This window comes from Micromonospora globbae, assembly GCF_036184225.1.
Lineage (GTDB): Bacteria > Actinomycetota > Actinomycetes > Mycobacteriales > Micromonosporaceae > Micromonospora > Micromonospora globbae.
In genome coordinates this window covers 2,750,532-2,865,874 of sequence record NZ_CP108084.1, presented here as the reverse complement: position 1 = coordinate 2,865,874, position 115,343 = coordinate 2,750,532, and the positions used below count along the sequence as shown (strand labels likewise).

Sequence of the window (115,343 nt, the reverse complement as noted above, 5' to 3'; positions counted from 1 at the left end):
CACCCGAGCGCCGTCGCCAGCGCGAGCCAGCGGAGCACCTCCGGCCCGGTCGCGGCCAGGACCGTGCCGAGCAGGGCGCCGGCGCCCAGGCCGGCGTTGCGCAGTGAGCGGCCCGCGGCCAGCGCCGCCGTACGCTGGGACGGGCCGGCGAGCGCCGCGATCAGCGCGGAACTGGTGGGTGGAGCGATCTGCGTGCCGACGCCGATGAGCACGGCACCGATCGCGAAGCCGGCGGTGCCGGGCACCAGGGCAAGCAGCAGCGACCCCGCCCCGCGCACGAGTAGCGCGGCGACGGCGGGGGACCGCCGTGCTCCGCGGTCGATCCACCGTCCGGCGAGCGGGACGGCGGCGAGGCCGGCCAGCATGCCGACGGTCAGCGTCATGCCGGCCTGCTGCGCGCTGAGCCCGATCAGCACGGCGTAGATCACGATGAACGGGCGCAGCATCCCGGAGGTCGCTGCCTCGACTGTGGCGCTGAGCGCGTAGCGGCCGCCGCCCGGGATGCGGACCAGCTCACGAAGCGTCGTACGGGTGGTCGTCACGGCGCCGATCGTCCGGCCGTACGCCTGCGGAGGAGCCCGGGTTGGTTGGCGTCGTCAATCCATGGCCCGTCGATTGACGAACGACGTCAATCGGTCTGTCCAGGCGCGTGCCCCTGCCATGATCGGTACCGTGGTCACCTCGGTCGACATCGCCGGCGTACCAGCCGATCGGATCCGGATAACGCCGTCGCCGCTGGCGGAGCTCGGCGCCGTGCTGCACGTGCTCGGGGAGCCGCAGCATCATCCGGACACCGCCGCGGCGGTGGCGACGATGGCGGCTGCCCTGCCCGCAGAGCTGGCTCCCGACCTCGAGGAGTTCGGTCTGCTCTGGGACTCCGGCCGGGCCGACTTCCTGTTCCCGTCCGATCCGCGGCCGAACCTGCGCGAGGAACTGGACGACGTCGACCGCCTGGACGACGAGCGCTGGGTTGCCGCGGCGCTCGCCGCCCACCGAGCCGTCTCACCGGCGCCGCGAACGTGGTCGCCGCTGCGTGACCCGACCGTGCGGCAGCGGGCGCTGGCCGCGGCCCGCGCCCGAGGGCCGCGGCAGGCGGCGTGGGCCGAGCGGGTGCTCGCCGATCCGGCCGCCGAGCGCGAGCGGGTACGACGGTTCCTGCTCGCCTGCGACTCCGCGTTCTTCGGCGCGGTGTGGAGACGCGTGCGCCCAGCGCTCGTCGAGGAGGCCAACCGTCGGCGCGTCGACCTGGCGCGCGAGGGTATCGGCGCCCTCGGCCGGATCTCGCACGCGATCGGGGTCGACACCGCGCGCGGCGTCTTGACGATCGACAAGCTGCAGGACCAGACCGCCGACGGTCGCGGTGGCGGGATGACGCTCATCCCGAGCGCGTACGGCGCGCCGCACATGACCGTCGTGTATGCGCCGGGCTGGCTGCCCGTGCTGCAGTACCCGGCACCGGGCTGGAACCCGCGCCCGGTGTTGCGGGTGGACGAGTTGGATGCTCGGCTGACCGCGCTTGCGCACCCGCTGCGGCTACGTTTCTGCCGCACGCTCGCCCGAGGTCCGCACACGACCGGCGAGCTGGCCGACCTGTGGCGGGTGACGGCGCCGGAGGTGTCCCGACACCTCGCGGTGCTGAAGGCGGCCGGGCTGCTGATCTCGGCGCGCCGCGGACGCTACGTGACATATCGCCTGGACATGGAGGCGTGCACCGGCCTGGGGCAGCAACTGGTGGACGTCCTCGGGCGCTGATGCTGAGGAAGTCAGCGGCAGATGCCGCGCAGCACGGTCTGGACGATGTGGGACACGAACGCGCTGTCTGCGGGTAGTCCGCGGAAGACCACGCGCAACCAGATCGCTCCCGCGATGAGGTCGACGATCGTCATCAGGTCGGTGTCCGGGGCCAGCTCGCCGCGGGCGGCCGCGCGTTCGAAGATCGGCCGCTCCCGAGCAAGCCGGTCGGCGAAGAAGCCCCGTACGCTCGTCGCGAGCTCTGGGTGACCGGCCGAGGCGGCCAGCGCGGCGACCGCGATGTCCCCGGACGGAGACGTCGTGAGCAGCGCCGCGATGCGGCTGGCCAGCTCGGTCAGGTCCCCTTCGAGGGAACCGGTGTCCGGAACCGCGAACTCGAGAGCGCGCGCTTCGATCAGGGCGTTGGCGACCAGCGCCGCCTTTGACGGCCACCAGCGGTAGAGGGTGGTCTTGTTCACGCCGGACCGCTCCGCCACCCCTTCGATGGTGAGCCGGTCGTATCCCGTCTCGGCGAGCATCGTCAGCGTCGTGTCGAAGATCTGCTGCTGCTTGCGCGGTGCCATGACGGCGATCATAGCAACGCAACGTTGCGTTGTGTTTTACTGCCAGTGCGACACACCGATCCGCTCACGGAAGGGGATCCCGCATGACCCTGCCGATCGTCCTGCTCCACGGCATCCGCCTCAGCCGTACCATGTGGCAGCCCGTCCAGGACCGGCTGCACCACCCGGCGCACGCCATCGACCTGCCCGGTCACGGAACCCGCAGAGGCGAACGGTTCACCCTCGACGCGGCCACCCAAGCCGTCGCTGACGCGATCGACGCGGCCGGAGGGCAGGCGCTCGTGGCCGGGCTGTCGATGGGCGGCTACGTCGCCATCGCCACCGCCGAACGCTTCCCGGAGCGCGTCGCCGGCCTGGTCGCCATCGGCTGCACCGCGCGCAACAGCGCGATGAACCGGGCGTTCCGGGCCGCCGCCGGGCTCGCCGGGCGCTTCCCCCGCCAGGCGGACAAGCTCAGCGCCGTCGCCTTCCGGTACGTGCTGCCCTCCGAGGCCGCGCAGGCCGTCTTCGACGGCGGGTTCGCCTGCGCGGCCATGCCTGACGTGGTACACGCCATCGCCGCGCACGACCAGCTCGCCGCCCTTCGGGCGTACCCAGGCAAGGTCTGGTTGATCAACGGCGACCGTGACCCGTTCCGGGCCGACGAGCAGACCTTCCTTACCGCTTGCCGCGACGGCCAGATCGTGCACCTGCCGCGCACCGGCCACGTGACAACGCTCGCCGACCCCGACCGCCTGGCCCGCCTGCTCGACCACGCGGCAGGCTCGATCCAGGCCATGCCCAGTCGTCGTTCTGGTCTCGTGTTGAATGCGGGCCATGGCGCCGACCATCGGACCCGCGTTCACGATCCCCGGCTACACCACCATGGCGCCGCCTGACTACGACATCGAGTGCGATGCGACCGTGTACGCGGCAGACGGTGTGGTGGGATACCCCGCCTTCTGGTGGCACTACCTGTCGGGACCCCTGGGTGCCTACCCACAGTCGGAGACCGCCTTCGAGGTGCCGGCCGCGGACTACCACGCGATGGCTGCCGTCCTGGACGACCCCGAGCGGTGGCCGGTCATCTCGGTTCGCCTCGACGGAGACACGTGGCTACGGATCGTGTACCGCAACATCGAGGATGGGGCGGGACTCGACTTCGTGGAGCAGCGGCCGGGTCGGCCGGCGGAGGTGGTCACCTCGGTCGAGGGCCACGGGTTCACGTCCGCGATGACCTGGGCGGAGCTGCTTGCCGCGGCGGCGCTGCCGGATGAGCAGCTGACCTGGGCGCAGCGGCTCATCCTGATGCTGCCCATGCTGGGGCCGCAGGAACTGTCCGAGGACGCCGAGGAGATCGTGCGCAGGGCACTGGAGGGGATCGGCGCACGAAACCGGTCGGCCCTGGCAGCGGCCTTGCTCGACGCCCTGGACTGGCGTACCCACTAGCTGGAACCTAGGTACGTCCTGGCTCCGCCCCGGTACCCTGGCCCTCGTCAGAGATCGACCGGCCGGATCAGACGCCGCGGGGTTGATCACTTGGGATGTCAGCGTCCACTCGACCATCGCTCGGGCCCACCAGCACGCCGCCGGCGCACGCCGGGATCCGCAGCAGCAGGTCGAGGACCAGGGCTCCGGCAAAATCGGGCCACTAGACTCCGCGCATGCAGCATTGCCGAATTTCCTTCATGAAACGCACGGCGGTCGGGGCGTTACTGCTGGTCGTGGCCGTGGCCGGCTGCGGCTCCGAGGCGGAATCGTCCTCCGATGCCACGTGGTCGAGCCCTGACACCGCTGCTACCGCGACCGCCTCCCGCGCTGCTTCCTCCCCAAGTCCCCGTGACGCCGAACCTTCCGCATCTTCCTCCCCCACTGTGGACGAATCACGGGAGGTCGAAGCGCCGCAGAAGCCCCAAACGACACAGAAGCCCAGAGCGGCACAGGAGACGGAGGTGCCGAGCGGGGGCGGCACCACGTACGCGGCGTGTGCCGACGGCGACTGCACAGTGTCCTTCTCCGGTTCGGTCGAGTTTCCACTCGCCGGGTGGACGGTGTCGTCCTCCGTGGAGGATGGCGGTGTCAGGGTGCGACTGACCCGCGCCAATGGCATGGGCGGTGGTGGCGGCTTCATGGCGGGTCCCGGGTGCAGTGTGGCGATTCACGCCGACGGCGGCGGGCGAGTCGGATGCGACCAGCCCCCGGAGCCGAGCCCGAACCGGGAGGGTGGGTCGTGCACCTGCTGGAACTGGACGGCCGCACCGCCGTCATCCGAGCGATCCTGGGCTGACTCTGAGGATCGCTGTCGCAGCCTGATTGTGCCGGGCAGTGGTCTGGTGGCCGTGCGTGTGACCCTTGGTCTGATTGGCTTCGTGCCTCTGAGTCGACTTGTCCACCCACGGTCACCGGCCGTCGTGCGCGTGGCCCGCCATCACGAGCCGGGCGTGACGATCCTTCTCCAGGCTCCGAAACAGGGGTGCTCGGATCCACGGGCCACCGGTGTCGCCATGGGCCAGATCGCTGTCGGGGCGGTGGTGATGCGGGCAAATACGTGATCCACATGGTGTGGTTCCCAAGTTCGGTTGCGTCGGGCGAGCCGGGTTGGCTAGCGTCCGGCGGGCCGGACGTCGTCCGGTGGCGGGCCAGCGGAGAGGCGTCCGACGGGCCAGCGGAGACGGAGGAGGTGTGCCGCACATGCGCACGGGTGTCGAGTTCTCGAACGTCGGTTCCCCACTCCTGCGACCTCTGATGGAGCGTCACCTTGTCGATTCGCATCACCCCACTGATTGACCCCGAGCACCGTCCGTCCAGTCGCCGCCTGGCGTGGCTGGCCTCCGACTCCGCCGGGAGCCCCGTCGGCTCGGCCTTCCTTCGGCTGTTCACGAAGCCGGGGCAGGACCACCTGGCCGAGCTGGAACTGCACGTCCACCCGGCCGAACGACGTACCGGCACCGGATCACGGCTGCTCGACGCGGCCGTGCGGGCGGCCCGTGAGGATGGGCGCCGCGCCCTCCTCGCCCAGGCCGAGGCCGGGTCGCCCGGCGACGGGTTCCTCGCCGCTCGGGGTTTTCGTCGGGCGCTGACCCTGACGTACGCCCGGCTCGCCCTCGCCGACGTGGACCTCGCCATGATCACGGAGCTCGCCGGACGACCGCATCCGGGCTATCGCCTCTCGACCTGGGACGGCGTCGTTCCCGACGAGCTTGCCGAGACGTTCGTGGCATCGCGCCGGGCGATGGACGACATGCCGATGGGCGAGGTCGACTACGGCAGGGTGACCTGGGACGTCGATCGGGTACGGGCGGCGGCGCGGGCCGTCGCCGAGCGCGGCGACCTGCTGCACACCGTGGTGGCCGTCGACGAGTCCGACGGCGCGATCGTCGGCTTCAGCGAGCTGGTCGTCCCCGGCGACGGGACCGGCGATGGTCGGCACTACGGCACCGGTGTGTTGCCCGAGCACCGGGGTCACGGCCTCGGCCGGTGGATGAAGGCCGAGGTGATCCGGCAGGCGCGCGAGCGCTACCCGCAGCTCGGTGGGCTGCTCACCGACACCGCTGAGGACAACCGGCACATGCGGGCGGTGAACGACGCGCTCGGCTACACGCCGACGCACCAGACGATCGAGTACCAGCTCGACCTGGCGCCGCGGCGGTAACGACGATCCGCCGGGCCGGCCTCGCCCCGCTCGAACCGGGCCGGGCGAGGCCGGCCGCCCCACCCCCGCTGATCCGTGTACGGGCCCGCCAGGCGGTCCACACGCCCTCCCGCACGTGGTAGACATTGTCTACCTACTGATTCCCGGCTCAAGGGGAGGCGCTGGTGCGCGGTTCGAAAGTCGTCGGTGCGGGTCACTACCAGCCTGCGAAAGTGCTGACCAACCACGATCTCGCCGCGATGGTGGACACGAGCGACGAGTGGATTCGCAGTCGGGTCGGTATCCGGGAACGGCGGATCGCCGGGCCTGAGGAGGCGCTCGACGTGATGGCGGCCGAGGCGGCGGCCGCGGCACTGCGGAACGCCGGCGTGGCCGCCGAGACCGTCGATCTGGTGGTGGTGGCGACCTGCACAGCGGTCGACCGCAGCCCCAACATCGCCGCCCGGGTCGCGCGCCGGCTCGGCATGCCGTCACCCGCGACGATCGACGTCAACACCGCCTGCTCCGGATTCACCCACGCGTTGGCCATGGCAGACGGCGCCGTCCGGCTCGGGTCGGCGACGAACGCCGTGGTGATCGGCGTGGAGCGACTGAGTGACTTCACCGACTGGACCGACCGGACCACGTGCGTGCTGGTCGGTGACGGAGCCGGCGCGGTGGTGCTGACCGCCGGCGAGGAAGCCGAGATCAGCCCCGTGGTGTGGGGCTCCTACCCGGAGATGGGGGAGGCGGTCGTGATCGAGGGCGATCGTAAGTTCACCCAGGCCGGGCAGACGGTCTACCGGTGGGCCACCACCACGCTGCCGGACATCGCCCGCCGGATCTGCGCCGCCGCCGGCATGACGCCGGACGATCTCGGCGGCATCGTCCTGCACCAGGCCAACCTGCGCATCATCGAGCCGGTCGCGCAGCGCATCGGGGCGACGAAGGCCGTCGTGGCCCGGGACGTCACCGAATCGGGCAACACCTCGGCGGCGAGCATCCCGCTCGCGTTGTCGAAGCTGCTCGAACGCGGAGAACTCCAGTCCGGCGCACCGGTGCTGCTGCTGGGCTTCGGCGGAGGACTGTCGTACGCCGGGCAGATCATCCGCTGCCCGTGACGACGGCGGGGGTAGGGCCGGGTAGCCAGTAGCGGGCTACCGGGTCCGAAGCTGCAACGGTCAGTAGAGCTGCACTTCCCACGAGGCAAGCTCGGCTTCGCCAGGAGGAAGCTCGCCGGTGCAGTACTGGTAGAGCCACGTGGCGGCGCGGCGCTCGGCGTACTTCTCGTTGGTGGGGACTCCGTGCTCGTCGAGTTCGAGGACGTTGGCGAAGATGGCGAAGCAGATCTCCATCTGGGAAGGCGAGTCCTTCAACTCGTCCCAGTAGTTGATGCCCTCCGGCAAGGGGTGGCCGACGGAGCCACGCGCGACCTATCCGGCGAAGCGCCGGATCGCCCCTGATGCACCGTGACCAAGGTGGGACGACATGCGCACAACATATCGGTCAGGCTCCGACGGGGTGCCGGCGGTTGTCGGTGACGCTGCGTCCTGGTCGGGGCTCGCGGAGGGTGGTCAGTAGGGGCGATAGACAAATAGCGCCCATAAGAGCGGGGCGGCGGCCACCGGCGCCACGGACAGGGCGAGAATCCGCATCCAGGGCGGCAGGCTTGCCCGGAACGCTATGACAGCGGCCACCGCGGCGTAGGCGCCCGCCAGCAACGCGGTCGGAAGCACGGCCAATGGCTCGGGTCCGCAGTCCGACCGGTCCTGCACGAACGGGGGCGCGCACGGCTCGGACGGAGCCATGGCCGCGAGAAGTGCGATGCCCGACAGGCACATGATCGGCAGGAGCGGGATCCCCAACAGCGCGAGTGCGAGAGATGTGCCGATGTTGGTGCGCCTCTGCGGCGTCGATCCGCGTTCGTGGCTGGCGGCTCCACCCGTGCTCCTGCGGTTGATCACCGTCACTCCCGCGATGCTGGCTCGTCGTGTACCGCCGAACCGATCCAAATATCGACGCAGGCCGTCACAGTGCGATAAACGCGATGTGGGAGTTGAGTAACGACAACCAGGGATCGACGTTGCCCAACGACCAGCCGCGGAGTGGCAGTGAGGATGCCGACCGTTCCCGCCAGGCGCTGATCTTGTCGAGGGCGCCACGCGCGATGGCTCGGAGCATGAGGAAGACTGGCGGGCATGGCTGACTTGGGTGATGCGAAGGCCGCGCTGCACCACTACCTGCAGGCGACTCGTGAGGACCTGATCTGGAAGCTCGACGGGCTGAGCGAACGCGAGGCCAGACTGCCCCGCACCGCGACCGGCAACAACCTGCTGGGAATCCTCAAGCACTGCCTCAATGTCGAAGCCGGCTACTTCGGGCCCACCTTCGGGCGCGAGTTCCCGACGCCTGAGGAACTGGTGCCGATGCACGCGTTCGAGGAGGACCCGCAGGCGGACTGGTACGCGCGGGAGGACGAGACGAAGGATGGGCTGATCGACCTGTATCGCCGTGTCGGGGTGTTCGCGGATCAGACGATCGAACAGCTGCCGCTCGACGCGCCGGGGCGAGTGCCGTGGTGGCGGCCGGGCCGACAGGACGTGACGCTGCAGAGGATCATCATCCACGTGACCTGCGACCTCGCCCGTCATGCCGGTCACGCCGACATCATGCGCGAGCAGCTCGACACGGCGATCGGCCTGCGGCGGGAGAACACCAACATTCCTCAGGACTATGACTGGCCGGCGTACGTCGCCAAGCTGAGGAAGCTGGCTGACCGCTTCGGATAGCCGCCCGGTCCCGTCGGTACGGGCGGCGAGTGCGGCGTCCGCCCTTCGGCACGTCCGCGGGTCATCCGGGAATCTGCACCCAGCGGGCGGCGGCCTCGAAGGTGTCCGCCGCAGTGGCGTTGAACGCGATCGCTGCGTCGGGTGCGTGCCGACGCACCAGGTTGACCACGCGCTCGAACAGTTCCACCTGGTTGCGCACACCGCCACCGACGACGACGCATTCCCACGGTTGCGCGCACAGGGCGGCGGTGACGACCGCCTCCACGTCGTCGCTGCCGTCGAGACCGACCAGACAGAACTCCGCCGCCACGCCGTGTTCGACGAAGCGGGCTCGTCCGACTTCGATAGCGTCCGCTACCGGCCTGGGGTCCCACGGCCCGGGCACCCGGTACGGATCGAGGCCAATCACGAGCACGCGGGGTGCGAAGGCCGGTGTGTCCACTGCTGAAGACTATGCCGCGGTCGTCGACCGAGGGCAGCGAGCACCGGGATCGAACTGATCCCGGTGCTCGCGGCAACCGTGCCCTCACCGGCGCGGCCGGACATTCGACACCCACCACCGTCACGTTCCGTGGCGAGTGGCAGGTGCTGATCTGGGCAGGTGGTCAGGCTGCTGCGCGGTCGGCGATCGGGCGACGACGAAGCGCCGGGTCGGTCAGCGCCGGCGGGCGCCAGGCGCCGTCGGCCTGGTAGAGGTTGGTGCCCGGCGGGACGATCTCGTCGATGCGGTCGAGCACGGCGTCGTCCAGGGTGAGCGCGGCGCCCTTCAGCGCGGCGTCGAGCTGCTCCATGGTGCGCGGCCCGATGATCACCGAGGTGACCGCGGGGTGCGCCACCGGGAAGGCCAGCGCCAGCTCCGGCAGCGTGCAGCCGATCTCCGACGCCAGCTCGACGAGTTGCTCCACCACGTCCAGCTTGCGCGCGTTCTCCTCGATCGCCGGGTCGAACCGGGCCGGGGTGAGCGCGGCCCGGCCGGTGGTCAGGTCCACCGGCTGCCCCTTGCGGTAGCGGCCGGTGAGGAAGCCGGAGGCAAGCGGGCTCCAGGTCAGTACACCCATGCCGTAGCGCTGGGTGACCGGGAGCAGGTCGGTCTCGATTCCCCGGGCGAGCAGCGAGTAGGGCGGCTGCTCGGTGCGGAACCGGTGCAGCCCGCGCCGCTCCGCGACGTGGTGCGCCTCGACGATCTGCTCGGCCGGGAAGGTCGAGCAGCCGAAGGCGCGGATCTTCCCCTGGCGTACCAGATCGGTCAGGACCGACAGCGTTTCTTCGATGTCCGTGGTGGGATCCGGCCGGTGCACCTGGTAGAGGTCGATCCAGTCGGTGTTCAGCCGGCGCAGGCTCTCCTCGACCTCCCGGATGATCCAGCGCCGCGAGTTGCCGCCCCGGTTCCGTCCCTCGCCCATCGGGAAGTGCACCTTGGTGGCGAGCACGACGTCGTCCCGGCGGCCGTGCAGCGCCTTGCCGACGATCGTCTCGGACTCGCCGGCGGAGTACATGTCCGCGGTGTCCACGAAGTTGATCCCCTGGTCGAGGGCGGCGTGGATGATCCGCGTGCAGTCGTCGTGGTCGGGATTGCCCACGAAGCCGAACATCATGGTGCCGAGGCAGTGGACGCTCACCTCGATGCCGGTGCGGCCGAGGACGCGGTAGCGCATGGTGGTGCTCCTTGTGGTCGTCGGGGGGCCGGGCGGTCGGCCGGCCGGCCACCGGTGCGAGCACCCTAGGAGCTGGAGTCGACTCTAGGTCAACACGTACGCTGCACCGCATGTCCCACGATGTCCCGGGCCTGAGCATCGGCGAGGTCGCCGAGCGCACTGGGCTGAGCGTGCACACGCTGCGGTTCTACGAGCGGGAAGGCATCCTGGCCAACCCGGTCCGGCGCGATCCCGGCGGGCGCCGGATCTACCACGAGGACGACGTGGACTGGCTCACCCTCTGCATGATCTTGCGCAGCTCCGGCATGCCGGTGCCGGCGATCCGGCGCTACACGGAGCTGGCCCGCGCGGGGGACGGCACCGAGGCGGAACGGCTCGCGCTGCTGCGGACGCACCGGGAGCGGGTCCTGGACCAGATGGACCAGCTGCGCAAGTGCCTGGACCTGGTCAACTTCAAGATCGGGGTGTACGAGGACGCGCTGGACCAGCTCGCCGCCTCGTCCGCCACCAGCGCCGACGCCGGCGGGTGACCGACGGCGGGGGACTGGTGACCGTACCGTCGATGTCACCCGCACTCGTCTGGCTGCGGCTGGTCGTGTGGTGATTGCGGCCGGAGGTGGGGCCAGTACCACCATTGATCCGGTGGCCACCGGGAGTGATCCTGGGTGCCGATCGGCCAAGACTTGTCGATGTGACCACCACACGCACCGACACCAGACCCACGAGTATCCCGGCCGAGGTCCGCGTCGCCTTCCTGCTCTGGATGGGCGCACTCGCCGCCGGCGCCATCGAGATCGCTCTACACGATATCGAGATCACCGGCCTGGCGGTGAGGCTGAGCCTCTACGCGGTCGTCGCCGCCATCGCCCTGGCCATGCGGGCCGGACGCAACTGGGCGCGGCTGACCCTCGCCGTCGGGCTGGGCATCTTCGGGACGCTGTCGCTGGTGGTCGAGCCGGTGAGCTGGCTGCTGGACGGCAACTCCCTCATCGACGCGGTCGGGCGGACCGATCTGACCGGTGCGCTCATCGCGACGAGCCGGACCCTGCACGTGCTCTGCGTCTGGGGCGCGGTGCTGCTCATGTTCCGCCCGCGCGCCAACACCTACTTCGGCCGGCGCAACGTCGGTTAGGAGGGCCGGGTCGGCACACTCGGTCCCGCCGCGCCGCCGCCTCCATCGAGGACGCGAGCGCGTGGCGAAGGCGCGTGTGGTGTGCTGGCGGTGGCCGGCCGAGCCCGCTCGGTCAGCGGATCGCCGCGACGGAGAAGGGGCGATGTGCCGAAATCCCTCGACAAAGCCCACATCGACCTGTGAGCCATCGACGAATGTAGGGAATTCGCTGTCAAGAGCACCTTCAAGGCCCTACACAATGTCACTGAAAATCCGTGGGCGACCGGCCGGATCGGGTCCGCCGCGCGCGTCGTCCTCCACTTCGCACACCGCCGGATTCGCCTGGTCACGCAGCGTCGCGGCACCACAAACCGTTACCCCGAGAGGTTCATTGACAAGCTGGAAAAACCCTGAAAGGGTCTCGCGTACAACGAAGATCATCCGACTTATTGGGTCGGACCATTCAGGGAGATCACGGCGATGCGGAAGAAGCCCTTTGCCCTGACACTTGGCATGTCATTGCTCCTATCCATGGGTGTAGCGGCTAACGAGTCCGCAAGCGCCGCTGGCCGGAGCCCCCTCGCGGCGGGAGAGAACAACGTCGGCGAGGATCGCTTCCAGCCGAGCGTCACCTACGACCTGTCCGTGACCGACGCCGAGCGCGACAAGATCCACGCGGAGGTCGAGGCGTTGGCCGGACGCGTCAACAAGGCGCGCGCGGGGGACGGCACCTACGACCCGCTCACTCTGGTCGGGGCGATGCTGGACGGCTCGAGCTACGACTCCATTTCCCGAGGCGGCACGGCCGCGACGGCGTACCCCTTCCCGGTCAGCAACACCGCCGCCAACCAGAACGAGTACGACCGCAAGGTCGCCAAGCTCGCCTGGGTGGTCAAGCTGGCCACCGACCTGGGTTTCCCGGTGGTCGTCCAACGCCAGCCCGACAAGTACGTCTACGCCGAGATCGGTGACCCGGACGCCCCGGAGATGGTCATGGCGTTGAGTCACCTCGACTCGCCGACGGCTTCCGTGACGCCAGCCCAGCTGGCCCGCTGGCGCGACGCCGACGGCAACCTCGGCACACCTGGTGCGTACCACTCGCCCTACGTCCAGGACGGCTGGGTCTACGGGGCGGGCATCCAGGACGACAGCGGCCCGACGCTGGCGACGCTGCTCGCGGCCAAGGCGCTGCTCGAAGCGGGGTTGCCCCTCGACCGACGCATCCGCATCGTCATGGGAATCTACGAGGACGGCGGTCCCGGCACGCCCTCGACGACGAACACCGCCACCTTCCAGTCCATCCCGTACAACTCGAACCCGAGCTTCTACGACAACTGGGCGTACAAGAACCTCAATCGGGAGGAGATCCCGATCGCGGCCTACACCTCCGACTCGCGGTTCCCGGTCATCGTCGGCAACTCCGGATCGGTGACCCCGTCGGTGTCGATGAGCTTGTCCGGGGACCGCACCAAGGCCTTCCGGCTGACGGATGCCAGGGCCGGCGTCACCCTGCGTGAAGGCGATCCGACGCTCAAGGACATCGCCTACGGCAGCACCACGCAGATCGCCTCGCGGGCCATCTTCACCCTCGACGTGGCGGGGGCGAGCTCCGCCGAGCGCGACCGGTTCGTCGCGGCGATCACCGCCGCCGCGACCACGAAGGGCTGGCTCCCGGCTGCTCCTCGCACCACCCCCAAGGTGCAGACCACGATCACCGGCGACTCGCTGACGCTGGAGGTCAACACCGATGTGGCGATGGAGATGCCGACCCCGCAGTACGGCAAGAACGCCGTCGTGTGGGGGATGTTCCTGCTCTCCCAGGGGCTCGGCGCGCTCGGAGTCACGGCCGACGACATGCAGTTGAAGAAGGCCGCCGACGGCATCGCCGACCTGTTCTTCCGCGACGGTGTCGAAGGCGAAGCCTACATCGGCAAGTACATGGGCATCCCGGCGAACCTGCTGCGCAACCCGAACAACGGCACTCCGAACCTGACCTTCGCCCTCATGGGAGGCATCAACTCGGAGACCCCGACGAGCTTCTACACCGACGCCACCGGCAGCCTCAGCATGCCGATGTACGTGCGCAGCATGCACGTCACCGCGGCTGACTCCAGCCAGGCGACGGCCGCGGTCACCGCCGCCTTCCAGGCGAAGGGGTTCACCATCGGCAGCCTCGGCTCGCCCGTCGGTGCCGGGTTGTACGTCACTCACGACAACCCGCTGACGGCGCTCCAGTTCGGGAGCTACCAGGCCTCGATCGACCACAACCCGGAGGAGTTCGCCGACCCCCACGCCCTCAGGGACGTGGTCTACCCGCAGGGCACGACCGGTGGCACGCTGGCCAGCAGCTTCCGCAACAAGATGACCGCCTTCGGCGCGGTGATCCCGGGTAACGAGCGCTGGTGGCACACGGCCAACGAGCGGATGAAGGTCGACTCCGCGGTGCAGATGACCAAGATCATGGCCGATGGCATGCTGGAGATGGCCCGGTACTCCGGGCCCGCCGGCGCCAAGTTCATGTGGGCCGACATCCCGGGGCTGAACGCCGACCGCTCGGACCTCGACCTGCTCGACGTCACGATCGGCACGTTCAAGGACGCGTCGGCCGCCGTCGACAAGAGCCAGCTGGGCAACCAGGCCCTGCTCGGCGCCACCTCGTTCAACATCCCGATGTGGAACGGGCGCGGCAACTCGACTCCGACGGCGTCGGCCTTCGAACTGGGGCACGCCCCCGGAGGGGTCTACCTGCCGCTGACCGACCCGGAGTACCTGAACTCCACGTACGTGGCGCCGATGCGCCTCGAGTTCAAGGTGGAGCGCCCCGACCACATGTCGGACGCGGCGTGGGCGAAGTTCGTGGCCGGCGGCTACGGCGACTTCCAGTTCAACATTCGCGTCGGCGACAAGGTGGTGCCGCTGGCCGTTCCCGCGGGGCAGAGCGCGGACAAGTACTTCTACTCGCGCATCTCGGCCAACAACCCCAACGCCATCTACCTGTCGGTCAACCTCGCGATCACCGATGCCCCGTACACCGGGGTGAAGCCCGTCCTCGCGGATTCCAAGACGGACCTGTACACGGTCAACCCGACGTACCTGGCCTCGAACCCGGATCCGTTCCCCGGGCGCGGCGCCATCGACCAGCGGGGCTTCTTCCTGTTCGGTGACGGGCAGAAGAACGCGGAGTTCTCGTCGCCCGAGGCGGTCTACGTGACGGTCGCCAACGCGGTCATCGACGCCAAGCCGTCGGCGGTGGTGAAGAAGCTGAAGGGCAACACGAACGAGTTGACGATCACGGTGAAGCAGACCCACGTCGACGGCAGCGAGTCGTCCCAGACGGCCACGTTCACCATCGACAACAACGCCGCCGGCACGTACACCGTCGGCGACTACAAGGTGTACGTCGACACGAAGGGCAACACCCAGGTGCGGTCGATCTCCATCGTCTGACGCCTTCTGGTCCCGACGGGGCGCTTGCTCCTGCCGCCCCCGGCAGCAATGCCGGGGGCGGCTTCGTCACCTCACGCGACGGCGGTTCCCTCGAGTTCGACCATCAGGGTGGGGATCGCCAGCCGTGTCACCCCGAGCATCGTGGTGGTCGGCGCCACGCCGGCGGCGCCCAACCGTGCGGCCAGCACGCCGTAGTGCGCGAAGAGCTGGTCGACGTCGGTGGTGTAGACGTTGAGCCGGACGAGGTTCGTGAGGGACATATCGGCCTCCCCGAGGACGGCCTCCAGGTTGTCGAGGCTCAGCGCCAACTGCGCCGCCATGTCGCCGGCGTGCTGGGGCTTGCCGTCGTCGCTCATGGCGGTCTGCCCCGCGCAGTACAGGGTCCGCGTGTGTCCGGTGACGATCTCACCCTGGTTGTATCCCAGCTCCACCGACCACGTCCACGGGTTGACCGCCGACCGTTGCATTGGCATCTTGGCTCCGTTCTTCGATGTGGGCACGCAAGGACTCGGACCCACGTGGTGATGAGCCTGCCAACCAATCACGACATCCTGTGTCGTATATCCCTGGCATGATCGTCCTGTGCGGGCCGACCGGTTGGTCTCGTTGGTGCTACTGCTGCGCCAGCGCGGTCGGCTGTCCGCGGCCACGCTCGCCCGCGAGCTGGAGGTGTCCACCCGGACCGTGTTGCGCGACATCGAGGCGCTGTCCGCGGCCGGCGTCCCGGTCTACGCCGAACGCGGCCGGCACGGCGGGTTCGCGTTGCTGCCCGGGTTCCAGACCGACCTCACCGGGCTGACCCACGACGAGGCGCTCGCCCTGCTCGTCGCCGGCTCACGCCGCGGCGCGCAGGCGTTCGGCCTCGGCGCGGCGCTCGCGTCGGCCATGCGCAAGGTGGTCGACGCGCTACCCGACAGCAATCGGGCCACCGCGGCCGGCGCGGTCCAACGACTGCTCATCGACCCGGAGACGGACCTCCTCTCGCGCCGGCTTGCGTCAGAAGAGGTTCCCGACGCCACCGTGGCCGAGGTGCGGCGCGCGGTGCTCGCCGGACACAAGCTGCGCATCCACTACGCGCCTGTGGGCCAGACACCGCGATGGCGCACGGTGGACCCCATCGGCCTGGTCACCGTGCGCGGCCAGGGCTACCTGCTGGCCACCCGGTCCGGCGCGGACCGCACCTACCGGCTGTCCCGGATCCTGGCCGCCGAGGAGCTCTCCGAACCCGCCCAGCGACCCGACAGGGTCGATCTGGACCGGGTCTGGCGGGAACGCAGCACGCGGTTTCGCACCGGCGGCGACCAGGTCACCGTGCTCATACGGGTGAACCCGACGCGGCGGGAGGAGCTGGTGAGCACCGCGCTGGCCGTCCTCGCCGAAGAAACCGAGGCCGACGGCTGGCTTCGGCTGGAGGTCACCTTTCAGGACCCGAGACACGCCCAGTGGGCGCTGTGGCAGCTCGCCACGAATGCGGAAGCTCTGGCCCCGCAGTGGTTGCGCACCACTCTGCGCGACCGCGCCGCCGCGATCGTCACCCGCTACGGCATGCCCACCACGGCCGGGCCTCCGCCGCCCGCGTGAGGGCGCCGCGTGGCCCCACGCGTCCGACACACGCCAACTGGTGAGTGGATCGACGGCCGCTGACCTGCCGCCGGCGGTGGGCTCGATCAGCGGCCGGTCACGGCCCGGCCGAGTCGTTCGGCGACGTCCTGGATCAGCAGGTTCGACGGGGTGACGAAGGTGTCGAAGCGGCCGTCGATCGACCGGTCGAGAAGCGGCTCGTGCCGTTCGGATGGAATGCCCGCCAGCCCGAGGAACCAGCCGAGCACCTGCCTGTAATGCCACTCCCAGCCGCCGTCGGCGCAGGTCCGGTCGACCACCACGGTGAGCAGGTGCGACACCGCCCGTTCCCAGTCGGCCGGGTCGGTGGCGTCGGCGGCGAGTAGTGGCAGGAAGCGGTCGAAGCGTTCGGCCAGTTCCTCCAGCCACCCCCGCCACTCGATCAGCGCCTCGACCGCCACGTCGAGCGTCTGACCCGGGTCGCCCATGCTGTCCGCGGGGCAGCACCAGGCATGGACGGGGCCGCCGTCGAAGTCGGCCTCGCCGACACCCCACCGCCAGCCCGACGCCCAGCGCCCGTAGTGGCCGACGATCGCGAAGCTCATCTCGTCCGCCCACCGGGTGCCCTGCTGTTGTCCCCACCGGTACACCTCCGGTCTGCCCGACCGGCCGGGTGGCCGGGTGGGGACGGCGGCGGAGGGCGGCAGCGACCGTATGACGGTCGGGGCGGTGTCTGGATCGAACGGCTGTCGGGCTGGGTTCACCTCCGCCCACGTCAGGTACCAGGGCACGATCATCGGGTCCCGACTGGGGAGATACGGCTCGGTGTATGGCACGTCGGACGAACAATCGCTCAAGGGGCGCCAGAGCCGTCACTCATATCCCATGGCCGGGATGACCTTACCGAGTGTTTCTTCGATGAACTCGCGGGTTTCGTCGTCGAACTGGTCGTTGCGGTTCGTCAGCCGGTGCGACTGGAACGTTCTGGAGGTGGCGAAGTCGTCGACGTCGAGCCGCTCGAACAGGGCGCGGCGCTGCCCGGGCCAGTCGGCAGCGAGATCCTCCGCTTTCACCTCGACGTATCGCCTGCCCGTCAGGTCGACGGAGTCCTTCCAGGTGAGCCATCGGTGGTAGACCGGCGTGAGGTAGGCGAGCGCGCCGTCGACGGTGGCCGGTGCCCAGGGCTGGGCCAGGTGGGATGCGAGCACCGAGACCGGGTGACGCTTGATGTGCACGATGGTCGCTTCGGGGACCAGTTCCCAGAGGAACTCCATGCACAGCAGGTTGAACGGTGTCTTCTCGCACCAGGTCGGCTTGCCCGCGTCGGCGGCGGCGCCGCCGAACAGGGTGTCGATCAGGCCCCGCAGGATTCCGAGCAGTTCGCTGCGGTCGCTGAAGTACCTGGGGACCACCCGCCGGCGGCTCGCCGGCGCGAACGGCCCGGACGGTCGGTCGGCGTCCCCGAAGCCTTCCGCGGGCGCAGGTTCGTCGTACGTGTACGCGATCAACTGCGGCCAGAGCTGTTGCACCGCGTCCCTGTAGCGCCGCTCGCCAACCAGCTCGGGAACGGTTTTGCCGCGATCGTCGCGCCGGCCGGGCACTCGTACGGTGAGGAACTCGCTCAGCCGGTGCAGGGCATCCTCACCGACGGTGGGGTCGTACCGATCGGTGAGCGCGTCGGCCAGGTCCCGCAGGCCACCCGGGTCGATGAGAAACCGGGTCTCCATGGGAATCCGATGGATCAGCGGATGTTCGCCGATGATGTCGGCGATCCGCGACGTTCCCGAACGACCCGTACCCGCGACGAAGATCGGTGAGGGGGAAGGCATAACGAGCAGCCAAACCCTCAGCCCGGCGCCTGCGCAAGCCATTTATCCCCTTCACACGGTGCTACGGGCCGGACCCGCACCCGCTGCGCCGAATGCGTGCCGGACGGCCGCCTCCAACAAACGAGCAACGAATTGTCGGAGCTTCTCGGCGTGGCCGAGGTAGTCGCCGATGGCTCCGTTGAGCCACGCCTCTTCGATGGCGTCGGTCAGGATGACGCGTTCTTCGGTGGTCAGGTCTTTGTAGGTCCCCGGTTCCGATCGCGTGAGTCCAGCGCCGCCCGGGTCAGGCTCGCCGGGACCACCTGGCGCGGGCGGCGGGCGTCAACATGCTGGCGGGCGCGGTAGGCGATCTGGCGGACCGCCGAGGGGCTCTTGGCGAGGGCGGCTGCGCGGTGGGAACGTCGAGGTCAGCGGTCGCGATGAGGTGGGCATCGCGTGCGGCGATAACCGTGCGGCAGCTCGCGATGATCTGGTCCGCGGACCGGTCCGGCTCGACCACCGTGCCGGCTCTCGTCGAGCTCTACCGGAGGGGGCCGGGGCTCGCGGCGAGCCCGGTGCAGGCGTGCAGGCCGGCGTACTCCCGGCGGATCCGGGCGGCGTCCGCTGCGCCGGCGAGTTCGGGCTGACCGGTGCGGCGGGAGATCGTCGCGGGGAGCAGTTCCGTCTTCGAGACCCTCGAACCGTCGAGGGTGACCCGCAGCACCCCCGTGTCGTTGCTGTACGCGTCGTCACGCCACCACAGGAAGTTGCCGAGTCCGTACTGGACGAAGGTGTTACCGAGCCATCCATCGCCGAGCAGCAGGTGGGCGTGGGTGCCGACCACGATGGTGGCACCCGCCTCGGCCATCTCGGCCGCGAACGCGCGAGCCTCGTCGGGTGGACAGGCCTCACCCTCGGTGCCCCAGTGGACGTAGACGACGACCACGCTGGCTTGGCGCCGCGCGTCGCGCACCGCCGCGACGGCGCGCGGCAGGTCCCGGGTCATCGCGATCCCGGCCCGGGTGTCGGTCGCTTTCCACTCCTCCCACAACTCGGAGACTTGGCTGAAACCGAGGACGGCGATTCTGGTGCCCCGTATCTCGGTGATCCATGGCCGGTACGCCGCTGCCGCGTCGGCGCCCGCCCCGACGAATGGCATCCCGGCGTTCCTGGCGGCGTCCATGGTGTCGGTCAGCCCCGTCAGCCCGTAGTCCAGCGCGTGGTTGTTGGCGATCGACACGACGTCGACGCCGGCGGCCTTCACGGCGTCATACACGCTTGCCGGTGCCCGGAAATGGAACTCCTTCGGCTCGGGGGTGCCCCGCGTGGTGACCGCCGTTTCCAGGTTGACCATGGTCAGGTCCGCGGCCGACAGGGCCGACGAGATCGACCCGAACGCGGTCGCCGGGTCGCGCAGCAGGTCGGCTGTGCGTCCGGCGAAGTGCACGTCACCGGCGAAGGCCAAGGTGATCCCGGCGGAGTGCGACGGGGACGCCGCGGGGGCGGACCGGGTGGGCGCACCGGCCGGCGGGGTGCGGGCGGCATCGCAGGCCGCCACAGCCAGGGTTGCCGCCAGAGCGACGAGGAATCGTGCCCACTTCACTCCGCGCAGCGTACGGACACCTGCCCGGTCCTGGGCCGGTTTGGCCAGGATTGCCCTCGGCCTGGTACGCCGGCCGTCTGGCGGCGCGCGCCGGTCCGGCTCGGCCTGCCGGCGACCTCCGGCCAGTAACCGCCCGCCCTCTATCCTGCGCCTGGCAAGCGCCGACGGCATGGAGGAAGCGTGGGATACGATCTGCACATCAGCCGAGCCGAGGAGTACTACGACAGCGACGCGCACCCGATCCCCCTGGACGAGTGGCTGTCGTACGCGGAGGGCACCCCCACGCTCCGGGCGGTGGGATGGCTCGGCCGGGACGAGGAGCGCCAGCCCCACTACGAGCACACCTGCGCCGACGGAAGCGTTGTCTCGTTGACCTGGTTCGAAGGCGCCATCGAAATCAAGGGCCGTTTCGGCGGCGACGCCTACCGGGAATTCGGAGCCATCGCCGAGGATCTGCAGGCCAATCTTCAAGGCGACCACGGCGAGCGGTACACGGCGAGAGGTGTACTTCCCCCCACCCGATAGACGTGGAACTCGGGCAGCGCCGTCGACGGGGGTGGCACCATGAGTCATGCACGGTCATCTGAATGACGGTCGAGCTGCGAGTGGATGCGGTTGCGGGCCATGCCGCGCTTCATCTGCGGCCGTGGAGTGACGAGGACGTCGCACCGCTGATCGAGGCGTACCGCGATCCGGTCCTGCGCCGGGGGACCAGACTTCCCGTGGAAGCGTGCAGGACGCACAGCGGTGGCTGGAGAGTCAGAAACACGAGTGGGAGAGCGGAGGTCGACTCAGCTTCGCGGTTTTCGAGGGTCGTCGAGGGCCTGAATCGTCTCGAACTGCTCCACCAGGTGGACAACCACGCATCATGCCGGGTCGCGGAGAAGGCGCGGTACCAGTTCGAACGAGTGTTGCCTGCCGTGCCGCCATTCCCGAGGGACGGTCACCTGCACGCACGACATGCTCGCGCCTGACAAGCCTCACTCCGTCGGCGGGCCGTGTCGGTGGTGGAGCCGCGGAGCCGAGGCGACGCCCCTGGACGCCGTCGCACAGCCGGCCGGTCGATGTCGCCGTCCGGCTGTGCGCGGCCGGTGGTGAGCTGTCGGGGCCTATCGCCGCATGGCGGGTCGCCTGTTGTGGGTCCATGCGCGCAGTGCCCATTCGGTCGGGCCGTACCGGAACCGCCGCATCCACCAGGTGCTGGCAACCGCCTGGGCCAGGAAGATCGTCAGTGCGATGAGCAGTGTCTGTGCCGGCGAGGTGTGGCCGGTCAGCCCCAGTCCGACGCCGGTGAAGACGAGCACGCAGATGAGCGACTGGCTCAGGTAGTTCGTCAGCGCCATGCGTCCGGCGGGCGCCAAGAAGTCGGCGATGCGGGGTCGCCGGGTGAACAGACGCAACAGGGTCGCGGCGTAGGCCGCCGCGAGGAACGGCGCGGTGACGATGCTGACCATCAGTGCGGTCATGTTCGCGGTGCCGCCGCCGATCGCGAACACGGTGGCGCCGGCCAGACCGACCGGATAGCCGACGCGCTCGCAGCGGCGTAGCAGGGTGTCGTGGGTGTGCACGGCGGCGAGCATGCGGTGTTTGCCGGCGGCGAGGCCGACGAGGAACGCGGCGAAGGCCAGTGGCCCCTGCACGGCGAGTGCGCCGATCATCGACGGCATCGAGCGCAGGTGTTCCAGGACGACGTCACCGAGGCCGCCGCGTAGGGCGTCGGTCGAACGTGCGCCCGCGGTCAGCGCGGCGGCCTCGTCCGGGACCAGGGTGGTGCCGCCGACCGCGGCCAGGGCGACCAGGAACGCGACGACGCCGACGATGGTCGCCGCGGCGACCAGTGCGGTGCGCGGTGTGATCCGCCGGACGGTGAGCAGGAGGAGGCCGAGCAGCGCGTAGGTGGTGAGGATGTCGCCGTGGAACAGCAGTACCGCGTGCACGGCCCCGAGCACGAACAGCCCGGACAGTCGGCGGAGGAACGACCGGCTGAAGGCCGTCCCACGCCGGGCGGCCGAATCGAGTTGCAGGGTGAAGCTGTAGCCGAACAGGAACGAGAACAGCAGGTACGCCTTCATCGCGAACAGCAGTTCCATGGCACCTGCGACCAGCCGGTCGAGCGGACCGTACGCCGGATCGTCGACCAGGTGGAACTCGTATCCGGAACTGAAGTACCAGACGTTGACCAGCAGGATGAGCAGCAGCGCGATCCCGCGCAAGGCGTCGACGACGTTGATCCGGGCGTCGTCGTTGTTCTCCGCCGCTGCCTTCAGGGCATCGCCCTGCCGATGGGGTCGGAGCGTACTCATGGCATCGACCCTTGCGAGATCGCCGGGCGGTGGGCCAGGTGCCGTCGATGACCGCCCGCTCGGCGGTGGGCCGGCCCAGACCGGCCGCGGCCTGCGGCCAGAGTGTTCCTGCCCGCGCCAGAGGGGCCCGTGGCCGCCGTGAGACTGCCCGCGGCGAGGCCGGTGGTGACGCCGTCGAGTGCGGCGCCGTCGTGGGTCTTGCGTAGCGACTCCAGATGATGGACATCAATCATGTCGTACACCGTATGAGTGCACTAGTGCCGGTGACAGTCAGGCTGTCCCCCGTATTCGTCCGCGGGGTACCGTGACTGCACTAGTGCACGGGAGGTCGCTGTGGAGGAACCGCCGTACCGCCGGATCGCTGCCGACATCGCGGACCGGATCGCGTCGGGCGAGTTCGCTCCCGGGGCGAGGATCCCGTCGACCCGGCAGCTCATGGCCGCGTACGGGGTCGCGATGGCGACCGCGACGAAGGTCCTGGCGACCCTGCGCGAGCGGGGTCTCGTCGAGCCCGTGCGGGGCGTGGGCACGGTGGTCGCCGCGGCGGGTGCGAGTAGAGCACCGGGCCCGGGCCGAGACCAGGTGGTCGCCACCGCCGTGGCCATCGCCGACGCCGAGGGGCTGCACGGCCTGTCGATGCGTCGGCTCGCCGGTCAGCTCGGCATTCCGACGATGGCGATCTACCGGTACGTGGCCGACCGGGAAGAGTTGGTGCTGTTCATGATCGACAAGGTCATGGCCGACAACCCGCCCCCGGCCCTCACCCCGGACCGCCACGGCTGGCGGGCCTGCCTCGAGGCCATCGCCCGGCTGCACTGGGCGATGTACCGTCGGCACACCTGGCTCGCCCAGGCGGTCTCCTTCACCCGGCCGCTACCGGCACCGCACGCCATGGCACACACCGAGTGGATGCTGCGGGCACTCGACGGGCGCGGGCTCGACCTGAGCGCACAGTTCACGGCGGCGGTGACGGTGGCCAACTACGTGCGCGGCACGGCGGTGAACCGGGCCGAGGAAGCGCAGGCCGAGCAGGACAGCGGCCTGACCGACGCCCAGTGGATGGAGGCCCAGGAGGAACGGTTCGGCACCGTCCTGGCCGACGGGCGGCTCCCGCTGATGGCCCGCTTCCTCACCGCCGACGACGTGGTCTGGAACCTGGACGTGCTCTTCGAGTTCGGCCTCCAGCGCCTCCTCGACGGCCTCGCGCCGCTCCTGCGATGAGGTCATTCGCCGCGTTCGCTCCTGGCCGATCGAGACGCCGCCCGACAGGCCGAGCGGAATATTCCTTGACAGGAATATTCCGCTCAGCGAATACTCGTCGGCATGGACGTACTCCTCACCGCGCTGGCCGACCCGGCGCGCTGGCGACTCGTGAGCCTGCTGGCCGAACGGCCCCGCCCGGTCGGCGTCCTCGCCCAGCTCGCCGGGGCGCGCCAGCCGCAGACGACCAAGCACCTGCAGACCCTTGAGCGCGCCGGCGTCGTCACCTCCCAACGCACCGGCCAGCGCCGCATCTACGCGCTGCGGCCTGCTGCCCTGCGGGAACTGGCGGCTACGCTCAGCCGGCTCGCCGACACCGCCGACCAGGCCGGCGGCCCGCGCGAGACCTACGACCGTTACGGGCGCAGCCTCCACACCGAACGCGCCCGCGCGGGCGAGTCGGGGTGGGCCGACGGCCGCTCGTTCACGTTCCTCCGGTCGCTGACGGCGCACCCCGAGCTGGTCTGGCGGCACCTGACCGACACCGCCCTGCTCGCCCGCTGGTGGACACCCGACGACCTCCGCGTCTGCGAGCTCGTCTTCGAGGCGCGACCAGGTGGACGGATCATCCTGGAGTACCGAGACATCGAGGACACCGACGGCTCCGACCAGATCGCCGGGCGCGGAACGGGAACCGTCGACGACGTACGCCCCGGCGAGCGCCTCGCCTACCGGCTCTCCCCACTGCTTCCCGACGGCGGCCTCGCCTTCACCGCCCACGTCGACCTCAACCTGCGGTCCACCGACACCGGCACGGACCTCGACGTCCACTACCGGATCACCGACAGCACAGTCGACTCCGCGGACTTCATCGCAGGAATCGAGATCGGCTTCGGCCAGAGCCTCGACAAGCTCGCGGCGATCCTCGCCGCCGACCCGCACAACACCGACACGAGGAGCACGACATGACAGCGCAGACCGCCGGCCGCAGAGTCGTCACCAACATGAGCCTCTCACTCGACGGCCACTACGCCGGACCGGACGACCCGCGCGACATGGGCTGGGTGATGCCCTACGCCGTCACCGACGTCGCCCGCGACCACCTGACCAGCCTCTGGGAGCCGGCGACGACGGCACTGCTCGGGCGGGTCAACGCCGAGGGATTCCTCGGCTTCTGGCCCACCGTCATCGGCATGACCGGTGCCGACCCGCGCGACGAGGGCTTCGCGAGGTGGCTCGTCGACACCGACAAGGTCGTCCTCTCCACCACCCTCACCGAGGCGCCATGGGAACGGACGACGCTTGTCGACAAGCCGACCGCCGAGGTGGTCGCGGACCTCAAGACGACCGAGGGCGGCGACATTCTCGTGCTCTCCAGCGCGAGCGTCATCAAGGCGCTGCTGGCTGCCGACATGGTGGACAGGCTGGCGATCACGATCTTTCCGATCTTCCTCGGCGGTGGACCGCGCCTGTTCGACGACGGCCTGCCCGCAGGGACGTGGGCACTGGTCAGTCAGACCGCGGGCGAGCACGGCACGCTGGCTCTCGTCTACGACCGGGTCCGCTGAGCGGGTACCGAGACCGATGAGCCGGCCGCGTGTGCGGCCGGCTCCGCCTCGGATTGGCGCGGCTGATCGACTCCACCGACCGGACCCCGTGCGTGGCTGGTCGGTGACGCCGGCGCGGTGTTGCTGGCTGCCGCGACGGATACAGGCGGCAGCGTATGGAGCGGCCTGGTCACGCGTCGCCATGCCGGAGCTGTCGATGGGCTCCGGCGCGCCGGCGTGGGGGAGTACCACCACGAACGTAGCGCCGCCGCCGCCGCTACGCGCCGGGGCGTACGGCAGGTGCCGCTCCGGCGCGGACGGCAGCCGACGGCCCACGACGGCACGATCGAGCCCCACAGTCTTCCGGATCGGGAAAGGGGTTGGTTCACGTGCGACGGTGGGCTTGGTTCGGCCCGGCGTTCGTGGTCGCCTTCGTAGCCAGCATCGTGGTCGGCGGCGCGCTGGCGACCGGCGACGCGCTGTATCTGCCCGACGCGTCGGTGGCGGACCTGCGCACCTTCTACGGGCACAACCTGCCCGCCGTCGTCGCGCAGAGCGCACTCCAGGTGCTCGCCGCCGTGGCCCTGTACCTGTTCGGGCGCGGGCTGCACCGCAGCCTGTGGCCGGACCGCCTGGACGGGCTGGACCGGCTGGGCCGGGTGGCCGCCTGGGGTAACGCGGCCGCGGCCGGTTTTCTGCTGCTGTCCGTCCTCACGTCGGTCGCCCTGGCCGCCGTGGCCGAACGGGCCGGCGCGGGCGTCGTGTCCGCGCTCGGCACGGCGACCCTGCTGTGTGGGGGAGCGCTGCACCTCGCCGGCCTCGCCGTGTTCGTCACCGCGTCCTCCGTGGCCGGCCTGCGCCGTCGCACCCGCGGCCGGTGGGTGTTCCGCTACGGGCGCTGGGCCGGGCCGCTGGTCGCCGTGTCCGTGGTGTCGATCGTGTGGCCGCCGCTGCTGAGGCTCGAACCGCTGTGGCGGCTGGTGGCGATCGTCTGGATCGTCGGCGTGACCGTGGCGGCACTGCGGAACGGCCTCGACCGGACGCCTCGGGCGGCCGGGCGGGCTGTCACTTCTCATCCATCCTGACCGAGCCCGGTCGCGCGCCACAACGAGGCTCCGTGCCCTTCGCATCGAGAACCGTGGTGAGTCGGCGCAGTTTCCATGGCGTCGGAGGGCTGGTCCGAACGATCGGTCGGGCCCTCTGACGTTTGGGGGACCCCGCCCGCCCCGCCCGCCGCTACGCTGTGCGCGTTGACCATCAAGGATGGTGCCGCCGAGGCGGCCCTGCGCTGCCGTTGTCTCGGCGTGATGGAGGTGCGGGGCGGGGACGGCTGGCGGACGGTCCGCGGCGCGAGACTGAGGTCCCTGCTCGCCGCCCTGGTGCTGCACTGCGGCGCGGAGGTTTCGCCGGACCAACTGGTGGCGCAGGTGTGGGGCGGGTCGGCGCCGGCCTCGGCCCGGTCCCTGGTGCGCGGGTACGTGATGTCCCTGCGCCGGGCGTTCGGGCCCGACGGCGCGGCGATCGTTGCCGGCCGCCGCACCGGCTACCGCTTCGCGCTGCCCCGGGACTCGGTCGACAGCTACCGCTTCGAACGGCTGTGCGCCGAGGGCCGGGCGGCGCTGCGCGCCGGTGAGCTGTGGCGGTCCCGGCAGGTCCTCGCCGAGGCGCTCGGGCTCTGGAGCGGCCCGGCGCTGCCCGACACGCCCCGCAACCCGTCGCTGGCGGCCTACGCCGCGCGTCTGGAGGAACTGCGGCTCGTCGCGTTGGAGGGCCGGATCGAGGCGGACCTGCACCTGCACCGGCACCGCGAGATCCTCGGTGAGCTGCGACAACTGGTGGACGAGCATCCGGGCCGGGAACGCCTGGTGGCACAGTGGATGCGCGCGCTGTACGCCGACGGCCGGCGGGCGGAGGCGCTGGACGCGTACCTGCACGCCCGGCAGCGGCTGGTCGGCGAGTTCGGCATCGAACCGGGGCCCGAGCTGCGCCGCGTACACCAGAGCATCCTCTCCGCCGACGGCCTGGGCGATCCCGAACCGCCGCGTCACCCGACCGCTGGAGGGACCACCCGCGACGCCCGCCGGCCCGCCGGCCCGCCGTCTCCCGCGCCCGCGGTCGCCGAAGCGGACCGTACGCCGCCGGGGGAGCCACGCCGACCGTGGCAGACACCGGCCGACATCGCGGACTTCATCGGCCGCGAGCGGGAACTGGCCGAGTGTGAGCGCTGGCTCGGGTCGCCCGGGACGGCGGCGCTACGGGTCGTGGCGATCTGCGGCCGGGCGGGTGTCGGCAAGAGCACGCTCGCCGTGCGCCTGGCACACCGGCTACAACCGACCTACCCCGACGGCCAGCTCTACGCCGACCTGCGCAGCGACAGCCAGCCGGCGCGCCCCGCCGACGTGCTCGGCACCTTCCTGCGCGGACTCGGGGTGCCCGGGGTGTCGATTCCCGAGGACACCGACGAGCGGGTGGCGATGTTCCGCAGCCTCCTGGCCGACCGGCGGCTGCTGGTCGTCCTCGACAACGCCGTCGACGAGCGGCAGGTACGGCCGCTGCTGCCCGGAGGTCCCGGCTGCGCGGTCCTGGTGACCAGCCGGGCCCGCCTGTCGGCGCTGGCCGGGGCGCACCTGCTCAACCTCGACGTCTTCCCGGTGGAGTCCGCGCTCGCCCTGCTCGAACGCAGCGTCGGCGCGCCGCGGTTCCGGGCCGAGCGGGCCGCCGCCAGGGAGCTGATCGGCCTCTGCGGTCACCTGCCGCTGGCGGTCCGGATCCTGGCCGCGCGGGTCGCGGCGAGCCCGCACACACCGCTGTCCTGGTTCGTCGACCAGCTGACCGACGAGCGGCGTCGCCTGGACGAACTCCGCGTCGGCGACCTCGACGTGCGGGCCAGCATCGGCTCCGGGCTGCGCGCGATGGCCGAGCCCGAACATCGTGTGCTGCGCCGGCTGGCGTTGTTCGACGCGCCCGACGTACCGGCGTGGGTGGCCGCGGCCGCCGCGGACCTCGCGCCGGCGGAGGCCGAGGCCGCGATGCGCGCACTGGTGGCACGGCGTCTGCTCGACGATGCCGGCGTGGATCGGTGCGGGCAGCTCCGGTACCGGTTCCATCCTCTGGTCCGGCTCTTCGCCCGGGAACGCGCGGAACGGGAGCCGGCGGGGGAACGCGCGGCGGCGGTGGACCGGGTACTGGCGGGCTGGCTCACCGTGGCCCGGCACGCCGACCGCCACGCGCCGGCCCGGACCCTCGCCGCCGTCGACGCGCCGGCACCGGCCTGGCCGGTGCCGGAGTCGGTCCTGCGGATCGCCGAGCGCGATCCGTTCGGCTGGTTCGAGGCGGAAGCGCCGGCGCTGATGGCGACCGTGCTCCAGGCCGCCGCGGCCGGACGGTCCGGCGCGGCCTGGCGCCTGGCCGCCGCCGCCCACTGCTACTACGAGCTGCGCAACATGTACGACGACGGGCAGCGGACGCACGAGACGGCGCTGGCGGCCTGCCAGGCCGCCGGCGACGAGCTCGGCACGGCCGTCCTGCGCCGCAACCTGGCCGACCTGTTCAGCTCGAAGCCCGGGTCGGACGTGGAGGTCAAGCTCGGGCACGCGACGGCGGCAGGGGAGCTGTTCCGCCGGCTGGGCGAGCGGCGGGGCGAGGCGGACGCGTGGTACCTGTGCGCGTCCGTGCACCGGACCCGGGGGGAGCACCAGGCCGCGGTGCGCTGCCTGGCGACCAGCTACCGCCTCGCTCGCCAGGCCGGATACCGCCTGGGTGTGCTGCACGTCTGGCAGCAGCTGGCCATCCTGCGCCGGCAGCAGGGCCGGCTCGGCGAGGCGCTGAGCGACGCCCGGATCGCCCAGTCCCTCGCCGCAGAGCTGCACAGCGCGCGGGACCGCAGCGTGGTGCTCGGCCTCATCGGGGCGATCCACCGGGACCGGCGCGAGGTGGGTCTGGCCGAGGCCGCGTTCACCGAGGCGATCGCGATCGCGGAACAGACCGCCGACCCGCTCCAGCTCGCCTTCCTCTACGGCCATCTCGGCGGACTCTACGCCGACCAGGGGCATCCGCAGGCCCGGTCCACGCTTGTGCACGGCCTGGCGCTGAGCCGGGCCGGCCACTCGTTGTTCGGGCAGGCGCTCGCGCTGCACGCCCTCGGCCGGCTGGACCTGGCCGCTGCCGACACCGACCGGGCCGTCGCCCGGCTCTCCGAGGCCGCCGCGCTCTACCGCCGCTGCGAGCACCGGTACGCCGAGGCGAAGGTCCTCGCCACGCTCGCCCAGGCCCTGGCGGTTGCCGGCGACCCGGCCCGGGCCGACGACGTACGCGAGCAGGCGGTGCGCCTGCTGCGGCGGTTGGGCAACCACACCGAGGCGGAGTCGGTGGCGGGTGCGTCCGCCGCACCGCCGACGCGGCCGCGACCGTAGAGATTGCGTAGAGCCACCGTAGAAACCGGCGCTGACCTGCGAATCCTTCGTTTGTTGTGTGCTGTGGAAGCGCCGTAACGTGCTGTCTCGCCGGATGGGCAACGGTCGATAGCGTCCGGTCCGGCGCTGTCCCGGGTGGACGGCGTGCCTCGTGGCGCCGCCATCTGCCCCACCCATCGATCAAGGAGAGCCGATGAGCATCGGACGACTCGCTGACAAGCTCCTGTCCCTGGTGGTGCCGAGGATGAACGCATCCGCCGCGATGCAGACGACGTGCATGTACTGCAGCAGCACCTACTCGAAGCTCTGCCGGCGCGACTGCATCCAGGGCGTCTGTGAGCCGTGGGGCTGCAGCAGCTGCGGAACCTGCTGACCGATGCCGGGGCGGACGCCCGGTGACCGCCGGGCCGTCCGCCCCGGCCAGGACGGCGCCATGGGACCAACGGGAAGGGCATGCAGGTGCGCTACGTCGCGGTGAGTTGTCTGGTCACGCTGGCCGTCGTGTTCACGGTCTCGGCGTTCAGCAAGCTGCGTGGCCGGTCCGCGTACGACGCCTTCGTCGCCGCCACCGGCCGGCTGGTGCCCGTCGGCTGGCTGCCCGCCGGTCCGGTCGCGGCGGCAGTCCTCGGCGCCGAACTGGCGGTACCGCTGGTGCTGCCGGTGCGGCCCGTCGCCGGGCTGGCGCTGGCCGCCGGACTGCTCGTGGCGTTCTGCGTCGGGATCCTGCGCGCGCTGCGACGCGGGGTACGTGCCTCGTGCCGCTGCTTCGGCGCCTCCGGCGCCCCGCTGGGCCGGCGCCACGCCGGGCGGGCCGCCGCCCTCGCCGTCCTCGCGCTCGTCGGGGCGGCCGCGGCCGGTGCGGCGTCGGGTCCGGACCTGATCGCCGGCGCCCGGCCGGAGGCCGTCGCGCTCGCCGTCGGTGCCGCCGCCGTGCTCGCCCTGCTCACGCTCACGTTCGACGACCTCGTAGACCTCTTCGCGCCTGGCCCGGTGCCGGCCCGGGACGCGACCGTACCGAAGGGATCCCCGGATGCCCGTGCTGGTCACCGCGACCGTGCTCCTCGGACTGCTCACCCTGGTTAACCTCCTGCTGATCCTCGGCGTGGTGCGACGGCTGCGGGAACACACCGAGCTGTTGTCCCGGTCCTCGCCCCGCGACGACGCGCGGATCCTGCCGGTCGGGGCGACCGTGGGTGACTTCACCGCCACCACGACCGACGGCCACCCGGTGTCGCGGGACACGCTCGGCGGCGAGACACTCGTCGGCTTCTTCAGCCCCGGCTGCGACGCGTGTGAGGCGCTGCTGCCCGAATTCATCGAGCGGGCCGCGACGGCGCCGCGGGGACGGGCCGGTGTGCTGGCGGTGGTGGAGGCGGAGCAGTCCGCCGCGCAGCCGTACGTCGCCATGTTGTCGCCGGTCGCCCGCGTGGTGCGGCAAGAGCCCGGCACGCCGGGACTGATCGCCGCCCTCGGCGTCCGGGCGCTGCCCGCCGTCTACCTGCTCGACGGCCAGGGGCGGGTCACCGCAAGCGGTCACGGGCTCGACGGACTTCCGGTCCCGGCGCACGCCTGATGTCCTCGGGTCGGGACCACCACACCGCACGCGCCGCCCGGCGGCCGCTGCTCGCCGCCGCCGCGACGGCCACCGGACTCGCGTGGAAAGGCGCCCGTGGCGGGGTGCTGATGCTGGGCGTGGCCGCCGTGCTCGGTGGTGTCGCCCCGGTCCTGGTCGCCTGGCTCACCCGGGCCGTCCTGGACGGGATCGGCGGCGGCACCCCCGTCTCCGAACTGGTCGCCCTCGGTGCCGGGCTGGCGCTCACCGGCGTCCTGTCGGCGCTGCTGCCGCAGCTCGAACAGTACCTGCGGGCCGAGGTGGATCGGTCGGCGAGCCGGCTGGGGGTGGAACGTCTGCACGCCGCGGTAGACCGGTTCATCGGGCTCGGCCGGTTCGAGGATCCGCACTTCCTGGACCGGCTCCGCCTCGCCGGGGACTCGGTCCGCTCGCCCGCCGAGATCGTCGCGGCCGCGCTGGCCGTCGCCCGCGGCCTGCTCGTGCTGGCCGGTTTCCTGGTGTCGCTGCTGATGCTCAGCCCGGTGATGGCGTTGGTCGTGGTCGCCGCCGCCGGGCCCACGCTCCTGGCCGAGCTGGCCCTCTCCCGGCGGCGGGCGGGGATGACGCTGGACATCACCCCGGCCGAGCGCCGGGAGCTGTTCTACAACAACCTGCTCACCAGTCCGGCGGCGGCGAAGGAGATACGCCTGTTCGGCGCCGGGGGCTTCCTGCGCGCCCGGATGATGGCCGAACGTCGCACCGCGGACCGGGCCCGGCGCGCGACCGACCGGCGTGAGCTGGTCGCCCAGGGCGGCCTCGCGGTGCTCGCCGCCGTGGTGGCCGGTGGCGGCCTGGTCTGGGCCATCCGGTCCGCGCACGCGCACGCGCTGTCGGTCGGCGACGTCTCACTGTTCATCCTCGCCGTCGCCGGCGTGCAGGGCGCCCTGGGCAGCGTGATCAGCGCTCTCGCCGGGGCGCACCACCGGTTGCTGCTCATCGCGCACTACCGGGCGATGATCACCGCGGAGCCGGATCTGCCGGCTCTGGCCGTGTCGCGGCCGGTGCCGCCGTTGCGGCGCGGCATCGAGCTGCGCGACGTGTGGTTCCGGTATGCCGACGGCCACCCCTGGATCCTCAAGGGCGTCAACCTGACCATCCCGGCCGGCACGGCGACCGCGCTGGTCGGTCGTAACGGCGCGGGTAAGAGCACGCTGGTCAAGCTGCTCTGCCGGTTCTACGACCCGACCCGGGGCGCGGTGCTGTGGGACGGCGTGGACCTGCGTGAGCTGGACCCCCGACTGCTGCGGGAACGCATCACCGCCGTGTTCCAGGATTTCGTGGAGTACGACCTGTCGGCCAGCGAGAACATCGGGATCGGCGACGTCGCACGGATCGACGATCCAGGTCCGATCCGGCTCGCGGCCCGCCGCGCCGGCGTCCACGCCGACCTCGTCGCGCTGCCGTACGGCTACGACACGCTGCTGTCGCGGATGTTCATGACCGAGAGCGACCGCGCCGATCCCCGTACCGGGGTGGTGCTCTCCGGCGGGCAGTGGCAGCGTCTGGCGCTGGCCCGGGCCTTCGTCCGGGACGCGCGTGACCTGATGATCCTGGACGAGCCGAGCGCCGGGCTCGACGCGGCGGCTGAGTACGAGGTGCACGCCGGCCTGCGCCGGCACCGGGAGGGTCGCACCAGCGTCCTCATCTCCCACCGGCTGGGCGCGGTACGCGACGCCGACTCCATCGTCGTACTCGACGGGGGAGTGGTGGCGGAGCAGGGCAGCCACGCCGACCTGCTGGCGGCCGACGGCACGTACGCGACCCTGTTCCGGTTGCAGGCGGCCGGATACACCGGCGACGACGACGCTCCCGAGCCTGGCCGGCGGATGGATGTGGTGCCGTGACGGTCCTGGCTGTGGTGTGCGTCGTGGTCGGCGTGCTGGCCGCCGCTCTGGCGGCGGCGGGGTGGTGGGCCCGCCGTCATCTGGTGGTGGTCACGGTGCGGGGGTCCAGCATGCAGCCGACGTTCCAGCACGGCGACCGGGTCCTGGTCCGCCGGGCACCGATCACCGCCGTCCGGTCCGGGCAGGTGGTGGTCGTCGCCGCCGGCCGTCCGGTCGGTCCGCGGCCACCCGACGACCCGCTGTGGATGATCAAACGGTTGCGGGCGGTTCCGGGAGATCCGGTGCCCCGGGGGGAGGTGCCGGCGCTGGCGTCGGTGCCGGAGCAGACGGTGCCCGCGGGCCGGTTGGTGGCCCTCGGCGACAACCCGGAGGGCTCCGACTCGCGGCAACTCGGCTACTTCCACGCCGCGAATCTGCTGGGTGTGGTCACCCTTCGCCTGGCCAGGGCACCGCTCGGCGGCGGCTGAGGCGACGTGCCGGCGCGGCCGAGGGACTGCCGTCGATTCCGGCCGCAGCTCTGCGGTGCTCACTGGACCCAGTGAGCATTCTCCAAAGTGCGCGTCGAGCGGCTGATCTGGTGCCAGCAGTACGGCAGCAAAACCGCGCCGACCGAACGGAGCCGAGAAGGGTGCTCGCCGTGACTTGAGCATTGGGCTGCCTCCGCACCGGAACTAGGTGAGCGGCCAAGCGGACAGCCAAACGGGCGAACAGCAGTCGACCATCTCGCGCGCTGATGGTGCCTTAACGCGACCACATTGATGTGAGCCTACCTGTGTACGCGCCCTCGTCGACATCGTCATATGGTCACTCAGAGTCGCGTTCGAGCGATGCCTTTCCAGATGAGGGGCGGCAGTGGGATCAACCGTGGTGGGCGGTGTGGTGGAGGTGCGTCGCCCCGTCGACGTCGGGCAGCTGCGGGTCTGGCTGGGCGACGCGAACGTCGTGCAGTTCAGTGAGCCGCTGACCGGCGCGGAGTACCGGTCGCTGGCCGGGCTGTTGGCGGAGCATCCGAGGGTTCCGTTGCGGGTCTACGGGTTCGATCACGGGCTTGCGACGCTCCGGTTCCTGCGCTGGTTTCCGCACGTGCGGCGGTTCAGCGTCGCGGGCCTGCATCATCTGGCTGATCTGGCTCCGTTGGATCAGTTGAGCGCGGATGTCGAGTCACTCGACATCGGCGAGACACGCAAGCCTCTCGACCTCGCCCCTCTTGCCGGCTTTCGGCGCCTTCGCCGGCTCAGGGTCGTGGCTCACCGGCGGGGCCTGGCCGAGCTGCTGCACGCCAACCCGGGACTGCGGGAACTGTCGCTGTGGCGCCTTCCCGTCGACCGCGTCCTGCCCGTGGTCGTCCTGCCTGACCTTCGGTCCCTGGCGTTGACCCTCGGCTCGCTGGCCGACAGCGAGTGGCTCGCCCAGATCCCTGCGCTCCGCTACCTGGCCCTGCGCCGGGTGGGCGCGCTCAACGACCTCGGCCCGGTGACGCGCCTGCCGGCGCTGCGGTGGCTGTGGCTGGAGGCGCTGACCGTCGAACGGCTTCCCGACTTCCGGTCCAGCACCATGCTGTCGCGCGTCGACTGCGTCGACATGCATCGTCTCCGGCACTCGGCGTCCCTGCGGGGTCTCGCCGCCGCGCCGCAGTTGCGGGAGCTGAGGGTCGTCGCGTTTCAGCTAGCAGTCGATGCGGTCGTTCCCTTCGCCGATCACCCGACACTCCAGCGTGCCTGGCTGGGGCTGGGCGGCGAACGCCGCGACCGCGAGGCCCGAAACGTCGTGCGGTTGCCGCCACCGCGCGCCGACAGGGAGTTCGCCGCAGCGTACGAGCTGACCCGTATCCTGTGATCTGGCCGCCGGTCCAACCGGGGGCGTTCGGAACCTGGGCGATCCGGCGCGGGACACCATCGATCCGGCCAGTAGGACTCAGGTGGTGACCGGGAAGGCCAGTTCGAGGCCGCGGCGATTCTCCGTCCAGCGTGTGGTGACGACCTTGGCGCGGGTGAAGAAATGTACGCCCTCAGTGCCATGCGCGTGCACGTCGCCGAAGAGCGAGGCCTTCCAGCCGCCGAACGAGTAGTAGGCCATCGGTACCGGGACCGGGACGTTGACTCCCACCATGCCGACCTGTACCTCCCGGCAGAACCGCCGGGCTGTGCCGCCGTCGCCGGTGAAGATCGCGGTGCCGTTGCCATAGGGGTTGGCGTTGATCAGCGCGACGCCCTCCTCGTACGAGGCCACCCGGACGACCGAGAGCACCGGGCCGAAGATCTCGTCGGTGTAGACGGACATGCCGGGCTCGACGTTGTCGAGCAGGGTCGGGCCGACGAAGAAGCCTTCCCCGTCGGCGTCGTAGGTGTCGTTGCGCCCGTCGACGACCACGCGCGCGCCGGCTGCCGCCCCGGCGGCGACGTACGCCGCCACCCGGTCCCGCGAGGCGGCCGAGACCAGCGGACCCATGTCGCAGCCGCGTCGTCCGTCTCCGGTGCGCAGCTTGCGTGCCCGCTCGGCGATCCGCTCGACCAACGGGTCGGCCACGTCGCCGACGGCGACGACCACCGAGATCGCCATGCAGCGCTGGCCGGCTGAGCCGAACCCCGCGTTGACGGCCTGGTCGGCGGCGTGGTCGAGGTCGGCGTCGGGCAGCACCAGCATGTGGTTCTTGGCGCCACCGAGGGCCTGGACCCGTTTGCCGTGGCGGCTGGCGGTTTCGTGGACGTACGTCGCCACTGGGGTGGAGCCGACGAACGACACGGCTGCCACATCGGGGTGCGCGAGCAGGGCGTCGACGGCTTCCTTGTCGCCGTTGACGACGTTGAAGACGCCGTCGGGCAGCCCGGCCTCCTTCCAGAGCCGGGCCAGCCACAGGGCGGCGGAGGGCACCTTCTCGCTGGGCTTGAGTACGACGGTGTTTCCGGCCGCGATCGCGATCGGGAAGAACCACAGGGGGACCATCGCCGGGAAGTTGAACGGGCTGATGATCACCACCGGGCCGACCGGCTGTCGCAGCGAGTGCACGTCGACTGCGGTTGAGGCGTTCTCGGTGAATCCGCCCTTGAGCAGGTGTGGCATGCCGCAGGCGAACTCGACGACCTCCCGTCCGCGGGCGACCTCGCCGCGGGCATCGTCGAGGACCTTGCCGTGCTCGGCGGTGATGATGGCGGCCAGTTCGTCCGAGCGCGCGTTGAGGAGTTCGCGGAACCGGAACAGCACCGCCGTGCGGCGGGCGAGCGAGGTGTCGGCCCAGCCGGGGAATGCGGTTGTCGCGGCCCTTACGGCGTCGTCGACCACGGCGCGGTCGGCCAGGGCGACCCGAGCGGTCTCGGCGCCGGTGGCCGGATTGGTCACCGGGGCGGTGCGGCCGGTGGCCGGCCGCTCGGCGCCGGAGATCCAGTGCGAGACGATGGTCATGGTGGGGCGACTCCCGGTCTGGGTGAGGGTGGTCAGGACGGGTTACCGAGGCGCTGGCGGACGTGGGTGTGGACGGCGAGGGTGCGCTGGGCGCCGCGGATCATGGCGGGGTCGACCATTCGGCCGGTCGTGGTGACCGCGACGGCGCGGCCGCTGGCCTCGGCGGTGGCGAGGCTGTCGAGCAGTTCCTCGGCGGCGGCGACCTCTTCGGTGCTCGGCGCGAAGCCCGAGAGGATCGGCTCGATCTGCTTCGGGTGGATCGCGGTACGGCCGAGGAAGCCCATTGCCCGGCCGGTGCGGCAGGAGGCGACCAGCCCGTCGGTGTCGGCGAGGTCGGTCCAGGCCGACATCATCGGTGCGGGTAGGCCGGCGGCTCGGGCGGCGACCACCACCCGCGAGCGGGACCAGGCGAGGCCGGCGTCGGCGGTGACGCCGAGATCGCTGCGGAGGTCCGCCTCGCCGAGTGCGAGCGCGGCGACCTGCGGGGCGGTGGCGATCGCCGCCGCGGCCTCGACACCGGCGGCCGATTCCAGCAGGGCGTGCACGGGGACCGGCCCGAGCGCGGCGACGACCCGCGCGACGTCGGCCGGCGACTCGACCTTGGGTACGCGCACCGAGTGGAGCCCGGTGACGCAGGCCAGGGCCGCCAGGTCGGCGTCCCCTGCCGCGGTGCCGACCGCGTTGATCCGCACCGACACCCGGGTGCGGGATGTCGGGTGGAGCGCGCTGAGCCAGTCGCGCGCCGCCGCCCGCGCGTCGTCCTTGCCGGTCGCTGGGACGGCGTCCTCGAGGTCGAGGATCACCACGTCCGCCGGCGCGGCCAGTGCCTTGTCGTAGCGCGCTGGTCGGTCACCGGGGACGTAGAGGGCGACGAGGTCGAGGGATCCGGCGGGGTCCGTGGTGGCGGTCGGGGTCACGCGCCGGCCCGGCCGGTGGGGCGGTGCAGGTATCGTCCGCGCGGCTCGCCGGTGATGACGCCGTCGGTGAGCACTCGCATGCCGCGCACGAACGTGTCGGTGACGGCGCCGGTCAGCTCGAAGCCCTCGAACGGCGTGTATTCCTGGGCCGAGAGCGAGTCGGCGGCCCTGACGGTCCACAGGCGGTCCGGGTCGAACAGGCACAGGTCGGCGTCGTGGCCCTCCTTGATCGCCCCCTTTGTGGGTAGGCCGTAGCGCTGCGCGGGGTTCCACGAGGTGAGGGCGGCGATGCGGTCCCAGCCGAGGCCGCGCTTGCGTCCCTCGCTGACCAGGGCGGGTAGGAGGTACTCGGCGCCGCCGAAGCCGGACTTGGCGAGGAAGACGTCGTCGCGGTCGTCGCCGAACTTCTGTTCGTCCCGGCAGCAGGCGTGGTCGGAGACGACCCAGTCGAGTTCGCCGGCGAGCAGGTGGCCCCAGAGCGCCTCGACGTCCTCGCGGGGGCGCAGCGGCGGGTTCACCTTGCCACCGATGCCGGACGCTGTGTGGATGTCGGCGATCAGGTGGCCGATGGTGACCTCGCGGCGGAAGTCGATGTGCGGGAATGTCTTGGCCATCAGCAACGCGGCCTCGACGGCCTTGGCCGAGCTGAGGTGCAGCAGGTTGATTCTCGGCAGGCCGGTTTCGTGGGCGAGGTAGGACGCGATCGTGATCGCCAGGCCCTCCGAGTGCGGGGGGCGGGAGGCGGAGTAGGCCTTGAGACCGGTGAGCTGGCTCTCCTCCTCGACCAGCTTGGTGTAGGCCGCCATGATTTCGGCGGTCTCGCAGTGCAGGCTGAGCGAGATGGCCTCGGCCTTGTCTGGGAACTGCTGGCGGGCCTTCTGGATGCCGCGCATCACGAACTCGAAGTGCGCGATGTCGTAGCGCTCGCCCTCGGGGGTCATGAGGAACTTGGACTGGTCTGACGAGCGGCCGTGGAGGCCGTGGCTGCCGTAGAACATGAAGATCTTGAACGAGGTGACGCCGTGCTTGTTGATCAGCGTCGGAATCTCGTCGATGTGTTCCTTGCTCATGGGCGCGAGGTGGAAGGCGTAGTCGATGAAGGCGTTGCCCTCGCAGAGGCCGAGCACCTCGGGGAAGAAGTCGGCGTATGCGCCGCCCTTGTTGAGGTAGTACTGGCCGGTGCGCATGTAGTTCAGGCCGGTGGTGACCCCGCCCTGCGCCGCGGCGCGGCTTTCCGCCTGCGTGTCGACCGCGAGCGGGTTGTAGATGCCCCAGTGCTGGTGGGCGTCGACGACGCCGGGGAAGGCGAGCTTGCCCGCACCGTCGACGACCTGGGCGGCGCCGCTGGTGTCCAGGCCCTCGGCGACGGCGACGATGGTGCCGTCGACCACGCCGATGTCGGCCGGTACGGGCTCAGGCGCGTCGTGCGAGACGACCCGGGTGTTGCGGATGATCAGGTCGTAGTTCGTCATGGTTGTCGTCCTTCCGGGATCACAGGTGCAGGAGGGCGCGCACGTCGGCGACCGTGTCGAGGGTGAGGACGGTGGTGCGCAGCCGCTCGACCTCGGCGGCGGGGAGAACCGCGGAGGCGTTGTCGGCGAACTTGCGTCCGACCTCGTCGTCGGTCAGGGGCCGTTGGTCTCCGCCGCGGTTGGTGAGGACCTCGACGGTCTCGGTACGGCCGCCGCTGAGCCGCGCGGTGAGGACGGCGGGGAACTGGTAGGGAAAGATCGCGTCGCAGCGGGGGTCGGAGACGACGCTCACCTTCGCCATCAGCTCGCGGCGGACCGGGTCGGTCGCGAGTTCGTCGGTGTAGTCCTCCAGGGCCGCGCCCAGGCCGCCGCCGCCGAACAGGCCGACGGTCACGGCGTACGGTGCGGAGAACTGCGCCTGGTATCCGGTCTGGGGTGCACGCTTGATGTCGATCGGTTCGCCGATGGTGCGGATGACCGGGCCCGGGACGCGGACCTCGATGGACTCGACGTCGGTGGGACGTACGCCGCGCTGGCGCAGTTCGGCTGCCGCGTCGATGGTGGTGTGGGTGAAGTGGTTGGCTGGGTAGGGCTTGAAGAAGATGTCCGGCACCGCCCATCTCTCGCCGAGCCCGGCGGTGACCTGGTCGGCGTCGAACGTGCCGTGGAGGAATGCCTGGAAGAAGCCGAATCGGCCTTCGAGGGCCGTCGGCGGGCCGGTGATGCCGCGTCGGGTCAGGTCGGCCGCGGTGACCGCGCTGTGCGCGGCCCAGCCGCAGTGCAGACGCTTTACCGTGCCGCCGGTGCGGTTCGCCTCGATGATGCCGGACGCCATCGACGCGGCCACGCCGAGCGAGGACTGGATGCCGTCGGCGTCGAGTCCGTGCAGCATGGCGGCCGCGACGGCGCCGCCGAGCGCGCCGCAGATCGAGGTGGCGTGTTGGCCGTGCTCGAAGAAGGTGGAGTTGCGGGATTCCTGGTCGTAGCCGGCCATGCCGATGCGCACACAGGTCTCGAGCCCGACGGCCACTGCCGCGACCAGGTCGGCGCCGGAGGCACCCACTTTTTCGGCAGCGGCGAGCGCGGCCGGAACGACACCAGCGCTGGGGTGCAGGACGGACGGCAGATGTGTGTCGTCGTAGTCGAGGGAGTGCGCGAGGGTTCCGTTGACCAGCGCCGCGAGCGCCGCCGGTACGCGGTCCTGCACGCCGATCGCGGTGGCCTCGGGCCGGCCGCCCTGGTCGGTCACGTAGTCCATGACTGCCCGGCTGGAGTCGAGGTGTTGGGCACGCAGGGCCAGGCCCAGCGTGTCGAGGATCCGCAGCCGTGTGCTGGCTACTACGTCGGCCGGCAGGCGGTCCACCTGCGTCTGGGCCGCGAGTTCTGCGATGCGGCGAGAAAGGGTGTGTTCAGCCACGGGAGACCACCGCCAGCGGGCGCACGGGCGAGCCGGTGGCGCCGTAGAGCTTCAACGGCGAGAGCACGAAGGTGAATCGGTGCACGCCGGCGGCCGCGAGGTCGTCGAGGACCATCGTCTCGATGATGTAGATACCGCGTTCGACGAGCAGGACGCGGTGGGCCGGGAGCAGGCCGTGGCCGGCGCCGGGCTTGAGGCGCTCGAAGGCGATGGTGTCGGCGCCTACCGCGTGTGGCCGGTGGTCGGCCAGCCATACCGCGCCGTCTTCGCTCACACCGGGGACGCCGGTTTCGGTGCCGACGTAGGTCGCGTGGTCGTCGAAGTGCCGGCCCCAGCCGCTGCGGATCAGGACGACGTCGCCGGCTTCGATCGGGGTGCCCTGTACCTCGGCGGTGAACTCGAGGTTCGCGGGGGTGATCTCGTATCCGCCGTCGAGGCCTTGTGGTGAGCCGAGGGCGGTCGCCACGTCGAGCAGCACCCCGGGGCGCACCATCGGTTCGATGGTGTGTGCGCCGAGCCGGTCGAAACGGCCGCCGACTGACGCCTCGCGGGCGTCGGTGCCGTCGGCCAGGCGGCCGTCTTGGCTGACGTGCGCCAGCGCGTCGATGTGGGTGCCGACGTGCGTGCCCATCGAGATCATGTCGTTGGCCGCTGAGCCACCGTCGCTGCGGACCATGTCGCCGTGGCGGCGCGGCAGGGCGTGCCAGTAGGGCGGGTGGTTGGGCGACTGCGGCATACCGATGCGCAGGGTGCGGGCGAGATCGTAGATCTCGACGCCCGCGTTGACCGCGGCGATCAGGGGGTCGGCGGTGGCGGCCGGGTGGGGCACGGGTTCTCCTTGCTCGTGGTGACGGCTGTCGTGCAGGCGACTCACGCGATCACCTGCCGGGACCGCAGGTCCGCGACGCGTTCGGCGTCGTAGCCGAGGTCGGCCAGAACGTCCTGGGTGTCGGCGCCGAGGCGGCGCCCGGTGAAGCGGATGGAGCCGGGGGAGGCCGACATCCGCCACATCACGTTGTGCATGAGCACGGAGCCGAGATCGTCGTCCTCGACCTCGGTGAGCATGCCGGTGGAGCGGACGTGCTCGTCCTCGACGAGGTCGCGTGCGGAGTAGACGGGCGCGACGGCGGCGCCGGCGTCGGTGAAGGCGCGTATCACCTCGTCGCGGTCACGCTCGCGGATCCACCCGCCGACGTGGGCGTCGATGTCGTCGGCGTGCGCGGCGCGTCCGCGTCCGGAGGCGAACCACGGCTCGTCGATCAACTCCGGGTGGCCGACGAGGCGCATGACCCGTTCGGCGATCGACTGCGCGCTGGAGGACACCGCGACCCAGTGGCCGTCGCGGGTTTGGTAGGTGTTGCGCGGCGCGTTGTTGGTCGAGCGGTTGCCGTGGCGGGTTTCGACGATGCCGAGTTGCTGGTAGGCCGTGGGGCCGGGTCCGACCGCCGTCGTCAGTGGGCTGAGCAGGTCGATGTCGATGACCTGTCCCTGGCCCGTACGCTCGCGGTGCAGCAGCGCCATGGTGATGGCGGACGTGGTGGCGACACCGCAGATGCTGTCGGCGAGACCGAACGCGGGGAGTGTCGGTGGGCCGTCGGCGGGGCCGGTGAGGTACGCGAAGCCGCTCATCGCTTCGATCAGGGTGCCGAAGCCGGCGCGCTGCGCGTATGGGCCGGTTTGCCCGAAGCCGGTGACGCGGGCGATGACGAGGCGCGGGTTGCGGGCGTGCAGCACGGAAGGCCCGAGACCCCATTTCTCCAGCGTGCCCGGTCGGAAGTTCTCGACCAGCACGTCGGCGGTCGCGATCAGGTCGAGCAGGACCTTGGCGCCCTCGGGATCCTTGATGTTCAGGGCGATCGTGCGTTTGTTGCGGGAGATTTCCTTCCACCACAGGGGGACGCCGTCCTTGCTGGGCCCATGGCCGCGCATGCCGTCGCCCTTGAGGGGGTGCTCGACCTTGATGACGTCGGCGCCGTAGTCGCCGAGGATCTGGCAGGCGAGCGGGCCGGCCAGGATGGTCGACAGGTCGATGACCCGCGTGCCGGCGAGCGGGCCGGTGGCCGCCGCGGTCACCATGCGAGGATCCCGGTGCCGAGCAGCCGGCCGAAGGTCAGGGCGGGGGTGGCGAGCATACCGCCGCAGAACGAGTTGCCCATGAAGGCGCCTGAGCCGAGCAGTTCGCCGAGTGCGTAGAGGCCGGGGATGGGCGTGCCGTCCGGGCGGATGACGCGGAGGTCGGTGTCCACGGCGAGGCCGGCCGTGGAGGTGATCGACATGCCCTGCACGCGGATCGCGTAGAAGGGCGCTTCGGTGATCGGCAGTGGTCGGAACGTGCGTCCGAGCGGGTCGTCGCCGTCGAGGCAGGCGTTGTATTCCGCGACGGTGGCCACGAGGTTGTCGGCGTCGATCCCGGCGGATGTGGCGAGTGTGCGGAGGTCATCGGCGACGTGGAACATGGGGTGGTGGCCGGCGCGGGCGCGTACGTCGTCGGCGGTCCAGTCGGGGATCATGGGTGGGGCTTCGCGGAGCATCCGTTCGTCGAGCACGATGTAGCGGCGCAGGTCGGTCTGGCGCAGCAGCGCGTGTTCGCGCACGTCGACGCTGGGTTCGTCCTCGGCGATGAAGCGGCGGCCCTCGACGTTGACGTAGATCTCCCAGGGCATGCGCATCTCGGGCCAGTGGATGGGCCGGCACAGTACCGGGGCGGGGAAGGCGTCGTGGTCGAGGACGGACCCGAACGAGCACAGGTAGAGGTCGTGGTTGCGGGTGTAGCCGCCTGCCTCGACACCGAGCTGGTGTCCGGCGCCCTTGGCGTAGCGGTAGGAGGCGTCGGCGTAGGCGGGGACGCCGTTCATCTTCTCGAACAGGGCGGGGTCGGCGTTGTAGCCACCGGTGGCGAGCACGAGGTTGGTGCCGCGGTGGGTGTCGTGGTTGGCCGTCGTGGCGCCGGTGGGTCGGGTGATGATGCCGGTCACGCGCCCGCCGGTCGCGGCGGGCTCCTGGGTCAGGCCGATGACCTCGGTGTTGAACAGTGCGGTGATGGCGCCGCTGTCGATCAGTTCGCGGAACGGCGCGCGGACGGCGGTGAGAATGGAGCGACCGAGGTCGGGTCCCCAGTAGTAGCGGTCCTGGCTGTAGTGCTCGTGGTTCTGACCGCGGACCGGGTGGTCGGGCAGCACGGGCATACCGAGGTCGTCGAGCAGCCAGTCGACGGTCGCGGCGGCGTTGGACACGGCGAGCCAGGCCAGTTCGCGGTCGGCGGTGTTCCTGCTGATCCGCATGATGTCGGCGAGGTGCGCCTCGGGGGTGTCCTCGATGCCCTTGGACCGTTGCAGCCGGGTGCCGGCGGCGCTGAGTTGGCCGGTGGCGATGTGGAGGGCGCCACCCTCTTCGGCAGCGGCGTCGACGACCAGCACGCGCGCGCCGCGTCGTGCGGCGAATATCGCGGTGGACATGCCGCCGGCTCCGGCTCCGACGACGATGACGTCCCAGCGGGTGCGGTGGCCGACGTCTGGGGTGGTACTCACCAGGGCTCCTTGGTCCGTGCGGGTGGGTCGCGTTCGTGTGGTCTGGGGGTGCGGCCCGGGATCGCCGGGCCGCACGGTGACCAGTGGGGTCAGCTGCCGGTCTTGCGCTCCTGTGCCGCCTTGATGACGGCGTCGTGGTCGAAGTCGTTGATGTCCTTGATCAGCGAGCCGTCGAAGACGTCGGTGATGTTCGGTTCCTTCTTCACCTGGCCGGTGGAGACGGCGTACTCGGCGGCCTTCTTGAGCTGCGCGTCGGTGAGCTCGCCCCACGCGGGCCAGCTGGAGGGGTCGTCGGTCTGCGGGGTGGAGGTGGACATCCAGGCCTTGAGCAGGGTGACGAGTTCCTTGCGACGTTCGGGGGTGTCACCGTTGCTGCCGGCGAGTTCGGGGAACGTCTTCAGGCCCATGTCGATCGCGGCGTCGGGGTTGAGGCGGGCGAACATCAGGCCCTTGTAGGCGGCGCGGGCGTACTTCACCAGCAACTCGCGGTCCTTGCCGCCGAGGGTGCGGGAGCTGGCGGTGAAGGCGATGCTCGGCATGGCGTCGAAGAGCGCCGGGTTGTCGAGGTAGGTGAACGTGCTGCCGGTCTGCTCGAGTTGGGCGAACAGTTCGGCGTAGAGCGCGATCGCGTCGACCTGCCCGCTGTCGAGGGCGGCCTTGGCCTGCTGTCCCTGGCCGACCGGGAGGATCTTGACGTCCTTGTCCGGGTCGATGCCGTTTTCGTTCAGGAAGGAGCGGGTGAACAGGTTCGAGCCCGAGGCCAGGGAGATGACGCCGATCTTCTTGCCCTTGAGGTCTGCGGGTGAGGCGATGCTCGAACCGGTCGGAATGCCGATCTTCCAGGGGAAGGACGTGTTGATCGAGCCGAAGGTCTTGACCTGGACGCCCTGCTCGGCGGCGGCCATGGTGGAGGCGACCTCGGCGTTGGTGGCCAGCGCGTCGCCGGCGGCGATCACTTGAAGGGCCGCGGAGGAGCCGTTGGCGGTCTTGAGGTCGACGTTGAGCCCTTCGTCTTTGAAGTAGCCCATCTGCTTGGGGACGGCGTAGAGCGCGATCTGTGTCGAGCCCGGCACGGTGGCTGTGGTGACGTAGGTGACCGAGGTGAGGCCATCGGCGGTGGTGGTGGTGTTCGAGCCACCACCACAGGCCGATGTGACCAGCGCCAGCGCCGACAGGGCGGCGGCCAGCGCGAGGGGACGGCGGGTCATTGTTCTCCTTCGGTTGAGCCCACGCGCTGCGTGGGGCGGGGGTGCGGTTCGAGGTCTGGCGGTCGCCTTCGGGGGGTGGGCGACGGCTAGCGGCGTGCGACGAGCAGGCCGATGCGGCCCGCGGAGGACTGACCGGTCACCAGGCGGCGGCCGGTGGCGATCAGCTCGCGGCTGACCCTGTCGGGCTCGAATCCGGCACGGACGGCCATGGCCTTGAGGTCGAGCGTCCGGACGGTGCTCCAGAACGGCTCGTTGTTGTTGGTGGTGTCCCACTCGACGAGGAACTGCGCGAAGGGGTCCATGGTGCTGAACGGCGGGTACTCGGCGTGGATCATCAAGCCGCCGGGTTTGAGCAGCCGGAAGCTCTCGGTCAGGATGTTCTGGACGGCCTTGGTGCTGGTCTCGTGGAGCAGGATGTGCGAGACGACGAGGTCGAAGCTCTCGGCCGCGAAGCCGGTCGCCTCGGCGTTGCGCTGGGAGAAGTGCACGGGCAGGCCGAACGATGCGGCGCGCGCGTGGGCGTAGCGCAGCATGGGTGCGGCGACGTCGATGGCGTGCACGTCGGCCTGGGGGTAGCGCTCGACGTAGGGCAGGGTGCTGTGGCCGACGGAGCAGCCCATGTCGAGGATCGCCGACGGCGTCAGGTTGGGGTGCTTCACGTCGAGGTAGTGCTCGATGACGGAGCGGCCCTTGTCGTCGTTGGCGGCCCCGAGCTGGCCGGCGGCGTAGATGTAGACACCGCGGTCGTAGAGCGCGCCGGCGGTGAGGTCGTCGGGCGCGGTCTCGCGGTAGTAGCCGGTCGGCATGCAGTGGATGTCGACGGTCTGCAGGTACGCCGGAATTTCGACTGAAGGGTCCAGGGCGAGCGTCCCGACGGTGTCGAGGAGGGCGCTGGCGGTGTCGGTGAGCCGGGTGAACTGCCGGGCGGTGCTCTGCGCGACGAGCTCCCACATCTGCTCCTGGCCGCTGCGGCGCAGCGCGCTCCACATCTGTGTGGCCGGGTCCTGGGCCATCAGCTCGCCGATCACGTGGCGGCTGGTGGGGGCGCAGCCGTGTTTCCTGGCGTAGGCCGGCGCGATTTCGGTTTCGTACCGCTTGCGGATCCGAGCGGCGACGTCGTATGCGAGCCGCGCCTTCAGATCCCAGATTTCTTGTTGCCGGTAGGCCTCGGTCACGGTCGGTGTGGCGAGCACGGCGTGTGCGAGCTGGCCGTCGGCGAGGGTGGGGAAGCTGGTCATGAGGTTCCCTCCTGCGGTGTCGTGCTGGCCGGATCGGTCCGGGCCGTCAGCTCGTCGACGAGGCGGCTCATGGCGATGGAGGTGCTGCCGGCGCCCTCGCCCTCGATGCCGGTGGCGGCCTCGAGCGCGGCGACGCGGCGCTGCAGCACGCCGATCTCCTGGGTGAGGACGACGATGGCTGCCAGGAGGCGGTCGGTGTGCGTGTCGCCGAGATAGACGGGGCGCTTGCCGCGTACGGTCTTCACGCCGTCGCTCCGGTGCTCGCGCGGCGGTCGAGGCTCTCGGCGGGCTGCTCGGGTGTGTAGTCGTGCAGCACCTCGGCGGTGGTGTCGGTGGTCCAGCCCTGCTTGAAGGCGTACGCCGCGAACGGCTCCACGTCGCGCAGGGGTGCGAGATCCTCGTTCACCGCGTCGTGGATCTTCAGGTGGGGGTTGCCCCGGAACACCTCGCCGGTGCGGACGTTGGCGAGTTGGAGGCCGAGCAGGCGGGTGCGTGTCGGGATGGTGGGCGACGGTGACGGCTGGTGCGAGAGCAGGAAGCCGCGGTTTCCGTACGCCGGCATCGCGGATGCCTCGATCGCTTCTGTGATCTCGATGCCCAGGTCGAGCACCGGCTCACCGAGCCGGGTGACGGAGCCTGACAACTTCGTGCCTGGCCCGATCGGGCCCATGGCCGGGTTGTAGGGGTTGATGTGGGTTCGGCGGACCTCGCCGATCTTCTTGCCCCAGCCCATCACGGTGCCGAAGCCCATCGACCAGTCCTCGGTGACCCAGATGAAGGCGCTGAACCGGCCGGGCTCGCCGCGGTGCGTGGCGTAGAAGCCGATGATGCCCTCGCCGTACTGGGTGCGTCGGGGCGCGGTGAACGCCTGGTCGGGGTCGCTGTCGCTGACCTTGACCATGTCGGCCACGAACGCGAAGCCGACGCCGTCGTCGACCGGCTCGAGCGGCTCGGGTAGGTAGCGTCGGGCCAGGTCGGCGCCGGCGCGGAACAAGACGCGGATGGCGTCTGAACCGATGTGGTGCGGGGGTGGTTCGACGAGGCTGGCGGATCCCGTGGGCGAGAGCGGGTTGGTGAAACCTCGCAGGCGCATCGCGACTCCTGGACTGCGGCGGGGGAGTGGAACAGTTCCAGGGCTGTTCCGCTGGAAGAAACAGCGTTTCTCTGTTGGTGGCCGACGCTAAACAGGCGCAGCGAGGGCCGTCAAGGGGTAGCGCCGAATCGGTTTTGGCTGGTGGCGCGCCAGGATATGGCGGTGTGCAGCCAAAACGGGCGTCTTCGAGAAAGGTTCGTGGGGGCTATTGACGGCGCCCGAGACTGCTCCTAGCGTTTCGGCAAGCGGTCGGTCGTACCGCCTAGGTGAACGCCTTGGTCGACCCGGACCTGCTTCGGAACCGTCTCGGAACCGCTCGGAATCCTGACTCCCAACCCGAAGGACACCGCCGTGACGTCAGCCCCCGTGGTCCCCGCGGCCCTCGACGGCGACCTCGACTCGCATTGGATCGAGGCCCGGGGCCTTGACAAGGTCTACCGGCCGCGCAAGTCCGCGCCGACCCACGCTCTCTCGGACGTCTCGTTCGCGGCTCGGCGCGGCGAGTTCATCTCCATCGTCGGCCCCTCGGGCTGCGGCAAGACCACTCTGTTGAAGATCCTGGCCGGCCTGATTCCCTACACCGGAGGGGAGACCAGGATCGCCGGCAAGCGCGTCAGCGGCCCCGACAAGGGCGTTGGCATGGTGTTCCAGGCGGCGACGCTCCTACCCTGGCGCACGATCCTCGAAAACGTGATGGTGCCGGTCGAGATCCAGAAACTGGACCGCAAGACGCATGAGGCGCGGGCTCGCGAGCTGCTGGAACTGGTCGGCCTCCGCGGTTTCGAGAACAAGTACCCCGGCGAGCTCTCCGGCGGTATGCAACAGCGCGCCGGGATCTGCCGCGCGCTCATCCACGACCCGGCCGTACTGCTGCTCGACGAGCCGTTCGGCGCGCTCGACGCGATGACACGCGAGTTCATGAACCTGGAGCTGCTGCGCATCTGGCAGGAGAGCCGCAAGACCGCAATCCTCGTCACGCACTCCATCCCCGAGGCGGTGTTCCTCTCAGACCGGGTCATCGTCATGACGCCGCGCCCGGGCCGGATCGCCGAGATCATCACCATCGACCTACCACGCCCGCGCGAGCTGCGGATGATGGCCTCCGACGACGCCGGAGTGTACGTCGAACGGATCCGCGCCTACTTCAACAGCGCCGGCGTCATCGACTGAGGACGGACAACCATGACCACCCAGACAGTCGCACCGGCCAGCAGGAAAGAACCCGAGACACCCACCCCGCAGCGACGCCGCAGCCTGGTGCCCGACCTGCACGAGCGCCCCGAGATCGCCCTGGTGCCGATCGTGTTCGTCGTCGTGATGACCGCGTGGGAGTTCATCCCGGGCTGGCTCGGCGTCGACGACTTCGTGCTCCCCACACCCAGCCAGATCTTCCAGGTCTTCGTCGACCAGCTCGGCCAGGCCGCGTTCTGGCACAACTTCTGGGTCACGCTGCAGGAAGCCGGCGCCGGATTCGTGCTCGCCACCGTGCTCGCCGTGCTGATCGGTACCTTCGTCGCCCAGATCACCGTGGTCGAGCGCACGGTGCTGCCCTACATCGTGGCGTTCCAGTCGGTGCCGAAGGTCGCCCTGGCCCCGATGTTCGTCGTCTGGTTCGGCTTCGGGATGACCTCGAAGATCGTGATGGCGACGATCATTGCCTTCTTCCCGATCCTCATCAACGTGATCGCGGGCCTGAAGTCCGCGGACAACGACAAGATCGAAATGCTGACCTCGTTCGGCGCGACCCGCTTTCAGGTCTTCCGGATGGTCCGCTTCCCCAGCGCGCTGCCCTACATTTTCGCCGGCCTGCAGAGCGGCGTGGTCTTCGCTATCCTCGGCGCCATCGTCGGCGAGTACATCGGTGCCCAAGAAGGTCTCGGCTACCAGTTGATGCAGGCCAACTACCGATTCGACATCCAGGCCATGTTCGCGGTCCTCATCGTCCTGTCCATCATGGGCATGATCGCCCATGGCGTGGTGAAGGTGTGCCAGCGTAGGTTCGTATTCTGGTCCGGCGACCAGAGCAAGCGGGGGACGTGATGGCGCTAGCGGAAGTCCAGTCGGCGCGGCCGACGCGTGAGCCGACCTCGGGGCTCGAGCGGGTGCTGAGGGTGATCTACGCCGTGTCGGCCGCCGGCGCCGACGGCATCGGGGTCTCGGCCCTGGCCCGCGAGGTCGACCAGCCCAAGGCGGTCACCCACCGGCTGCTCAAGGGCCTGGTGGCCGGCGGCTTCCTCGCCTTCGACAACAGCACCAAGTGCTACCGGCTCGGGACCGGCGCACTCGCGGTCGGACTAGCCGCGCTGCGCCAGACCAACGTCCAGCAGACCGCGCGACCGGTCCTCGAACGCCTGGTACGCGAGACGCGGGAGACCGCGACGCTCTCCCTCAAGCAGGGCGACAGCCGCATCTACGTCGACCAGGTGCTCTCGCCGCAGGAGATCCGGATGTCGGTGGCGACGGGCGTGCCGTACCCGCTGCACGCCGGGTCGTCCTCAAAGGCCATCCTGGCCGCGATGTCGGACGCCGCGATCGACGAGTACCTCGCCTCCCACGACCTCAACGTGCTGACGCCGGCCACGATAGCCAGCCGACACCAGTTGCTCGAGGAGATCGTCCAGATCCGCGAGCGGGGATACGCCTTCAGCGCGGGCGAGCGTGACGCCGGCGCCGCGAGCGTCGCCGCCGCCGTTCTCGGCATGGATGGCGTGGTCCTCGGCTCGATCTCGGTCTGCGGGCCGGTCGGCCGCTTCGAAGCCGCCGACATCGAGCGCCTCGGCGTGCTCGTCCGCTCCGGAGCGGACGAGACCTCCCGCGCCATCGGTCACCTGCCGGGCTGACCCGATCCCCGAACCGCCCGCGCCACACCTCGCACGGCGCTGGCGCGTGCCGCCGTACCCCTTTCCTGGAAAGGTAGGGAACCCCCATGCCGTACCGCACCTACCTCGAGACCTCCTACGGGCAGATCCACGCCCGGGTTGCCGGTGACCACGGTCCGCACGTCGTGCTGCTGCACGAGAGCCCGCTGTCCTCCTTCGTGTACGACGACGTGCTGCCGCTGCTCGACCCCTGGGCGCGGGTCCTCGCGCCGGACACGCTGGGCTACGGCATGTCCGACGCCCCGCCTGCCCGGCTGGACATCCCGGGGTACGCCAAGCCGGTTGTCGAACTGCTCCGCTCCCTCGACGGACCGGCGGTGCTCGTGGGCTCGCACACCGGCGCGAGCATCGCCATCGAGGTCGCGCATCAGGCGCCCGAGCTCGTGTCCGGCCTGGTGCTGCTCGGCATCGCGACCTACACGCCTGAGCAGCAGCGGGACCGCCGGCAAAACTGGGCACCCGACGAGCCCGTCACGGAGGAGGCCACTCACCTCCTGTCGGCGTGGAAGCGGTATCAGGGCCTGTGGCGCGGGTGCGACCCGCAGACACGCCAGCGCGCGGTGTGGACGATGCTCGGTGCGCTCGACCGGTACAACTGGGCCTACCACGCGGCGTTCGAGTACGACCCCATCACCCCGCTGTCCGGCGTCACCTGCCCCGTGTTGTGCGTGGCCGCCGACGGTGAGTTCCTGGAGGAGGGCACCCGGCTCGCGGCCGAGCGGCTCGGACTGCCGTACGAGGTGGTGCCCGACTGCGTGGGCCAGATCCCGGTCCGCGAGCCGCAGGTCTGCGCCGATCTGATCGCGCGGTTCGTCGCCGAGCACGCACTGGCGGGGAGCGTGACCGGTGGCGCTCGCTGACGACGCCGTACGGCCGGGCGCCGACCCCGCACGGCTGCGCGACGTCCAGGACCGCGCGCTGCGGACCATCATCGGCCGGGTGGCGGCAGATCACCCGTTCTACCGAGACCTGTGGGCCGAGCACGGGGTCGACCCCCGGGCGGTGCGGGGCGTCGAGGATCTCCCGCTGCTGCCGTTGACCACCAAGTCGATGTTCACGGCGGCTCCGCAGCGGTTCCGCCTTCAGCCCGACGGGTCGCCCGAGCGGCAGTTGTGGGACATCGCGTACACGTCTGGTTCGACCTCGGCGCCCGCGCCGATCTACCAGTCCGCCTACGACTTCCACGCGATTCTGGCCGCGCAGGTGCGCATGGCCGAGATCCGCGGGATGCGTGGCGACGACCGGATCGCCAACCTCTACCCGCTCACGCCGCAGCCACACGGGGCGTGGACCCGGGCGAATCACGCCGCCGCGGTCCTGGGCGCCACCGTCGTGTGTGGGATGAGCGGTGTGAGCCCCTGGTTCGGTGTCACCCGGCGCCTGGGTGAGGTGGCGGGCCTTCTCGTCAGGACCCGACCGACGGTGCTGTGGGGCGTGCCGAGCTACGTGCGCCGTGTCGTGGACGAGGTCGCCCGCCGCGGCGGCACCCTGCCGGACGTGCGCATGCTCGCCCTCAGCGGCGAGGCCACCACCGCACCGATGGCGGCGCAGCTGAAGGACCTGCTCGCCTGCGTCGGAGCCCCGGACGTCATGGTCTCCAACAGCCTCGGCGCCTCCGAGCTGCAGTACGGTCTCGTCGAGTGCGCGCCCGGCGCAGGGTTCCACAATCCCGTCCCCGAGCTGCTGCACCTCGACGCGGTCGACGACCGCGGCCGGCCCGTGCCGCCCGGAACCCCGGGCGCGTTCACCATGACCCACCTCGACCGGCACGGCACCGTCCTGGTGCGCTACCTGCTCGGCGACCGCGTCGAGGTCGACCACGACCCATGCCCCCGATGCGGCCGACTCGGTGGGCGTGTGGTGGCGCACCACGGGCGCGCGGGCGGCTCACTCAAGATCAAGGGCCAACTCGTGGACACGACAGTGATCGAGACGACCGTGGCCGCCGTGTCCGGCGTGGTCGACCACCGCGCCGTCGTCCGCCGCAGCGACCCGGCCGACCCGCTCTCCGGCGACGAACTGGTCGTGCAGGTGGCGCTGGCACCGGCCACCGAGCGGGGGGTGACCGAGCAGGTGTCGGCCGCCGTCAAGCTCGCGACCCGGGTCACCCCCATGGTCGAGGTCACGACCCTCGACGCCCTCTTTCCCGCCGACGAGCGGATGAAGCCCCGCCGGTTCGTCGACGAACGCCAGCGACAGGAGTCCCCCGCATGAGCACCGCCGCCATCGACATCGTCTGCAACCTGTTCACCCCCGAGGTGGCCGCCTCGCGGCCCGCCTGGTCCCGGCAGTTCCTCGGCGGCAAGGTCAACGCCCCGGAAGCCACGCTGGGCGGCCTCACCATCGCGCAGCACCTCGCCGCACTCGACGCCGCGAACGTCGAGCACGCACTGATGATCGCCCCCAAGATGGGGCGCGACGGGCTCTCCGAGTCCTGGCGGCTGGATCCGATGACGATCGTCGACCTGGTCCAGGCGCACCCCGACCGCTTCAGCGGGCTCGTCGGCATCGATCCCTACGAGGGCATGAAGGGAGTGCGCGAACTCGAGCGGATGGTCACGGAGTACGGCATGGTGGGCGCGCACATCTATCCCCACTGGTTCGAGCTCGCACCCGACCACGCGCGCTACTACCCCTTCTACGCCAAGTGCGCCGAGCTCGGGGTGCCCGTGCAGATGCAGGTGGGGCACTGCCTGCGCTACAGCCACGACCACCCGCTGCCGTCGGTCGGCCGGCCCATCCTGCTCGACACCATCGCGTGCCACTTCCCGGAGCTGAAGATCATCGGCATCCACGTGGGCTGGCCGTGGACCGAGGAGATGATCGCGGTCTCCTACAAGCACCCGAACGTCTACATCGGCATCGACGCGTACGCCCCCAAGTACCTCGACCCGAAGCTGGTGAAGTACATCAACGGCTGGGGCGCGGACAAGGTCATGTTCGGCACCGACTTCCCGGTCATCCCGCACGCCCGGGCCCGCGACGAAATCGCCGCCTGGGACCTGCGCCCGGAGTCGGAGGCCAAGCTGATGCGCGAGAACGCACTCAAGGTGTACGACCTCAAGATCGGGGCCGAGTGACGCAACCCGCGGACAGTCGCGCCGGGCACGGGAGAGATGCGCCGCCGAGCTGGTTGAACTCGGCGGCGCACCGCCCAGAGAGGGAAGCTTGCATGGTGGCGACACCCGCGGCCGGCAGCGGTACGGAACCCGCGGATGACGGTTCGACCGCGAAGGGCGTCGGGCTGCGCTCCGAGCGTGGCCCCGTGCTCGCCGCGGTCATGCTCAGCACGGGCCTGGTCGCGCTGGACTCCACGATCATCGCCACCGCGGTGCCGTCGATCGTCCGCGACGTCGGTGGGTTCGCGCAGTTCCCGTGGCTGTTCTCGATCTACCTGCTCACCCAGGCGGTGACGGTACCGATCTACGGCAAGTTCGCCGACTCCCTGGGACGCAAGCCGGTGATGTTCGTCGGCATCGCACTGTTCCTGCTCGGCTCGATCCTGTGCGGTGTCGCCTGGAGCATGCCCGCACTGATCGTCGCGCGCGCCCTGCAGGGGATCGGGGCAGGCGCGGTGCAGCCGATCAGCATGACCATCGTCGGTGACCTCTACACCGTGGCGGAGCGTGCCCGGGTGCAGGGCTACCTCGCCGCTGTCTGGGGAACATCGGCGGTGCTCGGACCCCTGCTCGGCGGAGTCCTGTCCGAGTACCTGTCCTGGCGGTGGATCTTCTACATCAACCTGCCGCTCGGTGCGGTCGCGGCGTGGATGCTCGCCCGTCACTTCTCCGAGCGGGTAACCCGCAGCAGGCACCGAGTGGACTACGTCGGGGCCTGCCTGCTCACCGTCGGGTTCGGCCTGCTCATCCTTGGTCTGCTGCAGGGTGGCGTGGCCTGGCCCTGGACATCGATCCAGAGCCTGACGATCCTCGTGGTCGGCGCAGCCACGCTCGGCGCGTTCATCGTCGTAGAGCGCCGCGCCGCCGACCCGGTGCTGCCGCTGTGGGTGTTCAGCCGTCGTGCGCTCGCCGGGGGCAGCCTCACCGCGGTGTGCATCGGGGCGCTGAGCGCCGGGCTGAACTCCTACCTGCCCACGTATGCCGAGGGCGTGCTCGGCACCGACGCGCTCGTCGCCGGATTCGCCCTTGCGGCGATGGCCATCGGCTGGCCGCTGGCCGCCGGCACCTCGGGGCGGATCTACCTCCGGATCGGATTTCGCGACACCGCCCTGATCGGTAGCGTCGTCGTGATCAGCGGTACGGCGCTGACCACGCTGCTCCGGCCGGACTCGGCGGTGTGGGCGGTCGCCGGCGCGGCCTTCGTCATCGGCGTCGGACTTGGCCTGACCACCAGCCCCATCCTGGTCTCCGTGCAGTCGGTGGTCGGATGGGATCGCCGTGGGGTGGTCACCGGGGCGAACATGTTCAGCCGGTCACTCGGCGGGGCGGTCGGCGCCGGCGTCTGCGGCGCGATCGCCAACGCCACCCTCGCCAGCCGTCTCACCCCCCACGCGCCCGCGCAGGCCCACGCGGTACCCGAGTACCTGGACACCACGAGTCTCGTGCTCGGCGGGCAGAGCGGGTCTGTCCCGCCGGAAGCCGCCGCGTACGTCCGCGCGGCGCTGTACGACGCGACCCACCATGTCTTCATCACGCTTGCCGTCCTGGCGGTCCTCGTGTTGGGCGCGCTGTTGCTGATGCCGCGCCGCAGCAGCCACCTCAGCTTCGAGTAGCGATCGTCGGCTCCGGGGCGTGACCTCGGATCACCGTTCCGATTGGGTACTGCGGGGGCCGGTCGCCGCAAGGGTGGCCAGCAAGGTGAGGCCGTCGGCGACGAGATCGAGCTGGCCGAACTGGTCTGACGAGCACGGTCGTCAACCGCCTGGAACCGGCTCGGTCACGCCTCCAGGCACCGGCGTGACCGCACCGGTCCTCGCGCGGCACGCCGGTGCTGCGCACGCTCGGGGGCGAGTCGGTATCCGGAAAGTCGTCGCTCAGGCGATGAGTTTGGACTGTCGCGCTGATCTACGCTACCGACGGCATCCAACCTGAAGGGATCCCTGCAATGGCAAAGGTCATCTCCACGTTGTTCATCTCGGCCGACGGTGTGGCCGAGATAGACCCTGACTGGCACTTCCCCTATTTCGACGAGAACATGGGCCGGGCCGTCACCGAGGACTATGACGCGGCCGACGTGCTGCTCATCGGTCGCCAGACCTACGACAGCTTCGCCGGCGCCTGGCCCGACCGCGAGACTGCGGGCGATGTCGACGCGCCGCTGGCCAAGCGACTCGGGGATATGCGCAAGGTGGTCGTCTCGCGCCAGCCGCTGGAGTTCTCCTGGCGCAACTCGGAACTGATGAAGGGCGACCTCGTCGACGCCGTCACCTCGCTCAAGGCCGATGCCGGCAGCAAGGGGATCCTCATCCCCGGGTCGATCTCCGTGGTGCAGCAGCTGCTCGCCGCAGGGCTGGTCGACGAGCTGCGGCTGCTGGTGCATCCGGTGGCGGCGCGCAGGGGCCGCAGGTTGTTCGACGACGGCGACACGGCCTACCACTTGAGCGTGACGGCGACGGAGGTGTTTCCGACCGGTGTGATCCGCGTGATCTACTCGCCCACCGAGGCGCCCACCGAGGCGCCCGCCAAGGCAGGGTCCGACGAGGTCGGCGACTAGGGCGGCGACACGTCGGAGGGTCCATGCGGGCTCTGAGATTATCGCCTCTGAGGAGTCTGCCGCGGAGGGTGCGCAAGACACCGCTCATGTGGGTGCCCCCCGCAGTAGGACCACCGTTGTGCTGGCGTCGCCGGCGCCGCTCGTCGCCCTTGCGGGCGCGATCTCGGTGAACGGGGGTCGGCGAAAGCTCGGCCTGGAACGACCGGCGGAGAGCAGGTTGATGGCGTTTGGACCTGAGCGGGCGCCTCCGTCGTAGAAGCTCGCCAATGCCGGCCGTTCGGCCGGTTTGTGAGCTTGCGGTGGATCCCCGGCAGGCGGGTGGCCGCCCGCCGGGGAGCACCTCCGGGTTCACGGGCGGGAGCGGGCCGCCCCCGGGGTGAGGATGAAGGCGAGGACCGCTGCGGTGGCCGCGATGACGGCGCCGGTGGTGAAGCCGTTCTCGAAGCCGGCGGTGCTGGTGCCGGCGGTGCTTGCCGCGGCGACGCTGGATGCGACGGCCGCGCCGACTCGGTGGCGGATCGCCGTGTCGCAGGCCAATTCTTCGCGTGGGCCGGAGGTCCAGGCGGATGAGGTTCGTGCAGAGATGACGAACTCTGCCAGGTGAACTGGATATCCGTTCGCGCGAACAAGGGCTTCGACAGACTGACTGAGACGCGGTCGGGGCGCGATTGGCGGGCAGCCAGCTGTGCCTGGACACCGCAGACCGAGGGCCAACTGGTCAGCCAGAGGCGGGATCGGTATGGATTACCTTCAACGTCTTACGTCGGACGGAGCCTTGGACCATCGACCGTTGTGGGGCCCTGCTGCGCTCATCATGATGCTCGCATGAGCACCGGCCACCGTTCCTCGATGCTCCGCGACGCGCGCTCGCGCGTCCTGGACGAGGCCACGACCCGCAGTGGGAGCCGCGACGCTGGCGCCCCTGGCGTGCGTAGGCTCGTCGGGCGGCTTTGCCGGCTCGTCAGCGAGGCTCGGCAGGGCTGGATCGACGCCCGTGCCATGGCCACGCTACCCGGCCTCGACCGCGCCCTACGGTTTGTGGCCGTGCTGTTGTTCGCCCAGCGCGCCAGTTACCTCCTGCCCGCCGCGTCGAGCCTTGGCCCCTCAGGGGCTGTCTACTACCGCAGTCCTGTGCTCAACCTGGCGATGGTGGCGGTGGTGTTGGCCTGGAACATGGTCCTGGGCGTGGCCGTCTGGCGGCGTGGCTGGTTCACCAGCCGGTACGTCGTCCTCGACATCGCCGTGACCTGCGTGCTGCTGTTCGTGATGAACGGCAATCTGCGGGACGGCTTCGAGTTGAGCGCCGCCAACTGGGTGGCGAAGTTCGCCCTAGGTACCGCGGCTCTCGCCGGCGCGGTGTTCAGCCTGTCCCGGCTGCTCGTCGCGTTGCCGATCTTGGTGCTGTTCACGCTCGCCGCGGCGGCCCTGCGTACCGGTGGGCTGCCACCCCTGGAGTCTGGGTTCCTCAACCACGTCAACTCCAGTCTCTGGTTCGCCGTGCTGCTGCACTTCATGCGCCGCTACCTCACCGCTCAGGCGGAGGCGGTGGACGCGGCCACGGCCCGGCGGATCGCCGCCGAGACGGCGGCCGCGGCCGGGCAGGCCCGGTTCGCCGAACGGCTCCGGCAGTTCCGCCACTTGCACGACACGGTGTTGGCCACGCTCACCGCGATCTCCCGTGGCGGTCTCGACCATCGCACCGAGGCGGTGCGGGCCCGGTGCGGTCGCGATGCTGAGTATGTGCGGCGGCTGATCGCCGAGGAAGGCCCGGAGCAGGCCACGTCGCTGGGTGCGCGGCTGGCCGCGGCGGCAGAGGCGGCCGACGCGATCGGCGTGCGGGTGCACCTGCTCGTCGGTGAGCTGCCGGACGCGATCCCCGACCGGGTTGTGGACGGGATCGGTGACGCGACCCGGGAGGCCCTGAACAATGTGGCGCGGCATGCCGGGACCGGGCGGGCGTGGGTGACCACCGACTGGACCGACGGGACGCTGACGGTGCGGATCGTCGACCGCGGACGCGGATTCACCCCCGACCGCACCACGTCCGGCTCCGGGCTGCGCCGGTCCATCAAGCAGCGGATGCGCGAGGCCGGTGGCTACGTGCAGGTGTTCTCCGAACCCGGCGAGGGCACCTGCGTCGAGCTGGTGTGGGACGGCCACTGACCGCTACCGGATGAGGTCGTCTTCCCGCGCGCGGTTGGCCAGGTCGAGCTTGGTGTAGGTAGGCCGGCCCGCTTCGCCGTACTTGGCCTTCACCCGGTCCAGGTAGCGCCGGGCGGTGGCCGGCTGGACGCCGACGCGACGTGCGGCCGCGGTTAGGGTCATGCCGGACGCGTACGCCACCAGCACCGCACGCTCCTGCGGCGACAATCTCGGCCGGTCGGGCCGGGAATCGTGCGACCAGGCGTACGCCAACTCCGGGGAGTGGGCGACGCGGCCGTGGGCGACGTCGCGAACCGCTGCGGCGAGGGTGGCCAGATCGTGGTCCTTGGTCAGGTAGCCGAGCGCTCCGGCGCGAAGCACGTCGACGCCGTGGGTCACGTAGGGCACGGCGGTGACGACCAGCACCTGCCGGTTTCCGGCGGCCAGCCGGCGCACGTTGTCCACCGGCTCGCTGCGATCGGCGAGCAGCAGGTCCAGCACGACCACGTCGGCCGGGGCCGGCTCGGACGCGAGCAATTCGTCGACGGTGCCGGCGGTGCAGACCAGGCGCAGGTCGGGGGCGGCGGCTAGCCACGCCGTTATGCCGTCGAGCAGCATCCGGTCGTCGTCGATGACGGACACCGAGATCTCGGGACGCATGTGCGCCACCGTCTCCCGCTGCGACAGTCCTGTCAAGACATCAATTTTGCCCTCTGGAGGCGCGCGGACACTCTGCGCGACCCTCTGCGCGTGGTCGGGGCGTCCGACGGGAGCGGCCCGTGGCCCGGCCACGGCACGTGAAGGGAGGGCTCACATGGTCAAGTGGGAGAAGCCCAGCATCCGCAAGGCCGACTTCGCGGCGCAGCTCGGCTGCGCGTGCGCGTGCGGTGCGCTGGCCGGAGCGGGTTCCGGGCAGGCTCAGTAACCACACCCGGCACCAGACCGGTGGGGGCCACGGCCAGCCGTGGCCCCCCGCTGAAACGCGGAAGGGGGATCTTCGTCATGCAGCTGTCGGCGATGTGGTCAGAGCTGGTCGTCCCGGACGACCTCGTCTACTTCCAGTGCCGGGACCGGTACCTTGTGGAGAACCCCGGCATCGCGGCCTGGGCGGTGGTCGGCGACGGGGAACTGGCTGTGCTTCGGGCGCTCGCGTCCGGGGCCGAGCCCCCGCCCGACGCGGCCGCGACCGAACGGGCCCTGGCGATGCTGGTGCTGAACTGGCTGGTCTACCTGCCCGGGCGGGAGCCTCGGGTGCGGCCCGCCGTGCCGGCGCTGCGAATGGTCTACTACGCGATCACCGACGGGTGCAACCTGCGGTGCCCGTACTGTTACGCCTCATCCACCCGAAGGCTGCCCGGCGAGTTGGAGCCGCACGAGTCGCTCGACCTGGTCGACCAGATCGCCGACATGGGTGCCGACCTGCTCATTCTGACCGGGGGCGAGCCGATGCTGCGGCGTGACTTCTTCGCCGTCGCCGACCATGCCCGCTCCCGCGGCCTGCGGGTCAACTGCATCACCAACGGCACCCGCATCCCGGACGAGGCGACCGCCCGGCGGATGGCCGACACCTTCACCAAGATCACCGTGAGCCTCGACGGCGGTGTCGCGGAGGTCCATGAACGGACCCGAGGCAAGGGCACGTTCGCGCTCACCGCCCGCGCGCTCGCCCTGCTCAACGCCGCCGGCGTCCGACCCGACATCAACCACGTCGTGTCGCCGGACAACATCGGCGCCCTGGACCAGCTGATGACGTTCCTGGACGGCATCGAGTTCGGCAACGTGCGGTTGATGAACCACACCGGCATCGGCCGCGGCGCCGAGGACGGGGTGCACTTCGCGTGGGAGCACCACCGCGAGGTGCAGCGGTTCACGTGGACCAATCCGGTGGCACAGAAGATCCTCACGGAGGGCCCGAAGGCGGTCAAACCATGCTCGATCCGGGGCAACTGCGGGCTGGGCGGCACCGAGATCTACATCAACTCCCTCGGCGACGTCTATCCGTGCAAGCTGGTCACCGGCCCTCTGCACAAAGCCGGCAACGTGCGCGCGCAGCGCTTGGCTGACGTGTTCGCCGCCCCGGCGCTGGCCCAGTTGCGCACCAACACGGTGTTCGAGGGCGACAATCTCGCCGACTGCCGGCGCTGCTACATCCGCGCCGCGTGCGGTGGCGGCTGCCGGGCGTACCACGCTGCCGAATCCGGATCGATTGCCCGCAACAGCCGGCACCACTGCCGGATCCTTCGTCACTCGATGATCACCAACATCTGGCGCTCGAACGGATTCTCCGGTTCGGACCTGCTGGAACACGAGACCGCCATGACGGTTCCCCGGCTGATCCGCGACGGCTCGGTGCACCCGGTGTACGACGACTGGCGCACCGACGGCGACCCGGCCGATACGGTCCGGCGCCGGACATTGCCGGTGCTCACCACGCGGGCGGGGGCGGCGTCGTGCTGACGGTGAATCCGGACGTGGTGTGGGTGGACAGCGATGACGAAGTGCGTCTCTACCACCCCGGCACCGGGGAGTTCCAGACCCTCAACGCGACCGCCGCGCGCATCTGGCGCAAGCTCGCGACCGGCGCCGAGATCGATGACGTGGTGCGTGACCTGGCGGCCGAGTTCGAGGCACACGAGGACCAGGACCGGCGGCTCATCGACCGCGATGTCCGGCAGTTCGTCGCCGAACTGAGCGAGCTGGGGCTGCTCGGCACCGGCCTGGCCACGGAGCCGGGCCGATGACGGGGGCGGCTGCCGGGTTCGCCGACCTGATCGCACACACGCTGTCTGCGGGCCGTGTGGCCCGCGTGCCGGTGACCGGGTCGAGCATGTGGCCGGCCATCGCTCCCGGCTCCGTCGTGACGGTCGAACCGGTCGCCTGGTCCCGGATCAAGCCCGGCGACGTGGTCGCGTACCGGCATCAGGACGCGATCATCGTGCACCGTGTGGTCGAGGTGCGCGGCGAGCACCTGATCGCGGCCGGAGACAACAAGCCGCTGTTCGACCCGCCGGTCGCCGCGGCGGCGCTGCTCGGCCGGGTTACCGGGGTCCCCGACCCGTTGGCGCCGCCGGCGCCTGCGCCTGCGGCCACCACTGAGGCGACCGTGTGGGTCGTCGGCGACCAAGCGCCGACCGCGCCGCCTGGTTTGCGGCTGCGCCAGGTCGCGCCGGTGGAACTCGCCTCCGCGCTACCCACGGTCACCGGCACGATCGCCGGGTTGTCCGCCGCGGCCGTGCGTCCGCTGGCAGCCCTGCGCACCGCCTCTCCCGGGCCGCTGACCGTGCTGATCGGGATCCGGTTCGGGCACGCCGGCGCCGGCCGTGCCGGGTTCGACCCCGCCGGGGCGCCATTGCTGCCTCCAGAGGCGGTTCACCTGCACGTTCGCGCCGGCGATCCGCTGTCTGACGTCGCCGCGCACCACGCGGTGCGGGCCGTCGCGGCGACGCTCGGCCACTGCGAGGGGGCGGTGCGATGACGGAGGACGCAGTGACTGCCATCGCCCTGACGAAGATCTATCCTGGTGCCCCGACGCCGGCCGTCGACCACATGACCTTCAGCGTGCCGGCCGGGCAGTCGGTTGGGCTGCTCGGCCCGAACGGTGCGGGGAAGACCACCCTGCTGAAGCTCGCCTGCGGCGTCTCGCCACCCACGGCCGGCCAGATAACGGTGCACGGCGCCGCCCCCGGCGGCACGGCGAAACGGGACCTGGCCGTCGTCCATCAGAGCGGCCCGTTCGACATGATGCTCACCGTGCAGGACAACCTGCGTATCGCCGCCGCGTTCCGCGGGCTGAGCTGGCGCCGAGTGCGCTCCCGCGCCGCCGCGCTGCTGGATCAGTTCGATCTCGCCGGTAGAGCCGGCGACCTCGTGTTCACGCTGTCCGGCGGACAGCGGCGCCGGCTTCAGATGGTGCGCGCGCTGCTGCGGGTGCCGCGGCTGCTGCTGCTGGACGAACCGTCCGCCGGTCTCGACGTGGAGGGCCGGCGCCGAGTCTGGGACCTGATCGGCGATCTGCGCCGCACACACGGTCTGACGTTGGTGTGGACCAGCCACCACATGGACGAGCTGGAGCGGAACTGCGAACGGATCCTGGTGGTGCAGCACGGCAGGATCCTGCGCGATGGCAGCCCTGACCAGCTCAAGGACGAGGCGGGTCAGGTCACCGCCGAGCTGCGCACCGGATCGCCGCAGGACTGGGCGATGGTGGCCGAGTGCGCCCGGCTCGCCGGACTGGCCGCCGATCGGCGCGCTGACGTGTTCGTGCTCACCGGCGACGACCTGCGCCGCCGGCTGCCCGCTGTGATCGCCGCGCTCACCGACCGTCAGGTGGCGATCGAGAGCGTGGCGGTGGCCGGCTCCTCGCTCGAGGACGCGTTCCTGGCCTTGACCCGACCGGAGGTGCCGACCCGATGACCACGACCACCGAGCTGGGCGCCCCCGCCTGGCACGGCACCGGCCTGACCGCAACCCTGCGCCGAGAGTTCCTGCTGCTCACCCGCAACCGCACCAACCTGCTGCTGGCGATCGTGCCGACGGCGGTCTACATCACGCTGTTCGCCACCTCGCTGACCGACCTGATCGGCACCGTCAGCTACCGGGGGCAGCAGATCGGATACGCCGACTTCGCCGTCCCGGCGCTGATGTTCTCGTCGCTGCTCGCCGCCGCGACCACGTCCGGAACCGCTCTCTTCCAGGAACGGATGAGCGGCATGTCGCTGGAACTGTGGTCCTACCCGCTGACCCGCGGCCAGTACGTGCTCGGCAAGCTGCTCGCCGGATCGGCCCTGGTGCTCGCGCAGACGCTGGCCGCGCTCACGGTGACGGTGGCGCTGTTCCAGGGGCGCTGGTCGGCCGACCGGTGGCTCGCGCTGCTGTGCGGGGCGCTGATCGCGGCGTGCGCCTTCAACGGGCTGTACCTGCTGCTCGCCACCCTGGTGCGGGACTTCCAGCGGTTCACCGTCCTGATCAACGTCCTCGCGCCGGTGCTGCTGTTCGCCAGTCCGTCGTTCTACCCAATCGACGCGATGGGAACCCCGCAACGCTGGCTGGCCGCGATCAACCCGGTGACGTACGGGGTGACCGCGCTACGCGAGGCGCTGCTGCACGGGTTCGCCCCCGCCCTGCCCTACCTGCTGCTGCTCAGCGTGGCCGCCCTAGTCTCGATCGTCCTCGTCGGCAGGTCCCTGGCCCGGCAAGCCCGTGGTCTCTAGTTCCCTGGCGGGGAACGCACGACGTCACCTCAAGGAGTTGGGCACAACGCTGGCCCCGACGTGGGGACGACCTGGATCGATGGGCCGGCTCGGTTGATCGGAGCCTACGGTATACCGACGCCGGCGATCGCCGAGAACCTGTCCTGCGGGCCCCGGCAGGTACCCTTGGCCGGTGTTCTCGCCTCAGGGTCCGTCTCTGCGTGAACTCTGCATCCAGGCGTTTTCCTCGGTCGAGCGCGGCTATGACCTGCTGTCTCCGAAATTCGACCATACGCCCTTCCGCACGCCGGACAGCTTTCTCGGCGCGACCGCCGACGCGCTGTCCGAACTCGGGCCGTTCGACCATGGGCTGGATGTGTGCTGCGGTACCGGTGCGGGCATGGGGGTCCTCCGGTCCGTGTGCCAAGGAGGCATCACGGGTGTGGACTTCAGCGCGGGCATGATCGCGCGGGCGCGGAGTGCTCACCCGGACGCCACGTGGGTTCGGGCCGACGCTCGGGCCCTGCCGTTCACCGAGTACTTCAGCCTCGCAGTCAGCTTCGGAGCGCTCGGACACTTTCTGCCCACCGAGCGACCGGCGCTCTTCCAGGGGGTGTACCGCGCGCTGCGCCCGGGCGGGCTCTTCGCCTTCCCGATCGGCGCACCGCCGCCGCTGGTCTCGGTCGCACATTGGGCCACGCTCGGATTCGATCTGGCCATGCGGGTACGCAATGCCGTGTGGCGACCCTCGTTCGTCATGTACTACCGCACCAGCCCGCTGCCCGCAGTCCGCGACGACCTGACAGCGACCGGCTTCACCGTGTCGGCCGTCGACTTGACCGTCCTGGGACAGCGTCGCGACGGCAGCCCGCGGTGCCGGCTGGTCCTTGCGCGTAAGCCGGCAGACCCTCACTGAGTCATGTTCGTGGCCGGCCTGTCGGCGCGACCTCGCCTCTCCCGGTTGTTCGTGAGGGTGAGAGCGCCGTCTTAGCCATGGTCGAGGAGGGCGGCGGAGTCAGCGGGGTGCCGCCGATCGACGGGCAGTGGGGGCGCATGGGGAGCCGCGTGGCGGAGCTGGCCCCACGCCGGCGTCGCCGTGAGATCGCCGTAGTGAAGAGGATCGTGCAGCCATCCGAGACGATTCTGCTAGCACGGGGTTTGCGGCCTTGTTTTGCTGGAGTTGTCTGGCGGAACGGACGCAGGAGACAAGGAATGAAGGTCGGTGGATACAAAACCACCGCCGCCAGGGGAGAAGCATGAGTTGCCACACCCTGGGCCGGACCGGAAGCGACGGGGCGAGGTGTCCTCGACGACGAACGGCTTCTGAGAGCGTGATCGCGGATGACGCCGTCGCGCGAGCCCTCGCCTCGGCGCCTCGGGCTCTTCCGTGCGCCGTTCGTCAGCGCCCGCCACTCAGCACTCGCGAACGAAAGACAGCAATCATGAAATACCGCTCGTTGGGCCGGACCGGAATTCAGGTCAGCCCCTACGCCCTCGGCGCCATGATGTTCGGTGCCCTGGGGAACCCCGACCACGACGACTCGATCCGGATCATCCACCGGGCGCTGGACGCGGGGATCAACTTCATCGACACCGCCGACGTGTACTCCCAGGGCGAGTCCGAGGAAATCGTCGGCAAGGCGCTCAAGGGCCGCCGCGACGGCGTCGTGCTCGCCAGCAAGGTGCACTACCCGATGGGCGAGGACCCGAACCACCGGGGCAACTCACGACGCTGGATCATGACGGCCGTCGAGAATTCCCTGCGCCGCCTGCAGACCGATCACCTCGACCTCTACCAGATCCACCGCCCCGACCCGACGGTCGACATCGAAGAGACGCTGTCGGCGCTGTCCGACCTGATCCGCAGCGGCAAGGTGCGCGCGATCGGCACGTCGACCTTCCCGGCCTCGGAGATCGTCGAGACGCAGTGGGTCGCCGAGCGGCGCGGCCTCGAGCGTTTCCACACCGAGCAGCCGCCGTACTCCATCGTCAACCGGAGCATCGAGCGTGAGGTCCTGCCGATCGCCCAGCGCTATGGGATGGGCACCCTGGTGTGGAGCCCTCTTGGCCAGGGCCTGCTCACCGGCCGACACCGCAAGGGCAAGCAGATCGACACCCACCGGTCCGGCTATACGCCGCAGCACTTCAGCGACGAGCGCAAGCTTGAGGTGGTCGAACAACTCATTCCGCTCGCGGAGCAGGCCGGCCTGCCAATGGCACACCTCGCGATGGCGTTCGCGATCGCCCACCCGGGCGTGACCTCGGCGATCCTCGGGCCGCGCACCATGGAACAGCTCGATGACCTGCTCGCCGGCGCTGACGTCACGCTGGACGACGAGATCCTCGACCGGATCGACGAGATCGCCCCGCCCGGTACCGACGCGGGCCCCAACCAGGCGGCCTACATCCCGCCAGCCCTCTTGAACGTGAGCCTGCGCCGCAGGCCGATCGGAGAGCGTTCCGCCGCCTGAGCGACGGCTTCGGTGACGCCGGGAGCATCAGCTCCCGGCGTCACCGCGGCGTGGGGATCACCTGTCCGAGTTCCTGGGTGCATCGGGTGAGCGCGACGTAGAGGCCGTTCCAGCCGCGCGGTTCAGCGGCGATGCCGTGGGGGTCGATGAGCAGCGTGGCGTCCCATTCCAGTCCCTTGGACTGGGTTGCGGTGAGCACCGGCACATCGTCCAGCACGGTGAGGAGTTCGTCGATGCGGCCTGCGGGGGCGATGACGCCGACCGTGCCGCCATGCCAGCGTTGCTGCAGCTGTCGCACGGCCTGGGCGGCGGCGCCGGCGAGCTCGGCGGGTGTGATCGTGAGCGTCCAGGGGGCGATGCCGGAGGAGCGTACGGCCCGTGGCGGCGTGTTGCGGCTGCCAGCCTTCTTCAAGACGGGTTCGGTGAGGCCCATGACCTCACGTGGGGTGCGGTAGCAGATGGTCAGCTCCGCGGCGGTCCAGCGGTCTCCGAGTACAGCCTGCACCGCTTCTGCCCAACTGGTGTGCCGGTGCGCCGCCTCGGCCTGGTCGATGTCGCCGACCGCGGTGATGGAACGGCTGGGGCACCGCCGTAGGACCATGTGCCACTGCATCTCGGACAGCTCCTGTGCCTCGTCGACGACGACGTGGCCGTACACCCAGTCGCGCTGCCGGCGCGCGTGGTCGGCGACGAATCCGCCGTGTGGTTGCGGGGTGTCGACGTGGTCCTCGCCGAGTAGGTCGGCGAGGGCGTCGAGCAGGGGGATGTCGCTCGATGCCCACAGTGGTGGCTCGGCCGAGACGGCGGTGATCTCCTCCGGGGAGAGTTGCGGGGCGAAGCGGGCGAGCAGGGTGGGGTTGGTCAGGAGGTCACGTAGCAGGTTTTCGGCGTCGAGGGTGGGCCACCAGGTCTCGATGAACCGGGCGATGGTGGTGTTCTCGGCGATCTGGTCACGGAGGTCTGCAATCTCCTCCTCGGAGAGTAGTCCGTCGATGTCGCTGCCGGTGGAGGTGCTGCCGGGGTGGTGGTCGTGCTGCATGTCCCTGTCGACGCGGGCGAGGATGTCCTCGAAGCCTTCCTCCATCTCGTTCATCAGCGCCTCGCGCTGCTCGGCGACGGCGTCGGCGAGGATGTGGTGCAGCTGCTCGGCGAAGGCCGCGCGGGCGCGGTGGTACGGGCGTCCCTGCACCGCCGAGGCGAGTGCCTGTGCCACTGTTGCCTCGGGGATGACGTAGAAATCGCCCGCCCAGCGCAGCTTCAGCTCACGGGGGCGGGGGAGCAGCGACGTGACGTAGTTGTCGAGCGCGGGTTGCCAGAGGGCGCGGCCCTTGACTTCGGCGAGGGTCCGGCTCTCGTCGCGGCCGACGCGGATCCCGGGCAGCAGCGTGTCGCAGGTCGCCGAGACGACGGCGGTCTCACCGAGCGCGGGCAGTACCTGGGCGATGTACTGGAGGAATCGCGGCGAGGGGCCGAGGACCAGGACGCCTTGGTCGGCCATTGTGGGGTGGGCGAACAGCAGGTAGGCGACGCGGTGCAGGGCAACCACGGTCTTGCCGGTGCCGGGACCGCCCTGAACGATCAGGGGGCCGGTCGCCTCGGCCCGGATGATGTCGTCCTGTTCGCGTTGCAGCGTGGAGATCGCCGTTGACATGCGGCCGGTGCGCCGCTGGTCGAGGGCGGCCAGGAGGGCGCCTTCACCGACGAGTTCGGCCGTCATGGTCCCGTCCAGTGGCTCGTCGTCCACGCCGACAACGGCTGATCCGCTCGTACGGATGTGACGGCGGCGTGCCTGACCTTGTGGGTCGACAGCCGTCGCGGTGTAGAACGGCCGAGCTGCCGGAGCGCGCCAGTCGACCAGCAATGGCTCATTGTCCTCGCCGTCGTTGCGGAGGCCGACACGGCCGATGTGTCGCACGGTGCCGTCAAGGCCGTCGAGGCGGCCGAAGACCAGCCCTTCCCGTGCTCGCTGTAGCTCCTCGTACTGACGGCGGAGCATGCGCTGCCGCGCCCGTTCCAACGCGTCCACGGCCTCTGACGAAAGCTCGACCTCCAGGTGTTCGGTCAACGTGTCGCGCCGCGCCGTGGCCGCGTCGAGAAACGCCTGTTCTTCGGCGATGGCCGATCGGCGCGCGATGTCCTCCGCGGTAGAGGTCGGTCCCGCGCCGTTCGGTGCTCCTTCGCTGTTGCCAGTAGTGCCGTTGCTGAGAGCAGAGTTTCGGCGCATTCGCAAATCCTTGTACTGGTGTTCCGCCCGGTCCGGATACGCCGCAGCGTATTTCCGGCGGCAAGCATAGGGCTGGTTTCTGCTCGTCGCCGAGGAATTCTGCCGGCAGAGACAGGTATCTCAAGGCCTTGAAGTTCCGGGTCGCTCGTGGCCTCACCCAATCGTGTTCGCTATTGACAGCTGGGCCCTTACCTGATCTGCGGGTGCGTTCCGACCAGCCACCCGTCACACACGGATGCCGGTCTACGAGGCCGCATCGGGGGTGGGCACCCCGAGCGCGTCACGCGGGTTCGAGGTCGCCAGCGGGCGGGCAGGGCGGACGGCGGTGAGGGCGCGATGGCGGCGCCGGGCGTCACCTCACGCGGGAGGTGCCGTCGTGGGCATGGCACCCTCGGCGAGCTTGAGTCGCGTCCAGATGTTCATGTTGATGACAACGGCGACGATCTCCAGGATTTCGTCCTGCGTGAAGTGCGCGGCCAACCTGTCGTGTGCCTCCTGGAACCGGCTGTCGACGGTCGCGTCGGCGGCTCGGGTCAACGCCTCGGCATAGGCCAGCGCGGCTTGCTCCGCTCCGGTGAACAGGTGCGTCTCCCACCACGCGGTCAGGGTCTCGACCTTGGACGGCGGGATGTCGGCGGCGCGGGCGGCGGCATGGTGTACCAGAAGGCAGTAGCTGCAATTGTTGATCTGCGCGACGCGTAACCGCAGAAGTTGGGCCAGGGCCCGGTCCACCTGGAGTGTGGCGGTATGGCCGAAAGCCGCGGCACCGGCATGTGCCAGAGCCATGAGCTGCTCGTTCGACGTAGCGTCCAGTCTGACGTTCTGGATCCCGGTATCCACGAGGTGACCTCCTGCAGGTCACAACGACTCACCCACGCACTCAGGGTCGGTACTCATGGCGGGTGCGACGCATCCGGGACGAGCGCCTCTGCGCCGACCCGGCTGGCCGCGCCGGTCGGTGCGTGTGGCTGGTCCTAGCGGGTAAGGGTGCCCAGCACGCCGACCGCCGACACAGCGACCTGGGAGCGAGCGATGGGCACCCGACACGACCGGACCGATGACCTCGCCGCCGTGGGCTCCTCGGTCCTGCGGTGCGCGCTGGCGACGAACATCCTGTGGATCGGTGCGCTCAAGTTCAAGCGGTACGAGGTCGAGAACGACGAGCCCCTGCTCACCTCGAGTCCGTTGTTCGCGCGGCTGCGCGCAAGGGTGGGCGCGCAAAAGCTCAACCGACTCATCGGGGTCACGGAGATCGGCGTGGGCTCTCTGATCGCCGCGAAGCCGCTTGCGCCCAGAGCGTCGGCGATCGGTAGCTTCGGGGCGGTCGGCATGTTCCTCACCACGCTCAGCTTCCTGGCCACGACATCTGAGGCTCGGCAGAAAGGGCACGGAATCCTGAGCCTGTCTCTGCTGGGGCAATTCCTGTTGAAAGACACCGTGCTTCTCGGCGCCGCTCTCCTGACGGCTGTCGAGTCGCTGCGCGCGGCCGGTCCACGGGAGTAACGAGGGAGGCCCTGGCCCGCCTCGACCGGGCCCGCCGCGCCGGTGGGGTGGTGACTCCGACTCGCCGGTATCGCTGTGACTGGCCTGGACTGGAAGGGAGCTGGTTCTGCAACCGACATGGCTCGTGGTGCTCTCGTGGGCTGTGCTCCTTGTGGGCCTGGCCAGCGCCGTCGCCATCGTTGTCGATCACCTTGTTCTGCGATACCGTCAGCCGGACAGGGTCATGGAGATCGTGTGGCCGGCAACCGCCCTCTACTTCGGCCCCGCAGCCGTCCTGGCCTACCGACAGTGGGGTAGGCCGCAGTCTCCCAGGTGGCTGAGGCGGCACCGCACCCCGCCCCGTAGGCCGCGACATGCTGACACGACAATTGCGACCTTGCATTGTGCGACGCACTGCGTGATCGGTGCCATCGTCGGCACTCTCTTTGTCTTCGGCTTCGGCCTGGAAATACTGGACAGAAGACTGTGGCCGGAGTTCATTGCCGACTATGTGGCCGCCGTGCTGGTGGGCCTCGTATTCCGCTACTTCACTCAGGTTGACGCGGCTGGTCGGCGAGCGTGGGCCGCGACGCGGAGATTCCTCAGAGGGGGCCTGCTGAGCGTTTCCGCTTTCGAGTTCGCCCTGTTGGGTTGGCTGGCGCTCATGGAGTTCAGCGTTTTCCACGGTACCCTGCAGCCGAGTAGTCCGGTGTTCTGGCTCATTGTCCAGATCGGGTTGGTCATCGGCTTCTTCGCCGCGTGGCCGCCAACCCTGTGGCTGATCCGCCACGGCGCCAAAGCGGAACTGCTGGATGCTGACGAAACGGAAATTTCCTCCTCGTGACCGTGCGGACGAGGACTGGATGCAGGGAGAGGCACCGGATGAAGGCGATTGTGGTGACGGACCAGGCTGCGGGGACGGCGGGGATGAGGTTGGTGGAGCGGCCTGAGCCGGTACCGGCGATCAACGACGTCGTCGTTGAGGTGTATGCGTCGGGATTCGTCCTGACGGAGTTGTCGTGGCCCTCGACGTGGGCCGATCGTCTCGGGCGTGACCGGGCGCCGTCGATTCCTGGGCATGAGGTGGCTGGGGTGGTGAGTGCTCTGGGGTATGGCACGACGGGACTGTCGGTGGGGCAGCGGGTGTTCGGCCTGACGGACTGGCATCGTGACGGCACCCTGGCGGAGTATGTGGCCGTCGAGGCGCGCAACCTCGCGCCGCTGCCGGGCGACGTGGATTTCACGGTGGGGGCGAGTCTGCCGATCTCTGGGCTGACGGCGTGGCAGGGACTGTTCGAGCACGGCCGTCTGAAGGCGGGGCAGAGTGTCCTGGTGCATGGCGCGGCGGGTGCGGTCGGTGCGATGGTGACGCAGCTCGCGCGTGAGTTCGGCGCGTACGTCATCGGTACGGGGCGTGCTGCTGACCGTGAGAGGGCGCTCGATTTCGGTGCGCAGGAGTTCGTCGACCTCGGCACCGATGTTCTCGAAGACGTCGGTGGTGTCGATGTGGTGTTCGACGTCATCGGCGGTGACATTGGGAAGCGGTCGGCGGGCATGGTCCGACCCGGAGGAACGCTGGTGTCCGTGGTCGGGCCGCCGGAGGTACGGCCCGCGGACGGCCTGGCGGTCGACTTCGTCGTGGAGTCCGATCGCGGCCAGCTGGGTGAGATCGTCCAGCGGGTGCGCGACGGCCGGCTGTGGACGAACATCGGCACCGTCGCGAGCCTCGACGACGCCGTCGCCGCTCTCAACCCGACCAAGCGGATCACCGGGAAGATGATCATCCGCGCCCGCGACTGAGGACGCGGGCACAGCGAACGCGGTCGTAGTCGTGGTCAGAGCCTCCCCGGCGATCTTTCCGGGGAGGCTCTGACCACTTGCGGGTGGACCGGTTCGGCTATCTCACAGGCGCGGGTCCTGCTGGACCTTCAGGGCGTTGAGGATCGGGTCGCGCTCGCCGATCTCGCGGCGAAGCTCGATCTTCAGATCGCCACCGGCGTGCGCGACGGTGACCGTGTTCATGTCCGCGGTCAGCGCACCCACCCTCGCCTGCACGTCGTGGTCGTGGAGCACGGCCTTGCCGTCGACCAGGACATCGAAGGTGCGCTTGCCGGCCTTGACCTTCTCGATCTCGGCGAAGTCGAGGCCGATCTGGTAGGTGCCGGCGGGCACGTCCTTGAACACGTACGTGAACGTCGTGCCGGTCCGCTGGGTGCGGAACAGGTCGTCGTCCTCCGTGCCGCCGATGTCGGCCCTGGTGGCACGCGCCGTACCGCCGACGTAGCCCCACGGCCCCGAGCCGAGCTCCTGGTCGGGCGACCACACGAAGCCGTCGGCACCGACGTGCCCGGACCCGCCCACGTCGACACCCTTCCAGTAGGCGGAGGTCGCCAGGCGGACCGGCGTGTACTGGGCCTCGCCCTTGCCGGCGTTCGAGGCCACGAGCACGTCCCCGACGAGTACGCCGGGCTCGATGTCGGTGTTGTCGGCCGTCGCCGTGACCGTGGTGGACTCGCCGACCGCGAGCGTGACCGTGCCGTCCGCGGCCGCGCCCGTGAGGGTCAGCCACGGAAGGTCGGCGGCCTCGTGCCCGCCGTCGCTGGTGCGCTTCTGCTCGCTGAGCCGCACCTGCAGCGGGGCGGAGCCGGTGTTGGTCACGGTCACCTCGGCCGTGGCCTTCTGGTCCGGGCCGAGGAACCAGTCGAGGTCACCTCCGGTGACGGTCGCGACGCCCGTGGTCAGCGCCGTGTCGACCACCTCGGCCTGGTCCTTCTTGCCGATGGTCACCGGGTGGCTGGCCGTGACGTAGTTCGGCGCCGAGACCTGCACGGTGTTGTCGCCGACCACCGCCTGGGCCTTCCACCGGCCCTTCGCATCGGCGGTGATGACCCGTTCACCGCTGGGCCCCGTGAGCGTGATGATCGCGCCCGCGATCGGCTTGTGGTCGTTCGCGTCGGTGACCGTGCCCTCGATCGTGCCCGCGGCCGGGAGGGTGTACTCCAGCCCCAGGCCGGCGGTCAGGACGGGCTGGTTGAAGGAGTACTGGCTCGCGGGGTTGCGCGTCAGGCTCTCCACGCCGACCGTCGCCGACGACCCCCGGGTGAGGGGGTTGTCGCCGCCGATGCCGTCGCCGTACCCGATCTGGATCCGTCCGTCGGCGATCAGGGTGACCGAGAAGCTCACGCGAGCCGTCTGGTCGCTGTAGAAGGTGACGTCGCGCCACTCGATGACCTCCGCGGCCAGCCCGTCCACCTCGGTGGTGCCGAAGTAGATGCCGGCCTGGTCGTCGACGACGAGGTCGTCCCAGAGCGGGTAGATCGCGTCGATCGGACTCCGCGACGGCAGTGCCGTGTTGTTCCCCAGCGAGCTGGCGCGGTCGAAGACCAGCGCGCCGTTCGTCGTCACGCACACGCCGTCCCAGGCCGTGTCGTAGAACGGGAACAGGAAGCTGGAGTCGAACCACAGCACGCCGCAGGCGTCATCGCCGTGCCACCCGGACTCCTCGGTTCCCTGGCGGTAGAGCCCGTCGGTCACCTTCATCGAGTACGCGCGGCCGGCGGGGGCCACCGGCACGGGGCCCGGCTCCGGTTGCTCGGGCTGGGGCTCCGGCTCCGCGATGTCGGCGCGCGGGTCGAGCGTCACCCGCAGCGCGGCGATGCTGGGGGCCCGCAGGCCCTTCGAACCGCGCAGCTCGACGGTCAGCGGACCGCCCTCGTGCTTGACGACGGCGGTGCGCCAGTCGGCGGCGTTCGGTCCCACGGCCGCGGCCGGGTCGTAGGCGTACTCCGTCAGCGAGCCGTTTACGAGGACGTCGAACACCCGCTTGCCCTTGGCCACGTTCGCGATCTCGGCGAACCCGAGATTGACCGTGTAGGTGCCCTTGGGTGCGTCGGGGAAGCGGTAGGTCAGGTCCTTGCCCGGCGTGGTGCGCTGCAACTGGAACAGGGCGTCGTCGGTCGTGCCGTCGATCCCGGCCGTGGTGGAGGTGACCTTCGTCTTCCCCGTGTAGCCCCACGCCCCGTCACCGGCCGGCTGGTCGCCGGACCAGGTGTAGCCGGCGCCGTCGGTGAACGAGCGTCCGCCGGCGTTGAGGCCGACCTGGTACTTGGTGGTCGTGAGCGTCACGGGGACGTAGGTCTTGGACTGGCGTCCGGAGTCGGAGCGCACCACGATGTTCGCGCCGAGGACTCCTGGCGTGGCGTCCTTGGAGGAGATGGAGACCTTGACGGTCGTCGACTCGCCCGGGGCAAGGGTGCCGCCGGTCGAGGAGAGCGACAGCCACGGCAGGTCGGTGAGCAGGTCGTCCTCGACGTCGACCAGCACGACGTCGTCGGCGATCTGGTCCGCCGCCCACAGCGCCCCGGTCGAGTCGGTTTCGAGACCGCCGCCCTGGCCCACCTTCTGGCCCGGGAACCACCACGCGTTGACCAGCGAGCAGTCGTCGGGGTCGACCTGCAGCAGGCGGGTGGGCCTGTTGGTGGTGAGGTCGGTGTACCAGATGGTGTCGGAGGCCTGGTTGTAGGCCAGGCCCATCACCTCGGGCAGCGGCGGGGCGCAGAAGGACAGCAGCGCGCCGGCGTTGTCGTGCGAGGTCCCGGCGACGGTGCCGATCATGCCGTTGGCGCGGCCGCCGACGTAGAACACGTCGTCGGTCGGGTTGTAGGCCAGTCCGGTCAGCTGCAGCGTGGACCAGTCACCCTTGATCTGGCGGGTCTCCTTCCCGGTCTGGCGGTCGAAGCAGTGGATGTAGCTGGCCGGGCTATCCTCCATCTGGCACATGTCACCGGTCTTGGTGTCGAGTGCCATGTCGAACGCCCGGTACGTGGGGTTCCACGACGCGTCGAAGACCTTTCCGGTCGGCTTGCCCGTCACCGTGTAGGCGGTGTTGGTCCGCGCGTTGTAGTCGTGGACCCAGACGTCACCGTCGTATCCGATGCCGCTGGGCTCCTTCTCCGCGATGGTGCCCGGGATGGGGATGCGGGTGATGACGTCGCCGCCGGAGGTCGTGCCGACCTTGCCGGCCGCCTGCTTCTCCGCGGCGGCGGCCGTCGTGGCCTTGCCGTCGACGTTCGACGGCTTCATGCCGTTCGCACCGGTCTTCCACGCGGTGAGGTCGATCGTGCTGTCGGCACCCTTGCCGGTGCGCGTGGTGGCGCCGGCGGCGTCGAGCTCGGGGTGGCGTGCGGCCTCGCCCAGGTCGTACGTGAGTGGGGCGGAACCGGTGTTGGTCAGCGTCAGCGAGCCCACGCCGTTCTGGTCGGTACCCAGCACCGCGTCGAGGCCGTCGGCCTTGAGGCCGGCGACGCCCGTGGTCAGCCGCGCGTCGATCGTGGCCTTCGCGTAGAGCTTGTCGAGGGTGAAGGGGTACGCGGCGGTGGTGTAGTTCGGGGCGTCGACCGTCATGGTGTAGTCGCCGACCGGGAGCTGGCGGTGCACGATGCCCGTCCCGTTGGTCGTGACGGTCTCGACGAGCCCGTCCTTGTCGGTGAAGGAGACCTTGGCTCCGGCCACCGGCAGCCCGTCGTTCTGGTCGACGACGGTCGCGTCGAGGTAGCCCCAGTCGGGAAGGTCGTAGGTGACGATCATCCCGTCGTGCAGCACGGGGGCGTTGTCGGAGAAGCGGATGCCGTCGACGCCGGCCCAGCCCTGGATGCCGGTGATGGTGCGGGCGCCGGCGGTCACCGGGTCGTCGGTGCCGATGCCGTCGCCGTACCCGAAGATCACCTTGCCCGAGCGGGTGAGCGTGGCCGAGAAGTTGACCGGCTCGGTGTACTCCGACCGGATCGGGTAGGCCCAGATCTTGGCGTTGCGGAACTCGACGACGAAGGCGTCCTCGCCGTCGACCTTGGTGGCTGCGGTGAAGACTCCGCCGCCGGGGGCGAACTGGACGGGGGACGGGACCCAGAACGGGAAGACGCCCGCACCGCCGCTGCCGGGTCCAGTGGTGGTGTCGGGGGAGATCACGCCGCGCAGGCTGATACCGAGGGTGTCATGGCCGCCGTTGTAGAGCGCGATCGGGAACGGCAGCTTCACCGTCGCCCACACGCCGCTGGGGAACGCGACCGGGTCGGTGCCGCGCAGGTACTCGCCGTCGGAGATGGCGCAGCTGTAGCCGCCCTCGTCGACGACGAGCGCGACCGGGATGTCGCGTGCCTCGTTCTGCGCGCCGACGGTCAGCGGGACGGTCGTGGGCGAGAAGCAGGCGTTGGGCGTGATGGTCAGCGCGTACTGGCCCTCGGGGACGGCGGTGATGGTGAACGCGCCGTTGGCGTCGGTGCGTACCGCGTCCAGTGGGGTGTCCTTGATGGCGACGTCGGCGTTCGGGACGGGTTGCTTCTTGTCGTCGACGACCCTGCCGCTGATGTCGTGGCGCGCCGCGGCGGTCAGGGGCACCTCGAGCGTGGTGTTCTGGCCGAGAGTGATCGTGGCGCTCGCGGTCGCGGTCAGGTAGCCGAAGACCTTGGTGCTGATCTGGTAGTCGCCGACCGGAAGGTTGACGGTGAACCGGCCGTCCTCGTCGGTCCCGACCGAGCGGCTGAACGGTCCGCTGATCGTCACCTCGGCGGCGGGGACCGGGGCGCCGTCGGCGGTGACGACACCGGTGAGGGTGCCGCCCTGCCTGGGCGCGAGCTCGAGCAGGCGGACGAGGTCGAGTCGGCCCTCGCCGTACTTGTTGTTGAAGGCGGCGGTGCCGCCGCACTCGGTGTCGTCGACGTCGACGGCCGATTCGGCGAGCAGGCGCCGGGTCTCCTCGACCTGCCCGATGAGGGTGGGGTCGTAGCTCCACAGCGCCGCGACGGCGCCGGCGACGTGGGGGGCCGCCATCGATGTGCCGGACATCTCGGTGTAGCTGTTGTTCGGGTAGGACGAGCGAACGGCGACGCCCGGAGCGGAGATCTCGGGCTTGATCCGGCCGCCTTCGCCCTCGCCCTTGCGGGAGAACAACGCGAGCGTGCCGTTGGAGGCGTAGGCGCCGACGGAGTAGGCGCTCTCGGCGGAGCCGGGCGAGGAGACGGTGTCGCACGCCGCGTACGGCGTGGTGTTGCCCGATGACCAGACGCTGAAGATGCCCGCGGCGCTCCAGGCCTCGTCGATGGCGCGGAAGAAGTCGTTGAAGTTGTGCTCGGCTTCCTGGCCCCAGGAGTTGTTGATGACGTGGGGGCGCTTGGACGGGTCGGGGTTGTTGCCGTGGATGTCGGTCGGGGCGAGCAGCCACCAGCCGGACTCGAGCAGCGACTCGGGGCCGGTGGAGGCGCAGCAGCCGTCCGTGGCGATCCACTGCGCGTCGGGGGCGACGCCGATGTGGTTGGTGCCGTCGTCGCCGACCATGGTGCCCATGGTGTGGGTGCCGTGTCCGTTGTCGTCGCACGGCGCGTCGGCGCACGTGCTCCGGGTGGCCATCCAGTTGTAGTTGTGGTCGACCGTGCCGTCGGGCTTGCTGCCGCGGTACTTCGTGACCAGGGCGGGGTGGTCGAACTGGACGCCGGAGTCGAGATTGGACACGGTGATGCCCGCGCCGGTGGCGCCCATGGCCCAGGCCTGGGGGGCGTGGATGGCGTCCAGGCCCCACTCGACGGTGCCTGCGTCGGCGGTGGCCTTCGGGGTGGCGGGGCGGGTGGCCTGGTCATCCGGGGTCTTCTCGTCCACCGGGTCGACCAGGGCGACCTGCGGCGTCGCGTGGATCTCGTCGACCTGCGCCACCGAGGCCACGTTGAGGGCGAGTTTTTCGGTGCCGCCCTTGACGAGCACGGTGTTGGCGATCGGGTAGGAGGTGTACTTGACGCCTGCCCGGTCGAGTTCGGTGGAGACGGATGCGAGGGAGTTCTTCGCCGCTGCGGTCAGTGCGTCGTAGACGAACTGACCGCGAGCGGTCCAGTCGGTGATCTTCTTCGCTGGCGCGAGGTCGGCCTTGGTGTCGAACGTGATCCAGAAGTCGGAGACCGGCTCGGTGCGGAAGCGGTCCTTCAGGTTCGACTCGATCTTGCTGGCGGGCGTGCCGGGGTCCGGCTCCGCGGCCGACGCCGGTGGTGGCGCGATCATGCTCAGGCCGACCGCTGCGGCCAGCGAGGCGATGAGGGCTCTCGGTCTCATGTGGGGTCCTTCGGCCTACAGGGGCTGGTAGGGGTCGTGGCTGATGTGGTCGTCAGCGTCGACGTCGCGGGCGTCGGAGGCGCTGACGCGCGGCTCGTGCGGCGGCGCGAGTGGTGGCGGGTGCTCGACGACGGTGTCGTCACCCGCGACAGGTCGCTCAGGCATGCGCTGCCCTGGGGGCATCGATCATGACGTCATGCTCGGCGCCGACGAGTGACCGTCGCTATCCAGTGGATACGTCAATTTTCACGACGGGGCGTCGAGGGAATCCTCTTCTGCGAACACTCCGGCCTCTACCGCCTTGACCGCGAGCGCGGTGCGGGAGGTCACCTTCAACTTGCGCATCGCCGCGCGCAGCTGTTGATCCACCGTGGCCGGCGACTTGGCCAGGATCCGGCTGATCTCCCGGTTCGTCTTGCCGGCGACTACCAGTTGGACCACGTCCAGTTCACGGGGTGAGAGCTGGTCGCCGTATCCGCGTCGGCCGCCGCGCCACAATCGCGGAACCTCGGCGCCGTGTTCGCGAAGCCGCTGTGCGACACGGTCGGCGTCGCCGCGGGCTCCGAGCCGGAACAGGTGCTCGTACTGTGCGGCCAGCAGCTGTCGGCCTCGTGCGATCTGGCCGTGTGCGATGAGCGCCTCGGCTTGACGTTCGCGGGCGAGCATGGCGTCGTAGGGGCGCGGCAACGCGCTCCAGGCGCGCGCCGCCCGGTCGTACGCGCTGGCCGCGCGGGCGTGGTCTCCGGCTGTGGCGAGCAGCAGGGCGCGGCATGCGGTGAGTGCCGCGCGAGGCGCAGGTGCCGTACGGCCACGCAGTCCTCTGGCGAACTGGTCGGCCAGGCGTGTCGCGGCCGTGAGGTCGCCCGCGGCGAGGTGCGCCTCGATCCGGGCGGGGACGAGGTCGGTGGCCCAGACCCAGACGCCTTTTCTCCGGACGGTGTCCATCGGCTCGTCGGTGATCTGCAGCGCCCGGCTGCTGTTTCCGTCCGTGAGCCACAGTCTGGCCAGCGCTGCGGCGGCCTCCATCGTGTCGTCGGCGGCGCCGAGACGGGCAGACTCCTCGAGAACCAGCCGGAACTGCTCCTCGGCGGCGCGTCGCCGGCCGGCTGCGGCTGCCAGCCGGGCCGCGAGCCGAATGCTGCCGAGGTAGTGCGCCGGCCGGTCGCGGTCGGCGTCGGCGAGTGCCGTGCTTCGTTCCGCGAGTCCCTCCCACCGGCCGGTGAGCCAGGCCAGGTTGGCCTGTTCGAGTTGGACGTTGTACCGCAACCGGGACGCCTGCTCGGCTTCGGCCAGGCGCATGGCCACGGTGAGATGCTTCTCCGCCTCGGCGTACCGGCCCCAGATCAGTGCGCCGGTGCCGACGTTTGCGTGGATGCGGGCCACGTCGAGGCGCTCCGCGGAGGTCTCGCCGTCGATGGGCAGGTCGGCGATGACGTCCCAGGCCTCTTCTTCGCCGAGCATGAGTAACGCGGCGGCTCGGTTGCCGGCCAGGTTCAGCCGCTCTGCGGGAGAGTCGAATTCGGCGGTGAGTTCGGCGGCGCGATCCAGCCACCGCCGATGGGTCGACGCGGGCCATGGTCCGGCATACGCCCATCCCAGATAGGTCATGGCCCGAGCCGCCTCGACCGGGTCATGGTCGAGGTTGGCCACCGCCTGCTCGAGTTCGGTGAGGGCGGCCTGCGCCTCACCGACGGTGATCAGGAGCCGGCCGAGGGGATTGCGGATCTCGGCCTGCTGGCGGGCGGAGAGACCGGGGGTCTGAAGCACCGCGCGCAAGGTACGGATCACACGGTGGTAGACCTCGTCGACCGGCTCGCGGCGGCCCAGCGCGGCTACTCCGGCGATGCGCGCGACTCGTGCCCGATCGGTCGGCGGCAGCTCGCCGGACGACAGCAGATCGACCAGCAGGTCGACCGCCTTGGTGTGGTCACCTGAGGCCATGGCCAGCTCGGCGCTCTGCTCGGCGTACCGCGCCCAGGACTGCGCCTCGCCCGCCTCACGGAAGTGGCGGGCGAGGCGTGCGACCGGCAGCGGATGGAGGCTCTCCAACGCCCGGCCGGCCAGCAGGTGCACGTGTCGGCGGTCGGTCAACGGGATCGCTTCGTAGACGGCGGTGGCGGCCAGCACATGCCGGAAGCGCCACTGGCCGCGGTCGTCCGCGTCCAGGACGCCGGCGTCGGCCGCCTCGGCGATCGCGGCTCGACACGCGTCCGGTGACAGACCGGCGGTCGCCGCGATCGTGGCCACCGATGACCGATCGGCCAACGTCGCCGCGGCGCGTAACACCTGCTGTGCGGTGGGTGACAGGCGGCTTACCCGCTCCCGGGTGGAGTCGCGCACCGTTGGCGGCACCTGTAGCTCGCGCAGCTTGAGCCGGACCCACTGCCCGTTGCGGAAGACGAGGTCGGCGCGGTCGCACATGAGGCGGACCGACTCCTCCAGCGCCAGCGGAACGCCGCCGGTGCGCTCGTGCATGAACGTCGTGAATTCCTGGGAGATCGGGTTGCGGTCCAGCATCGAGGACATCAGCGCTGCCGTGTCGGTGGGCGGCAGCGGCGCCAGGGCGATCCTCAGCTGGGTCACGCCAGCAGGCAGCCGGGAGGTCAGCCGCAGCAACAGCGACCCGGCGTCCACCTCCTCGGGCCGATAGGAGATCACGAGGCTTGGCCCGTCCGATTGCTGTCGGGAGGTGAGGAACAGCAGGAACTCCAGGGTCACCTCGTCGGCCCAGTGCGCGTCCTCGAGCACGAGCACGTCGACGTGCAGGGCCCGCAGCAGCTCGTCCAGGGCGCGGAACAGGCGATGCCGTGCCGCCTTCGCATCGTCCAAGGGCGGCAGTGCGGGCGGCAGGTCGGAGGACCATTCAGGGAACAGGGGCCGTAACGCACCCGCGAGGTCGGTGAGCCCCGATCGCGACACCGGCCGGTCGATGCCACGGAACGCGTCGACGATCGGCCCCAAGGTGAGCGATTCGCGAAGCGGTGGGCAGACCGAGACCAGCGCGGTGCGCTGGTCCGGCGCGGCCAACCACTCTCGCAGCAGTCGGCTCTTCCCGATCCCCGCCTCGCCCTCGATCAGCACGATCGCCGGTGGCCGGGCCAGGGCGCCTCGCAGCGCGGCCATCTCCCGATCACGACCCACGAAGTCCGGCGTGGAAACTGTCGGTGAAGTCCTGTCGGGCGAGGGGTGGAGCATGGGTGATGCTCTCGCTTCTCGATGCTCGGGCGCAAGTGCCATCTCGGCGGCCGGCGGGTCGGGCGGGTCGCCGTACGTCGCGGCGTGGATGCGGCCGCGGCACGACGATTTATGTTTCGGCGTCGGTTTGCATTGGACGGCATACATCGGTCTGTTCGATGCTGACGGTATGACGAAACGAACCAGCACGGTGAGCTGCGACCTGACGATCTCGCTGGACGGGTACGCGGCCGGGCACAACCAGAGCGAACAACGCCCGTTCGGTGACGACGGCGGCGACGGCTGGGGCAGCGAGCTGCACGCGTGGTACGAGAACAAGGAGGAGAACCGGGCCGAGATCGACCGGATGACCCGAGCGAAGGCGTACATCATGGGCCGCAACATGTTCGGCCCGGTGCGCGGCGAGTGGGACCGGCCGTGGACCGGCTGGTGGGGCGACAACCCGCCGTACCACGGCCCCGTCTTCGTCCTCACCCACTTCCCGCGTGACCCGCAGCCGATGGACGGCGGCACCACGTTCTATTTCGTCACCGACGGCATCGAGTCGGCGTTCCGGCAGGCCCGGGCGGCGGCGGGCGACGACGGCGCCATCTCCATCCACGGCGGCGCGACCACCGTCAACCAGTACCTCGCGGCTGGCCTGATCACCGAGATTCGGCTGCACTACGTGCCGCTCACGCTCGGCGCCGGCACGCGGTTGTTCGACGGCGTGCCGCCGCTGAAGCTGGAGCAGGTGTCGTCGCGGGCGGCGACCGGAGTCACGCACGTGACCTACCGCGTGCTGTCCTGAGGGTGGTCCCATCACGACCGGCGTCGTGGGCGGCCAGACGTTCGGCGCGTTCGCTTTCTGGTGCGAAGCGGACCGCTTCTCGCTGGCGGCGCTCAGCGCCGCCCCGGTCGTCGCCGAAACGACGCTGACCAGGCCGGGCCGAGAACCGCCGGCTCATGGTCCCGCCGTCGCCGGCGGGGGAGAGGACATGCTGACAGACGCCGCTGGCGGTGTCGAAAGGGATTCCCCGACGTCGCCCGGCGAACCTCGTTCTGGGAGCGTGTGCGCTCAGGTGAACCGCCGTCACTGCGAGCGCATGAGGTAGATGCCTCGGCAGTCGGTGGCGAAGTGCCCGTCGGCTGGGTGCACGGTCGCCGAGTGGTAGCCGGGCCGGTCCGGGTCCGGTCGCCACAAGGCCATGTCGAGGACGTACCGCGCCGTCCGCCGGAACGCGGCGGCGTTGCCGGCCATGAACAGGGTGTGACCGTGCAGGTGTTGGTGGAATCTGTCTCTGTGGGAGGAACGCCGGTGGGCGTGGCGGTTGAGTTCGTGGACCTCGTCCCAGGTGGGCACGTCGTGAGGATTCCAGGAGATGGTCTGGGGCGCTCCGGCGTCCAGGCGGCGGCGAAGGTCCTTCCAGCGGTGTGGGGCGAACTGCAGGTCGCGGTGACTGAGCACCATGTCGAGCTCGCCGGTGTTCACGGTGGTGAGGGAAGGCGTCGGCGGCGTGTTGCCCCGCAGCGGTAGGTGTATCAGGGTGTGACGTGATCGGGCCGCCAGCATCCACAGGCCCGTGACGGTGAACGCGGCGTCGGCGTTGAGTTCCAGGACGAACCAGGGGTTGTGGTCGCCCAGGACCGCGCCGGTCACCGGTGTGGCGGGGCGGATGACGCGGAACTGGTCGGCGCCGAGTCGCCCCTGGTGTACGCGGATTCTGAGCTTCATCCGGTAGGGAGCTGCGCGCGGACGTGCATCAGCGCGAACCCGAGGAGGTTACGGCCGCGCCACTGGGCCGGGTCGTGGGCGCGTGGGTCCGTGGCGGAAAGGCCGATGCCCCAGACCCGATCCACCGGGCTGGCCTCGACCAGTACCCGGTCGCCCGTGCCGGACAGGTACCGTCCGAGGTCGGGATGCTGGCTGAACTTGGCCACGTTGCCAGCGACGACCAGGTCGAAGCACCGCGCATCCCAGATGGCCTGGTCGAAGCCGCGGACCTGCCGGCCCAGGGCCTTGACCGCGCCCGGGTGCGGCGCCGTGAGCATCTGCGCGGCAATCGCGTCGTCGCCGAACAGGCGGGCCTTGCCGACCATCATGTAGTGCTCGGCGGTGGCGTACCGGACTCCGTCCACGACGAACGGGGCCGGCCACCACTGGCTCAGGCAGCCCGGTCCGATGCTGCCATCCGGTCGGGGCTGGTGCCCCCAGAAGAACAGGTACGTGATCCGCCCGCCCGCAGCGGCGAGCGTTCGCAGCTCGGGCAGGCTGCGCGGCGGGGAGACGGTCTCGGGCATGGTCGGCAGAGTGCCAGAACCGTGTCGTCACGCACCATCGGGTTTGCCCGTCATGCGGTGCCTTCGGGTCGGGATTCCAGTCGGAGGCGGCGACGACGAGGGTGGCCACGCAACCGGGCGGTGAGGGCGAGCAGGGTCGCCGGGCCGACGGCCTTTCTTGACCGATCGATCTAGATACGGTTAGGGTCGAGCCGTGGCACGGACCAAGGAGTTCGATCCGGACGCGGCACTGCGGGCGGCCCTCGACCTGTTCTGGGAGCGGGGGTACGAGGCGACCTCGATGGCCGACCTGGTTGAGCATCTGGGTGTCGCGCGAGCGAGCATCTACGCGACGTTCGGCAACAAGCGCGATCTCTATCTCAAGGCGCTCGACCGGTACGGCGACCTGGTCGACCCCGGCCTGCTGCGTGAGCTGTCGCAGCCGGGTCCGGCGCTGCCGGCCGTGCGGGCCGTCATCGAACGATATGCGCGCGAGGCCGGCGACGACAGCGGACGGCGCGGCTGCTTCATCGTCAACACCGCTGTGGAGGTGGCGCCGCACGACCCGCAGGCGGCGCGCCGTGTGGCGGCAAGCTGGGGCCACCTGGAGACCGCGATCACCTCTGCCTTGATCCGGGCGCAGGCCCAGGGTGAACTCGCGCCGGACAAGGACCCTCGTGCGCTGGCCCGGTTCCTGCTCGTGCTGATGCAGGGCATTCGAGTGGTCGGCAAGGTGCAGGCCGAGCCGCGGCGGCTGCGGGATGCCGTCACGCAGGCGCTGGCCCTGCTCGACTGACGGCGGGCCGCCGGAGCGCACCGCGGACAGCGCGTGCGGGCTCGCCACAGCCGGGTTTCGCGCCGGGCGGCTCGCGATCGACGTTCGACCCCGCAGTGTCAAGCCATGACCCAATATCAGAACGACCGGTCTTGAAAATCCTCGAAGGTGAATGACGATGGCGGCAACGGCTCCCGACGTACCGCCAGGCACGCGCGGCGTGACGCCCCGCCGTAGGCCGTGGCCGCGCTCCAGGGTTACGCGGGTTACGACGGCGGGCCGCAACAGCCGGCGATCGGCCCTTGTCGCGCCGGCAGCCGTCGCGGTGCTGCGACAGGGCCCCACCACGAGCGAACCCCACCCGCACTACCGATCCGACACCCGGAAGGAGTCAACACCGTGACCGCACGATTCACCGACAAGGTCGCTCTCGTCACCGGCGGCGGCACAGGAATCGGCCAGGCCGTCGCACGAGCGTTCGCCCGGGAGGGAGCGGCCGTCGTCGTGGCGGGCCGCACCCGCGGCTCACTTGAGGCAACCGTCAAGCTCATCGAGGACGAGGGTGGCCGCGCCTCGGCCGTCGCCGCCGACGTCACCCGCTCGGCCGACCTGGCCCGACTGGTGGCCGAGACCACCGGCCGATACGGCGCGCTCGACATCGCGGTCAACAGCGCCGGCATCCTGACCGCGGTGGGCCCGGTCGGTGACATCGACGAGGAGCAGTGGCACCACCTCGTCGCGGTGAACCTCACCGGCACGCTGCTGTCCATGAAGCACGAAATCGCCCACATGCGGGCCAACGGTGGAGGCGTCATCGTCAACATCGCCTCGAACCTCGGCGCTCACGCGCGGCGCGCGGGGCTCGGCGCGTACGTCGCGACAAAGGCTGCGGTGAGCGCGCTGACCCGCAACGCCGCCCTGGACCACATCCGGGAGGGAATCCGGATCAACAGCGTCAGCCCCGGACCCACCGACACGGAGATGTCTCTCCGGCCCGGAGAAAGCCCAGCCGACCGCGTCGACCGGCTGGCGGCGCAGTTGCCGGTAGGCCGCGTCGGCACCCTCGACGAGATCGCCGCGGCGGTGCTGTACCTGGCCTCGCCCGACGCCGGCTTCGCCGTCGGCTCCGACCTGGTGTTCGATGGAGGGGCCGCCGCGTAGATCCACCCACCACCGCCCGCGACGCTGATCTATGGCGTGCGGGCGGTGCGTTTCGGTCGGGCTCTTACCGACTTGCGCGGGTTCCTCAACGTCGCACCGTCCGCCGACGTCGCCTCGGTGGACCGTCCGTTCACCGAGGCGACGCCGTGCGACTTGCCCGATCTCGTTCGGTGGGCGGGATTCGCAGCCGTGACCGCGGGTCGTGAGGTCGGACTGCACGTCCCCGACCTGGACACCTGGCGATCCAGCAGGGGAAACACGGCTGGTTGAGATGGAGGACTACGGACCCCGGTAGACGCCCGAGGCACTCAGCGCATGCGCGGGGAGTGCGTCCCCCCGTCTCATAGGCGTAGCTCGATTGGCAAAGTGCACTCTTCGAGGGGCCGGAGCGGAATCCGCTCCGGCCCCTCGCTGCCGTGTGGGCCATGAGAACCACGATTGGCTGGCACGGGGACGACTAGGCATGCGGCGGCCGGTCGCCTTGAATGTGGTGATTGTCGATGAGGCGGCGGAGGATGGTTCGGTCGAGGGGGAAGGCGAGTCGCAGGGTGTGGGCGGTGAGTTGGGCTCCCCACCAGGTGAGGGCGATGAGGTAGCCGACGATCAGGGCGCCGCTGGTGTCGTAGCTGAAGACGAGGGCGTAGCCGATGGCCAGACCGGGGGCGGTGATGGCGCGGATTAGGCGGCTACGGCTGGCGGTCAGGGCGGCGGCTGCGCCGAGGAGGGCTGCGCCGAGACTGCCGGCAACGCCGGCGGTGTTGTTCGTCTGAATCGGGGTGGTGAGGGTGAGTGCCGCGCGCATGAGGAAGATGCCGCCGGCGGCGATGAGCGCGTAGGTGATGGCGGGGCGGGTCAGGGCGAGCCAGGTGGGTAGCGCGTCGGCGGGGATACGGGGTGCGGTGGCGGCGATGAGGGTGGCGCAGACGGTGAGGGGTAGGGCGGCGCCGAGGGTCCATTTCAGGTAGGGGCTGTAGTCGAAGTGGACGGCTGTGCCGGTGGCGAGTCCGTAGAGGGCGGCGGTGATTGCGCCGCCGACGGCGGCGGCGAGGTATCCCCGACGGATGAGGTTGCCTGTCGTGGGTTCGGGTGTTGACGCGGACGGAGTTCCGGCTAACCAGGTGGTGGGTGCCAGGTGCGCGACGGCGAGGGCGGTGAGCATGGCGAGTGCGCCGGCGGTGCCGAGTTGCGGCAGTGAGGTGCGGGCACCGACGACCCAGGTGTTGACGGTGGTGATGTCGGCGGTGAGGACGGCTTGCAGGAGCAGCGTCAGCGAGGATGCGCCGATGAGCAGGGCGCCGGTGAGGTCGCTGACTCGGAGCCGGACGCGGGGTAGCCGCGCAGCGCCGGCACGTGGTGCTGGTTGGTGGGCGGCGGTGAGCGTGAGGGCTCCGTCGGCGAGGGCGTGGGGGTGGTCGATGAGGGCGGGCGGACGGTTGGTGGCGTGGGTGAGCTGGTCGGTGAGGGCGGGCAGGGCATCAGCGGGCCTCAGGACGACCGCGGCGAGGTGTGGGGTGTCGATGTCGGCGGCGTCGAGCAGTTGGTGGACTGCGTGGGGTATCTGGTCGAGCAGCGGCTGCGCGGCGGTGGCGATGTCGTCGCGGGTAATGACGGTGGGCTGTCGGGATGCGGGCAGCAGGATTGGCGCCCGGTCCTGGTCGATGAGCAGCTGGCGGGCGGTGCGGACGGATTCCAGGAGGGCGAGCCGGTTGGCTGCGTTGTCCTGCGCCGGTTGGGTGATCGCCGTTCGGAGGGGGTCGGTGTCGGCGGTTGCGGTGTGCACGAGGCGGTGGGTGATGAGGTGGTCCAGGTCGGGTATGCCGTCGAGGTGGTGTGTTGCCAGTTCGCGGTAGCCGCCGCTGACTGTTTGCAGGACGGTGAGGGTCGGCGGGTGGCGGTCCGCCTGACAGACGAGCAGGCAGGAGCCTTCGGGCGGGGTGTGACCGAGGGTGGCGGCGTGGGCGGCGAGGGCGGCGGGCGCGGTGACGAGGGCGGGAGATGGTAGTCCCGCTCGGGATGCCGCCTCGGCGAGGTGTCCGCGACGGCGGGGTCCCCAACCGGGTGGGATGGTCACGGTGAGCTCGGTGACCGGCTGGCCGACCTGGTGGGCGGCGTGGTGGTTGACGTGTCGCAGGATGGCGGCGAGCAGGTCAACGGGGTCGGGTGGTGCGGTGTTGGTGACGTGGGCGGGCTTGCCGAGCAGGGTGGTGGGGTTGTCGACGAATCGGTGGTCTGCCGGGAGGGACTTCGCTGCGGTGGTGTCGAGGCCGACGTAGAGCTGGCCTGTGGGGGTGATGGCGATGCCGGTTGGCATGGTGAGGCGACCGTCGATGAGGATCGGCATGCGGGTGCCGTGGTGGCTGACGGTGGCGGCGATGGCCGAGGAACTGAGGTCGATCGACAGTCTGGTGCCCCCGCTTGGCATGAGGGGCAGTTTCGCCCGTGGGGGCGAGGCGACGTCAACCGCGATCGTCTCCGCGTGATCAATTGTGTGCGGATGGTGAGAATCCTCGTTAGCGGGATGGCGATAGGGACTCATCGTCATGTATGCGAAAGGGCTGACGATCAATTGCGGGGGAGGGGCTGGTGCCGCAGATGTCCCCGGACAGAGGCGAGAGGCTCGCCGAGTACGGTGCACGGGCTACCGTCCACCGGCCCGAACGAGCAGTCCCCCGCCGTCGTGGGTCGCTGTCGCGGTCGCTGACCAAAGCGGCTCGCGCGGTCGTCGGCGCCGGCGTCTTCCTGCTCGCGGTGCCGGCGGTGCTGGTGTCCGCTGGGGGCAACCCCGTGCGACGGCTACCAACGTGGTCGCAGATCCCGGACTGGTTCGCACGCGCCAGTGGCCGATTCACCCCGGACGTCCTCGTCGGTGCGGCCCTGTGGGTGATGTGGCTGCTGTGGGGAACCTTCGCGCTGCTGTTGCTCGCCGAGGTCCTGGCGGTCCTGACCCGGTGGCGTATCCCCGCACTCCGGTTGCCGGCCCCGCTGCACCGGCTCGTGTTCGGCCTGGCCGGCACCGCCGCGCTGGCCGTTACGTCCGGCGGCGCAATCGAGGGCACGACGGCCCGGGATCAACCCACGAACTCGGCCGCAGCGACGGAGCGCGGCGGCGTTCCCCGGCAGGCCGCCGCCCGCGGGCCCGCGATCATCCACGTCGGCGACCAGCGCTACGTCTACACCGTCGAGCGGCACGACACCCTGTCCAAGGTCGCCAAGGAGTGGCTCGGCGACGCGAACCGGTGGCCGGAGATTTGCCACCTGAACAAGCACCGCCATTTCCCGGGCGTCGGCGGGATCTTGCGCGACTGCGACCTCATCTATCCGGGTTGGGAATTGCGGCTGCCCGCGGACGCCCGTCCGCCGAAGGCCGTCACCCCCGCAACGCCCACGCCTCGACCCACCAGGCCGTCTGCCTCGCCCAGCGTTGACCCGGCGCCACCGGGTTCCGCCGGCCAGAAACCGGCGACCGGGCCCTGCGCCACGTCATCGGTAGCCCCGAGCACGCCAGGGTCGTCGTCGGCTGCCGCGTCGACAGCTTCCAGACCCGCGATGACACCGGTCTCGCCGGCCGTCACCGACACGGCGCACCCCACCACCGCATCGGACGGGGTGCACCTGTCGGCCTTCACCTGGCTGCCGTGGTCACTCGCCGCGGCGATCAGCGCCGCCGCCACGCTGGTCTGGCTGCAACGCCGGCGCCGTTACACCGGCGAAGCCGATGCCGACCCACCCGTCGAACTGCCGCCACCGGTTGTGCAGGTCCGCCGCGCCGTTGCTGCCCGCAACCCCACCCCACCGGCCGCGGATACCGACGACCGAGAGACGACGACCCTCATACCCGAACTCGCGTCGCTGCCGAGCGGGGGCGTCGGGCTCGTCGGCGATGGCGCACACCCGGCAGCCCGCGCCGCTCTCGTCGCGGTCCTGGCCTCCGGCGGCCCGCACCACCCCCACGCGCGGGCTGAGGTCGTCATCGACACCGCCACCCTGGCCGCGCTCCTCGGACCTGACGCGACAGCCTTCACGCCGTGGCCACGGCTGCACGTCGTCGACAGCATCGACGGTGCTCTCACCCAGATCGAGGCATGGCTCCTGCACCGAAGCCGCATCCTCGACGACCATGCGCTGACCGACCTCGACACTCTGCGCCAGGAGGCTCCCGATGAGGAAGCACTACCACCGGTCGTGCTCATCACCGCCGCCCCACCCGCCAACACCTGCATGCGGGCCAAGACGGCACTCACGCTCGGCGCAGACCTGAACGTATCCGCCCTGCTGCTTGGCGAATGGACACACGGCACCACCATCGACGTCACGTCCGATGGGCGCGCCACACGCGCGTCCGGATCGGCGACCGAACCGATCCCGCCGCGGCTGCCCGTGCTCGAGACTGAGACCGCCGTGCAGATTCTTGCGACCCTGCGCGAAGCACAGACCGGGGAACCCGCCGCGCTCCCGTCACCTGGCGCACCAGGTTCGACGGTTCCACTGCATGCGAGCCGCACCGACACGACGTCTCGCGACCGGCCCGCACCGGTCGCCGCGCCTGTCGATGCGAGCTCTGCGGTGAGGGCGCGACTGCGAGTGCTCGGGCCGCCGCGCATCGACAACATCACCCACCCCGGCCGACCGCTGCGCGCCAAAGCCCTGGAACTCGCCGTGTTCCTGGCCTGCCACCCCGACGGCGTCACCACCCGCGACATCGGCGAACACCTCGAACCCGATGCCCGCGTCAGCCAAGCCGACCAACGCGTGCACACCAACGCCAGCAACCTGCGACACGTCCTCGGCCGCGCCGCCGTTCCCGAGGTGAGAAACGCCTACGTCGTCAAGAGCGGCGGACGCTACCGGCTCGACCCCGCGACCGTCGACGTTGACGTCTGGACACTGCGTGACCTGCTCCGTGCTGCCACCACCGCCACCGGCCCCCGCCGCCGCGACCTGCTCACCGCGGCCTGCGACCTCTACTGTGCGCCGCTGGCGGACGGCCAGGACTACGAGTGGCTCCCGCCGCACCGGGAAACCGTGCGCCGTTGGGGTGCCGAAGCGCACCTCCTGCTGGCCGATGACCTCATCGACACCGACCCGCAGGCCGCATCCGAGCTGCTTGACAAAGCCATCACGTTGGACCGCTACCACGAGGCCCTCTACACCCGTGCCATGCGCGCCCGCCACGCCCTCGGCGACGCCGACGGCATCCGCACCCTGCTCCGCGCCCTGACCAGAGCCCTGGCCGACCTCGACGTCGAACCCCAGGAGGCGACGATCGCCCTCGCCCACCGGCTCCGCAGCAGCCTCGCCGACGGGTGAGAACGACAGGAGCCCGCGTCCGCCGTTGTCACCCGTGGGGCGGGCGCTGATCGACCGCCGGGTCTAGCTGCCGGGGGCGACCTGGTGCGACAAGGACGCCCGCACGGCTCCACCGCCAGCGCAGACAGGCGACATGACAGTGGAGTACCAAGCAGAATGCAAAGCTCGACTCGCTGCCAGCAGCCATGGGCAGGTTGACATATAGTGATGCGTCTGCTCCCGCCTTACGCCTCGAGGAGAGACACCGAGTGAAGAAACTCGCAAGCGTCGCGTCCGTGCTCGCGCTCTCAGTTGGAATCGCTGTTGCCCCGGCAGGATCTGCCCAGGCTGCTACGGACAGGAGCGGGGCGGTACGGCTGACCATCCCGAACAGTAGTCCGTGCAAGGCGGGCCGCACGGTCATGCAGGGCATGGTGGCAGGGCCAGGCGGCCAGCTGTACATCGTCTTCACGAAGGCAGCCGGCGCGGAGCCTGTCCTGTCCAGGTGGTTGCGCGACGGCTCAACCTGGGACAGCACGAGCTGGGTCTGCGCCGGGGCGCCGACCCCCATGCCCACACTCGGCCACGGTAACGACCTCGCCTACAATCCGAATTATCTGGGTCAGGGCCCGGCCTTGATTGCTACCCAGGGGAGCCAATCCGCGTTCCTGAGTGACAAGGTGACGATCGTGCGCCTGAACGCCGACGGAACTTTTGGTGCAACCGGGGAAGTACGTTTGCCGATCGGCAACATCAGCGGCCTCTGCTACAGCGCGACGGCTGCCGGCGGAGCCGGCAAATACGCCGCCCGACGGTTGGGCAGCTTGTGGACCCATCCCGGCGCCGGCGCGCTTACCAGTGGGTGGACGCTGGTGAAGAGCAACCTGACGAGTCACGCTAATCGTTCCGACCAAGGCATTGACTGCTCTGAGAACTACATCTGGAACACCAAGTCAATCAACACCTCAACGCCCGCGACCGGGTGGAACTGGGTGTACCAGTACAACTGGTCTGGCGGCGATGTAGAGAGCGACCTCGGAATTCCAGGGAACAACTTGACCGACGAGATCGAAGATGTCACCCATGTGGGGAGCGAATTCTTCGTCGGCATCAACCGGAACGACGGGCTAGCCGACTCCGTGAAGGTGTTCATCGAATAATTTCGAGCAGTGAGGGTCCTTCAACCTGTTGAGGCTGCTCATCAGTGGTAGCGGCGGGTCGGTGGAGGTGCGGGGAGGGGCTCCGGTAGGACAGGCGTGGATCAGATCCGGTGCCCCCCGGAGCCTTTCTGACATGCGGTCCTACCCGTTCCCTCAACCAGGTGGCCGACCCCGTCCGCAGGCGCCGCACGGCGGTCTGTTCCCGGTGGCGCACGCGGCGCCATGTCCGGCCAAAGCTGTCGCGCAGACAGGAGGCGGTCAACCGGGCGCAGGGGAGGATCCGTGCTCGCGGCGAACGAGCCATCGCCACTCCCAGACCTGGAAGATCCAGGCCAAGCTACGCTGCTGCCCGCGCCGCGCCGCCGCGATCGTGCAGGCGATCCTCGTCCTGCACCCCGTCGACGTCGAGCGCAAGCCAGAACCACAGAAGCTGAGCGGTGCCCGTGGTCATTCCGGCATCCCTGTCCGTGCTGCTGTCAGGAGAATGCCGTTGAGGCCCTCCTCGAACAGCAGGTTGTCGTCCCATTGGGCGCCGTCGAGATGGCCAGAGGCGTGGAGAGTCGGATAGGCGTCGGCGTTCCCGGCGACATAGGCGCGGGCCGCGGCTCTCGCGTCAGGGTCCGCGGTCTGGTGCCACGTGGCTTCCGTGAGGGCGGCGCCGACGACGTAGTTGGCCAGCATCCGCGTGGCCACCGCAAGCCGGAGTCCGTAACAGCCGCCGCGTACCAGCGCCGATTGCAGGAACTCGGTACGGGCTAGGACGTTGGGCCCGAGCATGGGACGGCCGACCAGCCTTGGCGCCCAGGGATGGTCCAGCATGGTGCGGCGCCAGCCTCGGACGAGGACGCGGATGTCCTCTAGCCAGTTGTCGCTCACCCCTGGAATTGGGACGTCGCCGAAGATCCGGTCAACGGCCAGGTCCAGGACGTCGTCCTTCGTCCTCACGTGCCAGTACAACGCGGTAGCCGTCACGTCAAGTTGCTGGGCGAGGCGGCGCATCGTCAGGCCCTCGATGCCGTGCTCGTCCAGCAAGGTCACCGCCGTGTCCACGATGCGCTCAAGGGTCAGCGGCGGTTTGCGCCGTGCCCGCGAGGGCTGCGCCCGCAGCCATATCGGCGGTGGGATGCGGTTGCCCCCTCGCCCTGCCGAGATTGTCGGCGGCACACCCGGCTCTGCGGTGGTCATGGAGCCAACTGTAGTCCAGTGGACAGGAAACTTAACGTTGGAAAGCTAGCCGAACATAGGAAGGTTGACCTTGACGGCCGGCAAGGAGGTCATCCGATGCCTCTGCTGCGAGTCCATATCGACAGTGACCGGAGCACTGCCCGTCGCGTCCTGCAACTGCATCAGGAGGGCAAGATCCATCACGAGTCGCGGGAAGCGGCTCGGGAACAGGCGTGGCGCCAGGGCCAGACCCCGGCCGGCGACCCGATCTTTGTCGGCATCACGAACGGCCGCCGCAACGTGCAGCTGCTCTACGACGTCGAGGTCTACTCGGACACGGTCCCTTGAGCACCCGCCAGGCTCGTGCCAAGCAGACGGTGGTGAGACCTCATTGAGGCCACCTGAGCTGGTAGAAGGCGGAGCATGAATATGGGTCCATGTCACGCGTGATCCGGAGTCGATGCGGCGGTCTCGGGCGAGTGTCCAGCATGGTTTGCGATGCGGCGGATCGCGGCGATCTTGTGGAGCCAGTCGCTCAACCGGGTGATCTTCACGACGTCGCCGGTCCTTGGAGCGTGGACGATGAGCCCTTGGCCGAGGTACATGCCGACGTGCCGTGGGTTGGACATGGTGCCTTGGCTGCCGGGGATGAGGATGAGGTCGCCGGGCAGCAGGCGCGCCGGATCGGGCACGGGGTTGCCGGCCTTGGCCTGGTCGGTGGTGACGCGGGGGAGGGAGATCCCGCCGGCTCGGTAGGCCTGCTGGATGAGGGATGAGCAGTCGCACTGCCGGCGGGGGTCGCCTGAGTGCGGGTCGGTGCATGACCCGCCGAAGTGGTATGGGGTGTTCAGTTGCCCGAGCGCCCAGAGGATCGCGGTGGTGACCTGTGGCGGGGTGTCGGCGGGCAGGGTGAATCCGTCCGGCAGGGTGGTGAGCGTGTTGGTGGTGCAGTCGGTCAGGGTGCTGGTCAGCTGGTCGACGAGCCGGATAGCGTCGTCGGTCCATGTGGCGTAGGCGTCGGGGAAGGCTGAGACCTGAACTGCCTGCGCGGCCTGGGTGAGGGGCATGGTCTCCCAGCCGGTGATGGTGAGCAGCTTGTCGAAGAACGTCCCGGCCTGGTACGCCGGCTGCGATAGCTGCTCGATGGTGCCCCAGCCCTGGCTGGGCCGTTGCTGGAACACGCCGATGGAGTCGTGGTCGTTGCTGTCGCCGAGGTGCGGCACGTTACGCAGGCCGGATTCCTGCATGGCGGTGGCGAGGGCGATGACCCATCCCCAGCGAGGCACGCCCTTGGCGACGCCGACGTCGATGATGGTCGCGGCGATCTCTAGCTGTTCGGCGTCCCAGGCGCCGATGCGGGGTGGCTGCCCGGCAGGTCGTAGCGGGGGCGCGGCGGCGACGTCGCAGCCGCCGGGGCCGCCGCCGATGACGGAGGCCAGCAGCATCATCGGCAGGCAGAGGCAACCGATGATGACGACGGTGACGACGCCGATGATGGCCTTGGTCATGGCATTCCTTCCGGTAAGGACAAGAAAGGACGGGGTTTCGCGCAGGTGTGCCTCCGGCAAGGGGCGGGAGGGAAAGCCCGGCTACCTGCGTGGAGCGTCAGGGCCAGTTCCGTGTGGGGCTTGCGGGGGAGTTCGTCGGTGAGGGCGGCCGTATCGACTGCGACGGGCCGCGGTCGACCGGGTTGCGGAGCGCCAGGAGTGGCGGGTTCGAGGCCGGGCATGCGCCACCGCGTGCCGGGGTGGTGGGGGCCCGGCGCGCCGCCGATCTGCGGGGCGAGTAGAGGCATCGGCTGGCTGGCGCTGGTGGCCAGCCAGTGGCATCCCGGGGGCCTTGTAGGGGGAGTGCGGCTGGCTGTGTTGTGGCAGGCGCCGTCGCCCCGGCGCTCGTGCGGGTCCCCGGTGTGGGACGCGCTGCCTGCCTGGGTGAGGTCGTGACACGCGAAAAGGCCGTTGGGTCGCCCGCGAGGGCGGCCCAACGGCATGGGCGTCGGGTCGTGCCTGATGGCGACTACGCCTCGCCGCGGTCGTGCCGCCGGCTCCGTAGGAGGGTGACGATCTGGTGTAGCTGCCGCTGGATGACAAGGCTGGCGGCGTAGGAGTCGTGATGTTCGTGGATGTGGCCGGCGTTGGGCCAGTCCCACTGGCCACCGGGAAGGCGGTTGACGAACCAGAGGTCACCGCCGTGGTCGAGGAACAGGGCGCCGTTCCAGTGCTCGATGATCAACGTGGTGGGCTGGGTGGCGCAGGTAATCGCGCAGGCACAGCGGTCGTCGTGGTAGGTCGTGCGCGGGTAGCCGTGGTGCTGTGGGCAGCGACAGTCGCAGAGCCGCTGCCACGGCGCGGGCTGGGTCATGTCGGTCTCCTAAGGGTGAGGCGCGTACGCCTCGAGGCCGCCGGCCGGGCGGCTTACCGAGGCGTACGCGGGAGCGGCCGCGATCAGGACCGCGGTCTCCCACCGGGGGACGGTGGCGGCGGGCAGGCCACAGACGGCTTGCCGCTGGTCGCGTGGGTGGCGGATGTGGCCGCTCATCGGCGGCTCCTGCGGTCCGGGCAGCATCCGGAGCTCATGGGGTGTCGGCTCCGTTCGGGCGGGCCGGGGCAGCGGAGCGTCTGCTGCCCCGGCACAGGGGTGCTGATCAGACCTTCAGCAGGTTGAAGGCGGCCGCCTTCAGGTCGCCGGCCTTGCCGCTCACGACACGGTTGGCGCGGGTCGCGGCGTCCTTGGCCGGCTGGTAGTGGTCGAGGTACTCGGTGATGGCCTGGTATCCGGCCCACCGGGTGCCCGCGACGGCGCGTTGGGTGTCGGCCTCGGTGATCAGGTACTTGAGCGTGCCGAGGCGTTCCTTGGCGTTGTTGCGCGTCTTGTCCGAGGCGTTGTCCTTGACTGGCCATACCTGCGCGACGACGTTTTCGAACTCGCGCATGGTCATCTCGGTGTGGAGCATTCGTTCGGCGGCTTTCTCGAACGCGTCCATGTACGTCCACATCAGGCCCAGCGCTTCGCGGGCCTGGGCGATCTGGGAGTTGACGTTGCTGGTGTGCCGGAACGTGTAGTGGCCCACGGCGTGGGCGAAGGCCGCGCGTTGCGTGTTCGCGCAGACCACGCGGATGGGGCTGGCATCCACGCGCAGCGCGGCGGTGCCGTCGTGGGAGGTCGTTCCGATCAGGTAGAGGTCCATCCGGTCGACCCCGGCGATCTCCATGGAGTTCGGGAGTTTGAGCGTGACGAATACGCTCTTGCCGTTTCGGAGGCTGCCGGCGGTTTCGAAGTGGGCGCCGCCGACCTGGTCCACGAGCCGGTCGAGCATGTCGGCGCACTGTTCGTTCTGGACCACGGTGTAGTCGGTCCCGACGATTCCGAGGTACTCGGTCGCACCGGTGACCGGGTTGCGGCGGACGGTCATGCGCTTGTCGTCGGCGGGGATGGGGACCTCGATGCCGTCGACGACATCGATGCCTTGGACGCGGATCGTGCGGACGTCCCAGTTGCCGAGCAGCGCGGCGCCCATGATCTCCTGGGCGCTCATCGTGTTCTGGGTGACGGTGCCCAACTGGTGCCAGGCCGATAGGCGGGCGCTGGCGAAGGCGGTCTGGCCGTTGGCGAAGGTTTCCAGTTCGTGCGGCACAGATGTTCTCCTCTCAACAGCGTCGAGGGGCCGAGCCGTAGGGCTTGGCCCCTCGACATGGGGGGATAGGGGATGGGTACTGCGGGTCGGCGTCGCCGTCGGCTCGGGCGGGGATGCGCGAACGTCGTGGGCGCCGGGTCGACTTGGACGAGGGGCCGTGGGCAGCATCGTGGGGGGCGGACGGTGGTGGCGGCGCCCCCGTGGCGACCGCCGGGTGGGGTGTTGATGTCCTCGGCGTCTTCTCAGGGGTGTGAGGTCTGCCCAGGACGTGGGGCCACCTTTTCGTTGACGAGCGCGGAGCGAGCCGCCCTACCGTTCGGCGGTGGCGTTGTCGGGCTGGTCCGTAGCGCCGTCGTCGGTCTGGGCGGGGTACTGGAACGCCCACGGCGATTCGGAGACCATGACGATGCGGCCGGCGGCACCGAGCTTGCCGCAGTTGTTGCGCACTGCCCCTGGGCTGACTGCCCGGCCGCCGAGCCGGTTGCTGATCGCGACCGTGATTTCCTGCGGCGTCATCGTCCGGCCCGGGTTGGCCTTGAGCGTCTCGAACGTCAGCCGCTCCAGCTCGCCTCTGGCGAACGGCTGGCTGCCGTCGGTGTTGACCGTGTCCGTGCGGGGAGTCCCGGCCGTGCGGGTGGGTGGCCGCGTGGGCAGGGCCACGGCGTGGACCGTGCCGTCCTCGGCGACGATGTGCAGCATCCCGTCGGGGCGGACGAGGGGCTGCACCTGGGCGACCGCCTCCGGCGCGGACAGGCCCTTGATCACGTGGAAGCACAGCGGGCAGCGGGGCGGCTGCGGGTTCGGGTCGACCTCGTTGGCCTTGGTGGGGCCGGCGATCCACCGCTGCGGCAGGCCGGGCAGGCGGCGCGCGGCGTCGACCTGCTCCATCGCGGCCAGCAGCCGGGAGGCGGTCGCCTCGCCGATGCCGCTTTCGGCCACGATCTGGCTGATGGTCGCGCCGTCGACGCCGTGCTCGCTGAGCACCGCCTTGATCGTCATGACTTTGCGGTCGCCGGGCCGGCTGGCCTGGGCCGCGCTGATCCGGTCGCCGGCCGGGTCACCCTCGTCCGAATCCGCGTCGGTGCCGCTCCTGTCGTGGTCGTCGGCGTCACGCGGGTCGTCCTCGTCGGCCAGGTGTTGGCCGACGTCGGCGCTACTCGGCTTGCCGTCGGGCTGCGGGCCGTGGCTGGCGGGGTCGTCGGTGTGGCCGTTGGTCGCGGGGGCTGTGTGCGGAGCGTCGGTCTCGACGACGCCGCTGCTGTCCTCGTTGTCCCTGGCCGGGTCGGCGGCGTCGGGTTCGGTGTCGGCGCTGATGTCGCGCTCCTGGGTTTCGGGCGCGACTTTCTCAGAGAGGGTCCACCGGGTGGTGGTGCCCTTGGCGGCGTCCGCGTCGGCGTCGACCGCGACGATCAGACCGGCGTCGGTGAGGGTCTTGATGGCCCGGTCGGTGGTGGAGCGGGCCTTGCCCGACCGTTCGCTGAGCTGGTGGGCGGTGGCGTGGCCGAGCGCGATCAGCGCGTCGAGGACGGCCCGGGTGCCGGGCGTCATGGTGGACAGGTTGTCCTGCATGCGTTCCCTCCTTGGGAACTCGTGGGTCGGTACCCCGGCACCGGGTGGTGTCGGGGCTTGTGCGCCGGGTCGAGGACAGCCGTCACCGGCGGCGGGCGCGTGCAGCGGCCCGCTGCCGTGGTGTGGGATGTCGGGCCCGGTGGTCACGGAGGCGGCGGGGAGGTCGCCGGAGCCGGTGTGTGGTGTGTGGTGTGTGCCGACCGGTCAGGCGATGGCGACGGCGCACAGGTGGGCGCGGCGCGGGAGGCTGCGTACGTAGGCGCACGCCTCGTTGAGGAAGCGGAATCGGTCGGCGACCGAGTCGCTGTACGGGGTGAGGAGGCGGCCGTCGGTGGTGATGAGCGCGTCACCGATCAGGGCGAGGCGCCAGTGCAGGCCGGCGTAGGTGGCTTCGCCGGCCTGGTAGACGGACAGTTCGTACGGGTCGAAGTGGTGGGCGAGCATCGCCAGGACGCGGGGTTGCTGCTCGAAGCGGCGGCGGGCTTCGGCCACGGTGACGGTGGCCGGGTGGGCGTGATGTTGGGCGAGGAAGTCCTCCCAGGGCCGGGCGGGGAGAGTTCTCGCGGCGATGTGGGTGTTCCAGGCGCGCCAGCGCAGGGCGGCGTCGTGGGCGGCCTGGGCGGCGGTGCCGGTGAGGTCGAGGCGGCTTTTGCGGCCTCCGGCGGCGACGGTGATCGCGCCGAAGCGGCGGGCGGCGTCGAGGAGGTAGTAGCCGATGAACCGGGTGAGCCAGCCGATGAGGCGTCGGTGGCGGACCCGGTAGCGGCGGGCCGGTGTGCCGTTGGCATCCAGGAGGTCATGGACCTTCTCGCTGGCGGCGAACCAGTCGGCGTCGTCGCCGGGGGCGAAGCAGACGGTGACGACCAGGTTGGTGACGCCGGTGGGTGGGGGCATGGCGCAGTGCTCCCTTCGCGGAGGCGTGGGCTTGGTGGGTGTGCGGGGATGTCACCGGAGCGCGGCGTCTGGACGGGGAGTGCTGCCGTGTACGGCGCGGGCGGGGTATCACGAGCCGACCGAGACGGTGGGCTGTGCTCCCGCTGGCGCGGGCAGATCCAGGTAGACGGGCGGCGGTGCGAGATGAGAGAGGAAGCTGCACCGTAGCCGGGTGACCTGACAGCAGAGCTTCTGTCAGGAACCGCGGTCAAGCCCGTGACCTGCGAGGACTGGCGGGGTCGCGCGGCTGTCAGGGTTTGTCAGGCGACGAAGATGCCGTCGTGGAAGTTGGGGTTGTCGGCCACCGGATGACCGTGGTCGGCGGGCAGGTCCGCGATTGCGACGCGGCTGGTGGTGCCGGCCGGTAGCCACACGGGGTCGGTCGGGTCCGTGTCGTGGGTGGCGGTGGCGACGGTGACCTCACTGTGGCGCAGCAGCTGGTGGAGATGTTCCTCGCGTCGGGGTCTGTCGAGCCAGAACAGCACTGGGTACCGGACGCCGGTCCGGCGGCTCATGGTGGCGTAGCGGTCGAGCTTGGCGATGAGTCTGTGCAGCGGTTCGGTGCCGGTGTCGGCTTCCAACCAGAACCCGACGGTGGTGTCGCCGAGGCTCCACAGGCCGTGGCCGTCGGCGGTGATGGTGCGGAATTGCTTGGTGGTCGTGCTTTCCGACCACCACCGATCCAGGCGTGCCTGCGGTTGCCGGCGGGTGTGTGCCCGCAGCCGGACGAAGAACTCGTTGACCGTGACCAGGTGGGTCAGGCGTGGGTTGGCCGACAGCCGGTGGACCCTCTGGCGGCTTGCCCGGGCGGTGGGCTCGGGACGGTCGTGGGCGGCCGCCTGGAATCGGTGCCCGTTGTGGCCGAGCGTCCAGTGCCACGGGTGGCTGCCGCCGCCGGTGCGGGCGAACCGGAACCGGTCCAGTAGGCCCAGGGCGTGCAGTTCGCTGAGGCGAATCTGGCAGGTGCGGCGGGCTTGGAAGAACAGGCGGTGGATCTGGTCGGTGGTCAGGACGTGGTGGTCGTCGAGGAGGTGGAGGAGGTGGCGGTCGCGGTCGGTGATGTGGGGGTAGATGGACAGCAGGTGATCGGAGCGCGGTGGGGGCATGGGTGCCTTTCGGGGCTCGTTCGGGGGCGGTATGGGGGGCTCGTTTGGGGGTGTCGGCGATACGAGCCCCCATACGTGGTCTACAGGGCCGGGCCTGTCAGGTGTCTGACCTGCGCAGACCCGGCCCGGGCGGCGGACAGTGGGCTGGCTCGGCTTGTCCCGACTCCCTACCGGGGGTTCCCTCCCGGGAGGGGTGGCCGGCGGTGCTCAGCGCTCGTGTTCGGCCGTTCGTCGTTTCAGCGTGGTGCGGGCGAGTTGTTGCAGTGGGGGCTCGCCGTCGGGGCGGCGGTGCGCGGCGGCGCAGTGTTGGCGGATCGCGGTTGCCTCCCCGACGATGTCGGCCGGTGGGTGGGTGGTGAACGTGAACGCGGGTAGTTCCCGGTTGCCGACGAGTAGTCGGGCGGCGGCGGTGTGGACGTCGAGGTGGGCCAGGTCGTGGTCGTCCAGCTCGGGTTTGGTGTGTCGGGACAGTTCGCGGGCGTCGGCGGGGTCGACGGTGAAGAACAGTTTGGATCGGGCGTTGGCCGACACGGCCGCGGCGATGTCCTTTGGGAGCTGCGCCAGGTTCTGGTGGGCGAGGACCAGGCCCAGCCGGAACCCGCGCGCCTCGGCCAGCATGTCTCCGACGCTGCCCGGCAGTGTCAGGAAGTTCTGGCACTCGTCGACATACAGGCTGGCGTCTTTGCGCTGATCTTCGCCGATGGTGGCGCGGGCGATGGCGGCCTGCCAGACGCGGGCCACGATCAGCGAGCCGAGGATGCGGGTGGTTTCCTCGCCGAGGATGCCTTTCGGGAGCCGGCACAGCAGGACCCCGCCGTCGAGGATGCTGCCCATGTCGAAGGAGCTGTGCGCGTTGCCGATCACGCTCTTGACGAAGTCGCGCAGTAGGAAGGCCCGGAGTCTGGCGAGGACCGGTGCGATGACTTGTCCGCGGAACTGCTCGTTGATGCCGTCGTACCAGACCCAGAACCCGCCCAGGCCGTCCGGGTCGTCCAGGCCGTGGGTGAATCGGGCCCGGAACTGCTTGTCCTGCAACAGGGACGGCACGAGGCTCAGGGTCGGCTTGGCGTGGCGCATCAGTGTCAGGCACGCCACCCGCATCGTGTCGTCCATTCGGGGTCCCCACTGCCCTTGGAAGATCTTCGCGAAGATGCCCACCAGGTTGTCGACTGCCAGGTGCGGATCACCTCGGTCGTCGAGGGGGTTGAAGCAGCCGGGGTTGGGCTGGTCCGGGTCGATGATGACGATCTTGTCTGCGTGCGAGGCCGGGAGACGGTCGAGGATGTCGGTGATCAGGTCCCCGCGCGGGTCGATGACCACCGTCCCGCGTCCGGCTTTGATGTCGCCGAGGATCATGTTCAGCAGCAGCGTGGACTTACCGACGCCGGTCTTGCCGACCACATGCACGTGCTGCCGGGCGTCGGTCACCCGAAGCCCGACGCTGTGGCGGCCGATCTGCGCGCGGCCCAGCACCTTGACGCCCCGCCCGCCGGAGGGCACCTGCACCGGCGCCGGCACGGCCTTGGCCCGGGCGCGGTCCAGCCCCGGTACCGCGAGGTCCTGAGGCAGCGCGGCAAGCGCGGCGAGTTCCGCCACGGTGGCCAGGAACCCCCGTCGGAGGCGGCGCCGGGCGAGGGTGGCGACGGGTCGGGACATTCTCATGCGCCGTAACCGGTTTGGGCCGGTGTAGGTGGCGGCAGCCGAGGCGATCGTGTGGCGGAGCCGCAGGAGGCGTTGACGGATCTGGCGGGCCCGGTCGGGGTCCGGCGGTGTGGTGTCGGGGTCGGTGGCGACGGCGAAGCGGACCGCGATTTCGAAGTGCGGCACCCGTACCGCCTTGTCCACGACCGTGCGGGCCGCGGCGCTGGCCACCGGGTCGCGGTCGGCCACCCGGCCCGCCGTGACCGGCGGCCGTGGTCGGGATGCGCCGGGCGTGAACACCTCGAGCAGCCACAACAGGGGCTCGATGGCCAGCCGCGCCGCGCCCCACACGGCTCGGGCGGCCGGGCCCGGCCTCCCGTGCGGAGAAGCGCTGGTGGCTGCCGCCCGGCGGGCGGCCCGGACGCGGCGGGAGAGTGCGGGTCGGGCGAGGATCTGCACGCACGCGTGCTCACGGTGGCGGACCTCGGCCCCGGCGGCGAGCAGCGCCCGCAAGGGGTCGCTGTCGTGGTCGCTGCGCAGCGGCAGCCCGTCGGTGTGCTGCGGCCAGTGCGCCCCGCCCACCGCGTCACCGACCTGTGCCGGGATCGGCGCGGCGGCGTCTGCGGTGGTGAGGGTGGCGGCGGGCCAGGCTGCGCGGACGGCGGCTTCGACCGCGCCCGGTGGCACGGTGCCGGGCACCCAGAGCCGGATCGCCAGGGCGCGGCCGGTCCAGGTGTATTCCCACGCGACGTGCGGGTGACCGACCAGTCGGCCCTGCCACCCGGACGGGGTTAGCACCCCCGTCAGGGTGGTCCAGAACGCGGCGGCGGCCTCGGCGGTGACCTCGGGCGGAGTGGCGATGGTTAGCCACCGCGCCCCGACGGTGAGCCGTCGGTGTCGCCAGGCGAGCAGCTGGTCGCGGGTGACCACTGCGCCGACGATCGCGGCGGCGGGCAGGAGGGCGATCCACGGCCGGGCGATGATCCACTGCGCGACCTCGGCGGGCCACGCCGGAGGGCTGGTCATGGTGCCTCCTCGCTGCCGGTTACCGGAACCGCGAAGAGTTGATTGATGGCGGTTCCTGTGGTGGGTCGTGACGTCGGTGACCAGTACGTGGATGTGGCCTTGCTCCGGGGCGGTGCGGGTGATTGATGGGTGGCCAGGGATGGTGACCTGTCGTCTGTTGTCATGAGTCCTGCCACATTCTTCGATCATTGGATGGTGGGTTGGGCGTCGTAGGTTTTCGTTGGCTCGAGTTGGCCGACCTGAGGCGGACTACAAGCAGGAGTTGGTGGGCCACTACCTCTTGCCGTGCGCCGGCTGGGGGATCGGTGACAGCACCGTCAGCGGCGAGCAGTCGACGTTGTTCGAGTTCATTCGCTTCTGCGGCCCGTCCGCCGTGCGGACCGCAACGCCGGCTGACGCGAGGGTTTTCTCGCCGTGCACGGCTGGGTCGTTTGGTACCGACGTGCCGAACAAGGCGTGGGGATGTCGTCAACAGCGGCGAGCGCAGCGGCACCTACCGCGTCTGACCCGCCACCGGGAAAGCTGCACGTGACGGTGACTCACAGCTTGGAGCGCCGCACCCAGCGGCGATCGGCGTAGGCGTCGTGTCCTGAACGTCATCGACATCATCGCTGGTCGGCTCTACCGTGCACCGGTGTGTCGTCATCAACCTCCGTCGACGGTCTTGCATGCGTTCGGTGTCGACGGGCCAGCCCGACGGTTGGACGGTGGGCAAGGCACCTCGTGGGCTGTGGGGGACCTGGTACTCAAGCCAGGTGGGGGCCCGCTGCACGAATGGCTGGCCAGTGCGCTCGCCGACGTGACGCTGGATGGCTTCCGTGTTGCCACGCCGGTCTGTACCCGTGACGGCGTCTGGGCGTTGCATGGTTGGTCGGCGACGCGGTGGGTCGAGGGCAGCGAACCGGACTACTCCGCAATCTCGACGTGGCGGGAGATCCTTGCCGCCGGCCGCGCATTCCACCGGGCGGTAGCTCACCTCGGCCGCCCGGACTTCCTCGATGCGCGCCAGGACTGGTGGGCGCGGGCGGACAAGGCGGTCTGGGGCGAGCGGGAGTTCGCCGCCGTGGCGCGACGGCTGCAGAGCGGACTGGAGCCGCTGGGGCGTCCTCAACTCGTGCACGCGGACCTGACGCACAACGTGTTGTTCGCGCCCGGCCTCGCTCCAGCGGTCATCGACATCTCGCCCTACTGGCGGCCGCCGGAGTACGCCGAGGGCATTGTCGTGGCCGACGCGCTCTGCTGGCACCGTGCACCGGCGTCCCTGTGGGAAACGCTGGATGTGTCGGTGCCAGCGGTAGCTCGTGGACTGCTGTTCCGGATGGCTACGACAAACGAGCGCGTCGCGTCCGGAGCCGATGGCGTTGACCTGCAGGACGAGGCGCGGCGGTACGAGATGGCGGCCGCAGCCATCGGCTTGTGACTCGCGGGTCCTCCTGCATCAACGGAGTCGGTGTCGGAACATCCTCAGCGAGGCATCGGCGGATGCGACCGCGGATCAGATTCCCTCAAGCCTGTGACGGCGATCGTGTGCTCGGCGGTTGACCCGACGGCGCGGAAGGGGATGCGTGACCGGCCGGCGACGAGGAGCCCCTCGCCGCGCGGTGCCGACAGCAGCAGCCGCGACTCCCCGGCGGTCAGGTGAAACGCCTCGCTCACGGCGTCGATGGACTGCGGGGACTGGCGCATCAGCACCTGGGTCGCGGCGTTGGACACCACGGCGAGGCCGAGGTCTGTCGACAGCACGTCGGCGGCGTCCTGGGTGATGACACACAGGCCCGCCGCGCGTTTGCGGGCGGCCTTGGCCATCCGGAACAGGAACCTGCTGCCCTCGCCGTCGCGCATCAACAACCAGGCTTCGTCGACCACGACGAGCTGCCGCCGCCGGCGCATGCCCGTGGTCGGGGCGTCGATGCCCGACCAGATCGAGTCCAGCGCGAGCAGCGTCCCGACGGTGCGCAGCTCATCGGGCAGGTGCCGCAGCGACCACACCACCAGATGTCCGTGCCCCCTGGTGGTGGTCGGCCCGTCGAACAGGCTGGCGAAGGTGCCCACCGTCCAGGGCGCGAGCCGGGCGGCGAGCTGCCCGGCAGCCGGGTCGTCATCGCCGGCGAGAGTGGTGGCCAGGTCCCGCAGCAGCGGCGTGGGCCGGGTCCACGTGGCCGGGTCGGCGTTGATCCCCGCCGCCGCGTAGGTGGCGGTGATGGCCCGATCCAGAGCCGCCCGCTCGGTCGGCGAGGGTGGCGCGCCGAGCATGACCGCGATCAGGGTGTGCAGGTAGAGGCCGCGTCGGGTCAGCGTGTCGGGCCGGCTGTCGGCGGGCAGGTCGAGGGGGTTGATCCGCACGCCGGGCTGGCCGAGCTGCACGACCGTGCCGCCGACGTGCGCGGCGAGGGGTGTGTACTCGTCCTCTGGGTCGATGACCGACACCGTCGTGCCCTGGTAGAGGTTGCGCAGGACCTCCAGTTTGACGAAGTACGACTTGCCCGCGCCGGAGCGGGCCAGGACGACCGAGTTGTGGTTGTCCTGCGCCCACCGGTTCCAGATGAGCACGCCGTTGGAGGTGGTGTTGACCCCGTACAGCACGCCTTGCGGTGGGGCGACGACGGCGGGGGCGGGGGCGGCGAGGTCGGCCGAGGCGAGGGGGAACGCTGCGGCCAGGGCGGTGGTGTCGAGGATGCGGCGCATCCGCAGCGGGTCCACGCCGATCGGCAGGGTGGCGATCCAGCCCTGTTGGTGGCGGAACGTCGCCGGTTGCAGGTCGAGCAGCACGCCGGCGGCGGCGGACTTCACACCCGCGGTGACGGTGGCCAGTTCGTCGAGGGTGCGGGCGTGGATGGTGACGTAGATGCCGACCTCGAACAGCTTCGCGGCGCCGCGGGCGACGCGGTCGGCCAGGTCGGCGGCGTCCGCCGCCGCGGCGTCGACCATCGGGTCACCCAACCGCCCCTGGTCGGCGTCGAGGCGGCGGGATGATTCGAGGCGGGCGCGCTGGCGTTTGAGCATCGGCGCGGCCAGCTGCGGTGTGACGGGGTGCAGGTGCACCGCGACGTCGACGCGGGCGGGGTAGGACAGCAGCGGATCGAGCCAGGCGGGGCCGACCTCGGCGGGGTAGCCGGACACCGCGTAAGTGGCGGCGTAGCCGTCGCCGACCTGCACGTGCGATGGGGTGACCGACACTGCGGCCGGGGAGGGCATGCCCTCCCCGGCTGCGACGCTCTTCCTCTTCGGCTTCCAGACGTTCATGGTGTGCTCCGTAGGGTGATCGGGGTTCCGGGCACCGCGCGGGGGCCAGGTACCGGTGGGGAGAACGGGTCGACCGCAGCCGCGAGCGCCGCGGCGACAGCCGGCCCGTCGAGTGCGGTGGCTTCGACACCGAGGCCGGACAGGGCGCGCACGGCGCCCTCGGCGGTGTGCGCGCCGGTGACGACGGCGAGGACCTGGCGGCGCAGCGGATCCCGCTCGCTGTCGAGGTCGAGGAGGAACTGGGCGTAGTCGTCGGCGGCGGCCTGCAACGCCGGATGCGGCAGGCGCGGCGCGTGGTCGACGGTCGCGTGCGCGTACGGGGTCAGGTCGTGCCGCTGCGCGGCCACGACGATCTGCGCCGGCCCGGTCAGCGAGTTGAGGAAGCGGCCGAACCCGTCCAGCAGGGCGCCCTGCTCACCGCCGGTGCGCAGGTGGATGTTCGTGGTGCCGCACGCGATGAGGACCTTGTCGGTGCCCTCGCTGGTGAGCACGCCGGCCGGGGTGACCGACGTGACCGGAGAGCGCAGCGGCGCCGGGACGGCCGGCTGTCCGGCCACGACCGCGACCGTGCTGGCCCGCGCCGCACCGGGGGCGAGTGTGCGCGGGCTGCGGGACAGCGCGAATCCGTGCCGCAGCCACACGTCCAGAGGCAGGCCGTCGCGGCGGCCGAGCGCCACCACGACCGCGAGGGCGAACACGATGACCCCGCCGACGATCCAGAACACGGGCGCCAGCAGGTGCCCGACCGTGCGGTGAAGACCGAACCCGCCCAGGCCGGCGCCGCCGATGATGGCCAGCTGTCGGAACGTCAGCCCGAACGCGATGCGGTCAGGCTCGTTGACATTGGCCGGAACCCGTGCCCTATACAGCCCGTCAGTTGCGTCGGGTTTCGGACTCATTGGTGATCACTCATCCTTTCCATCCGTTGAGGGGGCAGAGCCTGGTTGTGCTGTTTACGCAGCGCAGGCGGCATGGTCTGTTCTTCGTGTGTGAGGTCGAGGGGAGGCGGCGCATCACGGTGGCGCAGGACTGGACCGACCGTGGTGTGCCGGCGTCGTCGGATCGGCTGGCGGTGGAGGGTTTGTCGGCGGCGCGGGCGCTGATCGACAAGATCGATCCAGCGTCGGTGGTGACGGATTCCCATGAACAGGCTCCTGACAGTGATGGGTGTGATGGCAGACCAAGTGGGCCGGGAAGGGGGACAGTTGAGCGGGTGGGACGTTCGCCAGGCCGTGATGGTCGTGGCGAACATGGTCGAGTCGCTGCTGCACGGAGCCGGCGATGAACCCGACCTCGAAGATCACGGCGAGTCACCTGTCCCGGCTGGCGATCGTCTATGTGCGGCAGTCGACGTCGGCGCAGGTGCGGCAGAACACCGAGTCGACGCAGCGCCAGTACGCGCTGGCGTCGACCGCCGCCGAGCTCGGGTGGCTGGCCGAGCAGATCGTCATCGTCGACGCCGACCTGGGCGTGTCCGGGCGGTTCGGGTCCGAGCGGGAGGGCTACCGGGAGATCGTGGCCCGGTTGTGCATGGGGGAGGTCGGCGCGGTGTTCGGCCTGGAGGTGTCCCGGCTGGGCCGCTCGAACGCCGACCTGACGAGGTTGATGGAGCTGGCGCGGCTGACCGACACGCTGCTGATCGACACCGACGGCGTGTACGACCTGGCCAACGTCAACGACCGGATTCTGCTGGGCCTCAAGGGCCAGATGTCGGAGATCGAGCTGCACTTCCTGCTCGGTCGGTTGCACGGGGCGAAGGTGGCCGCGGCGCACCGTGGAGAGCTGCGCCATCCGTTGCCGGTCGGGTACGTCTACGACGAGGACGGCCAGATCGTCAAAGACCCCGACGAGCAGGTCCGCCGCGCCGTGGAGGACCTGTTCGCGGAGTTCCAGCGGACGGGCTCGGCGTTGAAGACTGTCCGCGCGTTCCACGAAACGGGGCGGTTGTTCCCGCAGCGGGCCTGGGCCGGGGCGTGGGCGGGGACGATCAAGTGGGGCAAGCTCACCCACGCTCGGGTAGCGCAGGCGCTGAAGAACCCGACCTATGCCGGTGTCTACACCTTCGGCAAGACCCGCGAAGTACGGCGGGTGCTGCCCGACGGCACGGTGCGCTCCACCCGCCGACGCCGGGCACGAGAAGACTGGGCGGTCCTGATTCAGGATCACCACGAGGGGTATGTGACCTGGGCGGAGTTCCTGGCCACGGAGGCCAAGCTCGCGGCGAACAACACCGGGCGCGGGGCCCGGCCGGTGCGGGAAGGCACCGCCCTGTGTCAGGGCATCATCCTGTGTGGTACCTGCGGAGGGCGGGTCGGGACCCGCTGCAGCCGCAAGGACAGCAAGGTGACCTACCTGTGTGCCGAGCCCACCGCCGGCTGCCGGACCGTCATCGCCGACACCGTCGACGACGCGGTCGCCGCGTTGCTGCTGAAAACCGTGACCCCGCAACAGATCCAGGTCGCGTTAGCCGCCGCGGATGAGGTCGCCGACCGGCAGGTGCGCACCCACAGGGCCGCTGAACTGGCCGTGGAACGGGCCCGCTACGAGGCCGACCGCGCCGAACGCGCCTTCGGCCAGGTCGAGCCGGAAAACCGTTTGGTGGCAAAGACATTGGAGTCGCGGTGGGAGGCCAAACTCGCCGCTCTCGCCGAGGCGGAGGCCGCGCTGGCGACCGCCCGCGCGGTCAAACCGCCGGTGCCGGACCACGACGCACTGCGCGCCCTGGCCGCCGATCTGCCCCGGCTGTGGGATGCGCCGACCACCAGTCCACGTGACCGCAAGCGCCTGCTACGCACGCTGATCGCCGACGTCACGCTCCTGCTAGAGCAGGATTCCGACATCGTTCGGATCGGCGTGCGCTGGCACACCGGCGCCACCGACGAGCTCGTCGTGCAACGGCGCGGGCCCGGCCGCACTCCGCCCGAGGCACTGGAGATCATCCGCAAGCATGGTGCCACCCACAGCAACGTGCAGATCGCCAAGATGCTCAACGACGCCGGCCTGCGGACCGGCAAGAACCTGCGCTTCACCCCTCGCCACGTCGCGGGGGTGCGCGGCATCTACAAGATCTTCACGTCGCGGACGATGGCCGTGCGGGACGGGGAGATCAGCGTCAAACAGGCCGCCCAGCTGCTGGGCATCCCCGCCGACGCGATCTACAACTGGCTGCGCCACGGGCAGGTCCCCGCCCACAGCCGCGCGAGACGCTGGTGCATCCCCTGGGACTCCGCGACGCAGGAGGTCTACCGGAAGAAGGTCGCGGGCTCGTTCCGGCTCAAGCCGAACCCGCCCGTGGCCGCCACCGGCGATGCCGGCAGCTAGCTCGTGCGCGGGGCCGGGTGTGTCACGCCCAGGCTCGTCGCGGCCTGGAACATCTCGACCCAATGGCCGACGCCATCGCCGTACGGCTGCTCACGCAGGCCCCTGCGGCTCGACCCTGGCCTACGAGATCGCGTTCCTCGTACGTACTCTGCCGTTCTGCTCACCATCGGGCAGCCGTCGACGACCCGCATCGGACGCCACTAGATGATTGAGTCCGAAGTCTGTACGGCAGCGTGGGCTTGACTCGGACGCGGCGAAGGGTATCGCGTACGACCATTGACCAGCCCGAACTTCGGACTCAATCATCTAAAGTCTGGCCGAGCTGGTCTACCTGGGACTGGAGTTCCAGAGATCCTTCGCGCCTCGAACACCCCCGCGCGGGGGTCGGATGCGACGCCGCGCACGTCAGCACATCCCGTCGGCGCGACCTGCTCGGCCGGCCGGTGGAGCAGGTCGCGCAGGCACCGGACCGGACCACCCTCCACCATCCGGCGGACTGGACGCACCGTCCGGCCCACTCGCAGATCGACGGATCACCGATACCCGGTACGGCCTTCGTCGACAACGCTGGGCGTGATGGCCGCGCCGACTGCGCCTCCCGAAGGCTCCTCTACCGAGATTGCCCACGCTGGCGCCTACTGTCCTGGACAGCCGGTATAGGTGTACCGCAATGCATGGCAGCCCGGAGTAGTTCTTGACGCATCTCCGCGCGCGGTGCTGGTCCGCTACCGCTACTACGGACGGGCACTCGGCGTCGACACTGTTCTGCCCTATCAGGTGGCTCCACGCGACGAAGCGGACCCACTCATCGATGGCACCACCCCTTGAACCGCCGGATGTCACGTTGCGCACGGGTCGGCCGACGCGGATAGCACCGCCTTTTCCATGTTCGCTGGCGGGCGAACACGCGGGGCAGGTTGGCATGCCGTTCAAGGTGCGCTTGACGCATCCGTCGGCGTCACGGTCGGTCGTGGACGGTTCACGTGGTGGTGGCGAGGAGTTGTTCGCTGAGGGTTTGGTTGAGTTTTCTCAGCTGTTGTGAGGTTTCCGTCTTTTCGATGAGGTTCTTGAGGAGGCACTGGGTGCAGGTCACGGCGGCGATGGCGGTGGCCCAGTCGGTGAGGCTTTCGTAGCCGGCGATGGCGAGCTTGGTGATGCGTTGAGCGGCGTTGAGAGCGTACAGGTCACGGACGGCGTCGTTGTGGGGGGTGCGGAGGAAGACTTGGAAATCGTCCTGGACTCCGCGGATGGGCGCGGATCGGGTCTGCAGGGGTGCGGTGCCGAGGTGGCGCAGGCAGGCGTCGATCCGATCGGAGTGGCGCTCGCTGGCGTCGGCCATGTCCTCGATGATGCGTTTGAGCGTGCTGTCCTGGATGCGGGTGCCGATCAGGAGACCGAGAATGGAACGCACCTGGTGTTCCAGGTCCTGCATGGCCGCGAGCTCGTAGAAGAAGATCTCGTTGGCGGTCTTCACCGCTTCACCCTCCTTTGGCCGGTGCCGGCCCTTTCATCAGCTGCGGGAGGCGCTGTCTCGTTCGTTGTGGTTGGTGTCCGGTCGTCGGCGGCCGAGGGCGTCGACGACTCCCCAACGGCCGGGGATGTCCAGCAGTTCGATGCGGTTGATGCTGTCGGGGAGCGCCGGGTCGACGACGAGATGGTCACCGTGGGGTTGCAGGCCGAGTAGCACCCGTATGAGCAGCAGCGGCGTTCCGGCGGACCACGCCTGCGGGCTGCAGGCGGTGGGGTACTGCACGGGGTACTTCGTTCGTTTCCGATCGTATCCGGCGAACGCCTCCGGAAGGCGGCCTTGGAAGTATCGGGCGGCGTCGAGCATCGCCTGGCAGACGAGGGCGGCTTCCTCCCGGAACCCGTAGCGCCACAGGCCCCAGGCGATGATCGAGTTGTCGAACGGCCACACCGTCCCGACGTGGTATCCGAGGTGGTTGTAGCGGCCGTTACCGGTGGCGAGGGTACGGATTCCCCAGCCGGAGAACAGCCGCGGCCCGAGCAGGTGGCCGACGATATCGGCGGCCCGCTGCTGGTCGACGATGCCGCTCCAGAGCAGATGCCCAATGTTCGACGACAGGGCATCGACCTGCCCGCCCTCGGCATCCAGGGCCAGGGCGTAATACCGTCCGTCGCCGACCCAGAAGTCGCGGTTGAACCGGTCCTTGAGCTCGGCCGCCTCGTGTTCCAGCCGCTGCGCGTAGGCGGGATCGTCCCACAGCAGCCGGGCGAGCCGGGCGCCGCGCATCTTCGCGTCGTAGGCGTACCCCTGCAACTCGCAGGTGGCTCTCGGGAAGCCGGGCAGCCGGCCGTCGGCGTAGGAGATCGAGTCCCAGGAGTCCTTCCAGCACTGATTCTGCAATCCTGTCTCGGGGTTGCGCGTCTGGTACCACACGTATCCGGTGCCGAGCAGGTCGCCGTAGGTGTCGATCCAGTCGAGTGCCGCGCGGGCCTCCATCTCGAAACGTTTCGCAAGCGTGTCGTCGCCGGTCCACCGGTGGTACTCGTCGAGAAGGATCACGAACAGCATCGTCGAGTCGGCGGAGCCGAAGTAGGGCGAGTGCGGTTGTTCTTCGAAGCCCGCTGACTCTCCGTAGCGCAGTTCGTGCAGGATCTTGCCGGGCTCCTCGTCGCGGAAGTCATCGAAACGGGACCCTTGGGCCAGTGCCAGCGCGGTGATGGTCGGCGGCGTGAGACGCGGCAGGAAGGGCAGGGACTGCAGGCAGGTGAACATGCTGTCGCGGCCGAACAGGGTCATGAACCACGGCAGGCCAGCGGCGACCAGGTGAGTGGCGGTGCTGACCGAGGTGTACCGCAACGCGGCGAGGTCCGTGAGGCTTCGACGGTAGGTGGACGTGAGCGTCTCGCTGTCGCTAACCAGCCGCGGTGTGGCATCCAGCCATCTGGTCAGCGCCTCGGCGATCTGCGCCGCGGACCGGGGACGGTGCAGACGCAGGCTGTCCCGGAAGTCCCGCCCCTGCGCGCCCAGGATGTTCGTCGCCACATGGAAACGGGTGCGCCACTCCGCGTGCGCGGGAACCTGAATCCGGAAAGTCATGCCGTGCTCATCGACATCGCCGGCCACGCTGCTAGACACCACCGTCTGGCGTTCGAAGCTGCCCCGACGGTAGGTGAAACACAGCAGGCCGTCGCGGACGGTGACGGTGACCGGCGCGACCTTGCGGGTCGGGTTCTTGATCTCGAACAAGTCCGCGAAATCCGCGCCCATCTCGACCCTGACCACCAGTTCCGCCGGCTCGTTGCCCTCGTTGAGCACCGCGAGATCCTCATCGAAGCTCCCGCCGATCGTGCGGTGACGGATCACGGAGATGTCGGTGTCCACGTAGTGGGTCGGCTCACCGGGCACCAGGAAGAACCGGCTCTCGTAGTACTGCAGGTCATCCACTGACAACGCGGTGAGCCGGCCACCGTCGATGGTCAACTGCCAGGTGGACAAGAAGCGGGTGTCGTAGGAGAACAAGCCCGTGGGAAAGGCCGGCGAGGGATCGACATCCCCCTGCCGGTCGCTGACCAGAAACGTGTTGCCGTCAAGAATGTTGACCAACGGCTTCATGCCCGCTCCGCTGGTGTGCTGCGGGCGACGGTCTCGTCCATCCGCTCCCGCCAACGACTGCCACCGACCACGTCCCTCGGGTCACCCGACCCTGGCGCGGAGGGAAAAAACCGCCTGAACACCAACAACAGCGCGACTTCCCCCACCACCGTCGCCTCGTTACGCAGCAACGCGGCGATCAACTGATCAGCGCCCGTGATCAAGTCGTGGAACAGGTCAGCCGACAGCACCACCGTGGCATCGGCCGGCTCGCTGCCCCTGTCCACGACGACAGCCCGGTCACGCATCGCCACCCGCCAGAACTCCCCGCCGTCACCCTTCTCCACCTTGATCAACACCACGCCGGCGACCCAGCAGGGAAGCACCCGCCCCGCCCGAGACGACAGAGACCGGAAAAACGTCTCCCGCTCCCGTGTGAGCTCCCGTCTCGAGGGCGGCATGCTCCCATCGTAGGCGCGACACGAGCCACCACCCGGACGAACGCCGAACCCGCACGACACGAGGCGTCAGCCTCAGCCCCGTCAACAACACCCGTGCGTATGCCCGGGGCTGTCTCGCTAACGGTCCCGTCCCCGCAACTGTGGTGATTCACTCGTTAGCGCGCCGACCCGATGTGCGTCCACCCGCACGAGTACGGGTGGTTCACAGTGAAGCCGACACGCGAACTTTTGGGCGCCACAGTGATCCGGCACCTGGCCACCAAGGGCCTGTCTCGCTAACGGCTCTGTCTTTGGCAGCGACGCGCCCCACCCCGGTTACACAGTCAAGATCACCAACAGCATCCGGACTTCGTGCCAGAGCCAGATTCAACTGACCGTTGACAGGCCGCCGCTTGACGAACCCATAGGGACACCCCCCGGTTCAACGGGAATGTCCGGCGGAAGCGAAGCGGCGTATGCGGGCTCTCGTCGGCGCAGAATCCGGACCCCTATAACGGAGGGTACGGGTTCTCGTCCCCGAAACTGTGGTGATTCGCTCGTTAGCGCGACGTCCCGATGTACCTCCACCCGCACGAGTGCGGGTGGTTCACAGTGAAGCCGACGACGCGAACTTTGGAAGGAGCGCGATGACCACCACGACGATGGCTCGGACGGATGAGCAGTTGCAGCGGGATGTGCTGGCCGAGATGCATTGGGACGCCCGCGTCCACCCGAACGAGATCGGCGTGTCTGCCAAGGACGGTGTGGTGACCCTGACCGGATGGGTGGACTCGTACGTGAAGAAGTGGGCGGCCGAGGAGGCGGCGCACCGGGTGCGGGGCGTGAAGGCGGTCGCCAACGACCTCGAAGTGCGGCTACCGACCGCGGCGGAACGCACCGACGCGGACCTGGCGGCCGCAGCGACCCGGGCCCTGGAATGGGACGCGCTGGTGCCGAGCCAGAACATCCACGTCACCGTCACCAAGGGCTGGGTGACCCTCAGTGGCGAGGTCGAGTGGGAATTCCAGCGGCGCTCCGCGAAGCGGGCGGTACGGCGTCTGTCGGGAGTACGGGGAGTCACGAATCAGATCTCACTGCGACCCCGGGTCAAGGTGGACGTGGCGGCGGCGCGAGACAGGATCGAAGAGGCTCTCATTCGCGCCGTGGACACGCCCGGCGAACGGCTGAGCGTGACCATCGAGGGCGACAAGGTCGTCCTGACCGGCGTGGTCCGGTCCTGGCGCGAACGCGAAGAAGCCGCACGGGTCGCCTGGTCAACGCCCGGCGTGATGTCGGTGGAGAACCGGATCGTTGTCATGCCCGACGCCTGACGACGACGGCGCCCTGCAGTTCGGCCCGGTGGTGGTGAGTGACGCCGAGGGTGCTGGGTGTGGACGACTTCGCCCGACGGCGTGGACACCAACCGGTACGCCATCGTGCTGATCGACATGCACACCCGCCGCCCGTCGATGTCCTGCCCGACACCCTCGCCGCCTGGCTGCGCGAGCACCCCCCGGCGTCGAGATCATCTGCCGGGATCGAGGCGGCAGTTTCGCCGAGAGCGCCCGCAAGGGGCACCGGACGCGATTCAGGCCGCCGACCGGTGGCACCACCTGCTGAAGAACCTCAGCGACACCGTCGAGAAGATCGTCTGCGGGCACCGACAGTGTCTGCGCACACACACCGATACTATACCCGCCCTGGCCACGCCGGCGGCGGTTGAACCGGTCCGGGCGGGACGACGGGCCCACCCAGAAAACGATCACTCATCGCGTACGACCATTGACCACTACTCACTCACCCTCACCACCAGTACCGGCACCCTGGAGTTGGCCGCCGAGCAGCTGCTGGTCGCCACCGGCCGCCGCCCCCTCACCGGCGGCCTGAACCTCGACCAGGTGGGGGTCACGGTCGGCCGGCGGGGCGAGATCATCGTCGACGAGCACCTACGCACCAGCAACCGGCGCATCTGGGCCGCCGGCGACGTCACGGGGCATCCGCAGTTCGTGTACGTGGCGGGCGCACACGGCACCCTGATCGTGGACAACGCCTTCGACGACGCCGACCGCAGCATGGACTACACCCACCTGCCGCGGGTCACCTTCACCACCCCAGCGATCGCCTCAGTCGGGCTCACCGACGCCCAAGCCGCCGAGCAGGGACTGGACTGCGAATGCCGCGTCCTGCCCCTGGACTACGTGCCACGAGCGATCGTCAACCGCGACACCCGCGGCCTCATCAAGATCGTCGCCGAGCGTGGCAACGGCCGCATCCGGGGCGTCCACGCGCTGGCCGACAACGCCGGCGACGTGATCGCCGCCGCCGTCTACGCGGTGCAAGCCGGCATGACCGTGGCGCAGATGGCCGACACCTGGTGCCCCTACCTCACCATGGCCGAAGGCCTGAAACTCGCCGCCCAAACCTTCACCCGCGACGTGGCCAAGCTGTCCTGCTGCGCCTCCTGACCGCCCGCCTAGGACAGCGGCACTGCCGAATTCGGCGCCCTCCTGCACGCCCACGACATCCCCGGGTAGTCACCGGCGAGGCCGGATACCAGCGGCACCGCGCCCACCACCGAAGGAGACCGCACGATGAGGCTCACCGAGACGATCAAGGACCTGGCCGTCGCACCG

Annotated in this window: 98 protein-coding genes and 2 pseudogenes (2 of these 100 cut by a window edge); 56 read left to right on the top strand and 44 right to left on the bottom strand. The window is 70.1% G+C overall.

All coding sequences use genetic code 11. From position 1 onward, the window contains the following. On the bottom strand, window positions 1–542 hold the 5' portion of the coding sequence (locus OG994_RS12590; RefSeq protein WP_328853359.1) for an MFS transporter. Its footprint begins 790 nt before the window's first position; only the first 542 of its 1,332 coding nucleotides appear in the window; its start codon is at window positions 540–542; the stop codon falls past the left edge of the window. A gap of 130 nt (window positions 543–672) precedes the next feature. On the opposite strand from OG994_RS12590, the gene OG994_RS12585 reads away from it, so the two are divergent. Further along, window positions 673–1,752 carry an ArsR/SmtB family transcription factor gene (locus OG994_RS12585; protein ID WP_328853358.1) on the top strand — a complete coding sequence of 360 codons (1,080 nt, stop codon included), beginning with the start codon at window positions 673–675 and terminating at the stop codon, window positions 1,750–1,752. An 11-nt stretch (window positions 1,753–1,763) separates the two neighbouring features. On the opposite strand, the gene OG994_RS12580 is transcribed toward OG994_RS12585, so the two are convergent. Then, on the bottom strand, window positions 1,764–2,315 hold the full coding sequence (locus OG994_RS12580; RefSeq protein ID WP_120331079.1) for a TetR/AcrR family transcriptional regulator: 552 nt from the start codon (window positions 2,313–2,315) through the stop codon (window positions 1,764–1,766). An 83-nt stretch (window positions 2,316–2,398) separates the two neighbouring features. On the opposite strand from OG994_RS12580, the gene OG994_RS12575 reads away from it, so the two are divergent. The 4 genes from OG994_RS12575 to OG994_RS12555 all read left to right on the top strand — a co-directional run bounded on the left by OG994_RS12575 (window position 2,399) and on the right by OG994_RS12555 (window position 7,046). Then, window positions 2,399–3,193 (top strand): alpha/beta fold hydrolase, encoded by a 795-nt coding sequence (locus OG994_RS12575; RefSeq protein WP_328853357.1) that lies wholly within the window; start codon window positions 2,399–2,401, stop codon window positions 3,191–3,193. Next, window positions 3,132–3,743, top strand: coding sequence for a hypothetical protein (locus OG994_RS12570; RefSeq protein WP_328853356.1), 612 nt, complete (start codon window positions 3,132–3,134; stop codon window positions 3,741–3,743). The genes OG994_RS12575 and OG994_RS12570 overlap by 62 nt, the downstream gene beginning before the upstream one ends. A gap of 1,309 nt (window positions 3,744–5,052) precedes the next feature. Next, on the top strand, window positions 5,053–5,946 hold the full coding sequence (locus OG994_RS12560) for a GNAT family N-acetyltransferase (RefSeq protein WP_328853355.1): 894 nt from the start codon (window positions 5,053–5,055) through the stop codon (window positions 5,944–5,946). A 164-nt stretch (window positions 5,947–6,110) separates the two neighbouring features. Continuing rightward, window positions 6,111–7,046 carry a beta-ketoacyl-ACP synthase III gene (locus OG994_RS12555; protein ID WP_328853354.1) on the top strand — a complete coding sequence of 312 codons (936 nt, stop codon included), beginning with the start codon at window positions 6,111–6,113 and terminating at the stop codon, window positions 7,044–7,046. A 60-nt stretch (window positions 7,047–7,106) separates the two neighbouring features. On the opposite strand, the pseudogene OG994_RS12550 reads toward OG994_RS12555, so the two are convergent. Together OG994_RS12550 and OG994_RS12545 are read right to left on the bottom strand one after the other, a co-directional pair. Continuing rightward, window positions 7,107–7,346 (bottom strand): annotated as a pseudogene (locus tag OG994_RS12550) (DUF7677 family protein); the annotation flags it as partial. 153 nt (window positions 7,347–7,499) lie between these two features. Next, entirely contained in the window at window positions 7,500–7,895 is a 396-nt protein-coding gene (locus OG994_RS12545; protein WP_328853352.1) for a hypothetical protein, read from the bottom strand. 228 nt (window positions 7,896–8,123) lie between these two features. On the opposite strand from OG994_RS12545, the gene OG994_RS12540 reads away from it, so the two are divergent. After that, entirely contained in the window at window positions 8,124–8,714 is a 591-nt protein-coding gene (locus OG994_RS12540) for a DinB family protein (protein WP_328853351.1), read from the top strand. A gap of 61 nt (window positions 8,715–8,775) precedes the next feature. Here the strand turns inward: OG994_RS12540 and OG994_RS12535 are convergent, their stop codons facing one another. Beyond that, complete coding sequence (locus OG994_RS12535) at window positions 8,776–9,156, bottom strand: hypothetical protein (protein WP_328853350.1); 381 nt, start codon at window positions 9,154–9,156, stop codon at window positions 8,776–8,778. Window positions 9,157–9,319: 163 nt separating this feature from the next. Beyond that, a complete protein-coding gene (locus OG994_RS12530) occupies window positions 9,320–10,369 on the bottom strand; it encodes an aldo/keto reductase (protein WP_328853349.1) in 1,050 nt (349 codons plus the stop codon). Window positions 10,370–10,479: 110 nt separating this feature from the next. Between OG994_RS12530 and OG994_RS12525 the strand changes: the two genes are divergently transcribed. From OG994_RS12525 to OG994_RS12515, 3 genes are all read left to right on the top strand, one after another. Beyond that, entirely contained in the window at window positions 10,480–10,899 is a 420-nt protein-coding gene (locus OG994_RS12525) for a MerR family transcriptional regulator (RefSeq protein ID WP_328853348.1), read from the top strand. Between the two features lie 161 nt (window positions 10,900–11,060). Continuing rightward, the gene (locus OG994_RS12520) at window positions 11,061–11,501 is read left to right on the top strand and encodes a hypothetical protein (RefSeq protein ID WP_328853347.1); all 441 of its coding nucleotides are present in this window, start codon (window positions 11,061–11,063) and stop codon (window positions 11,499–11,501) included. 624 nt (window positions 11,502–12,125) lie between these two features. Continuing rightward, complete coding sequence (locus tag OG994_RS12515) at window positions 12,126–14,927, top strand: M20/M25/M40 family metallo-hydrolase (protein WP_328853346.1); 2,802 nt, start codon at window positions 12,126–12,128, stop codon at window positions 14,925–14,927. A 71-nt stretch (window positions 14,928–14,998) separates the two neighbouring features. Here the strand turns inward: OG994_RS12515 and OG994_RS12510 are convergent, their stop codons facing one another. Next, window positions 14,999–15,400, bottom strand: a complete 402-nt coding sequence (locus tag OG994_RS12510; protein WP_328853345.1) for a RidA family protein — start codon at window positions 15,398–15,400, stop codon at window positions 14,999–15,001. Window positions 15,401–15,509: 109 nt separating this feature from the next. Between OG994_RS12510 and OG994_RS12505 the strand changes: the two genes are divergently transcribed. Beyond that, window positions 15,510–16,508: a helix-turn-helix transcriptional regulator gene (locus OG994_RS12505; protein WP_328853344.1), complete on the top strand. Its 999-nt coding sequence runs from the start codon at window positions 15,510–15,512 to the stop codon at window positions 16,506–16,508. Window positions 16,509–16,594: 86 nt separating this feature from the next. Here OG994_RS12505 and OG994_RS12500 read toward each other — a convergent pair whose 3' ends face one another. The 3 genes from OG994_RS12500 to OG994_RS12490 all read right to left on the bottom strand — a co-directional run bounded on the left by OG994_RS12500 (window position 16,595) and on the right by OG994_RS12490 (window position 19,898). Next, window positions 16,595–17,092 carry a hypothetical protein gene (locus OG994_RS12500; protein WP_328853343.1) on the bottom strand — a complete coding sequence of 166 codons (498 nt, stop codon included), beginning with the start codon at window positions 17,090–17,092 and terminating at the stop codon, window positions 16,595–16,597. 267 nt (window positions 17,093–17,359) lie between these two features. After that, entirely contained in the window at window positions 17,360–18,358 is a 999-nt protein-coding gene (locus OG994_RS12495; protein ID WP_328853342.1) for a sulfotransferase family protein, read from the bottom strand. A gap of 478 nt (window positions 18,359–18,836) precedes the next feature. Next, complete coding sequence (locus OG994_RS12490) at window positions 18,837–19,898, bottom strand: CapA family protein (RefSeq protein WP_328853341.1); 1,062 nt, start codon at window positions 19,896–19,898, stop codon at window positions 18,837–18,839. Between the two features lie 180 nt (window positions 19,899–20,078). Between OG994_RS12490 and OG994_RS12485 the strand changes: the two genes are divergently transcribed. Further along, entirely contained in the window at window positions 20,079–20,423 is a 345-nt protein-coding gene (locus OG994_RS12485; RefSeq protein WP_328853340.1) for a hypothetical protein, read from the top strand. Between the two features lie 584 nt (window positions 20,424–21,007). Here the strand turns inward: OG994_RS12485 and OG994_RS12480 are convergent. After that, window positions 21,008–22,201 (bottom strand): DUF418 domain-containing protein, encoded by a 1,194-nt coding sequence (locus OG994_RS12480; protein WP_328853339.1) that lies wholly within the window; start codon window positions 22,199–22,201, stop codon window positions 21,008–21,010. A gap of 333 nt (window positions 22,202–22,534) precedes the next feature. Between OG994_RS12480 and OG994_RS12475 the strand changes: the two genes are divergently transcribed. From OG994_RS12475 to OG994_RS12425, 11 genes are all read left to right on the top strand, one after another. Further along, complete coding sequence (locus tag OG994_RS12475; RefSeq protein WP_328853338.1) at window positions 22,535–23,422, top strand: TetR/AcrR family transcriptional regulator C-terminal domain-containing protein; 888 nt, start codon at window positions 22,535–22,537, stop codon at window positions 23,420–23,422. Between the two features lie 102 nt (window positions 23,423–23,524). Continuing rightward, window positions 23,525–24,370 carry a metalloregulator ArsR/SmtB family transcription factor gene (locus OG994_RS12470; RefSeq protein WP_328853337.1) on the top strand — a complete coding sequence of 282 codons (846 nt, stop codon included), beginning with the start codon at window positions 23,525–23,527 and terminating at the stop codon, window positions 24,368–24,370. Next, a complete protein-coding gene (locus OG994_RS12465; protein ID WP_328853336.1) occupies window positions 24,367–24,969 on the top strand; it encodes a dihydrofolate reductase family protein in 603 nt (200 codons plus the stop codon). Before OG994_RS12470 ends, OG994_RS12465 begins: the two co-directional genes overlap by 4 nt. A gap of 368 nt (window positions 24,970–25,337) precedes the next feature. Continuing rightward, window positions 25,338–26,033: a hypothetical protein gene (locus OG994_RS12460; protein ID WP_328853335.1), complete on the top strand. Its 696-nt coding sequence runs from the start codon at window positions 25,338–25,340 to the stop codon at window positions 26,031–26,033. 165 nt (window positions 26,034–26,198) lie between these two features. Next, on the top strand, window positions 26,199–29,360 hold the full coding sequence (locus tag OG994_RS12455) for an AfsR/SARP family transcriptional regulator (RefSeq protein ID WP_328853334.1): 3,162 nt from the start codon (window positions 26,199–26,201) through the stop codon (window positions 29,358–29,360). Between the two features lie 193 nt (window positions 29,361–29,553). Then, window positions 29,554–29,733 (top strand): hypothetical protein, encoded by a 180-nt coding sequence (locus OG994_RS12450; protein ID WP_328853333.1) that lies wholly within the window; start codon window positions 29,554–29,556, stop codon window positions 29,731–29,733. A gap of 80 nt (window positions 29,734–29,813) precedes the next feature. After that, window positions 29,814–30,443: a MauE/DoxX family redox-associated membrane protein gene (locus OG994_RS12445; protein ID WP_328853332.1), complete on the top strand. Its 630-nt coding sequence runs from the start codon at window positions 29,814–29,816 to the stop codon at window positions 30,441–30,443. Further along, window positions 30,391–30,933: a TlpA family protein disulfide reductase gene (locus OG994_RS12440; protein WP_328853331.1), complete on the top strand. Its 543-nt coding sequence runs from the start codon at window positions 30,391–30,393 to the stop codon at window positions 30,931–30,933. Before OG994_RS12445 ends, OG994_RS12440 begins: the two co-directional genes overlap by 53 nt. Continuing rightward, on the top strand, window positions 30,933–32,816 hold the full coding sequence (locus OG994_RS12435) for an ABC transporter ATP-binding protein (protein ID WP_328853330.1): 1,884 nt from the start codon (window positions 30,933–30,935) through the stop codon (window positions 32,814–32,816). Before OG994_RS12440 ends, OG994_RS12435 begins: the two co-directional genes overlap by 1 nt. Further along, a complete protein-coding gene (locus tag OG994_RS12430) occupies window positions 32,813–33,283 on the top strand; it encodes a S26 family signal peptidase (protein ID WP_328853329.1) in 471 nt (156 codons plus the stop codon). Before OG994_RS12435 ends, OG994_RS12430 begins: the two co-directional genes overlap by 4 nt. A gap of 397 nt (window positions 33,284–33,680) precedes the next feature. Then, window positions 33,681–34,652: a leucine-rich repeat domain-containing protein gene (locus OG994_RS12425; RefSeq protein WP_328853328.1), complete on the top strand. Its 972-nt coding sequence runs from the start codon at window positions 33,681–33,683 to the stop codon at window positions 34,650–34,652. A gap of 78 nt (window positions 34,653–34,730) precedes the next feature. Here OG994_RS12425 and OG994_RS12420 read toward each other — a convergent pair whose 3' ends face one another. The 11 genes from OG994_RS12420 to OG994_RS12370 all read right to left on the bottom strand — a co-directional run bounded on the left by OG994_RS12420 (window position 34,731) and on the right by OG994_RS12370 (window position 47,087). Then, on the bottom strand, window positions 34,731–36,215 hold the full coding sequence (locus OG994_RS12420; RefSeq protein ID WP_328853327.1) for a CoA-acylating methylmalonate-semialdehyde dehydrogenase: 1,485 nt from the start codon (window positions 36,213–36,215) through the stop codon (window positions 34,731–34,733). 32 nt (window positions 36,216–36,247) lie between these two features. Further along, a complete protein-coding gene (locus OG994_RS12415) occupies window positions 36,248–37,132 on the bottom strand; it encodes an HpcH/HpaI aldolase/citrate lyase family protein (RefSeq protein WP_328853326.1) in 885 nt (294 codons plus the stop codon). Then, window positions 37,129–38,604, bottom strand: a complete 1,476-nt coding sequence (locus tag OG994_RS12410) for a dihydroorotase (RefSeq protein WP_328853325.1) — start codon at window positions 38,602–38,604, stop codon at window positions 37,129–37,131. The genes OG994_RS12415 and OG994_RS12410 overlap by 4 nt, the downstream gene beginning before the upstream one ends. A gap of 19 nt (window positions 38,605–38,623) precedes the next feature. After that, entirely contained in the window at window positions 38,624–40,021 is a 1,398-nt protein-coding gene (locus tag OG994_RS12405; RefSeq protein WP_328853324.1) for an MmgE/PrpD family protein, read from the bottom strand. Next, window positions 40,014–40,850 (bottom strand): cyclase family protein, encoded by an 837-nt coding sequence (locus OG994_RS12400; RefSeq protein ID WP_328853323.1) that lies wholly within the window; start codon window positions 40,848–40,850, stop codon window positions 40,014–40,016. Before OG994_RS12400 ends, OG994_RS12405 begins: the two co-directional genes overlap by 8 nt. Window positions 40,851–40,891: 41 nt before the next feature. Beyond that, window positions 40,892–42,097, bottom strand: a complete 1,206-nt coding sequence (locus OG994_RS12395) for a CaiB/BaiF CoA transferase family protein (RefSeq protein ID WP_328853322.1) — start codon at window positions 42,095–42,097, stop codon at window positions 40,892–40,894. Next, a complete protein-coding gene (locus OG994_RS12390; RefSeq protein WP_328853321.1) occupies window positions 42,091–43,548 on the bottom strand; it encodes an FAD-dependent oxidoreductase in 1,458 nt (485 codons plus the stop codon). Before OG994_RS12390 ends, OG994_RS12395 begins: the two co-directional genes overlap by 7 nt. 89 nt (window positions 43,549–43,637) lie before the next feature. Then, window positions 43,638–44,756, bottom strand: coding sequence for an ABC transporter substrate-binding protein (locus OG994_RS12385; RefSeq protein WP_328853320.1), 1,119 nt, complete (start codon window positions 44,754–44,756; stop codon window positions 43,638–43,640). An 86-nt stretch (window positions 44,757–44,842) separates the two neighbouring features. After that, complete coding sequence (locus OG994_RS12380) at window positions 44,843–45,994, bottom strand: class I SAM-dependent methyltransferase (RefSeq protein ID WP_328853319.1); 1,152 nt, start codon at window positions 45,992–45,994, stop codon at window positions 44,843–44,845. Continuing rightward, window positions 45,991–46,239, bottom strand: a complete 249-nt coding sequence (locus OG994_RS12375; protein ID WP_328853318.1) for a hypothetical protein — start codon at window positions 46,237–46,239, stop codon at window positions 45,991–45,993. Before OG994_RS12375 ends, OG994_RS12380 begins: the two co-directional genes overlap by 4 nt. Beyond that, entirely contained in the window at window positions 46,236–47,087 is an 852-nt protein-coding gene (locus OG994_RS12370; RefSeq protein WP_328853317.1) for an acetoacetate decarboxylase family protein, read from the bottom strand. Before OG994_RS12370 ends, OG994_RS12375 begins: the two co-directional genes overlap by 4 nt. Before the next feature lie 351 nt (window positions 47,088–47,438). On the opposite strand from OG994_RS12370, the gene OG994_RS12365 reads away from it, so the two are divergent. The 10 genes from OG994_RS12365 to OG994_RS12320 all read left to right on the top strand — a co-directional run bounded on the left by OG994_RS12365 (window position 47,439) and on the right by OG994_RS12320 (window position 57,802). Then, window positions 47,439–48,257 (top strand): ABC transporter ATP-binding protein, encoded by an 819-nt coding sequence (locus OG994_RS12365; protein WP_328853316.1) that lies wholly within the window; start codon window positions 47,439–47,441, stop codon window positions 48,255–48,257. 12 nt (window positions 48,258–48,269) lie between these two features. Next, on the top strand, window positions 48,270–49,127 hold the full coding sequence (locus OG994_RS12360) for an ABC transporter permease (protein ID WP_328853315.1): 858 nt from the start codon (window positions 48,270–48,272) through the stop codon (window positions 49,125–49,127). Then, window positions 49,091–49,927, top strand: coding sequence for an IclR family transcriptional regulator (locus OG994_RS12355; protein WP_407942605.1), 837 nt, complete (start codon window positions 49,091–49,093; stop codon window positions 49,925–49,927). The genes OG994_RS12360 and OG994_RS12355 overlap by 37 nt, the downstream gene beginning before the upstream one ends. A gap of 86 nt (window positions 49,928–50,013) precedes the next feature. Beyond that, window positions 50,014–50,826 carry an alpha/beta fold hydrolase gene (locus tag OG994_RS12350; RefSeq protein WP_328853313.1) on the top strand — a complete coding sequence of 271 codons (813 nt, stop codon included), beginning with the start codon at window positions 50,014–50,016 and terminating at the stop codon, window positions 50,824–50,826. After that, a complete protein-coding gene (locus OG994_RS12345) occupies window positions 50,813–52,180 on the top strand; it encodes a phenylacetate--CoA ligase family protein (RefSeq protein ID WP_328853312.1) in 1,368 nt (455 codons plus the stop codon). The genes OG994_RS12350 and OG994_RS12345 overlap by 14 nt, the downstream gene beginning before the upstream one ends. Then, window positions 52,177–53,046 carry an amidohydrolase family protein gene (locus tag OG994_RS12340; protein WP_328853311.1) on the top strand — a complete coding sequence of 290 codons (870 nt, stop codon included), beginning with the start codon at window positions 52,177–52,179 and terminating at the stop codon, window positions 53,044–53,046. The genes OG994_RS12345 and OG994_RS12340 overlap by 4 nt, the downstream gene beginning before the upstream one ends. After that, window positions 53,043–54,698 (top strand): MDR family MFS transporter, encoded by a 1,656-nt coding sequence (locus tag OG994_RS12335; RefSeq protein ID WP_328853310.1) that lies wholly within the window; start codon window positions 53,043–53,045, stop codon window positions 54,696–54,698. The genes OG994_RS12340 and OG994_RS12335 overlap by 4 nt, the downstream gene beginning before the upstream one ends. A 332-nt stretch (window positions 54,699–55,030) precedes the next feature. Then, the gene (locus OG994_RS12330; protein WP_328853309.1) at window positions 55,031–55,639 is read left to right on the top strand and encodes a dihydrofolate reductase family protein; all 609 of its coding nucleotides are present in this window, start codon (window positions 55,031–55,033) and stop codon (window positions 55,637–55,639) included. Between the two features lie 403 nt (window positions 55,640–56,042). Next, window positions 56,043–56,243 carry a hypothetical protein gene (locus tag OG994_RS12325; RefSeq protein WP_328853308.1) on the top strand — a complete coding sequence of 67 codons (201 nt, stop codon included), beginning with the start codon at window positions 56,043–56,045 and terminating at the stop codon, window positions 56,241–56,243. Window positions 56,244–56,683: 440 nt separating this feature from the next. Continuing rightward, window positions 56,684–57,802: a sensor histidine kinase gene (locus OG994_RS12320; RefSeq protein WP_328853307.1), complete on the top strand. Its 1,119-nt coding sequence runs from the start codon at window positions 56,684–56,686 to the stop codon at window positions 57,800–57,802. A 3-nt stretch (window positions 57,803–57,805) separates the two neighbouring features. On the opposite strand, the gene OG994_RS12315 is transcribed toward OG994_RS12320, so the two are convergent. Continuing rightward, a complete protein-coding gene (locus OG994_RS12315) occupies window positions 57,806–58,477 on the bottom strand; it encodes a response regulator transcription factor (RefSeq protein WP_328853306.1) in 672 nt (223 codons plus the stop codon). Between the two features lie 118 nt (window positions 58,478–58,595). On the opposite strand from OG994_RS12315, the gene stsA reads away from it, so the two are divergent. The 8 genes from stsA to OG994_RS12275 all read left to right on the top strand — a co-directional run bounded on the left by stsA (window position 58,596) and on the right by OG994_RS12275 (window position 65,441). Then, window positions 58,596–58,706: a StsA family sactipeptide RiPP gene (gene stsA, locus OG994_RS12310; RefSeq protein ID WP_328853305.1), complete on the top strand. Its 111-nt coding sequence runs from the start codon at window positions 58,596–58,598 to the stop codon at window positions 58,704–58,706. A gap of 77 nt (window positions 58,707–58,783) precedes the next feature. Continuing rightward, on the top strand, window positions 58,784–60,238 hold the full coding sequence (stsB, locus tag OG994_RS12305; protein WP_328853304.1) for a StsB family radical SAM/SPASM domain sactipeptide maturase: 1,455 nt from the start codon (window positions 58,784–58,786) through the stop codon (window positions 60,236–60,238). A 2-nt stretch (window positions 60,239–60,240) separates the two neighbouring features. Then, a complete protein-coding gene (locus OG994_RS12300) occupies window positions 60,241–60,522 on the top strand; it encodes an HPr-rel-A system PqqD family peptide chaperone (protein WP_328853303.1) in 282 nt (93 codons plus the stop codon). Further along, on the top strand, window positions 60,519–61,256 hold the full coding sequence (locus OG994_RS12295; protein WP_328853302.1) for a signal peptidase I: 738 nt from the start codon (window positions 60,519–60,521) through the stop codon (window positions 61,254–61,256). The genes OG994_RS12300 and OG994_RS12295 overlap by 4 nt, the downstream gene beginning before the upstream one ends. Window positions 61,257–61,267: 11 nt before the next feature. Then, window positions 61,268–62,194, top strand: coding sequence for an ABC transporter ATP-binding protein (locus OG994_RS12290; protein WP_328853301.1), 927 nt, complete (start codon window positions 61,268–61,270; stop codon window positions 62,192–62,194). Beyond that, on the top strand, window positions 62,191–62,991 hold the full coding sequence (locus tag OG994_RS12285) for an ABC transporter permease (protein WP_328853300.1): 801 nt from the start codon (window positions 62,191–62,193) through the stop codon (window positions 62,989–62,991). Before OG994_RS12290 ends, OG994_RS12285 begins: the two co-directional genes overlap by 4 nt. A 172-nt stretch (window positions 62,992–63,163) precedes the next feature. Continuing rightward, complete coding sequence (locus OG994_RS12280; RefSeq protein WP_328853299.1) at window positions 63,164–63,886, top strand: class I SAM-dependent methyltransferase; 723 nt, start codon at window positions 63,164–63,166, stop codon at window positions 63,884–63,886. A 526-nt stretch (window positions 63,887–64,412) separates the two neighbouring features. Beyond that, complete coding sequence (locus OG994_RS12275) at window positions 64,413–65,441, top strand: aldo/keto reductase (protein ID WP_328853298.1); 1,029 nt, start codon at window positions 64,413–64,415, stop codon at window positions 65,439–65,441. A 40-nt stretch (window positions 65,442–65,481) separates the two neighbouring features. Here OG994_RS12275 and OG994_RS12270 read toward each other — a convergent pair whose 3' ends face one another. Both OG994_RS12270 and OG994_RS12265 read right to left on the bottom strand, forming a co-directional pair. Continuing rightward, window positions 65,482–67,665 (bottom strand): HelD family protein, encoded by a 2,184-nt coding sequence (locus tag OG994_RS12270; RefSeq protein WP_328853297.1) that lies wholly within the window; start codon window positions 67,663–67,665, stop codon window positions 65,482–65,484. A gap of 357 nt (window positions 67,666–68,022) precedes the next feature. Continuing rightward, a complete protein-coding gene (locus OG994_RS12265) occupies window positions 68,023–68,505 on the bottom strand; it encodes a carboxymuconolactone decarboxylase family protein (protein WP_328853296.1) in 483 nt (160 codons plus the stop codon). A gap of 192 nt (window positions 68,506–68,697) precedes the next feature. Here OG994_RS12265 and OG994_RS12260 point away from each other — a divergent pair, with 192 nt between their 5' ends. The 3 genes from OG994_RS12260 to OG994_RS12250 all read left to right on the top strand — a co-directional run bounded on the left by OG994_RS12260 (window position 68,698) and on the right by OG994_RS12250 (window position 70,947). Further along, window positions 68,698–69,168, top strand: coding sequence for a YkgB family protein (locus OG994_RS12260; RefSeq protein ID WP_328853295.1), 471 nt, complete (start codon window positions 68,698–68,700; stop codon window positions 69,166–69,168). 223 nt (window positions 69,169–69,391) lie between these two features. Then, entirely contained in the window at window positions 69,392–69,991 is a 600-nt protein-coding gene (locus OG994_RS12255) for a DUF4396 domain-containing protein (protein WP_328853294.1), read from the top strand. A gap of 38 nt (window positions 69,992–70,029) precedes the next feature. After that, window positions 70,030–70,947, top strand: a complete 918-nt coding sequence (locus OG994_RS12250) for an NADP-dependent oxidoreductase (protein WP_328853293.1) — start codon at window positions 70,030–70,032, stop codon at window positions 70,945–70,947. Window positions 70,948–71,049: 102 nt separating this feature from the next. On the opposite strand, the gene OG994_RS12245 is transcribed toward OG994_RS12250, so the two are convergent. From OG994_RS12245 to OG994_RS12235, 3 genes are all read right to left on the bottom strand, one after another. Then, window positions 71,050–77,238, bottom strand: coding sequence for a S8 family serine peptidase (locus OG994_RS12245; protein WP_328853292.1), 6,189 nt, complete (start codon window positions 77,236–77,238; stop codon window positions 71,050–71,052). A 15-nt stretch (window positions 77,239–77,253) separates the two neighbouring features. Then, a complete protein-coding gene (locus tag OG994_RS12240; protein WP_328853291.1) occupies window positions 77,254–77,403 on the bottom strand; it encodes a hypothetical protein in 150 nt (49 codons plus the stop codon). An 81-nt stretch (window positions 77,404–77,484) separates the two neighbouring features. Beyond that, window positions 77,485–80,433 (bottom strand): ATP-binding protein, encoded by a 2,949-nt coding sequence (locus OG994_RS12235; protein ID WP_328853290.1) that lies wholly within the window; start codon window positions 80,431–80,433, stop codon window positions 77,485–77,487. A 169-nt stretch (window positions 80,434–80,602) separates the two neighbouring features. Between OG994_RS12235 and OG994_RS12230 the strand changes: the two genes are divergently transcribed. Next, entirely contained in the window at window positions 80,603–81,223 is a 621-nt protein-coding gene (locus OG994_RS12230) for a dihydrofolate reductase family protein (RefSeq protein WP_328853289.1), read from the top strand. A gap of 282 nt (window positions 81,224–81,505) precedes the next feature. On the opposite strand, the gene OG994_RS12225 is transcribed toward OG994_RS12230, so the two are convergent. Further along, window positions 81,506–82,147 carry a hypothetical protein gene (locus OG994_RS12225; RefSeq protein WP_328853288.1) on the bottom strand — a complete coding sequence of 214 codons (642 nt, stop codon included), beginning with the start codon at window positions 82,145–82,147 and terminating at the stop codon, window positions 81,506–81,508. Further along, window positions 82,144–82,713 (bottom strand): NADAR family protein, encoded by a 570-nt coding sequence (locus tag OG994_RS12220; protein ID WP_328853287.1) that lies wholly within the window; start codon window positions 82,711–82,713, stop codon window positions 82,144–82,146. Before OG994_RS12220 ends, OG994_RS12225 begins: the two co-directional genes overlap by 4 nt. A 193-nt stretch (window positions 82,714–82,906) precedes the next feature. Between OG994_RS12220 and OG994_RS12215 the strand changes: the two genes are divergently transcribed. Together OG994_RS12215 and OG994_RS12210 are read left to right on the top strand one after the other, a co-directional pair. After that, entirely contained in the window at window positions 82,907–83,488 is a 582-nt protein-coding gene (locus OG994_RS12215) for a TetR/AcrR family transcriptional regulator (RefSeq protein WP_328853286.1), read from the top strand. Window positions 83,489–83,866: 378 nt separating this feature from the next. After that, a complete protein-coding gene (locus OG994_RS12210) occupies window positions 83,867–84,628 on the top strand; it encodes an SDR family NAD(P)-dependent oxidoreductase (protein WP_328853285.1) in 762 nt (253 codons plus the stop codon). A gap of 457 nt (window positions 84,629–85,085) precedes the next feature. Here OG994_RS12210 and OG994_RS12205 read toward each other — a convergent pair whose 3' ends face one another. Continuing rightward, entirely contained in the window at window positions 85,086–87,050 is a 1,965-nt protein-coding gene (locus OG994_RS12205; RefSeq protein WP_328853284.1) for an Hsp70 family protein, read from the bottom strand. A 170-nt stretch (window positions 87,051–87,220) separates the two neighbouring features. On the opposite strand from OG994_RS12205, the gene OG994_RS12200 reads away from it, so the two are divergent. The 3 genes and pseudogenes from OG994_RS12200 to OG994_RS12190 form a co-directional block, all read left to right on the top strand. After that, window positions 87,221–89,935, top strand: a complete 2,715-nt coding sequence (locus tag OG994_RS12200) for a transcriptional regulator (RefSeq protein ID WP_328853707.1) — start codon at window positions 87,221–87,223, stop codon at window positions 89,933–89,935. A 248-nt stretch (window positions 89,936–90,183) separates the two neighbouring features. Further along, entirely contained in the window at window positions 90,184–91,074 is an 891-nt protein-coding gene (locus OG994_RS12195; protein WP_328853283.1) for a hypothetical protein, read from the top strand. Window positions 91,075–91,289: 215 nt separating this feature from the next. Next, window positions 91,290–91,486: pseudogene (locus OG994_RS12190) on the top strand (IS5/IS1182 family transposase); the annotation flags it as partial. A gap of 35 nt (window positions 91,487–91,521) precedes the next feature. Here OG994_RS12190 and OG994_RS12185 read toward each other — a convergent pair. Beyond that, window positions 91,522–92,259, bottom strand: coding sequence for a TetR/AcrR family transcriptional regulator (locus OG994_RS12185; RefSeq protein WP_328853282.1), 738 nt, complete (start codon window positions 92,257–92,259; stop codon window positions 91,522–91,524). Window positions 92,260–92,355: 96 nt separating this feature from the next. Here OG994_RS12185 and OG994_RS12180 point away from each other — a divergent pair, with 96 nt between their 5' ends. Then, window positions 92,356–92,586, top strand: a complete 231-nt coding sequence (locus tag OG994_RS12180; RefSeq protein WP_328853281.1) for a hypothetical protein — start codon at window positions 92,356–92,358, stop codon at window positions 92,584–92,586. A 92-nt stretch (window positions 92,587–92,678) separates the two neighbouring features. On the opposite strand, the gene OG994_RS12175 is transcribed toward OG994_RS12180, so the two are convergent. The 7 genes from OG994_RS12175 to OG994_RS12145 form a co-directional block, all read right to left on the bottom strand. After that, window positions 92,679–93,806: a C40 family peptidase gene (locus OG994_RS12175; RefSeq protein WP_407942582.1), complete on the bottom strand. Its 1,128-nt coding sequence runs from the start codon at window positions 93,804–93,806 to the stop codon at window positions 92,679–92,681. Between the two features lie 448 nt (window positions 93,807–94,254). Beyond that, complete coding sequence (locus OG994_RS12170) at window positions 94,255–94,599, bottom strand: hypothetical protein (RefSeq protein WP_328853280.1); 345 nt, start codon at window positions 94,597–94,599, stop codon at window positions 94,255–94,257. 283 nt (window positions 94,600–94,882) lie between these two features. After that, window positions 94,883–95,872 (bottom strand): DUF932 domain-containing protein, encoded by a 990-nt coding sequence (locus OG994_RS12165; RefSeq protein ID WP_328853279.1) that lies wholly within the window; start codon window positions 95,870–95,872, stop codon window positions 94,883–94,885. A 309-nt stretch (window positions 95,873–96,181) separates the two neighbouring features. Beyond that, window positions 96,182–97,441, bottom strand: coding sequence for a winged helix-turn-helix domain-containing protein (locus OG994_RS12160; RefSeq protein WP_328853278.1), 1,260 nt, complete (start codon window positions 97,439–97,441; stop codon window positions 96,182–96,184). 204 nt (window positions 97,442–97,645) lie between these two features. Next, complete coding sequence (locus OG994_RS12155) at window positions 97,646–98,335, bottom strand: hypothetical protein (RefSeq protein WP_328853277.1); 690 nt, start codon at window positions 98,333–98,335, stop codon at window positions 97,646–97,648. A 299-nt stretch (window positions 98,336–98,634) separates the two neighbouring features. Then, window positions 98,635–99,480 carry a replication-relaxation family protein gene (locus OG994_RS12150; protein WP_328853276.1) on the bottom strand — a complete coding sequence of 282 codons (846 nt, stop codon included), beginning with the start codon at window positions 99,478–99,480 and terminating at the stop codon, window positions 98,635–98,637. A 207-nt stretch (window positions 99,481–99,687) separates the two neighbouring features. Continuing rightward, a complete protein-coding gene (locus OG994_RS12145) occupies window positions 99,688–102,147 on the bottom strand; it encodes a helicase HerA domain-containing protein (RefSeq protein WP_328853275.1) in 2,460 nt (819 codons plus the stop codon). A gap of 730 nt (window positions 102,148–102,877) precedes the next feature. On the opposite strand from OG994_RS12145, the gene OG994_RS12140 reads away from it, so the two are divergent. Further along, window positions 102,878–103,567, top strand: coding sequence for a TIGR02569 family protein (locus tag OG994_RS12140; RefSeq protein WP_328853274.1), 690 nt, complete (start codon window positions 102,878–102,880; stop codon window positions 103,565–103,567). A 44-nt stretch (window positions 103,568–103,611) separates the two neighbouring features. Here OG994_RS12140 and OG994_RS12135 read toward each other — a convergent pair whose 3' ends face one another. Together OG994_RS12135 and OG994_RS12130 are read right to left on the bottom strand one after the other, a co-directional pair. Further along, window positions 103,612–105,390, bottom strand: a complete 1,779-nt coding sequence (locus OG994_RS12135) for a VirB4 family type IV secretion system protein (RefSeq protein WP_328853273.1) — start codon at window positions 105,388–105,390, stop codon at window positions 103,612–103,614. After that, window positions 105,387–106,289, bottom strand: a complete 903-nt coding sequence (locus OG994_RS12130; protein WP_328853272.1) for a PrgI family protein — start codon at window positions 106,287–106,289, stop codon at window positions 105,387–105,389. The genes OG994_RS12135 and OG994_RS12130 overlap by 4 nt, the downstream gene beginning before the upstream one ends. Here OG994_RS12130 and OG994_RS31570 point away from each other — a divergent pair. After that, on the top strand, window positions 106,247–106,675 hold the full coding sequence (locus tag OG994_RS31570) for a DUF5372 family protein (RefSeq protein WP_363664000.1): 429 nt from the start codon (window positions 106,247–106,249) through the stop codon (window positions 106,673–106,675). The genes OG994_RS12130 and OG994_RS31570 overlap by 43 nt on opposite strands. Continuing rightward, on the top strand, window positions 106,672–108,711 hold the full coding sequence (locus OG994_RS12125) for a recombinase family protein (RefSeq protein WP_328853271.1): 2,040 nt from the start codon (window positions 106,672–106,674) through the stop codon (window positions 108,709–108,711). Before OG994_RS31570 ends, OG994_RS12125 begins: the two co-directional genes overlap by 4 nt. A gap of 979 nt (window positions 108,712–109,690) precedes the next feature. Here OG994_RS12125 and OG994_RS12120 read toward each other — a convergent pair. Genes OG994_RS12120 through OG994_RS12110 form a run of 3 tightly spaced genes read right to left on the bottom strand, consistent with a single transcriptional unit; the run spans window position 109,691 to window position 112,632 of the window. Then, window positions 109,691–110,185, bottom strand: coding sequence for a YciE/YciF ferroxidase family protein (locus OG994_RS12120; RefSeq protein WP_328853270.1), 495 nt, complete (start codon window positions 110,183–110,185; stop codon window positions 109,691–109,693). 36 nt (window positions 110,186–110,221) lie between these two features. Next, window positions 110,222–112,291, bottom strand: coding sequence for an amylo-alpha-1,6-glucosidase (locus tag OG994_RS12115; RefSeq protein ID WP_013731292.1), 2,070 nt, complete (start codon window positions 112,289–112,291; stop codon window positions 110,222–110,224). Next, the gene (locus OG994_RS12110; protein WP_328853269.1) at window positions 112,288–112,632 is read right to left on the bottom strand and encodes a sterol-binding protein; all 345 of its coding nucleotides are present in this window, start codon (window positions 112,630–112,632) and stop codon (window positions 112,288–112,290) included. The genes OG994_RS12115 and OG994_RS12110 overlap by 4 nt, the downstream gene beginning before the upstream one ends. Window positions 112,633–113,357: 725 nt before the next feature. Here OG994_RS12110 and OG994_RS12105 point away from each other — a divergent pair. From OG994_RS12105 to OG994_RS12095, 3 genes are all read left to right on the top strand, one after another. Then, window positions 113,358–114,041 carry a BON domain-containing protein gene (locus OG994_RS12105; protein WP_013731290.1) on the top strand — a complete coding sequence of 228 codons (684 nt, stop codon included), beginning with the start codon at window positions 113,358–113,360 and terminating at the stop codon, window positions 114,039–114,041. 81 nt (window positions 114,042–114,122) lie between these two features. Next, window positions 114,123–115,175 (top strand): FAD-dependent oxidoreductase, encoded by a 1,053-nt coding sequence (locus OG994_RS12100; protein WP_328853268.1) that lies wholly within the window; start codon window positions 114,123–114,125, stop codon window positions 115,173–115,175. Between the two features lie 126 nt (window positions 115,176–115,301). Next, window positions 115,302–115,343, top strand: partial view of a DUF1440 domain-containing protein gene (locus OG994_RS12095; protein WP_120331994.1) — the start only. The gene runs 465 nt beyond the window's last position; 42 of the gene's 507 nt are visible here — the first part of the coding sequence; it begins with the start codon at window positions 115,302–115,304; its stop codon lies beyond the right edge, outside the window.

Excerpts from the sequence above, each read along its gene's own strand:
- OG994_RS12225 (WP_328853288.1), bottom strand. The coding sequence starts at position 82,147 with ATGAAGCTCAGAATCCGCGTACACCAGGGGCGACTCGGCGCCGACCAG.
- OG994_RS12230 (WP_328853289.1), top strand. The coding sequence starts at position 80,603 with ATGACGAAACGAACCAGCACGGTGAGCTGCGACCTGACGATCTCGCTG.
- OG994_RS12385 (WP_328853320.1), bottom strand. The coding sequence starts at position 44,756 with ATGACCCGCCGTCCCCTCGCGCTGGCCGCCGCCCTGTCGGCGCTGGCG.
- OG994_RS12435 (WP_328853330.1), top strand. The coding sequence starts at position 30,933 with ATGTCCTCGGGTCGGGACCACCACACCGCACGCGCCGCCCGGCGGCCG.
- OG994_RS12115 (WP_013731292.1), bottom strand. The coding sequence starts at position 112,291 with ATGAAGCCGTTGGTCAACATTCTTGACGGCAACACGTTTCTGGTCAGC.
- OG994_RS12450 (WP_328853333.1), top strand. The coding sequence starts at position 29,554 with ATGAGCATCGGACGACTCGCTGACAAGCTCCTGTCCCTGGTGGTGCCG.
- OG994_RS12285 (WP_328853300.1), top strand. The coding sequence starts at position 62,191 with ATGACCACGACCACCGAGCTGGGCGCCCCCGCCTGGCACGGCACCGGC.
- OG994_RS12295 (WP_328853302.1), top strand. The coding sequence starts at position 60,519 with ATGACGGGGGCGGCTGCCGGGTTCGCCGACCTGATCGCACACACGCTG.
- OG994_RS12155 (WP_328853277.1), bottom strand. The coding sequence starts at position 98,335 with ATGCCCCCACCCACCGGCGTCACCAACCTGGTCGTCACCGTCTGCTTC.
- OG994_RS12570 (WP_328853356.1), top strand. The coding sequence starts at position 3,132 with ATGGCGCCGACCATCGGACCCGCGTTCACGATCCCCGGCTACACCACC.
- OG994_RS12410 (WP_328853325.1), bottom strand. The coding sequence starts at position 38,604 with ATGACGAACTACGACCTGATCATCCGCAACACCCGGGTCGTCTCGCAC.
- OG994_RS12180 (WP_328853281.1), top strand. The coding sequence starts at position 92,356 with ATGCCTCTGCTGCGAGTCCATATCGACAGTGACCGGAGCACTGCCCGT.
- OG994_RS12470 (WP_328853337.1), top strand. The coding sequence starts at position 23,525 with ATGGACGTACTCCTCACCGCGCTGGCCGACCCGGCGCGCTGGCGACTC.
- stsB (WP_328853304.1), top strand. The coding sequence starts at position 58,784 with ATGCAGCTGTCGGCGATGTGGTCAGAGCTGGTCGTCCCGGACGACCTC.
- OG994_RS12145 (WP_328853275.1), bottom strand. The coding sequence starts at position 102,147 with ATGACCAGCCCTCCGGCGTGGCCCGCCGAGGTCGCGCAGTGGATCATC.
- OG994_RS12185 (WP_328853282.1), bottom strand. The coding sequence starts at position 92,259 with ATGACCACCGCAGAGCCGGGTGTGCCGCCGACAATCTCGGCAGGGCGA.
- OG994_RS12540 (WP_328853351.1), top strand. The coding sequence starts at position 8,124 with ATGGCTGACTTGGGTGATGCGAAGGCCGCGCTGCACCACTACCTGCAG.
- OG994_RS12350 (WP_328853313.1), top strand. The coding sequence starts at position 50,014 with ATGCCGTACCGCACCTACCTCGAGACCTCCTACGGGCAGATCCACGCC.
- OG994_RS12270 (WP_328853297.1), bottom strand. The coding sequence starts at position 67,665 with ATGCGCCGAAACTCTGCTCTCAGCAACGGCACTACTGGCAACAGCGAA.
- OG994_RS12465 (WP_328853336.1), top strand. The coding sequence starts at position 24,367 with ATGACAGCGCAGACCGCCGGCCGCAGAGTCGTCACCAACATGAGCCTC.
- OG994_RS12105 (WP_013731290.1), top strand. The coding sequence starts at position 113,358 with ATGACCACCACGACGATGGCTCGGACGGATGAGCAGTTGCAGCGGGAT.
- stsA (WP_328853305.1), top strand. The coding sequence starts at position 58,596 with ATGGTCAAGTGGGAGAAGCCCAGCATCCGCAAGGCCGACTTCGCGGCG.
- OG994_RS12130 (WP_328853272.1), bottom strand. The coding sequence starts at position 106,289 with ATGAGTCCGAAACCCGACGCAACTGACGGGCTGTATAGGGCACGGGTT.
- OG994_RS12250 (WP_328853293.1), top strand. The coding sequence starts at position 70,030 with ATGAAGGCGATTGTGGTGACGGACCAGGCTGCGGGGACGGCGGGGATG.
- OG994_RS12275 (WP_328853298.1), top strand. The coding sequence starts at position 64,413 with ATGAAATACCGCTCGTTGGGCCGGACCGGAATTCAGGTCAGCCCCTAC.
- OG994_RS12370 (WP_328853317.1), bottom strand. The coding sequence starts at position 47,087 with ATGCGCCTGCGAGGTTTCACCAACCCGCTCTCGCCCACGGGATCCGCC.
- OG994_RS12420 (WP_328853327.1), bottom strand. The coding sequence starts at position 36,215 with ATGACCATCGTCTCGCACTGGATCTCCGGCGCCGAGCGGCCGGCCACC.
- OG994_RS12395 (WP_328853322.1), bottom strand. The coding sequence starts at position 42,097 with ATGGTGACCGCGGCGGCCACCGGCCCGCTCGCCGGCACGCGGGTCATC.
- OG994_RS12200 (WP_328853707.1), top strand. The coding sequence starts at position 87,221 with ATGTCCCCGGACAGAGGCGAGAGGCTCGCCGAGTACGGTGCACGGGCT.
- OG994_RS12510 (WP_328853345.1), bottom strand. The coding sequence starts at position 15,400 with ATGCCAATGCAACGGTCGGCGGTCAACCCGTGGACGTGGTCGGTGGAG.
- OG994_RS12240 (WP_328853291.1), bottom strand. The coding sequence starts at position 77,403 with ATGCCTGAGCGACCTGTCGCGGGTGACGACACCGTCGTCGAGCACCCG.
- OG994_RS12260 (WP_328853295.1), top strand. The coding sequence starts at position 68,698 with ATGGGCACCCGACACGACCGGACCGATGACCTCGCCGCCGTGGGCTCC.
- OG994_RS12445 (WP_328853332.1), top strand. The coding sequence starts at position 29,814 with ATGCAGGTGCGCTACGTCGCGGTGAGTTGTCTGGTCACGCTGGCCGTC.
- OG994_RS12530 (WP_328853349.1), bottom strand. The coding sequence starts at position 10,369 with ATGCGCTACCGCGTCCTCGGCCGCACCGGCATCGAGGTGAGCGTCCAC.
- OG994_RS12580 (WP_120331079.1), bottom strand. The coding sequence starts at position 2,315 with ATGGCACCGCGCAAGCAGCAGCAGATCTTCGACACGACGCTGACGATG.
- OG994_RS12340 (WP_328853311.1), top strand. The coding sequence starts at position 52,177 with ATGAGCACCGCCGCCATCGACATCGTCTGCAACCTGTTCACCCCCGAG.
- OG994_RS12220 (WP_328853287.1), bottom strand. The coding sequence starts at position 82,713 with ATGCCCGAGACCGTCTCCCCGCCGCGCAGCCTGCCCGAGCTGCGAACG.
- OG994_RS12500 (WP_328853343.1), bottom strand. The coding sequence starts at position 17,092 with ATGAGCTTCGCGATCGTCGGCCACTACGGGCGCTGGGCGTCGGGCTGG.
- OG994_RS12380 (WP_328853319.1), bottom strand. The coding sequence starts at position 45,994 with ATGACCAGCTTCCCCACCCTCGCCGACGGCCAGCTCGCACACGCCGTG.
- OG994_RS12440 (WP_328853331.1), top strand. The coding sequence starts at position 30,391 with ATGCCCGTGCTGGTCACCGCGACCGTGCTCCTCGGACTGCTCACCCTG.
- OG994_RS12245 (WP_328853292.1), bottom strand. The coding sequence starts at position 77,238 with ATGAGACCGAGAGCCCTCATCGCCTCGCTGGCCGCAGCGGTCGGCCTG.
- OG994_RS12150 (WP_328853276.1), bottom strand. The coding sequence starts at position 99,480 with ATGCCCCCACCGCGCTCCGATCACCTGCTGTCCATCTACCCCCACATC.
- OG994_RS12525 (WP_328853348.1), top strand. The coding sequence starts at position 10,480 with ATGTCCCACGATGTCCCGGGCCTGAGCATCGGCGAGGTCGCCGAGCGC.
- OG994_RS12125 (WP_328853271.1), top strand. The coding sequence starts at position 106,672 with ATGAACCCGACCTCGAAGATCACGGCGAGTCACCTGTCCCGGCTGGCG.
- OG994_RS12205 (WP_328853284.1), bottom strand. The coding sequence starts at position 87,050 with ATGCCAAGCGGGGGCACCAGACTGTCGATCGACCTCAGTTCCTCGGCC.
- OG994_RS12255 (WP_328853294.1), top strand. The coding sequence starts at position 69,392 with ATGGAGATCGTGTGGCCGGCAACCGCCCTCTACTTCGGCCCCGCAGCC.
- OG994_RS12160 (WP_328853278.1), bottom strand. The coding sequence starts at position 97,441 with ATGCAGGACAACCTGTCCACCATGACGCCCGGCACCCGGGCCGTCCTC.
- OG994_RS12495 (WP_328853342.1), bottom strand. The coding sequence starts at position 18,358 with ATGGCTTGCGCAGGCGCCGGGCTGAGGGTTTGGCTGCTCGTTATGCCT.
- OG994_RS12360 (WP_328853315.1), top strand. The coding sequence starts at position 48,270 with ATGACCACCCAGACAGTCGCACCGGCCAGCAGGAAAGAACCCGAGACA.
- OG994_RS12170 (WP_328853280.1), bottom strand. The coding sequence starts at position 94,599 with ATGACCCAGCCCGCGCCGTGGCAGCGGCTCTGCGACTGTCGCTGCCCA.
- OG994_RS12480 (WP_328853339.1), bottom strand. The coding sequence starts at position 22,201 with ATGAGTACGCTCCGACCCCATCGGCAGGGCGATGCCCTGAAGGCAGCG.
- OG994_RS12135 (WP_328853273.1), bottom strand. The coding sequence starts at position 105,390 with ATGAACGTCTGGAAGCCGAAGAGGAAGAGCGTCGCAGCCGGGGAGGGC.
- OG994_RS12575 (WP_328853357.1), top strand. The coding sequence starts at position 2,399 with ATGACCCTGCCGATCGTCCTGCTCCACGGCATCCGCCTCAGCCGTACC.
- OG994_RS12235 (WP_328853290.1), bottom strand. The coding sequence starts at position 80,433 with ATGCTCCACCCCTCGCCCGACAGGACTTCACCGACAGTTTCCACGCCG.
- OG994_RS12330 (WP_328853309.1), top strand. The coding sequence starts at position 55,031 with ATGGCAAAGGTCATCTCCACGTTGTTCATCTCGGCCGACGGTGTGGCC.